This window comes from Clostridium sp. (assembly GCF_050717635.1).
Lineage (GTDB): Bacteria > Bacillota > Clostridia > Clostridiales > Clostridiaceae > Clostridium_AD.
Genome location: NZ_JBOITO010000003.1, coordinates 1 through 115343, shown reverse-complemented (window position 1 = coordinate 115343; position 115343 = coordinate 1). Strand labels below are relative to the sequence as shown.

105 protein-coding genes, 1 tRNA gene, 1 pseudogene, 1 riboswitch and 2 other annotated features (1 of these 110 running past the window's edge) are annotated in these 115343 nt (G+C 31.2%); of the genes and pseudogenes, 27 read left to right on the top strand and 80 right to left on the bottom strand.

The features are described from left to right. The 8 genes from leuB to ilvC (ACREWB_RS02060) all read right to left on the bottom strand — a co-directional run. Positions 1–23, bottom strand: partial view of a 3-isopropylmalate dehydrogenase gene (gene leuB, locus ACREWB_RS02095; RefSeq protein ID WP_431545827.1) — the start only. The gene continues 1045 nt to the left of window position 1, outside the view; 23 of the gene's 1068 nt are visible here — the first part of the coding sequence; the start codon lies at positions 21–23; its stop codon lies beyond the left edge, outside the window. Continuing rightward, entirely contained in the window at positions 17–511 is a 495-nt protein-coding gene (gene leuD / locus ACREWB_RS02090; RefSeq protein WP_431545826.1) for a 3-isopropylmalate dehydratase small subunit, read from the bottom strand. Before leuD ends, leuB begins: the two co-directional genes overlap by 7 nt. After that, positions 505–1773, bottom strand: coding sequence for a 3-isopropylmalate dehydratase large subunit (leuC, locus tag ACREWB_RS02085; RefSeq protein ID WP_431545825.1), 1269 nt, complete (start codon positions 1771–1773; stop codon positions 505–507). Before leuC ends, leuD begins: the two co-directional genes overlap by 7 nt. A 46-nt stretch (positions 1774–1819) precedes the next feature. Continuing rightward, on the bottom strand, positions 1820–3379 hold the full coding sequence (locus tag ACREWB_RS02080) for a 2-isopropylmalate synthase (RefSeq protein WP_431545824.1): 1560 nt from the start codon (positions 3377–3379) through the stop codon (positions 1820–1822). Positions 3380–3427: 48 nt separating this feature from the next. Beyond that, entirely contained in the window at positions 3428–4423 is a 996-nt protein-coding gene (ilvC, locus tag ACREWB_RS02075; protein ID WP_431545959.1) for a ketol-acid reductoisomerase, read from the bottom strand. Positions 4424–4556: 133 nt separating this feature from the next. Continuing rightward, positions 4557–4772 (bottom strand) — a binding site (T-box leader). Between the two features lie 202 nt (positions 4773–4974). Continuing rightward, positions 4975–5121, bottom strand: coding sequence for a hypothetical protein (locus tag ACREWB_RS02070; RefSeq protein WP_431545823.1), 147 nt, complete (start codon positions 5119–5121; stop codon positions 4975–4977). Positions 5122–5137: 16 nt separating this feature from the next. Then, positions 5138–6790 carry a biosynthetic-type acetolactate synthase large subunit gene (ilvB, locus tag ACREWB_RS02065; RefSeq protein WP_431545822.1) on the bottom strand — a complete coding sequence of 551 codons (1653 nt, stop codon included), beginning with the start codon at positions 6788–6790 and terminating at the stop codon, positions 5138–5140. A 31-nt stretch (positions 6791–6821) separates the two neighbouring features. After that, a complete protein-coding gene (ilvC, locus tag ACREWB_RS02060; RefSeq protein ID WP_431545821.1) occupies positions 6822–7814 on the bottom strand; it encodes a ketol-acid reductoisomerase in 993 nt (330 codons plus the stop codon). A gap of 585 nt (positions 7815–8399) precedes the next feature. Next, positions 8400–8634: a binding site (T-box leader), on the top strand. 59 nt (positions 8635–8693) lie between these two features. On the opposite strand from ilvC (ACREWB_RS02060), the gene ilvA reads away from it, so the two are divergent. Next, positions 8694–9938, top strand: a complete 1245-nt coding sequence (gene ilvA, locus ACREWB_RS02055) for a threonine ammonia-lyase (RefSeq protein ID WP_431545820.1) — start codon at positions 8694–8696, stop codon at positions 9936–9938. 36 nt (positions 9939–9974) lie between these two features. Here the strand turns inward: ilvA and ACREWB_RS02050 are convergent, their stop codons facing one another. Continuing rightward, entirely contained in the window at positions 9975–10772 is a 798-nt protein-coding gene (locus ACREWB_RS02050) for a pyruvate, water dikinase regulatory protein (protein WP_431545819.1), read from the bottom strand. Positions 10773–11048: 276 nt separating this feature from the next. Between ACREWB_RS02050 and greA the strand changes: the two genes are divergently transcribed. Beyond that, positions 11049–11513 (top strand): transcription elongation factor GreA, encoded by a 465-nt coding sequence (gene greA, locus ACREWB_RS02045; protein ID WP_431545818.1) that lies wholly within the window; start codon positions 11049–11051, stop codon positions 11511–11513. A gap of 43 nt (positions 11514–11556) precedes the next feature. Here the strand turns inward: greA and ACREWB_RS02040 are convergent, their stop codons facing one another. The 10 genes and pseudogenes from ACREWB_RS02040 to ACREWB_RS01995 all read right to left on the bottom strand — a co-directional run bounded on the left by ACREWB_RS02040 (position 11557) and on the right by ACREWB_RS01995 (position 23647). Further along, a complete protein-coding gene (locus ACREWB_RS02040) occupies positions 11557–11997 on the bottom strand; it encodes a GatB/YqeY domain-containing protein (protein WP_431545817.1) in 441 nt (146 codons plus the stop codon). A gap of 94 nt (positions 11998–12091) precedes the next feature. Next, positions 12092–13738, bottom strand: coding sequence for a GGDEF domain-containing protein (locus ACREWB_RS02035; RefSeq protein WP_431545816.1), 1647 nt, complete (start codon positions 13736–13738; stop codon positions 12092–12094). 430 nt (positions 13739–14168) lie between these two features. Then, positions 14169–16235 carry a sensor histidine kinase gene (locus tag ACREWB_RS02030; protein ID WP_431545958.1) on the bottom strand — a complete coding sequence of 689 codons (2067 nt, stop codon included), beginning with the start codon at positions 16233–16235 and terminating at the stop codon, positions 14169–14171. A 37-nt stretch (positions 16236–16272) separates the two neighbouring features. Continuing rightward, positions 16273–16959, bottom strand: a complete 687-nt coding sequence (locus ACREWB_RS02025; protein ID WP_431545815.1) for a response regulator transcription factor — start codon at positions 16957–16959, stop codon at positions 16273–16275. A gap of 56 nt (positions 16960–17015) precedes the next feature. Then, the gene (locus ACREWB_RS02020) at positions 17016–17573 is read right to left on the bottom strand and encodes a hypothetical protein (protein WP_431545814.1); all 558 of its coding nucleotides are present in this window, start codon (positions 17571–17573) and stop codon (positions 17016–17018) included. Positions 17574–17669: 96 nt separating this feature from the next. After that, positions 17670–18053: pseudogene (locus ACREWB_RS02015) on the bottom strand (chitobiase/beta-hexosaminidase C-terminal domain-containing protein); the annotation flags it as partial. Between the two features lie 211 nt (positions 18054–18264). After that, entirely contained in the window at positions 18265–20541 is a 2277-nt protein-coding gene (locus tag ACREWB_RS02010; RefSeq protein ID WP_431545813.1) for a DUF2339 domain-containing protein, read from the bottom strand. Between the two features lie 251 nt (positions 20542–20792). After that, on the bottom strand, positions 20793–21464 hold the full coding sequence (locus tag ACREWB_RS02005; RefSeq protein ID WP_431545812.1) for a flagellar brake protein: 672 nt from the start codon (positions 21462–21464) through the stop codon (positions 20793–20795). A 169-nt stretch (positions 21465–21633) separates the two neighbouring features. Beyond that, positions 21634–22176 (bottom strand): hypothetical protein, encoded by a 543-nt coding sequence (locus ACREWB_RS02000; protein WP_431545811.1) that lies wholly within the window; start codon positions 22174–22176, stop codon positions 21634–21636. Between the two features lie 178 nt (positions 22177–22354). Then, on the bottom strand, positions 22355–23647 hold the full coding sequence (locus tag ACREWB_RS01995; RefSeq protein ID WP_431545810.1) for an alpha-amylase family glycosyl hydrolase: 1293 nt from the start codon (positions 23645–23647) through the stop codon (positions 22355–22357). 235 nt (positions 23648–23882) lie between these two features. Then, a riboswitch (glycine riboswitch) is annotated at positions 23883–23994 on the top strand. A gap of 69 nt (positions 23995–24063) precedes the next feature. On the opposite strand from ACREWB_RS01995, the gene ACREWB_RS01990 reads away from it, so the two are divergent. After that, entirely contained in the window at positions 24064–24333 is a 270-nt protein-coding gene (locus ACREWB_RS01990) for an ACT domain-containing protein (protein ID WP_431545809.1), read from the top strand. A gap of 11 nt (positions 24334–24344) precedes the next feature. Beyond that, positions 24345–25700 carry a PFL family protein gene (locus ACREWB_RS01985; RefSeq protein ID WP_431545808.1) on the top strand — a complete coding sequence of 452 codons (1356 nt, stop codon included), beginning with the start codon at positions 24345–24347 and terminating at the stop codon, positions 25698–25700. A gap of 31 nt (positions 25701–25731) precedes the next feature. On the opposite strand, the gene sigG is transcribed toward ACREWB_RS01985, so the two are convergent. Then, positions 25732–26505 carry an RNA polymerase sporulation sigma factor SigG gene (gene sigG, locus ACREWB_RS01980; protein ID WP_431545807.1) on the bottom strand — a complete coding sequence of 258 codons (774 nt, stop codon included), beginning with the start codon at positions 26503–26505 and terminating at the stop codon, positions 25732–25734. A gap of 176 nt (positions 26506–26681) precedes the next feature. Continuing rightward, positions 26682–27494, bottom strand: coding sequence for a sporulation transcription factor Spo0A (spo0A, locus tag ACREWB_RS01975; RefSeq protein ID WP_431545806.1), 813 nt, complete (start codon positions 27492–27494; stop codon positions 26682–26684). A gap of 307 nt (positions 27495–27801) precedes the next feature. Here spo0A and ACREWB_RS01970 point away from each other — a divergent pair, with 307 nt between their 5' ends. After that, positions 27802–29445 (top strand): M20/M25/M40 family metallo-hydrolase, encoded by a 1644-nt coding sequence (locus ACREWB_RS01970; RefSeq protein WP_431545805.1) that lies wholly within the window; start codon positions 27802–27804, stop codon positions 29443–29445. A 94-nt stretch (positions 29446–29539) separates the two neighbouring features. On the opposite strand, the gene ACREWB_RS01965 is transcribed toward ACREWB_RS01970, so the two are convergent. Further along, complete coding sequence (locus ACREWB_RS01965; protein ID WP_431545804.1) at positions 29540–30454, bottom strand: gamma-glutamylcyclotransferase family protein; 915 nt, start codon at positions 30452–30454, stop codon at positions 29540–29542. A 176-nt stretch (positions 30455–30630) separates the two neighbouring features. Between ACREWB_RS01965 and ACREWB_RS01960 the strand changes: the two genes are divergently transcribed. Continuing rightward, positions 30631–30715: transfer RNA gene (locus tag ACREWB_RS01960), tRNA-Leu, on the top strand. An 81-nt stretch (positions 30716–30796) separates the two neighbouring features. Here the strand turns inward: ACREWB_RS01960 and ACREWB_RS01955 are convergent. The 7 genes from ACREWB_RS01955 to ACREWB_RS01925 form a co-directional block, all read right to left on the bottom strand. Beyond that, positions 30797–31972, bottom strand: a complete 1176-nt coding sequence (locus ACREWB_RS01955; protein WP_431545803.1) for a sugar ABC transporter permease — start codon at positions 31970–31972, stop codon at positions 30797–30799. Positions 31973–31983: 11 nt separating this feature from the next. Beyond that, positions 31984–33507: an ATP-binding cassette domain-containing protein gene (locus ACREWB_RS01950; protein WP_431545802.1), complete on the bottom strand. Its 1524-nt coding sequence runs from the start codon at positions 33505–33507 to the stop codon at positions 31984–31986. A 107-nt stretch (positions 33508–33614) separates the two neighbouring features. Beyond that, positions 33615–34712 (bottom strand): sugar ABC transporter substrate-binding protein, encoded by a 1098-nt coding sequence (locus ACREWB_RS01945; protein WP_431545801.1) that lies wholly within the window; start codon positions 34710–34712, stop codon positions 33615–33617. A 211-nt stretch (positions 34713–34923) separates the two neighbouring features. Next, the gene (locus tag ACREWB_RS01940) at positions 34924–35997 is read right to left on the bottom strand and encodes a sugar ABC transporter substrate-binding protein (RefSeq protein WP_431545800.1); all 1074 of its coding nucleotides are present in this window, start codon (positions 35995–35997) and stop codon (positions 34924–34926) included. Continuing rightward, complete coding sequence (locus tag ACREWB_RS01935) at positions 35990–37600, bottom strand: response regulator transcription factor (RefSeq protein WP_431545799.1); 1611 nt, start codon at positions 37598–37600, stop codon at positions 35990–35992. Before ACREWB_RS01935 ends, ACREWB_RS01940 begins: the two co-directional genes overlap by 8 nt. A gap of 15 nt (positions 37601–37615) precedes the next feature. Continuing rightward, positions 37616–39121, bottom strand: a complete 1506-nt coding sequence (locus tag ACREWB_RS01930) for a sensor histidine kinase (RefSeq protein ID WP_431545798.1) — start codon at positions 39119–39121, stop codon at positions 37616–37618. 44 nt (positions 39122–39165) lie between these two features. Continuing rightward, positions 39166–40161, bottom strand: a complete 996-nt coding sequence (locus ACREWB_RS01925) for a substrate-binding domain-containing protein (RefSeq protein WP_431545797.1) — start codon at positions 40159–40161, stop codon at positions 39166–39168. Positions 40162–40452: 291 nt separating this feature from the next. Here ACREWB_RS01925 and ACREWB_RS01920 point away from each other — a divergent pair, with 291 nt between their 5' ends. Continuing rightward, positions 40453–41886 carry an MFS transporter gene (locus ACREWB_RS01920; RefSeq protein WP_431545796.1) on the top strand — a complete coding sequence of 478 codons (1434 nt, stop codon included), beginning with the start codon at positions 40453–40455 and terminating at the stop codon, positions 41884–41886. 231 nt (positions 41887–42117) lie between these two features. Then, positions 42118–42762, top strand: coding sequence for an adenylate kinase (locus tag ACREWB_RS01915; protein WP_431545795.1), 645 nt, complete (start codon positions 42118–42120; stop codon positions 42760–42762). Positions 42763–42795: 33 nt separating this feature from the next. On the opposite strand, the gene ACREWB_RS01910 is transcribed toward ACREWB_RS01915, so the two are convergent. The 8 genes from ACREWB_RS01910 to ACREWB_RS01875 all read right to left on the bottom strand — a co-directional run bounded on the left by ACREWB_RS01910 (position 42796) and on the right by ACREWB_RS01875 (position 49613). Next, positions 42796–43803, bottom strand: a complete 1008-nt coding sequence (locus ACREWB_RS01910; RefSeq protein ID WP_431545794.1) for an AAA family ATPase — start codon at positions 43801–43803, stop codon at positions 42796–42798. After that, the gene (gene pnuC, locus ACREWB_RS01905) at positions 43800–44483 is read right to left on the bottom strand and encodes a nicotinamide riboside transporter PnuC (RefSeq protein WP_431545793.1); all 684 of its coding nucleotides are present in this window, start codon (positions 44481–44483) and stop codon (positions 43800–43802) included. Before pnuC ends, ACREWB_RS01910 begins: the two co-directional genes overlap by 4 nt. Positions 44484–44521: 38 nt before the next feature. Next, positions 44522–46012 (bottom strand): nicotinate phosphoribosyltransferase, encoded by a 1491-nt coding sequence (locus tag ACREWB_RS01900; RefSeq protein ID WP_431545792.1) that lies wholly within the window; start codon positions 46010–46012, stop codon positions 44522–44524. Between the two features lie 21 nt (positions 46013–46033). Beyond that, positions 46034–46687, bottom strand: coding sequence for a cysteine hydrolase family protein (locus ACREWB_RS01895; protein ID WP_431545791.1), 654 nt, complete (start codon positions 46685–46687; stop codon positions 46034–46036). A 28-nt stretch (positions 46688–46715) separates the two neighbouring features. Continuing rightward, complete coding sequence (locus ACREWB_RS01890; RefSeq protein ID WP_431545790.1) at positions 46716–47639, bottom strand: NUDIX hydrolase; 924 nt, start codon at positions 47637–47639, stop codon at positions 46716–46718. 161 nt (positions 47640–47800) lie between these two features. Then, on the bottom strand, positions 47801–48619 hold the full coding sequence (locus ACREWB_RS01885) for a sugar nucleotide-binding protein (RefSeq protein WP_431545789.1): 819 nt from the start codon (positions 48617–48619) through the stop codon (positions 47801–47803). 81 nt (positions 48620–48700) lie between these two features. Continuing rightward, complete coding sequence (locus tag ACREWB_RS01880) at positions 48701–49102, bottom strand: hypothetical protein (RefSeq protein WP_431545788.1); 402 nt, start codon at positions 49100–49102, stop codon at positions 48701–48703. A 133-nt stretch (positions 49103–49235) separates the two neighbouring features. Then, positions 49236–49613 (bottom strand): hypothetical protein, encoded by a 378-nt coding sequence (locus ACREWB_RS01875; protein ID WP_431545787.1) that lies wholly within the window; start codon positions 49611–49613, stop codon positions 49236–49238. Between the two features lie 364 nt (positions 49614–49977). Between ACREWB_RS01875 and ACREWB_RS01870 the strand changes: the two genes are divergently transcribed. Continuing rightward, entirely contained in the window at positions 49978–50853 is an 876-nt protein-coding gene (locus ACREWB_RS01870) for a tetratricopeptide repeat protein (RefSeq protein WP_431545786.1), read from the top strand. Between the two features lie 284 nt (positions 50854–51137). Here ACREWB_RS01870 and ACREWB_RS01865 read toward each other — a convergent pair whose 3' ends face one another. Both ACREWB_RS01865 and ACREWB_RS01860 read right to left on the bottom strand, forming a co-directional pair. Beyond that, the gene (locus ACREWB_RS01865) at positions 51138–51341 is read right to left on the bottom strand and encodes a hypothetical protein (RefSeq protein WP_431545785.1); all 204 of its coding nucleotides are present in this window, start codon (positions 51339–51341) and stop codon (positions 51138–51140) included. 161 nt (positions 51342–51502) lie between these two features. Beyond that, entirely contained in the window at positions 51503–51925 is a 423-nt protein-coding gene (locus ACREWB_RS01860) for a flavodoxin family protein (protein WP_431545784.1), read from the bottom strand. 372 nt (positions 51926–52297) lie between these two features. Between ACREWB_RS01860 and ACREWB_RS01855 the strand changes: the two genes are divergently transcribed. Next, a complete protein-coding gene (locus ACREWB_RS01855; protein ID WP_431545783.1) occupies positions 52298–52645 on the top strand; it encodes a hypothetical protein in 348 nt (115 codons plus the stop codon). Positions 52646–52715: 70 nt separating this feature from the next. Here the strand turns inward: ACREWB_RS01855 and ACREWB_RS01850 are convergent, their stop codons facing one another. The 4 genes from ACREWB_RS01850 to ACREWB_RS01835 all read right to left on the bottom strand — a co-directional run bounded on the left by ACREWB_RS01850 (position 52716) and on the right by ACREWB_RS01835 (position 58639). Beyond that, positions 52716–53273, bottom strand: a complete 558-nt coding sequence (locus ACREWB_RS01850; RefSeq protein ID WP_431545782.1) for a Uma2 family endonuclease — start codon at positions 53271–53273, stop codon at positions 52716–52718. A gap of 224 nt (positions 53274–53497) precedes the next feature. After that, the gene (locus ACREWB_RS01845) at positions 53498–54136 is read right to left on the bottom strand and encodes a hypothetical protein (RefSeq protein WP_431545781.1); all 639 of its coding nucleotides are present in this window, start codon (positions 54134–54136) and stop codon (positions 53498–53500) included. A 34-nt stretch (positions 54137–54170) separates the two neighbouring features. Further along, positions 54171–55043 (bottom strand): polyamine aminopropyltransferase, encoded by an 873-nt coding sequence (gene speE / locus ACREWB_RS01840; protein ID WP_431545780.1) that lies wholly within the window; start codon positions 55041–55043, stop codon positions 54171–54173. A 167-nt stretch (positions 55044–55210) separates the two neighbouring features. Further along, positions 55211–58639, bottom strand: coding sequence for a pyruvate carboxylase (locus ACREWB_RS01835; protein WP_431545779.1), 3429 nt, complete (start codon positions 58637–58639; stop codon positions 55211–55213). Positions 58640–58944: 305 nt separating this feature from the next. On the opposite strand from ACREWB_RS01835, the gene ACREWB_RS01830 reads away from it, so the two are divergent. The 6 genes from ACREWB_RS01830 (at position 58945) to ACREWB_RS01805 (ending at position 63098) form a co-directional block, all read left to right on the top strand. Beyond that, positions 58945–59661, top strand: a complete 717-nt coding sequence (locus ACREWB_RS01830) for an SGNH/GDSL hydrolase family protein (RefSeq protein WP_431545778.1) — start codon at positions 58945–58947, stop codon at positions 59659–59661. 106 nt (positions 59662–59767) lie between these two features. Continuing rightward, entirely contained in the window at positions 59768–60448 is a 681-nt protein-coding gene (locus ACREWB_RS01825; protein WP_431545777.1) for a hypothetical protein, read from the top strand. A gap of 120 nt (positions 60449–60568) precedes the next feature. After that, positions 60569–60901, top strand: a complete 333-nt coding sequence (locus tag ACREWB_RS01820; protein ID WP_431545776.1) for a PadR family transcriptional regulator — start codon at positions 60569–60571, stop codon at positions 60899–60901. Beyond that, positions 60894–61571: a DUF1048 domain-containing protein gene (locus ACREWB_RS01815; protein WP_431545775.1), complete on the top strand. Its 678-nt coding sequence runs from the start codon at positions 60894–60896 to the stop codon at positions 61569–61571. Before ACREWB_RS01820 ends, ACREWB_RS01815 begins: the two co-directional genes overlap by 8 nt. Positions 61572–61672: 101 nt before the next feature. Next, complete coding sequence (locus tag ACREWB_RS01810) at positions 61673–62314, top strand: hypothetical protein (protein WP_431545774.1); 642 nt, start codon at positions 61673–61675, stop codon at positions 62312–62314. Positions 62315–62357: 43 nt separating this feature from the next. Continuing rightward, complete coding sequence (locus ACREWB_RS01805) at positions 62358–63098, top strand: flavodoxin family protein (protein ID WP_431545773.1); 741 nt, start codon at positions 62358–62360, stop codon at positions 63096–63098. Here the strand turns inward: ACREWB_RS01805 and ACREWB_RS01800 are convergent. Both ACREWB_RS01800 and garR read right to left on the bottom strand, forming a co-directional pair. Then, positions 63088–64653, bottom strand: a complete 1566-nt coding sequence (locus ACREWB_RS01800) for a tetratricopeptide repeat protein (protein WP_431545772.1) — start codon at positions 64651–64653, stop codon at positions 63088–63090. The genes ACREWB_RS01805 and ACREWB_RS01800 overlap by 11 nt on opposite strands. Positions 64654–64675: 22 nt before the next feature. After that, positions 64676–65569 carry a 2-hydroxy-3-oxopropionate reductase gene (gene garR, locus ACREWB_RS01795; RefSeq protein WP_431545771.1) on the bottom strand — a complete coding sequence of 298 codons (894 nt, stop codon included), beginning with the start codon at positions 65567–65569 and terminating at the stop codon, positions 64676–64678. A gap of 155 nt (positions 65570–65724) precedes the next feature. Between garR and ACREWB_RS01790 the strand changes: the two genes are divergently transcribed. The 3 genes from ACREWB_RS01790 to ACREWB_RS01780 are packed head-to-tail and all read left to right on the top strand — an operon-like array spanning position 65725 to position 69412. After that, the gene (locus ACREWB_RS01790) at positions 65725–66330 is read left to right on the top strand and encodes a hypothetical protein (protein ID WP_431545770.1); all 606 of its coding nucleotides are present in this window, start codon (positions 65725–65727) and stop codon (positions 66328–66330) included. Positions 66331–66362: 32 nt separating this feature from the next. Then, the gene (locus tag ACREWB_RS01785) at positions 66363–67982 is read left to right on the top strand and encodes an N-acyl-D-amino-acid deacylase family protein (protein ID WP_431545769.1); all 1620 of its coding nucleotides are present in this window, start codon (positions 66363–66365) and stop codon (positions 67980–67982) included. Continuing rightward, positions 67970–69412: an NAD(P)/FAD-dependent oxidoreductase gene (locus ACREWB_RS01780; protein ID WP_431545768.1), complete on the top strand. Its 1443-nt coding sequence runs from the start codon at positions 67970–67972 to the stop codon at positions 69410–69412. Before ACREWB_RS01785 ends, ACREWB_RS01780 begins: the two co-directional genes overlap by 13 nt. A gap of 51 nt (positions 69413–69463) precedes the next feature. Here the strand turns inward: ACREWB_RS01780 and ACREWB_RS01775 are convergent, their stop codons facing one another. After that, entirely contained in the window at positions 69464–70282 is an 819-nt protein-coding gene (locus ACREWB_RS01775; protein WP_431545767.1) for an EFR1 family ferrodoxin, read from the bottom strand. Positions 70283–70459: 177 nt separating this feature from the next. On the opposite strand from ACREWB_RS01775, the gene ACREWB_RS01770 reads away from it, so the two are divergent. Beyond that, positions 70460–71713 (top strand): MFS transporter, encoded by a 1254-nt coding sequence (locus tag ACREWB_RS01770; protein ID WP_431545766.1) that lies wholly within the window; start codon positions 70460–70462, stop codon positions 71711–71713. Positions 71714–71746: 33 nt separating this feature from the next. Here the strand turns inward: ACREWB_RS01770 and ACREWB_RS01765 are convergent, their stop codons facing one another. The 12 genes from ACREWB_RS01765 to ACREWB_RS01710 form a co-directional block, all read right to left on the bottom strand. After that, positions 71747–72988: a HAMP domain-containing sensor histidine kinase gene (locus ACREWB_RS01765; RefSeq protein ID WP_431545765.1), complete on the bottom strand. Its 1242-nt coding sequence runs from the start codon at positions 72986–72988 to the stop codon at positions 71747–71749. Further along, a complete protein-coding gene (locus ACREWB_RS01760; protein WP_431545764.1) occupies positions 72985–73695 on the bottom strand; it encodes a response regulator transcription factor in 711 nt (236 codons plus the stop codon). The genes ACREWB_RS01765 and ACREWB_RS01760 overlap by 4 nt, the downstream gene beginning before the upstream one ends. 115 nt (positions 73696–73810) lie before the next feature. After that, positions 73811–76318, bottom strand: a complete 2508-nt coding sequence (locus tag ACREWB_RS01755; RefSeq protein ID WP_431545763.1) for an ABC transporter permease — start codon at positions 76316–76318, stop codon at positions 73811–73813. 14 nt (positions 76319–76332) lie between these two features. Continuing rightward, on the bottom strand, positions 76333–77019 hold the full coding sequence (locus tag ACREWB_RS01750; protein WP_431545762.1) for an ABC transporter ATP-binding protein: 687 nt from the start codon (positions 77017–77019) through the stop codon (positions 76333–76335). A 180-nt stretch (positions 77020–77199) separates the two neighbouring features. Next, entirely contained in the window at positions 77200–78558 is a 1359-nt protein-coding gene (locus tag ACREWB_RS01745) for an FAD-dependent oxidoreductase (RefSeq protein ID WP_431545761.1), read from the bottom strand. A gap of 68 nt (positions 78559–78626) precedes the next feature. Further along, the gene (locus tag ACREWB_RS01740; protein ID WP_431545760.1) at positions 78627–79802 is read right to left on the bottom strand and encodes a site-2 protease family protein; all 1176 of its coding nucleotides are present in this window, start codon (positions 79800–79802) and stop codon (positions 78627–78629) included. Between the two features lie 168 nt (positions 79803–79970). Next, positions 79971–81251, bottom strand: a complete 1281-nt coding sequence (locus tag ACREWB_RS01735) for a dicarboxylate/amino acid:cation symporter (protein ID WP_431545759.1) — start codon at positions 81249–81251, stop codon at positions 79971–79973. A 91-nt stretch (positions 81252–81342) separates the two neighbouring features. Continuing rightward, complete coding sequence (locus tag ACREWB_RS01730; RefSeq protein ID WP_431545758.1) at positions 81343–82770, bottom strand: aspartate ammonia-lyase; 1428 nt, start codon at positions 82768–82770, stop codon at positions 81343–81345. 476 nt (positions 82771–83246) lie between these two features. Then, positions 83247–83528, bottom strand: a complete 282-nt coding sequence (locus ACREWB_RS01725; RefSeq protein ID WP_431545757.1) for a YbaK/EbsC family protein — start codon at positions 83526–83528, stop codon at positions 83247–83249. Between the two features lie 247 nt (positions 83529–83775). Next, on the bottom strand, positions 83776–85305 hold the full coding sequence (locus ACREWB_RS01720; protein WP_431545756.1) for a methyl-accepting chemotaxis protein: 1530 nt from the start codon (positions 85303–85305) through the stop codon (positions 83776–83778). A gap of 107 nt (positions 85306–85412) precedes the next feature. Then, entirely contained in the window at positions 85413–86777 is a 1365-nt protein-coding gene (locus ACREWB_RS01715) for an MATE family efflux transporter (RefSeq protein ID WP_431545755.1), read from the bottom strand. Positions 86778–86877: 100 nt separating this feature from the next. Then, a complete protein-coding gene (locus tag ACREWB_RS01710; protein WP_431545754.1) occupies positions 86878–87795 on the bottom strand; it encodes a ketopantoate reductase family protein in 918 nt (305 codons plus the stop codon). Positions 87796–88145: 350 nt separating this feature from the next. Here ACREWB_RS01710 and ACREWB_RS01705 point away from each other — a divergent pair, with 350 nt between their 5' ends. From ACREWB_RS01705 to ACREWB_RS01690, 4 genes are all read left to right on the top strand, one after another. Beyond that, positions 88146–89432 (top strand): L,D-transpeptidase family protein, encoded by a 1287-nt coding sequence (locus ACREWB_RS01705; protein WP_431545753.1) that lies wholly within the window; start codon positions 88146–88148, stop codon positions 89430–89432. Between the two features lie 125 nt (positions 89433–89557). Beyond that, positions 89558–90322, top strand: a complete 765-nt coding sequence (locus tag ACREWB_RS01700; protein WP_431545752.1) for a DUF975 family protein — start codon at positions 89558–89560, stop codon at positions 90320–90322. A gap of 49 nt (positions 90323–90371) precedes the next feature. Further along, positions 90372–90902 carry a GNAT family N-acetyltransferase gene (locus ACREWB_RS01695; protein WP_431545751.1) on the top strand — a complete coding sequence of 177 codons (531 nt, stop codon included), beginning with the start codon at positions 90372–90374 and terminating at the stop codon, positions 90900–90902. Between the two features lie 92 nt (positions 90903–90994). Next, positions 90995–91852 carry a phage holin family protein gene (locus ACREWB_RS01690; protein ID WP_431545750.1) on the top strand — a complete coding sequence of 286 codons (858 nt, stop codon included), beginning with the start codon at positions 90995–90997 and terminating at the stop codon, positions 91850–91852. Between the two features lie 60 nt (positions 91853–91912). Here ACREWB_RS01690 and ACREWB_RS01685 read toward each other — a convergent pair whose 3' ends face one another. Genes ACREWB_RS01685 through ACREWB_RS01675 form a run of 3 tightly spaced genes read right to left on the bottom strand, consistent with a single transcriptional unit; the run spans position 91913 to position 93692 of the window. Next, positions 91913–92671: a YfjL-like protein gene (locus ACREWB_RS01685; protein WP_431545749.1), complete on the bottom strand. Its 759-nt coding sequence runs from the start codon at positions 92669–92671 to the stop codon at positions 91913–91915. A gap of 5 nt (positions 92672–92676) precedes the next feature. Further along, positions 92677–93210 carry a zf-HC2 domain-containing protein gene (locus ACREWB_RS01680; RefSeq protein WP_431545748.1) on the bottom strand — a complete coding sequence of 178 codons (534 nt, stop codon included), beginning with the start codon at positions 93208–93210 and terminating at the stop codon, positions 92677–92679. Beyond that, on the bottom strand, positions 93204–93692 hold the full coding sequence (locus tag ACREWB_RS01675) for an RNA polymerase sigma factor (protein ID WP_431545747.1): 489 nt from the start codon (positions 93690–93692) through the stop codon (positions 93204–93206). The genes ACREWB_RS01680 and ACREWB_RS01675 overlap by 7 nt, the downstream gene beginning before the upstream one ends. 287 nt (positions 93693–93979) lie before the next feature. On the opposite strand from ACREWB_RS01675, the gene ACREWB_RS01670 reads away from it, so the two are divergent. After that, complete coding sequence (locus ACREWB_RS01670; RefSeq protein WP_431545746.1) at positions 93980–94906, top strand: polysaccharide deacetylase family protein; 927 nt, start codon at positions 93980–93982, stop codon at positions 94904–94906. 35 nt (positions 94907–94941) lie between these two features. Here the strand turns inward: ACREWB_RS01670 and ACREWB_RS01665 are convergent, their stop codons facing one another. The 19 genes from ACREWB_RS01665 to ACREWB_RS01575 form a co-directional block, all read right to left on the bottom strand. Then, a complete protein-coding gene (locus tag ACREWB_RS01665; RefSeq protein ID WP_431545745.1) occupies positions 94942–96426 on the bottom strand; it encodes a hypothetical protein in 1485 nt (494 codons plus the stop codon). A gap of 15 nt (positions 96427–96441) precedes the next feature. Continuing rightward, positions 96442–97836 carry a HAMP domain-containing sensor histidine kinase gene (locus ACREWB_RS01660; RefSeq protein ID WP_431545744.1) on the bottom strand — a complete coding sequence of 465 codons (1395 nt, stop codon included), beginning with the start codon at positions 97834–97836 and terminating at the stop codon, positions 96442–96444. A gap of 4 nt (positions 97837–97840) precedes the next feature. Continuing rightward, complete coding sequence (locus tag ACREWB_RS01655) at positions 97841–98530, bottom strand: response regulator transcription factor (RefSeq protein WP_431545743.1); 690 nt, start codon at positions 98528–98530, stop codon at positions 97841–97843. A gap of 145 nt (positions 98531–98675) precedes the next feature. Then, positions 98676–99596, bottom strand: a complete 921-nt coding sequence (locus ACREWB_RS01650) for a DMT family transporter (protein WP_431545742.1) — start codon at positions 99594–99596, stop codon at positions 98676–98678. A 16-nt stretch (positions 99597–99612) separates the two neighbouring features. Then, on the bottom strand, positions 99613–100824 hold the full coding sequence (locus ACREWB_RS01645; RefSeq protein ID WP_431545741.1) for a cation:proton antiporter: 1212 nt from the start codon (positions 100822–100824) through the stop codon (positions 99613–99615). 199 nt (positions 100825–101023) lie between these two features. Beyond that, the gene (locus tag ACREWB_RS01640) at positions 101024–101695 is read right to left on the bottom strand and encodes a DUF421 domain-containing protein (protein ID WP_431545740.1); all 672 of its coding nucleotides are present in this window, start codon (positions 101693–101695) and stop codon (positions 101024–101026) included. A 45-nt stretch (positions 101696–101740) separates the two neighbouring features. Further along, a complete protein-coding gene (locus ACREWB_RS01635) occupies positions 101741–102121 on the bottom strand; it encodes a hypothetical protein (RefSeq protein WP_431545739.1) in 381 nt (126 codons plus the stop codon). Positions 102122–102432: 311 nt separating this feature from the next. Beyond that, positions 102433–103575, bottom strand: coding sequence for a PfkB family carbohydrate kinase (locus ACREWB_RS01630; protein ID WP_431545738.1), 1143 nt, complete (start codon positions 103573–103575; stop codon positions 102433–102435). Positions 103576–103789: 214 nt separating this feature from the next. Next, positions 103790–104161, bottom strand: coding sequence for a L,D-transpeptidase (locus ACREWB_RS21795; protein WP_503417240.1), 372 nt, complete (start codon positions 104159–104161; stop codon positions 103790–103792). 551 nt (positions 104162–104712) lie between these two features. Continuing rightward, a complete protein-coding gene (locus tag ACREWB_RS01620) occupies positions 104713–105408 on the bottom strand; it encodes a LysM peptidoglycan-binding domain-containing protein (RefSeq protein ID WP_431545736.1) in 696 nt (231 codons plus the stop codon). Positions 105409–105567: 159 nt separating this feature from the next. Next, on the bottom strand, positions 105568–107100 hold the full coding sequence (locus ACREWB_RS01615) for an MBL fold metallo-hydrolase RNA specificity domain-containing protein (RefSeq protein WP_431545735.1): 1533 nt from the start codon (positions 107098–107100) through the stop codon (positions 105568–105570). Positions 107101–107250: 150 nt separating this feature from the next. Then, positions 107251–107490 (bottom strand): hypothetical protein, encoded by a 240-nt coding sequence (locus ACREWB_RS01610; protein ID WP_431545734.1) that lies wholly within the window; start codon positions 107488–107490, stop codon positions 107251–107253. Between the two features lie 119 nt (positions 107491–107609). After that, positions 107610–107879 (bottom strand): hypothetical protein, encoded by a 270-nt coding sequence (locus ACREWB_RS01605; protein ID WP_431545733.1) that lies wholly within the window; start codon positions 107877–107879, stop codon positions 107610–107612. Between the two features lie 110 nt (positions 107880–107989). Beyond that, positions 107990–108430 carry a hypothetical protein gene (locus ACREWB_RS01600; protein ID WP_431545732.1) on the bottom strand — a complete coding sequence of 147 codons (441 nt, stop codon included), beginning with the start codon at positions 108428–108430 and terminating at the stop codon, positions 107990–107992. A 171-nt stretch (positions 108431–108601) separates the two neighbouring features. Continuing rightward, on the bottom strand, positions 108602–110308 hold the full coding sequence (locus ACREWB_RS01595; protein ID WP_431545731.1) for an ABC-ATPase domain-containing protein: 1707 nt from the start codon (positions 110306–110308) through the stop codon (positions 108602–108604). 38 nt (positions 110309–110346) lie between these two features. Continuing rightward, complete coding sequence (locus tag ACREWB_RS01590) at positions 110347–111774, bottom strand: cation:proton antiporter (protein WP_431545730.1); 1428 nt, start codon at positions 111772–111774, stop codon at positions 110347–110349. Positions 111775–111870: 96 nt separating this feature from the next. After that, entirely contained in the window at positions 111871–112041 is a 171-nt protein-coding gene (locus tag ACREWB_RS01585) for a hypothetical protein (RefSeq protein ID WP_291639918.1), read from the bottom strand. Positions 112042–112165: 124 nt separating this feature from the next. Further along, positions 112166–112390 (bottom strand): hypothetical protein, encoded by a 225-nt coding sequence (locus ACREWB_RS01580; RefSeq protein ID WP_431545729.1) that lies wholly within the window; start codon positions 112388–112390, stop codon positions 112166–112168. Between the two features lie 53 nt (positions 112391–112443). After that, complete coding sequence (locus ACREWB_RS01575) at positions 112444–112692, bottom strand: TM1266 family iron-only hydrogenase system putative regulator (RefSeq protein WP_431545728.1); 249 nt, start codon at positions 112690–112692, stop codon at positions 112444–112446. A 372-nt stretch (positions 112693–113064) separates the two neighbouring features. On the opposite strand from ACREWB_RS01575, the gene hydG reads away from it, so the two are divergent. Both hydG and ACREWB_RS01565 read left to right on the top strand, forming a co-directional pair. Continuing rightward, positions 113065–114561 (top strand): [FeFe] hydrogenase H-cluster radical SAM maturase HydG, encoded by a 1497-nt coding sequence (gene hydG, locus ACREWB_RS01570; RefSeq protein ID WP_431545727.1) that lies wholly within the window; start codon positions 113065–113067, stop codon positions 114559–114561. A 197-nt stretch (positions 114562–114758) separates the two neighbouring features. After that, on the top strand, positions 114759–114944 hold the full coding sequence (locus tag ACREWB_RS01565; protein WP_431545726.1) for a hypothetical protein: 186 nt from the start codon (positions 114759–114761) through the stop codon (positions 114942–114944). The last annotated feature ends 399 nt before the right edge of the window (positions 114945–115343 follow it).

Below are 115343 nucleotides of genomic sequence, written 5' to 3'. Positions count from 1 at the left end.
GGTAATGTAACTATCTTTAACATTCACTCGCCTCTTTTACAATATAGTTTATTAAACCTTCTGCACTTATAATTTCCATCATAAATTCGGGGAAGGGCTCAGCATTATAAGTTCTATTTTTTGTGATATTTTTTATTATTCCACTATTAAAATCCACTTGAATTTCATTTCCTTCATCTATATCTCTAGCTGCTTCTTCACTTTCCATAATAGGCAGACCTATATTTATAGCATTTCTATAAAAGATTCTCGCAAAATTTTCAGCTATTATACAAGAGATTCCAGAAGCTTTAATTGCTAGTGGGGCATGTTCTCTAGATGAACCACAACCAAAATTCTTTCCTGCTACAATAATGTCTCCACTCCGAACTTTTTTACTAAAATTTACATCTATATCTTCCATGCAATGAAGCGCTAACTCTTTCGGGTCACTGCTACTTAAGTATCTTGCTGGTATAATAACGTCTGTATCAACATTTTTCCCATATTTTATTGCATTTCCCTTTACCATTTAGCTACCTCCTCAGGAGAAGAAATTTTCCCGGTGATTGCAGAAGCCGCTGCTACTGCTGGACTAGAAAGATATACTTCACTTAAAGGATGTCCCATTCTTCCTACAAAATTTCGATTGGTAGTTGCTATCGCCCGCTCGCCCTTTGCAAGAACCCCCATATGTCCTCCAAGACAAGGGCCACAGGTTGGTGTACTTACAACGCAGCCTGCTTCAATAAATATTTCTAAAAGCCCTTCTTTCATAGCCTGTAGGTATATGTTTTGAGTTGCAGGGATAACGATAGCTCTTATTCTTTGATGAACTTTTCGTCCTTTTAATACCTTAGCTGCCATTCTTAAATCTTCTATTCTTCCATTAGTACAAGAACCAATTACTACCTGATCTATTAAAACTTCTGGAACTTCATCAATGGTTTTTGTGTTTTCTGGAAGATGTGGGAAGGCTACTGTTGGACGAATGCTACACAAATCTACTTCAATGGTTTTAATATAGTTTGCATCCTCATCCGCCTTATATATGATATACTCCCTTTTCGAGTGACTTTCTACATATTCTATTGTTTTTTCATCTACTGGGAAAATGCCATTTTTAGCACCAGCTTCTATTACCATATTGGCCATAGTAAAACGATCATCTATAGAAAGTGCGGATATTCCTTCTCCAACAAACTCCATTGAATTATAGAGAGCACCGTCTACCCCTATTTTACCTATTATGTGTAAGATAACATCTTTTCCACAAACCCAAGGTGATAACTTACCTTTTAATACAAATTTTATTGCTTCGGGAACCTTAAACCAAGCTTCTCCCGTGGCCATTCCAGCTGCCATATCTGTACTTCCAATCCCTGTAGAAAAAGCGCCGAGAGCTCCATAGGTACAAGTATGTGAATCTGCTCCTATAACTACATCTCCGCAAACAACCAATCCTTTTTCAGGAATTAGTGCATGTTCAATTCCCATTTGACCTATTTCAAAATAGTTTTCTATTTCCATTTCTCTTGCAAATTCACGAGTACACTTACACTGCTCTGCGGATTTTATATCTTTATTTGGCGTAAAGTGATCTGGTACAATGGCAATCTTTTTCTTATCAAAAACTGCCTTCACACCTATTTTTCTAAATTCATTAATAGCTACAGGAGTAGTAATATCATTTCCAAGGACCAAATCTAATTTAACTTTTATAAGTTGCCCCGGCTTTACATTCTCTAAGCCAGCATGGACAGCCAAAATTTTCTGTGTCATCGTCATACCCATTTTACAGTTCCCCTTTCTGCCATACTCTTACTTCACAACACATGATTTATTGATTTATAGCGCTATAATCATAATTTTCTAAAGCTACTTTATAATAGGATTTATTAATAGCATTAACAAAGGCTTTTGCACTTGCTTCTACAATATCTGTGCTTATTCCATTTCCTACATAAATGTTGCCATCTTTTTCAATTTTCACTATAACTTCTCCCAGGGCATCCCGTCCGCCGCCAATAGCTTTTAAATAGTAATCTATAAGAACTATATTCACTCCTATGGCTTTTTCAATTGCATTGAAGGTAGCATCTACAGGTCCATATCCGTTAGAAACTTGTTCTACTAAGTTATTTTCAAAGAAAACTTTTACTGTTGAAGTTGAAGCTATTCCATTGCCACTTACAATCCTAAAATACTCAAGTTTAAAGTATTCTGGTATTTTAACAGCTTCTTCTCTTACCATAGCTTCAATATCATTGTCAGATACTGCCTTCTTTTTATCCGCCAATTCCTTAAAACTGAGGAATGCCTCATTAATTTTTTCTGAACTTAAATTCAAATAACCTAAGTGTTTTAACCTATCTTCAAAAGCATGACGTCCAGAATGTTTTCCAAGCACAAGCAAACTTTTCTTCAGTCCTACAGATTCAGGGGTCATAATTTCATAAGTTTCCCTATTATTTAATACACCATGCTGATGAATCCCCGATTCATGAGCAAATGCATTAGCACCTACAATTGCTTTATTCGGTTGAACTTGAATACCTGTCATATGACTAACTAAGCTACTAGTACGCGTAAGTTCTTCTGAAATAACATTTGTTTCAAATTTGAAATAATCGCTGCGAGTTTTTAAAGCCATAACCAATTCTTCAAGGGATGCATTTCCCGCTCTCTCACCCAAACCATTCATTGCACACTCTATTTGCGCGGCACCATTCTCCATCGCTGCAAGCGAATTGGCCACTGCAAGTCCTAAATCATTATGACAATGTACACTTATAATTGCCTTATCTATATTAGGTACATTTTTTTTAACTCCTGCAATTAATGCCCCGTACTCTAAAGGTGTGGTATACCCTACTGTATCTGGTATATTCACTACATCTGCCCCTGCATCAATGACAGACTCTAGTATTTTATATAAGAAAGCCGTATCTGTTCTTGTTCCGTCCTCAGGTGAAAATTCAACACTAGGACATAATGACTTTGCATATCTAACCATCTCAACTGCTCTACTTAATACTTCTTCTTTAGTCATCTTTAACTTAAATTCCATATGAATATCGGAGGTAGCAAGAAAAGTATGAATTCTAGGAGTCTTAGAATATTTTATAGCCTCCCAAGCTCTATCTATGTCTTTTTTAGTAGCCCTTGCAAGGGCTGTAATTACAGGCCCCTTTATTATTTTTGCAATTGTCTTAACTCCTTCAAAGTCACCATCCGAGGCAATTGGAAATCCAGCCTCAATTACATCTACTCCAAGTTTCTGTAGTGCTCTTGCAATTTCTAATTTTTCTTCTACATTCAGGCTGACTCCCGGAGTTTGTTCTCCATCACGTAATGTAGTATCAAAGATAAATATTTTCTTTACTTCTTTTTCCCCCATATTAATCCCTCCTTGTATTACATAACATAAAATTGCTTTGGATAACTTTTATTTACTTTTGATCCAAGACATCATTTTTCTAAGCTCTTTTCCAACTACTTCAATTTTTTGTTCTGACTCCATTCTTCTTACCGCATTAAAATAAGGTTTATTTACTTGATTTTCAAGCATCCAGTTTTTAGCGAAGGTTCCATTTTGAATTTCAGTTAATACTTTTTTCATTTCTTTTTTTGTATCATCTGTAACAATTCTATCTCCAACTACATAATCACCATATTCTGCAGTATCACTGATTGAGTACCTCATATATCCAAGGCCTCCTTGATTAATAAGATCTACAATAAGTTTTAATTCATGACAACATTCAAAATAAGCTATTTCAGGCTGATATCCCGCTTCTACTAATGTGTTAAATCCTGCTTTTATTAATGCTGTTACTCCCCCACAAAGTACTGCCTGTTCTCCAAAAAGATCTGTTTCTGTTTCTTCTCTGAAAGAAGTTTCTAGAATGCCAGCCCTTCCTCCTCCTAGACCCTTTGCATATGCTAGCGCATAATCTTTAGCCACTCCTGTAAAATCTTGTTGTACAGCAATTAAACAAGGAACGCCTTTACCTTCCACAAATTGGCTTCTTACCGTATGTCCTGGTCCCTTTGGTGCTATCATAAATATATCTACATCTGCTGGTGGCTTAATTTGTCCAAAATGTATACTAAATCCATGGGCAAAAATCAGTGCCTTACCACTTGTTAGATTTGGTTCTATGCACTCCTTATAGATTTTACCTTGCTTTTCATCTGGAACAAGCATCATTATAAAATCTGATGCTTTAGCTGCATCACTAGATTCCATTACGCAAAGCCCAGCTTCCTCAGCTACACTCCATGATTTACTACCTCTGTACAAACCTACACACACATCCACACCACTAGCTTTTAAATTTAGTGCATGTGCATGACCTTGGCTACCATACCCGATAATAGCCACTTTCTTTCCAACTAATAATTCTAAATTTGCGTCTTTATCATAATACATTTTCGACATTTTAATTCCCCCATATTTTTTATTTTTTATTTTAAATAAATATAAAAGCTGCATTAACACTTCTACAGAATCTTTTATATCATCAAATAACATATTTACTTGAATTTTGAGTATAAAAAATAGACCTCCTGCCCGTTGGGGCGAAAAAGTCTATCGCGGTACCACCCATTTTTATATCTTCATTTTTTAACGATATATACTATTTATACACCGGAACAGCTTACGACATATAATGTTTTCAGCTTACAACTCAAGGGTGAGATTCAACGTCTAACATTTATGGGTTCACACCAATCCCCACTCTCTGTGAAATATTAAAGACGTTTACTAGTCCTATCATAGTTTTTAAATTATATTAAATTTGATTTTTTATTCTCTGAATATTTCATTTTGCATTTAAATAAAAGATATTACAAGTCATTTTCTATAGAATATGCAATATTTCTATTTTTGTTCATCGTTTTTTACAATATTTAATTAATTTTTATATTGTAGCCTAGTATACTTTATGAACTTTAATTTGTCAACATTTACTACTAAAATTTATTATTTTATTGAAAGTCTTCTGTACCAGGTCCTGCTCCAAAAAAATTTACACTATAATTTGAATTGTAAAATTCATATTGATTATTTGTATCTTCCCCAAAATTCTCTTCTACTTCTTCCTTATATTCCACTTTTTCATTTATATTCAACATTTTAATAGCCCCCCTTTTATTCTAAAACTAATTCTTGAATAGATTTGCCTGGCGGTACAATTGGATATACACCTTCATCTTTATCTATTACACAATCAATTAATATAGGCTTTGTTCCTGATTTTACGATTTCAAGAGCATTTTTTAATTCCTGCATAGTTGTAACCTTGTATCCTTCAATGCCATAGGCTTCTGCAAGCTTTACATAGTTTACTTCATCCCCGATATCTGTTTGTGAATATCTTGCCTTACAGAACATTTTCTGCCACTGCCTTACAAGTCCTAAGGCATGATTATTCATAATAACAGTAACTATGGGAAGCTTATACTTTGAAATTGTCTGAAGTTCATTACAACCCATTCTAAAACTACCATCTCCAGTTATTAAAAGCACCCTTTTATCCAAATTTCCCATTTGGCTTCCGATGGCGGCACCCATTCCAAATCCCATTGTTCCAAGGCCACCTGAGGTGATAAATGTCCTAGGTTTCTTAAATTTCCATTGTTGCGCAGTCCACATTTGATGTTGTCCAACGTCTGTAGTAACAATTATATCTTCCTCAAGAGCTTCATTTAAACACTTGAGTATACTTTTATGTGTAAATCCATCTGAGCTCTTAGGTGGTTTTTTCCATTTTGCAATCTCCTTATGCCAAGATTTTCTATCCTTTTGATCCATATAACAAAGTAAAGTTTCTAAAATTGTATTCACATCTCCAACTAAACATAAATCCACTACCTTGTTTTTATCTATCTCCGACTCATCAATATCAATATGAATAATCTTTGCTTTTGGAGCAAAAGCCTCTGCTTTTCCAATTACCCTATCACTAAAACGTGCACCAATTGCTATAACTAAATCACTATTTGTAACTGCTAAATTTGCTTCAAAGGACCCGTGCATCCCTACCATTCCTAACGACAATTCATGATTTCTTGGAATAGTCCCTAGGCCCATAAGTGTATTGGCAACAGGAATGTCCCCTATTTTTGCGAATTTACACAGTGACACTGAAGCATTGCCTATTTTTATTCCACCACCAGCATAAATTATTGGCCTTTTTGCATTCTCAATCATTTCAGCTACTTCCTGTATTTTTTTCATATCTACAGGCACTACTTCTTGTTTTCCATGATTCACTTCCACCTTTTCATATTCGGCAAAGCTAAGGAAAACATCTTTTGGAATATCCACAAGCACTGGTCCCGGCCTTCCACTTCTTGCTATTTTAAAAGCTTCTCTTACTGTAGTGGCTAAATTATTTTCATCTTTCACAATAAAATTGTGCTTCGTTATGGACAAAGTAATCCCCATTATATCTATTTCCTGAAAAGAATCCTTTCCAAGCAAACTCCTTGGAACTTGCCCTGTAAATACAACCATAGGAATAGAATCCATGTAAGCCGTAGCAATTCCTGTAATGGTATTGGTGGCACCCGGTCCAGAGGTTACAATACAAACTCCAACCTTACCTGTAGCTCTTGCATATCCATCTGAGGCATGAACTGCCGCCTGTTCATGAGCCGTCCTAATATGTGTGAAATAATCCATTTCATCATAAAGCGCATCATATAGTGGAATCACAGACCCACCAGGATATCCAAAAATAACATTTGCATCTTGCTCTTTTAAACACTTAAGTAAAATTTGAGCTCCACTTAGTAGCATTTTTTCACCTTCTTTTCAAAACAGATTATTTTTACTTTTTAATCCAAGACATCATGCTTCTTAACTCTTTACCTACAGCCACAAGTGGATGTTCAAGTTCTATTCTTTTTATTGCACTAAAGTTAGGTCTGTTGATTTGGTTTTCCATTAACCAATCCCTTGCAAATTCTCCATTTTGTATTTCTGTGAGTACCTTTGCCATTTCTTTTCTGGTATCCTGATTTATAATCCTTTTACCCACCATATAATCTCCATATTCAGCTGTGTCACTAACGCTGTATCTCATATTTTCAAATCCACCTTCATACAATAAATCCACAATAAGCTTTAGTTCATGAAGACACTCAAAATAAGCAATTTCCTTTTGGTAGCCTGCATTTGTAAGCGTATCGAACCCTGCTTTAATAAGTTCTGTAACTCCTCCACATAAAACTGCCTGTTCACCAAATAAATCAGTTTCAGTTTCCTCTTTGAAAGTAGTTTCAAGCACACCGGCTTTTGTAGCTCCTATTCCTTTTGCATAAGCAAGTGCAAATTCTTTTGCGCGTCCGCTGTAATCTTGGTATACCGCAATTAGTGCCGGAACACCTTTTCCTTCTTGATACACTCTTCTTACTAGGTGTCCAGGACCTTTTGGTGCTACCATAAATACATCTACATTTTCAGGAGGCGTAATCTGATTAAAGTGAATATTAAACCCATGTGCAAAGACTAGTGCATCTCCTTCTTTTAAATTTGGCGCAATGCTCTCCTTATAAATTTTACTCTGCATTTCATCAGGAGCAAGTACCATTATTACATTACTGCACTTTGTTGCGTCGCATACCTCCAAAACTTCAAGACCTGCTTCCAATGCCTTATTCCATGATTTGCTACCCTTATATAAACCAACAACAACATTTACTCCACTTTCTTTTAAATTGAGTGCATGAGCATGCCCTTGACTACCATATCCCACAACTGCAACCTTTTTACCTTTTAATAAATCTAAATCCGCATCACCATCATAATACATTTTAGCCATTTAAATTCCCCCCCTTATTTTTGGATAAATAAAAAATCTTCCATCCCTATAAACACATATCTAACTATGTTTATAGGGACGAAAGATTCGTGGTACCACCCTAATTCGTGATTTCTTATTATAAATCACCTCATTATTTTTGGTCAAAAGAATAGAAAATATCATTAAAATTAAGTTCTTTAACCATAGCCCTATATCGGAGGCAACCGTCTTCGTTTACTTAATGCCAAACTGCACATTTTGTGATTGATATTTTTTTTGCAATTTGTCATCACAATAGTTTCAAGTTCAACTCAGAAGCTCAAGAGTGATCATTACATATCCGCATCACACCAACTCTCATCAAACGTTGGTTCTCTGTAGTTTCAGCCCTAATATTTTTCTCTCCGTCATAGCTTTATTTATTCTGTTGTTTTTTAGTATATATGCAATAAAGCAATTTGTCAACACCATTATTTCTTTTTTTTAAATTTTCTGTCTTTTGCATTTTTTTAAAAACGAACTAATAAATTACAGTTTTTTTTATTTTTTCTATTGACATTACAAATAATTAATGCTAAGATTTTCATTAAAATCAAATATATTATTATTGTGAAGACGGAGATAGCTATTTTTATTACCTTCAGTTGCAGAGAGTCGATGTTTGCTGAAAGTCGATACTGGATATAGAATACAAATCACTCCCGAGCTGCTTATCTGAATAAACTAAGATAAGCCGGTGAGCCCCGATAAAAGGCTTAGGTTTGTAAGAACCGAAAAGAGAGGTATCTTTTTTTAAGATACAATAAAGGTGGTACCGCGATTTACACTCGTCCTTGAATTTATATTCAAGGACGAGTTTTTTTTTTACAAAATATAATACCAAACTGGAGGTTTAATATGTTAAACACAGCAAAAGAATCATCATTAAATCAAGAATTAGAATTTCATCTTTCAGAAATTAAAAAGGCACAGATAAATTTAGAAGGTGTATCTAAAAAAACAGCCCTCATATATAGTGATGTTTTTAGTAATGAATCTCAAAATTCTGTTTATATCAAGCCTGAAAATTTGCAAATTACGGGGGCCTTTAAAATTCGTGGAGCTTACAATAAACTTTGTACATTAACTCACTCTGAAAAAGAAAGAGGTGTAATTGCATCCTCTGCGGGTAATCACGCCCAAGGCGTTGCGTATTCAGCACAAAAACTAGGTGTTTATGCCACTATTGTAATGCCTAAAACCACACCGCTTATTAAAGTGGAAGCCACAAAAAACTATGGAGCAAATGTAATTTTATTTGGAGATTGTTATGATGAGGCTTTTACAGAAGCAAAAAGATTACAAAAGGAGAACAATTATGTTTTTATACATCCTTTTGATGATTTAGACGTAATGTATGGTCAAGGAACTATCGCTTGCGAAATTATAGAGGAAATAGACGATATAGACTGTATTCTCGTTCCTATTGGTGGCGGCGGCTTAATTGCAGGCATTGCCCTTGCAGCAAAAGCATTGAATCCTAAGATTAAAATAATAGGTGTAGAACCAGAAGGTGCAAAAGCCATGAAGGAATCTATGGACAGTAATGAAATAGTCCACCTATCAACAGTTCGCACTATAGCTGATGGTGTGGCTGTTAAAAAACCCGGAACCCTGACCTTTGAGATTATAAGAAACTATGTAGATGAGATTGTAACAGTTTCAGATTTTGATATAATGGAATCCTTTCTTCTTCTTTTAGAAAAGCACAAGCTTATTGCCGAAGCTTCAGGCGCCTTATCCTTTGCCGGGCTTAAAAAAATACAAGAAAAGGGTAAGAAGATCGCCTGTGTTTTAAGTGGTGGTAATATTGACGTTGTGACAATATCCTCCATGATAGATAGAGGACTTGTTTCAAGAGGAAGACTATTTTGCTTTAGTATAGAAATGCCAGATATTCCAGGAGAGCTTGTCAAAGTCTCAACAATCCTTGCAAACGCAAATGCCAATGTTGTAAAGCTAGATCATAATCAATTTAAAACTAACGATCGTTTTATGCAAGTGCAACTTGAAATTACTACGGAAACAAATGGTCACGATCACGTAGCTACTATTATTAATGAATTAAGCAAAGGGGGCTATAAGGTCCATAAAATATATTGATTTATAGTTAAGTAGGTGAAGACTTTACTGCTTCACCTATTGTCCTAAAGCATCCATAATAATTAAAGCAGTGTCCTCTATAGCTCTTTTGGTAATATCAATTTTCAAACACCTTGTCTTTTTCATTATTTTTTCTGCATAATCTAGTTCCTCGAGTATTCTTTCATCATTAGCATATTGAAAACTAGAAGTAAGTCCGTTGAATTTATCCATTCTGTGTTGTCTTATTTCAATAAGCACATAGGGATTTATATTAAGTCCTATAATTTTTTTGCTAGGAATATTATATAGTTCTTCTGGAACAGGCACTTCTGGCATTAGTGGTATATTTATTGCTTTTATCCCTTTATTAGCTAGATACATACATAGAGGCGTTTTTGAAGTTCTTGAAACTCCAATAAGCACTACATCTGCATGTTTTAATCCATTATAATCCCTACTATCATCATATTGTATAGCAAACTCCATAGCCTCTATTCTTTTATAATATTCCTCATCCATGTTCCAAATTGCACCAGGCATATATTCTGGCTGCTTATCTAATAACTTAGCCGCAAGTCCTATTGCTGGTCCTAAAATATTTGATACAATGATTCCTTTTTCTGCGCATCTTTGAACTAGAAACTCTTTTACATCTACCATGATTATAGTCGAAACAATCATTGCTTTAGAATTAGTATCTATTTTGCTAATTAAATCATTAACATCCTCTGCTGTTTTGATATATGGTATTTTCTTAACTACTGTATTCCCTGGAAACTGACTTGCTACTGATTTAGCTACGAGTTCTGCTGTTTCGCCAATTGAATCTGATACTGCATATATTGTTAACACTTTTTTAAATCATCTACTTTCTTTTGTATTTTATTATAAAACTATTATAACATATAAAAATTATATCAATATTTTGCCCATAAAAAACAATATAAATTCAATATGTATTATTAGTCTTATCTACAAGAATATTATAAAAGTACATAGGATATAATTGGATTTTAGATAATTACCAATATATTCGCTGAAAATATGATATAATATATCGTAATGTCCTATCTATATTTGAACATGGAAAACATATTTATACGAATAATTGTTGGGAGTGAAAAATAAATGAAAAATACAATATTAACACCTAATGGACTTAAAAAATTAGAAGATGAATTAGAACTGCTTACAGGCGAAAAAAGAAGAGAGATAACAGCTGCTATTAAAGAAGCAAAATCACATGGTGATTTAAGTGAGAACGCAGAATACGATGCGGCTAAAGATGATGAAGCAACCAATAATGATAGAGTAATTAAGATTCAAGAATTGATTCGTAACTCTACAGTAGTAGATGACTACAGTAATGATGAACATTTAGGTCTTGGCGGGCAAGCTGATATTAAATTTCTTGATACAGATGATACTGAAAAAGTACGCCTAGTATCTACCGTAGAGACTAACCCAGATTTAATGAACATAAGTATTGAATCCCCTCTCGGCATGGCAATATATGAAAAGGCTCTCGGAGAAAAGTGCACTGTTGTATCTCCACAAGGTAATTACGAAGTACTTATAGAAAAAATTTATTAGGTTCAAAAATTTAAGGATAGTGATATACATCACTATCCTTTTTTTATGCTAGTAATTGATTTACAAGAGGACTTACCTTCTTGCTCTCATACTTTCCTTTTAATTTAGGCATAGCAGCCTTCATAACTTTACCCATGTCTTTACTACCACTAAACCCATTTTGCGAAATAACTTCAAGTATAATAGCTTTAGCTTCATCATCAGTAAATTGTTTTGGCATATATACACTAAGCATTTCTATAGCAATTTCTGCTTCAGCTATACTATCTGCTTTATTAGCCTGTTTGGCATAACCAAGAGTTTCATTTAACTGTTTGATAGTTTTTTCAATAATACTTATTAACTCATCTTCAGAAAGATCTCTCTTTAAATCCATTTCCTTATTTTTAACGTCTGCCATTAAGGTTCTCATTGCAGTTAGTCTTATTTTATCTTTACTCTTCATGTATTTAATTACATCGTCTTTAAGTGTTTGCTTTAACATATGAATCACCTCCTTGCTAATTTTATCACCTTATGGAAAACATAACAAGAGTGACTTGTCTTCTTTTACCACGCAATGTGGTTATTCTTCTTTTTTAAAGTATATTTTCATTCCTTAAACAAACTTTGTTTCTACCTAGATCTTTAGCTTTATAAAGTTCCTCATCTGCAATTAAATACATTTCATTTGAACTCTTACAATGTGGACTGTAACCATAACTTCCTCCTATGCTTATAGTTACTGGATAACTCTCATTATTCCATTTATATTTAATATCGAGTTTCTCAACAGAACTTCGAAGAAGTTCTGTAAAATCAAGCACTTCCATATAATCATTATCTTCAATAAAACATACGAATTCTTCTCCACCAAATCTTCCAAGTATTCCATGTTTATTTTCAAAAACACTTTTTAAACAATCTGCAATTTTTCTCAGACAAATATCCCCTTCAAGGTGGCCATGGTAATCATTATATCTTTTAAAATAGTCAATATCTATCATTAAAAGTGCTAAATTAACAGGCCTTACTTTACACTCCTGCCAGACCTTTGAGAGATAACTCTTTACTCCTCTCCTATTTGCTATATTGGTAAGTTCATCAGAAATCACCTCAACGTTTAAATTTTTATTTGTTCTTTCCATAGAATCAAGTAGTGTGTTTTTATATCCAATATCCCTTTCTAATTGTTTATTTAATTTTGTGATTTTTTGAACTTCCTCTCCACTGAATGATTTACTAAGTTCAATTTTTATTATTTCAAGCTTATGTGTAATCACACTAGTTTCGATTTCCTGTTCCATTAAATGATACTTTTTATAAGACAAAAGTGATAACCTAAATTCCCCTTTTCTTTCATAAAAATCAGTTACAATTTTATATATCTGACTTAATTTTTTTCTTGCATTAATTTCTTCTCCATATGTAATAGCTTTATCAATATAAACTAAGAAAAGTTCTTCATTTTCATTCATTTCAAGTTCTGCAAAGCTTATAAGCACATCTATTGAAAAAAACTTATTTCCTATTTCCTCTAGTTGAGCAAAAGCATTTTTATAATACAATCTAGCCTTGTCATATTCCTTCTGAATAAAATGAATATTCCCTATTTTATTTTCAACCTCTGAAAGAGCAGTTATATCATCATATTTCAATAGAATATTATAACTTTTTTTATAACATTTAAAACTATAATCATAATTTTTTTTTATAAAATATATATCACCCATATTTGCTAATATAACTGCAGCATTACTGGCATAATTATATTTTTCACATAATTTTAATGCTTTGGCATAATAAATTAATGATTCTTCAAGACTTCCCACCTCTTTATAAACTTCACCTATATTGTTCAATATTCTACTCATTTTAAGATATTCTTCTGTGTTTTCTATGAGGTGTAATGCATTTAAGAACTTCTCAAGTGATGGTTCATACATTGCATTGTAAAAATACACAACTCCTATCAGATTCAAAGTTTCTGCTATATTTGATGGATTATCATAAATCTTAAATATCTCAATAGCATCTAAGGCATAATTAAAACAGTCATTGAGTTTTGTCATTGACCTACAGGCTAAAGCCATAACAAACAATGCATGGCCTTCCTCAAGTCTTAACTTATTTGCCTTTGCAGTATCATAAGCTTCTTTACTCATATCAAAGGCAAGACTTGGCTGATTTAAGAAAATCTTTCTCGCTTCTATAACTTTTTCCATCACTACTTCTGAAATATCCATAATAATAACCCTCTCTCTACATTAAATTATTACATGGTTTTTCACATAGATAATTTAAAAATTATTCTTATTAATTCTATATTTTGCAATATAATTTTGTTTATACATATAATTATTCTACATATTCTATATTTCCCCTTTTTATTTAAGAAGAATTTGTAAAATAAATTATTATGTATCAATTTGTATTCTAAAGATTAAAACCAACTCATATTAATTGTGCCATTAACTATGATATAATATTTTTTTTGAAACTAAATGCTTTATTTTTAAGTCTAATACACGAAAATAAATATAGGACACTTATTTATTGCTCTAAAGGAGGGCTACATGCATGAATGATGAAGATTTAGTTAAGGCTTCTCAAAAAGGTGATTTCAAAGTGAAAATAGAATAGAACCTTTCATAAATATACAAAAACGGGCAACCCTTACGGGTTGTCCGTTTTGCCACTTGCCACGTGGGTGGCACTGGCACCGGCACCGGCACCTACAGTGACCACAGCTTTAAACAAGTCTCCATCAATTTCAATACTAAGACTCCCACCTTGAAGTTCTAAGATACTTTTAGCAATTGCAAGTCCAAGACCAGAGCCTTCGGTATTTCTGGACTTGTCTCCCCTTTTAAATCTTTCAAATATCTCCTTATTATCAAAATCCATCTCATAAGCGGAGATGTTTTTCATAGTTATAATTATATTATTATTAGCCTCTATTAAATCAATATATACCCTAGTTTTAGGTAGCGAGTATTTTAATATATTATTTATGAGATTTTCAAATACTCTCCAAGTCTTTTTACCATCTAAATTTGCATAAACCTTTTCTTCAGGTATCTTCACCTTAAATATTAGTGAAGAGCTATTAATCTTCTCATGAAGCTCAGCTAGTGACTGCTGAAGTAGTGCAGTTACATCTACTTTTTCTAAATTAAGTTCTACTGCACCACTAGCCATTTTAGACGCTTCAAATAAATCATCTATAAGCATTTTAAGTCTCTGAGATTTTCTGTCTAATACCTCTATATAACCTTTTGCTTGTTCATTTGGTAAATCTTCTTTTTTTAGTAGATCAACATAATTTATAATGGAAGTAAGTGGAGTTTTTAGATCATGAGACACATTAGTTATAAGCTCAGACTTAAGTCTTTCACTTTTTATCTCATTTTCAAGAGATTTCTTAAACCCAGCCTTCATATTGTTTATGTTGTGTGCTAGTTTAAAAAGTTTACCTGCCCCTTTTTCTTTTATAGTATAATTAAGATTCCCTGAAACTATCTCTTCCGTTCCTTTTAAAATGTTTTTGAAGAATCTAATTTTATTAATGAAATAAATCATTATAAATAGTAGGTAGCAAAGGAAATACATTATTGGTACTATTATAATCATTGAGCTTATCATTAATGCGAAAACTGCAACTGGCACTGCTACCACAGCTAACAAAGTAAGTATAGTAATACCTTTTTTAGATAATTTATTAAAGATACATGTTTTTACTTGCACTTTGAACTCTTCTCTATTTTTATATAAATTATATGCCAGTATACAATTTATATAAAAGTAAAACACATAAATTGCCATAATAGTAAGGTTTACAATTTGAGCATAATTATATGGTTTATAGAAGAACATCACCTTTCTTACATAAACATTCATTATAAGTGAGTAGATTACAAATATAAAAATTCTTAAATCTAAAGGTACTTTATTGTACCATTTTGTTAATTTTTGAATAAGCTTTATTTCTTCATGCTTTTTCTTTGATATATAAACTAGAATTAAAATTCCTATAATAAACGATACAAATCCAATTATTACCTCTTTAATAATTCTTTGTCTTACAGAATTATAATAATTATAATTGGTATATATATAACTACTTTTATCTATGTCCTTTGGGATGATAAAATATGCCTCTCCACTATTACCTAGCCAATTATTTTTTATACTATACAAGGCATTATTTTTTATATATAAATCTATATCTGAAACGTTTACTAAGTTCGTATCTATGTTTTTACTACTTGTTATGTAATATTTTATTAAACTTTTCTCCTTTACAGCCGTTTTAATATCCTCATAGTCTTTAGTTTTATATACAGCTATTTCCTTTTGCATATCCTCTAGTGTTTTTGTGTTTTCCTTTTTAAATTCATCAAGCTCATTGTTTTGCGCCTCTGTTATCCTACTAACCTTACTCTTGTTACCCTCTTGATTCGCTGAAAGTATATCCCTGCTATACTTGTTTTTAATTTCATCTTGTTTATTTGTAATATTAGAATCATATTCAGCTTTAGCTGCCAATAGCTCCTCTTTTGTCACCTTTTCATCATTTGATTTTTCAAAATAATTTTTATATACCCCATTAAGTGCTTGTATATTATTAAAATATGAAACTAAATCAGTATTAAACTCTGAGCTAGTAAAATAAGGCTCTTCCCTTAGATAATTTTTATTTGTCATAACGTCAGTTAGTGCTAATTTTGAAAAGCCAAACATATATGCACATATAATAAAAGCCACAATATATGTATACTTACTTTTCGATTTTATATCCAATACCCCACACCACCTTTAAATATTTAGGTTCCTTTGGATTTATTTCTATCTTCTCTCTTATTCTCCTTATATGTACTGACACAGTATTTTCACCATTACAAAAGGATTCCCCCCAAACTTTTTCATATATCTGTTCAATTGAAAATACCCTTCCCTTGTTTTCCATTAAAAGTTCCATTATCCCATATTCAATGGCTGTAAGACTCATTTCTTTTTCATCCACTGTAACCATTTTCGAGTTTTTATTTAATATAAGCCCACGAACATTTATCTCATGCTCTTTAACTTTGTAATCCCCAAAACTTGTATATCTTCTGAGAGAAGATTTAACTCTAGCTACGAGTTCCATTGGATTAAATGGCTTTGTTATATAATCGTCAGCTCCTATATTAAGACCTAGTATTTTGTCCGTATCCTCTGATTTAGCTGAAAGCATTATTATTGGGATGTTTTGAGTCTCTCTAATTTTAAAAGTAGCCTTTATCCCATCCATTCTTGGCATCATTATATCCATTAATATAAGATGAATTTCTTCTGTTTTCAAAATATCCAAGGCTTCTATACCATCTACAGCTTGGATTACTCTTATCCCTTCGTTTTTTAGATATATTTCAATGGCTTCCCTTATCTCATATTCATCATCTACAATTAAAACATTTTGCATAGTTATGATAATCACCCCTTACCCATATTATACATGTTAATAGGGAAATCACACAATTACCCCTTTTTCATAAAGAAGGAAAATGCATCTTTATCAAAACCATTAGATCTAGTTCTAACATTTATATTCCGAATATGATAGACTTCATCATTATAATCTTTTGCTTGATTGTCACATATATAAGCGTAATCGTAGTTTCCTTCTTTTACCCATTTCATAAATACATAAGTATGAGTGGGGAATCCACTTGTTCCACCATTGTTATCTGTGGTAAAACATATATCTCCAGGCCTTAAATTTTCATAATCGCTTTGTTTTTCATAGCCCTTTTCTGTAAATATAGATAGAATTTGTTGTGTATTACTTATCTCACTAGGCACATTAAAATTATTCCGTCTTAGCACTTCAGCTATAAAATAAACACACGTATTGGCCGAACTCCCCTGATTTAAATTTATGGCTGCCCCATAAACCTCTCTACGATTTCCTTCACTTTCTAGAAAAGTATATACATTTTTAGTTGAATAGGAATTACCTATTTTTATGTTTATCTTAGTAATTATTGCTATACAGATTATAACTAGAACAAATACTTTGAACCACCCTTTATTCATTTAAAACTCCCCCTTTAGCATCACTAACTATAATTAATTATACAAGGTATATATTACAAATTAGCTATCATAATTATTACAAATTTATTAAGATTATTATAAAGGGCTATTATTGATATCTAGCATAATCTTCATTGTTGTCAATATATACAATACAGTACCTGCCCAAAACCCATCTGATCGTTTGGTCATCGTAACATCTTTCGGAGTTAACCAGTTATTAATTCCCCAATGCATGGATACACTGCTTGAATTAGCTAAAGACCCTTTGTAGTATACAGTAAAACTTGAACCTTGTACTAATTTACTGCTATCATAATCTACTGTATAAACTGGTGATGAAACTCCATTTGAGTTTATAGCTACAAACTTAAGAGTTTTACTACTCGCAATATTAATTGCTGCAGTATATTTAGTACTAGCTGCTGTTGGAGTAGTTCCATTTGTTGTGTAATAAACAGTTGCAGTTGCTGAAGGTGTTAAAGTTACACTTTAGAAGAATAAGTTCCGCCCTTTATATTTGCGGAGGCAGTAGGTGTAGTATTATTATTGTTTGTAAGTCTTAGATAATTTTTGATTGTAAATCCATATTTTTTTACGCAATACATTTTATAGTTAATAATAAACCACATCCACTTCTATTTAATATTAAAAGGAGACATTAATTTAACTTAATGTCCCCTTACCTAAATTATTTGTTTTTATACTCATTTTCTAGTTTAGAAAATGTGTAAGATATTATTAATGCAATTATCCCTACTATAAGGAATACTACTGTCTTAATTATAAAGTCAAAGGAATAGAAGTCTACAAGCATTAATTTAACACAAGTTATAAGTGATAATATTAGGCCGTATTTTCTTAGTTTAGAATTATTTAACTTAAAGCCTATGAATACACTCCCTAGTGCAACTATCATTAATGATATACTCAGCATTAATTGTTTGACTTCATACACTATATCCACTATAAGGCACAATCTAACAACTATATATGTTGATAAAAATGCATAGATTAAAGTTTTATTATGATTTAGTCTCTTAGTACCTATATAATCTTCAGTTAACAGAGATACTAAAATATAAACTGTAATTGCAATGGACAAATAAAATTCTGTTGTACCTATTAAACCAGCAAGTAGTCCAACTACTACCATAAAACACATACTCACATAATTCATGTCCTTTATAGTATCATGTCTTAATATATCCACTTTGTTTATTATAACTGTGTATATAATACATATAGTCAATGATATAAACACTATATATACTTCGATATCATAAAGTGAATCAGTGTGTGCTATCATGTTCTGAAACCACCCTACTATAGCTAACATATAAAAGTATTTAAATATTATAACTCCTAGTGTATTTTTAAATTCTTTACTACCATATAAGATTCCTGCAAATAGTACTAGATACACTACACTAATAGCTTCTTCTATAGTTATAAAGTAACCTAATATACTTATTACTATTAAGCCTATTAGTGTATATTTTAAAATTTTATTCTTTTCTTTAATAAATAACAGTAATGTACCCCCGGTTAATAACGCTAAGCATATAATATAACTGTCATATTTCTCAAAACCCATGTTTATAATTATAAATAAAGAGGCTAATACAAAACCTGTATAACCAGTCCATCTGGCTTCCTTTTTTACTGTTAATAATATTGAAAGCCCTATTACACAATATACACCTAGTGGTAAATACGGAACATATGAACTAGTGAATAATCCCAGTTCGGATAATGGATATACAACTGATGTCACTAACGGATATATTACAAAATACAGTAATAATCCTATTGAGTTCAGTAAATTATTTCCTTTCGCTGTACAAGTTATAACATATTGCACACTATACACAATAGTAGTTACTATTAAAAGAAGCACCAACACATTTTTATCAAGATTTACACCAATTATTACTGTGGAAAATAAAGCCAATATTGATGTATAGAATTCAAATGGTATGTTTATGTCCCTATTCTTAATATCTTGAAGAGGAAAATATATATTCATTACATGTATGATTGTAAGTATTACAACTAGAATATAAGATTGTTCTATTGATATTTTATCTATAGGTACTAAACATATATAGGCACCTACTAAAGTTACAATTCTAAGTAAATTGGATTCTTTTCTATAACTCAAATATATTGCTCCGCCAGTTATAATTGTTGTGATAACTAATGCAAAGATACCAGTTATATTGTCTAAAACCAAATAATTTATTATCACTGCAATATATAGTCCAGATATTCCCAGTGCCGTTATACCTTTAGAAAATTTATAGTTTTTCTTGCTAAAGTATAACTCTCCAGCTAGTAAAATTAGAATTGGCACTAAAAATAAGACTATCCCCTTCATCTCATTTGACAGGAAGTTTACATAAACATATCTACCAAATGTAGTAAGAGATATTAAAATTAAAATTATACCAACTAAATTTAATGCGCTTACCCCTAGTTTTAATCCTTTCCCTTCTGTTTTCTTATTTTTATTTTTATTTTTATTTTTATTTTTATTTTGAATTGGTTGTTCCTCATATAGAGGTATATTGCTCACAGACTTCAAATCGTTACTGGATTCTTGTGAAACTGTTTTATTTATACCTTTTTCACTGGACTTATTAGTCTTTATTTCTAAGTTAAGAAGCTTACTTTCTAAGCTGTTTACTAACTCAAATAAGTTAGATATTTCCGATGTTAATCCTAAGTCTTTAGCATCATCTATAATTGTAAGTGTACCTAATCTTTTTTTTATTATAGCAAACTCATTTCTAGCTATAGCTGGCATCACATTTTTTTTGTTATCAAATTTATCTATTAGGTGTTTATTTTCTAAGTAAACTAACTCTTTTTCTTTTCTCTCTACAGTTTCTAAGTCTAATAATATAAGACGAATTTCTTTATTTGTCTCCTCTTGTAATCTTAGATACTCATCAATACCCCTCACGTTTAATCCCCCCTAGCGAATAATTTATATATGTATTATAACATGTGTTCCAATAGGTTCTATTAGTATTGTTCCTTTTACGAGTTTCCATCAATTAAGTACACTGATGGATAGATTAATATAAAACTTACCAAAGAAAGTTTAACTAAATTATTAAAGTTTTCATAAAATAAGGAGCACACTAGTTGTGGTAGACGATGACTGAAAATAACGTCCTTCCTGAACCTAGTGTGCTCTTTATTTTTCAATATTTAAGATTTATTTTTCTTAGATTTTGCTGAAACAAAATCTAAAATCAACTGTCTATCCTGTTTTTTTATATCCTCATATTTAAAAACGACCTTATTATAATTATAATCGTCCATAGAATCTAACCGTATTTTACTACATAAAGTTATAATTTTTTCATTTCTTAGTAATAAAGTAACTAACGCAAATTTACTATCTATTTCATTTTTTGGAACAACAATATTTACGCCTCCAGCACTAATATCTATGGTATATGTTTTTTTGAAACTTTTAAAATATCTTCGTTCAACGCTACTTAAACTTTTGTAGTTAATATCCCCTTCCGGCAGTAGTGAATATTCTATATCCATAATAATAGGCAATCTTTCGAATTCTCTTCTTTGAATCCTCAATATTAGTTGAGGTAAACTAATTATTATAACTTGTCCATTAATAATCTTTTTACTACCAAGGACAACTGAACTACAACGCAACGCTTCATTTTCGTAAACTAAAATCAATTCAATTAACTGATTTTGAACTAACTCTATATATGTATTTTGCCTTATATCTATTTTAATACCCAAACAATCATTAGATACTTTTATAATTTGTCCATCAACCAACGATTTATTACTATTTATAAACTTTACTATATCGTTTTGCCTTATATTTTCTACAACAATAGTATCCATAACCCTTACCTCTTTTCTATGCACAAACAGATTACTTTTTCTGTATAATACTATTATACACATTATTTAATATAATGGTATATTTATATAAATATAAATATTATTCTTTGAATGAAAAACTACCGAAATAAGATTCATTTCCGGTAGTTCCTCTCATAGTCATTGCGAATTATTTTTTACTATTAAAAAGACTGTTAAAGAAACCTTTTTTTTGACTCTGTTCCTCTTTCAGAAAAATCTCCTTCTGTTTTTTTAAGGTGGCCGTTAGTGTCTCTACAAGTTCTATATCATGCTCTTTTATTACTTCCGGCAAAGCTAAAAAGGTTGTACTTTTCTCTTGTTCTTGTTTAAATAAAATTTGTGTATTTTCAAACAACTGATTAATGCCCTTAATTTGGCCATCTTTAGACAAAAGCTGCTCATCTTTTACATTCAACTGGGAAATTAAGTAATCAATATTTGCTTTTAACGTTTCAATCATATCGTCTTTTAATAGTTCTATTTGTACAGTAGCTGCGGTTTCTTCCTCTGCTGTATTGTTCTGGTTATATTTAAGGCTCTGTTTTATACTTTCTAGTCCATCATCATCCACGTAGGCTTTTCCATTTTTTCTAATTATCAAAGGTTTAATTTCTTCTAATTTTAGTTTTGCATAAACCGTTACTTTACTTGTATTTAATTTTTTAGCTATTTTTGTTACATCATATAACATTATTAATCACTCCCATTATTTGTAAATTAATAATACATATTCTACAATAATCTCAAAATTCCTCTTAATTAAAGTTAAATAAATTTAATTAATTTCTTTTAAAATTTAGCTTTAATTTAATAAGCACTTTAAAATTATCAATAAAAAAATCACCAGCAGTTATGCCAGTGATCTCTCCTTATAAAGTTTCAAAAATTATAGATTTATTTTGGAGTGTTAATTTACTCATTTTAATTGTAATAATTGTTCCATCCAAAAGATTTATGTATTCACCATCTACTATATTTACACTTATCTCTCCCTGTTCCTTTCCTACATTAAAAACTCCAATAAGCTTTTTATTTTCAAGTGTGTAGGAGGCCAAAATAACATCTTTATCCTTATCCACATGAATTTCATAAAAACTCTTAGACATAATTTCATTCTTCTTTAGTTCTCCTAGATTTTTTAATAAATTAATAAAATCTTCATTTATTCCATTCCAGTTTATTTTATCAGTATCAAAAAGACTTGGCGTGTTTACTTCTTGTGCTTCCTGCCCTGCATATAACAGAGTACATCCCTTTTGAAAATATGAAAAGCTCGTCCAAATTTTTAGGCATTCTTCATCAGGAATAATTCCTTTGACTCTAGGCTGATCATGATTTTCTAGAAACCTAAGCTTAACATAGTTATTTGGATACATCGCCTCTTGGAAAGCAACTTTATCTATATATTCTTTTAATGAGCTCTCTCCACTAATATATCCTAAGTATTCCACATTTACGTCATAGTCATAGCACATATCAAAAGCCTGATATATTTCACTATCAGATAAACCAACAAAACCATTTTCTCTCATAGTAAGAAGAAAGCTTGGATGAACGCTCTCTGCTAACCACAGGGTATTTTCATTGATTTTCGCTACTTCACTCCTTGCCTTTAACCAAAACTCTAAAGGCACAAGCGGTGCCACATCACATCTAAAACCGTCAACTCCAAGTGTAGACCAATATTTAAGAGTTTCAATTTGATAATCCCAAAGTTCCATATTGTTATAATCAAGATCTACTACATCAGTCCAATCTCCGACTTTGTTTCCCATTTTTCCGTCTGGCTTTTTATAAAAGAACTCCTTATGATTTTCCACTAGCCAAGAATCTGGCGATGTATGATTGTACACTACATCAATCATACATTGCATTCCCAGTGAATGTATCTTACTTACTAACCTCTTAAAGTCTTCTAAAGTGCCATACTCGGGGTTTATATTCCTATAATTTTTTATTGCATAAGGACATCCAAGTTTACCTTTTTTATTTACAAGTCCAATAGGATGAATAGGCAAAAACCATATAATATCTGTACCCAAACTCTTTATTCTTTCTAAATCCTGTTCAACATCTATAAAGGTTCCATTAATTCCATGATTTCTAACAAAAACGGAGTACATTACCTTGTTTCTTAAAGACACATCTGTATTAATAGCCATAAAACACCTCAATCTATTTATTATTTTTTTATTTACATTTACCTATTATATCATAACACTTTTTTTCATATTTTGGTAATAATACAGCTTTTTATTGTAATTATTCAATATAACTGGTAAAATAAAAATATTAATTTAAAATTAAATAGTTCGGATGATTGTAGCAGGAGAGTATAGATTATATATACACCGAAGAAGTAAAACTTTCAGGTACCGCATGGAGATGACTGTTACAGGACGAGCCCTTGGAGAGACTCTAATAGAGCACCGAAGGAGAAAGTTAGTTTTCACTAATTAAATTAGTGAAAACTAATGAAACTCTCAGGTAAAAGGACAGGGGAATAATATTGATTTCAAGGGTCGGGTATTATTCTATTCGATTTTTTTTGTGTTTAAAAATATAGGAGGCTAAAAAAATGAAGGCTATATTAACTGTAATAGGAAAAGACAAAGTAGGTATTATTGCAAATGTAAGTACACTATTATTCGAAAAAAATGCTAATATCTTGGATATTAATCAAACTATTATGGATGATTTTTTCACAATGGTAATGCTTGTAGATTTAACTGAAATTAATCTTTCTTTAAAAGAACTAAACGAAATTTTAGAGAAAACAGGTAAGACTTTAAAGGTTTCAATAAAAATGCAACACGAGAGTGTATTTAATTCAATGCATCTTGTATAAGGGGGTAAAACATGAATATTAATCAAATAATGGAAACAGTAAAAATGTTAGATGATGAGAAGTTAGATATTAGAACGATTACTATGGGAATATCACTACTTGATTGTATTGATTCCGATGGTAAAAGGGCCAGACAAAAAATCTATGATAAGATTATGAAAACCGCTGGGAATCTAGTTAAAGTAGGCGAAGATTTAGAACTAGAATACGGTGTGCCTATAATTAACAAAAGAATTGCAGTGACTCCAATTTCTTTAATTGCCGGGGCATCAAATGACGAAAACTATGTAGAATATGCCGTAATGCTAGATAAAGTCGCAAAGGAACTAGGCGTAAACTTTATTGGTGGGTTTACTGCCTTAATTCATAAAGGATATACTACTGGAGATCATAGACTAATATCCTCTATACCTGAGGCTATGAGAGTCACTGAAAGAGTATGTTCATCTGTAAATGTTGGAAATTCCAAAGTTGGAATCAATATGGATGGAGTTCGCGAAATGGGTCAAATCATTAAGGAAACTGCTAGATTAACTGCAGACAGAGACGGTCTTGGTTGCGCAAAAATTGTGGTATTTACCAATGCCGTAGAGGATAACCCATTTATGGCAGGAGCTTTCCATGGAATTGGGGAACCTGAATGCACTTTAAATGTAGGCATAAGTGGCCCAGGAACCATCAAAACAGCATTAGAAAAAGTAAAGGGTGCAGATTTTGGAGTAGTAGCTGAAGAAATAAAGAAAACAACTTTTAAGATAACAAGAATGGGTCAATTAGTTGGTATGGAAGCTGCTAAGCGTTTAAATGTACCTTTTGGCATAGTAGATTTATCTCTGGCACCAACACCCGCTATAGGGGATAGCGTTGCTAGAATCCTTGAAGAAATAGGACTTGAAGTATGTGGTACTCATGGAACAACTTGTGCATTAGCAATGTTAAATGATGCTGTTAAAAAAGGTGGTATAATGGCTTCTGGTTATGTAGGAGGATTATGTGGTGCATTTATACCCGTCAGCGAAGATGAAGGAATGATAGAAGCCGTAGAAAAAGGAGCTTTAAACATTGAGAAACTTGAGGCCATGACTTGCGTATGTTCAGTAGGCTTAGATATGATTGCTATTCCTGGTGACACACCTGCAGAAACAATTTCAGCAATTATGGCTGATGAATGTGCAATTGGCATGATAAACAATAAAACTACTGCAACTAGACTTATACCTGCACCAGGCAAAAAAGTTGGAGACACCGTTCATTTTGGAGGGTTACTTGGACATGCACCTGTTATGAAGGTAAGTACTTTCTCCAGTGTAGACTTTATTAATAGAGGTGGAAGAATTCCAGCACCTATACATAGCTTTAAAAATTAATTTAAGTCAAAAAGGGTCCCATTAAGGGACCCTATACATATTTTTTCATATGCTTTAATGCATTTTTTTCAACTCTAGATACCTGTGCTTGGGATATACCTATTTCATCCGCTACCTCCATTTGTGTTCTTCCATTAAAGAACCTTAAATTTAAGATTAACTTTTCTCTGTCGTTAAGTTTTTTCATCCCCTCTTTAATTGATATGTTTTCAAGCCAACTATCATCTAAGTTCTTAGTGTCGCTTATTTGATCCATTACGTAAATTTCATCTCCACCATCATGGTAAATAGGTTGAAATAAAGATACAGGATCTTGGATAGCCGCTAAAGCAAATACCACGTCTTCTCGAGGGATTTCTAGCTCTTTTGCTATTTGAGCTACAGTCGGCTCTTTATTGTCTTGATTTACCAATCTGTCTCTAACTTGTAATGCTTTATATGCAGTATCCCTTAATGATCTACTAACTCTTATAGAGTTATTATCTCTTAAGTATCTTCTTATTTCACCAATAATCATAGGAACTGCATATGTTGAAAACCTAAGATTTAGACTTAAATCAAAGTTGTCAATAGATTTCATGAGACCAATACAACCTACTTGAAATAAATCATCCACGTTTTCTCCTCGGTTATTAAAGCGTTTTATAACACTTAAAACCAACCTTAAATTTCCTTCAATAAATTTTTCTCTACACTCATACTCGCCATTTTGTATCCTAAATAGTAACTCTTTCTTTTCTTTTTCTTTTAATACAGGCAATTTTGAAGTATTTACTCCACATATTTCTACTTTATTGAACATCATAAGGTCATCATTCCCTTCAGAGTAATTGCATTTAAATTATGTCCTTATAATTTAGTTTTTATACTAAAGACAACCTTACAACATTATTAATATTTTAATCTTAGAATATAAAATTAAAATAATGAAGCTCTGCAAAAATGCAGAGCCTCATTATTTATTGAAACTTAAGAAGTTGACTAGCTAATTTTATTTTTTAACCTTAACTTATCGGCGACCATAGCAATAAATTCTGAATTAGTCGGCCTTCCTTTTTCATTACGAATAGTGTAACCAAAAATTTTATTAATAGTATCTATCTGTCCCCTACTCCATGCAACATCTATTGCATGTCTCATTGCCCTTTCTACCCTACTAGAAGTGGTATTAAATTGTTTACCTATTGAAGGATACAATTCTTTTGTAACAGATGATAAAAGGTTAATATCATTCACCACCATATTTATTGCTTCCCTTAAATACATATAGCCTTTTATATGAGCCGGTATTCCAATTTCATGAATAATGTTAGTTATTTGAACTATCATTTGCTCCGGCCCCTCTTTATTTGTTTCACTTTCAGCATTATTGTGATAATTAAGTATTTTTTTTACATCATCATTATATATAGTTTTATTTACCATCTGTCTAATCCTATTAACAAACACTTTCATATCAAAAGGTTTTAAAACATAATAATCTGCCCCTAGTGAGATTGCTCTTTGGCTTATTTTGTCATTACCAACTGCCGATAAAATAATTATACGAGGTGCTGGATCTAAACCCATTTTATTTAATCTATTTAAAACTTCCAAACCATCAAGTTGTGGCATAATCATATCAAGTATCACCAAATCAGGTTTTTTTTCTTGAATCAGTTTTAGTGCATCTGCTCCATCCTCTGCGATACCAACAACAACCATATCATCTTGACTTGTTATATAATCGTTAAGCATGTCACGAAATCTTTTGTTGTCATCAGCAATGATTATGTTTATTTTGGGTTGTTCCATTTTATAATCTCCTTTATATTTTGGTTTAACTCACAATATTTACTTTATTCCACAAAAGATTGATAAATCCTTTTCTTATATACAAAAATCAAAGAATACCTTTAAATAAATAATATATTAATCCATTAAATATAACAATAAACTCCTAATTATTAGAATTCATCCTTTTTAGGTTGCTATAAATACCTGGCTTACGTTATTATGTATGTAAGTAAGTATATTATTGCGTGATATACAATAATATTAATATAGTGATAATATTTTAGATATTATTCCTAATACATTTCCAAATGTCAGGAGGAATTAGATGTTAGCATCTAAAGATAAAATTAAAGATATTCTGTTTGATTTAATTTCAATACAGAGCGATACAGGCACATCGCTTGAAATAGACATAGAAAAATATATTTATGACTGGTTACAAAAATTAGACTATTTTAAGCACAATGCAAATAATTTGGGGTACTATCCCCTTGTGGATGATTCATTAAAACGTTCTGTAGTGTGGGGACTTATTAAAGGAGAAGGTAAAAAAACTGTAATTCTTCTTACTCATCATGACGCTGTAGATTCTTATGATTATCATATTCTAAAAGATTATGCCTATGATCCTGAATTACTTAAAACAATGCTTAGAAATATTAATTTAGAAAAAGAAGTTTACGATGATTTAAATAGTGGAGAATGGATTTTCGCAAGAGGTGCTGCAGATATGAAAGCAGGTATTGCAATTCAAATGTCACTTATTGAGCAGTATTCAAAACAAGAAACTCTTAATGGTAATATTTTAATCATATCGGTTCCCGATGAGGAATCCTTATCCCTTGGAATGCGCAATTGCGCAAAACTATTGGAAACTATCAAAGATATTTATGATTTAGATTATACACTTTTGATTGATTCAGAGCCTCACCAAAAATCAGAGACTAATGAAGGTTTTTTTCATACGGGATCCGTTGGAAAATTAATGCCCGTGGTGTATGTAAGGGGTAAAAAAGCGCATATTGGTGATGTTTTCAAGGGATTTAATCCAATCCCTTTATTATCTCAAATTGTAAATGTAACAGAACTTAACACGGATTTCTCAGATGTTGTAGCAGATGAAGTGTCGCCGCCACCATCCTGGGGCTTTTTTAGAGATGAAAAAAAGCGTTATGATGCATCTATACCTGAAACATGCGGTGGATATTTTAGCATATTAACACTAAAGCGAACACCGAGGGTAATATTAGACCAATTACTAGAGCTTTCTAAAGATGCTTTTGAAAGTGTCTTATGCCAAATGAATAGAAACTACAGTATTTATCTAACTAAGAAAAATGAATCTCAACAGGAACTCCCTTGGAAAACAAATGTTAAAATTTTTGCGCAAATATATAAAGAAGCTATTTCCAATTTTGGAGATGAATTTCTCGAAGACTATCGTTTAACTCTTGATAAATTAGCAATGGATATAAAAAATGATATAATTAGTCTTCCCGAAAGCAATCTGGCCATAATTGGTAAAACATTGGAATATATTGAGGATAAAACGCCAATTGTAGTAATTGCATTTTCTCCACCTTATTACCCTCATGTATCTATTGATAATTTTTCGAATTTAGATAAAAGTATAACCGATATTGACAAAGTTATAATTAGAATTGCAGATGAATTGTGTAATGAAATTTACCGTAAGAAAAACTATTTTATGGGCCTTTCTGATATGAGTTATACCTCTCTTTCCGAAAGCCAAAATATAATACCACATGTAAAATCCAATATGCCTCTTTGGGGAACTATGTACGATATCCCCTTTGAAACAATATCACTATTAAACATTCCAAGTATAAATATAGGGCCCAGCGGAAAGGATTTGCATAAATTTACAGAACGAGTTTTAGAGAATGATGTGGTAAATCAGACTCCAAAATTAATAGCAGGCGTAATAGACCATATATTTAACAGTTAAATACCTCCATTTTTTTGTTGCATAAAAGGAACTACCAAATTTAGTAGTTCCCCTCACTTACTTTCATTAAATTTTTTTCAAATATACCTAGAGGCTATTTCTTTTCCAATCCACATTCTACCAAATACTTCATTACCTCAAATTCACTCATATTAGGATATGTTTCCTTTATACCCATTCTGATTACTCTAAAATAATTATCGGAAGGGTTTTTATAAGGTCTTATATTTTTATTGGTAACTGTAACAATTTCAATACCATTGTGCTCACCTAAGGAAAGAATCTGATTATACCAGTTCTCTTCACTTCCCTCTTGGCGTGCAATATCTTCAAATTGTTCCTCAGTGATAAGGTACATTCTACCTAAAGATTTTCCCCTACTATTAATATTTAAAAATGATACTCCACCATTTCCCCATGAAGCACTTTCATTTCCATAATACATTTTATAAGGAATAGTTATAGTTCTACTATCCTTTGGAAGTAATTTATTTCTACAACCGTCATAATTCACACCATTAAATTTACAAACTCCACCTTTGATATAAGATGTCAATCTTTCGTTAAGCATGTTAGATCCATAGCTTGCATACCAAACATAATCGTTTCTTTTTACTGACGTCTTAGTCTTACTTTCATAACTAGCTTCAACTTGTTTTGAAAGATCCTTGTTATACACATAAGTATATGCTTCTTGAACATCATCATTATTATTAAGGTTAACGACGCTAATTAATTTTCTCGCAAATAAATTTCCTTTTACTTCAAGCGAATCTAGCTTGTTTAGTGTATCGTTATCGATAACATAAATTTCACCTTTAACTTTATCAATTTCGTTATGCATTATTTGTGCATTATTGCCAAAATCATATAACTGAAAACCTTCAGCTACAAAATGGCCTGCAAATTTAGCTTCTGATAAAAATTTTTCATGATCACTGTACCCTTTCATAAGAGTTCCATAAACAAAAATCTTTATTCCTTTATTACCTTCAAATTTATCTAGCATAATATTATCCCTCCATATTTTTTTTTCTAAAGTGTTAGACAAATTATATATCATCACCCAACCTTATACAATACTTTTCAAAAAAAATCTCTAATAGTTTTTTTAGAGATTTTTTACACAACATTATATAAAAGGTATATAATGTACTTAGCTGCTAAAAACGAATCACCATCTATGCAGATGTGGCGGAATTGGCAGACGCACTAGAATCAGGGTCTAGCGCTTTACGGCATGCAGGTTCGATTCCTGTCATCTGCACCAGAAAAAACACTCATTTTGTGAGTGTTTTTTTATTATATGAAATTAACAACAGTGTTGTCACTCTTTTTATGCTATCTAAAATTAGCTATTCTTATTACGGGTCTTAACATCAAAAATTACCGCAATTACTAGCACTGCACCTCTAACAATGTACTGATAAGATATGCCTGTACCCATTAGGTTCATTCCACTTATAAGAGATGACATAACTAGTGCTCCTATTATAGATCCAGTAACTTTTCCCACACCACCATCCGCTGAAACTCCTCCAACATAGGCTGCAGCTATTGCATCTAGTTCGAATAGTGTTCCTGCTGTAGTCGATGCTGACTGCAGACGTGATGCAAATAAGATTCCGCATAGACCAATTAACATACCCATAGAAGCAAATACAATATAGGTTATCTTCTTTACATTTATACCACTAAGCTTTGCTGCCTCAATATTACCACCAACTGCATATATATGTCTTCCTAATACTGTTTGTGTTGTTATATAGTGATATATAGCAACCACTGCGATAACTATAACTACAGTCCATGAAAGTCCATTATAGCCTGCAAGAATCCATGTTATATACCCAATAATTACAGAAACAAATATGAGCTGAAAAACAAATACTTTCATGGATACAACGTCAAAATTGTATTTAATCTTATTTTTTCTTGTATTAAAAATACTCCATGCATATAAAATTATTGCCAAAATTCCTATTAGTATCGTTAATAAATGAATTCCCTGAACATGAGCTATATCGGGTATAAACCCATTTCCTATAGCATTAAAGGTTTTATTAGAAATAACAATTGTACCTGAGCTCTCAGTTAATAGAAGTAGTCCTCCTCTAAAAATCAGCATGCCTGCAAGGGTTGCCACAAAAGAAGGTATCCCCATTGTAGCTACCAAAAACCCATTAAAGAGTCCGATTAATATACCCACTGCCAAAACTATAATTATAGTTACAATGAAAGGAGCATTAAACCTTGTTAGAAGAATAGCTGCGATTGCTCCCATAAAACCTGATGCAAATCCTACTGACAAATCTATATGTTTTATTACAATAATTAAGGTCATACCTACTGCTAGTACTGCGATATAACCTGTTTGATTAATAAGATTACTAATATTTCTTGATGATATAAATAAGCCATTAGTAGTAATTGTAAATATAATCATTATAACTACTAATGCAATATACATTCCATATTCACGGATATTTTGTTTTATAAGTTGCTTGCCTTCTTTGAAAAATTCCATAACTATACCCCCTAATTAGCTGCTAGCTGCATTACTTTTTCTTGTGTTGCTTCTTTCTGCGACATCTCCCCAACAATTTCCCCGTCCGACATTACATATAATCTATCACTCATTCCTAGTATCTCAGGAAGTTCGGATGAAATCATAATAATGCTCATACCTTGTTCCACAAGCTTATTCATTAAAGTATATATTTCATATTTTGCTCCTACATCAATACCTCTGGTAGGTTCATCCAAAATCAATAAATTAGGCTTAACAAATAGCCACTTCCCAAGCGAAACCTTTTGCTGATTGCCACCACTTAAATTACCAACCCTTTGTGCTATACTATAAGCTCTAATATTCAAGGATGATTTATAGTAATTTGCTTCGTTTATTTCCTCATTTTTATTTATAACTCCCTTATTATTAGAAAGTTTTTTTAAATTTGCTAAAGTTATATTTTGTCTTATTTCATCCATAAGTATTAACCCATTTCCTTTTCTGTCCTCAGTAACATAGGCAATTCCCTCTTTTATAGCTTGACTAGGATTCTTAAAATTCACTTTTTTTCCCATAACATATAAATCACCATTTATATGATAACCTCTAGAATTCCCGAATACGCTAAGAGCAAACTCAGTACGTCCTGCCCCCATGAGGCCTGCTATACCTACTATTTCCCCTTTTTTAACATTTAAGTTTACATTATGGAGAATTTGTCTCCCTACCTTAGGATCATATGCACACCACTCTACTACCTCAAGAACTTTTTCTTCTGTTTTACTTGTCACTCTCTTAGGAAAGATATCCTCTATTTCACGGCCAACCATATGTTTAATTATTGTATATTCTGTCGCCTTATCTACACTAGTATCTAGTGAACAAACACTTTTTCCATCCCGTAGTACTGTAATAGTGTCTGCTATTGTTATAACTTCTTTTAATTTATGGGAGATTAAAATGCATGTTACTCCCTGCTGCTTCAGCTCTTTTATTAAAGTCATTAAATTTTCACTATCATTTTCATTTAGCGCAGCTGTAGGTTCATCCAATATTAAAAGGCTTACAGATTTACTTAGTGCCTTAGCTATTTCTACCAACTGTTGCTTACCAACACCCAAATCTTTTACTTTAATTGATGGATTAATATCAAGCTTTACTCTCTTTAGCATATTACTTGCTTGAACAATTGTCTCATTCCAATGGATATTAATTCCTTTTTTTATTTCATGACCCAAATATATATTCTCATAAACACTCATTTCAGGAATAAGGGCGAGTTCCTGATATATTGTTGCAATTCCAACTCTTTCACTGTCACTAATACAAGAAAATTTTTGCACACTACCATTAAATATTATATCTCCACTATATTGACCATGTGGATAAAGTCCGCTTAACACCTTCATTAGGGTTGATTTCCCAGAACCATTTTCCCCAATAAGACAATGAATTTCTCCTCTTTTTACACTAAAGGTGACATTATCTAAAGCCTTAACCCCTGGAAATATTTTGGTGATATCTTTCATCTCTAATATATAATCATTCATAGCTATATTCGCTCCTCATTAAGACATTCACTAAAATCCAATTTATATAAATAAATAGTGATAGCTAACTATCACTATTTATTTACTTTACCTATAGATACTAATATTTACTTGAGATTTGTAAAATCTGTTGCTGGATAGTATCCCGAATCTACTAAAGCAGGTTTTAGATTTTTACTATCTATTACTATTACCTCAGTTTGCTTAGCTTTAACATCAACTTTACCATTATTATATGATCCTGTTGTTGCTGGAGTTTTACCAGTCAATATTTCCACAGCCATTCCTATTGAATCATTAACTAAAGTACGTACATCTTTAAATACTGTCATTGATTGTTTTCCATCAATTATATACTGTATAGATGCTTTTTCAGCATCCTGGCCAGTTATTTGGTAGCTTGTTACTTTACTGTCTGCTTTGAAAGCGTCAGCGATTGCACGAGCTGTTCCATCATTTGGAGCTAATATAAATACATCACCCTTATCTGCATCTGCAGCAGCTGTTAAATGAGATTCTGACTTATTCTTAGCTTCATTAAAGTCCCAGTTTGTAGTAACCTGTCCAATTACCTTACTCATTTCATCACGTGTAAGTGTAGCTTTGTCTTTTACTGAAATAGCTTCACTTGAATTCTTTATTACAAAGGTTCCATCAGCTATTTTTGGCTGAAGTACTTTCCATGCACCTTCAAAGAATAAGAAAGCGTTATTGTCTGAAGCAGCTCCGGCATATAAGTACAATGGGTTACCAGTTCCTGTTGCCTTATCAACTAAGTATTGGCCTTGTGCACTACCAACTGCAATACTGTCAAATGTTACATAGTAATCAACTGCGTCTGTATCTGTGATTAATCTGTCATAAGAAATTACCTTAATATCTTCTTTTTTAGCAGCTTCAATTGCTCCTGCTGCTGCTGCACCATCTTGAGGGCAAATTATAAGTACTTTTATTCCCTTAGCAATTAAAGCGTCAACATTTTCTTTTTCCTTAGCAGATGTTCCCTGACTAAAAAGTATGTCTACAGAATAATCTGTATCCTTAAGGGCTTCCTTGAATCTGGCTTCATCTTGAACCCATCTTGGTTCATCCTTTGTTGGTAATACTATACCAATATCCACCGTTGTTTTTTTGCCGCAACCTACAAATCCTAAAACTGATAAAATCATAACTCCTGCAAGTATCATTGAAATAGATTTTTTCATTTTGTCCCCTCCTTAATTTATACTAAAAGTAAACTCTTGGACACATTGTCCTTATGTAAATTATGACATAAATTTTATCACTTGTCTCTGTATACGTTTACCCTGATTGGGTAAATTTTTACTATAGTTTTAAAAAATTTTACACACTAGTAATATTTTACGATAAAAAAATACAGCTTGTATGGGTACCCAAACAAACTGTAACAATAAACTACTTTCTATAAACGTCATCCTTCAGATGAAAGCCATCTCTAATTATGGTAATATCAATATTATTTTTCTTAACGGCAATTGGCTCTAATACATAATAAGGCACCATATATTTTCCGTTATAAATAGTTTCACTAGTGTTAAGTGGCTTTCTTTCCACCAATTTTACAGCCATTTCTACTGCCTTTTCTGCTAATTTTTCTATTGGCTTATAAATCGTCATGAATTGCGTTCCCTCTACAATCCTCTGACAAGCTCCAAGATCTGCATCTTGGCCAATTACAATTACCTTATCTGTAAGCCTATGCTCCGACAATGCTTCAATAGCACCTTCCGCCAAACTGTCATTTCCGGCTATAATCGCATTTATCTTTGTATCCTTCTGCACTGCCTTATCTACCACGGTAAATGCATATTCCTTTAGCCAATTAGGTGCCCATTCTTCACCTACAATATTTATTTTACCACCTGACACATAGGGTATTAAAATTTTATCATAACCCTCTTTAATCATAGTGGTATTATTATCATTTTTTGCACCATTTATTATAAGAAGATTCCCATGTTTTATTTTTTCAAGGAGTGCACTGCCCATTAGTTCTCCTACCTTTACGTTATCAAAAGTTATATAAAGATCCACATCTGCATCTAAAACAAGCCTATCATAGGAAATAACTGGTATTCCCTGCCTTTTCGCCAAATCAACTGCATCAGCAGATTTATAATAATCATTTGGCACAATTATAAGCACGTCAATTCCCTGTTCCAAAAGATATTTAACTTGTTTTAACTGATCTTGATCGTCATTATTTGCATTTTGAACAATAATTTCTGCATCCATTTCACGCGCCTTAGCCATTAAAATATCTCTATCCTTAACCCACCTTTCTTCTTTCAAAGTTCCAAGTGAAAATCCAATCTTTATTTTTCTTTTCAAAGGGGTAACTTGCTTGTCATTATTGTTTCCTATAAGTGTAGGCCTTTTTAAATCTCTAATAACATTAAAAACCAGTACACCTAATAAAAGAGTGAGCCCAGTAATTATAGCAATTTTTAACTTATTATTTTTAATCAATATAACCACTTCCCCCATTTATAAATGTTCGATATTCTGTGGGAGTCATTCCTGTAATCTTTTTAAAAGCTTTAGAGTAATAATTAGGATCATTATAACCATTTTTTAGGCATATTTCTTTTATACTTATATTTTCATTAGCTAGCAGTTTCATAGATTTATCTATCCTAAGCTCCGTAAGATAGTCTATAAAGCTTTTTCCTATCTCATCCTTAAATACTTTACTCAAATAGTTATAGCTAAGGTTTACACTTTTTGCCACATCATTTAAAGAAATATCATGATCATAGTTCTTATTGAGATATTCTAACACCGTTGGAATAACTCCATATATATCTCCTTTTCTTTGAATTTGTATTTCTTTAGCCAGCTCAGAAAGATATACTAAAAATTGAGTTCTAAGTTCACCTTTGTTATTAATTTTTATAATTCTCAAAATTAGCACTTTTTTAAGTTCATCCAATTTTTTTGATTTATAGGGTAAATTCTTATCTATTAAAAATAACAACTCCATAAGCTTAGATTTTATTCTATCAATATCCTCTCCATAAACATTGGTTAACCAAACATATATCTCTAGGAAGGGTTCCTTAGCCTCTTTAATATTAGCAGTCAGCATACTATTTGAAAAAGCACTCTCCTTATGAAATGGATATGTATCAAAAATGTTGTCTGATAGAATAACATCTTCGTAATAGGTAACCGCCTTACTTTGAGCTTTACTGGCTGCTAGATAAGCCTCATTACAAGATTTTCCGAAACTTTCTGCTTTGTATCTTCTTCCTATGCCTATTTGATATTTCAAATCTGATAATCCTTTGATTTTTTCTATTACTCTTTTTGCAATATCTATGGACCTTTCTTTTGTTATAGCGCTTTCCTCTTCCCCATTTGTGGGAATAAATACTATTATTCTATCAGCCATAGGATTTCCTATTAGGCAGGCACATAGTGATTTTAATTTCATATTAAAAACATCATAGAAGTTTTGTTTTACAAAATCCAGCTTTAAACTATTTTCTTTCCTTTTAGAATTAAGCCCTTCTAATAAAACTGCCATGGCATAACCATATTTTAAATTCATAGAAAATATATTTTCATAAAATTCTATATCTGTAGATAGTCCAATATTAAATGATTTATTAATAATAAATTGTGCCTCTAAGGATGGAATAATACTATTCATTTTTTCCTTTAGTTCAATCTCTCTAATTAAATTTCCCCTTTTTTTGTCAATGTTAACTTTTATATTATTAAGACACTCTATTAATTTCTTTTTATTAATAGGTTTTAATAGATATTCAAAAACGCCCATATTTAGTGCCTCTTTTGCATAATCAAAGTAATCATAAGCAGTAATTATCACAAAAAAAGTATCATTATTAACTTTTTTAATCTGTCTTATTGCCTCCATGCCATCAATTCCTGGCATATGAATGTCCATAAAAACAATATCTGGTTTCAGGCTTATAGCATATTCAATAGCTTCACGTCCTGTGCTTGCCGTAGCTACAACATCAACATCTTTTACATTTTTAGAAACAATCATTTTGATTGAATCTAATACAAGATACTCATCATCAGCGATTAAAAGTTTTAACATGCCATCCACACCTTTCTAAGGAATATATACCCGCGGGATTGTTAGGGTTACTTTTGTACCATACCCAATTTTGCTCTCTATGCTTATTAATTTCTCATTATCTTCAATATTAAATAGAATTTGAAGTCTTTGTAGTACATTGTTTATACCTATACCAGTAAACTGCTTTTGTGAGGTTCCATTCTCTTGGCATGAGCCTACAATAGCATTTATACTATTTGAATCCATCCCTTTACCATTGTCTATTACCTCAATTAAAATATTATCCTCGGAAGATTTAACATTTAGGCGTATTTCACCATTTCTTTCTAAATCCTGAAGACCATGAATGTAGGCATTTTCTACAATTGGTTGTATAATTATCCTGGGTATCCTTATATCTAATGCAGCCTCATCAATATTATTATAAAAAGAAATTCTACTTCCAAAACGTATTTTAAGTACCTGCATATAGTTCTTCACATACTCTATCTCATCACGAAGTGGAACAAGATCCTCAATATTCTTTAAATTATATCTAAATAATTGTGCGATATTCTCCATAAACTCAGATGACTTGTCTGCTCCCTCTATTAACGCAAGTTGTGAGGCTGCATTTAATGTATTAAATAGAAAATGGGGGTTAATCTGAGACTGTAAAAATTTTAATTCTGCTTCCTTAAGCAGTGTTTTCATTTTTAGATTTTGATATTCCTGTTCTTTAAGCTTCTTTTCAACCTCCGCATGCTCTCTTAATTCATCAATATAATTTCTTATGCTTTTTACCATTTTTATAAATGCACTGGCAAGAATATCAGTTTCATCTCCGGTATGTGTTTGTGTTAATTCGATATCAAAATTCCCTTCTGCTATTTTTTCTGCGGAACGTGACAACTGTTCTATGGGTTTTGTCAAACTATAGGTAGAAAATACCGCAATAATGATGTTTGCAATAATGGCACCTATTATAACCAGTACATTGACATAGCTTATAAAGTTCATATTCTTATTTATTATTTCATACTTTTCTGATCCACTTTTTAATTTTATATCTAAAAGCTTGGTATTATACATCTTAATGTAACTACTAATCTCGCTCGCCCTCTGAAAATAGGTAATATACTTGCTACTTATTCTACCACGTTTTGCTTGCACTGCATTATCGCTCTCCACCATTAACTCATCCAACATATTTCCAATATCCTTAAGGAACAGATTCTCATCATCATCATCATACTCTATGGTGACAGGTATCTGCCTTCTTATAACCTTAAGCTTGTTATAATAGTTATAATAACTAAGTAAATCTTCAGAAGATGTAGTTGTCAGATATTTTTCAAGCTCAGTCATCATTAGGTCCACATCATTTTTTAACTCATTAAGATATACGTAATCAGTAATTATACTATTTGTATTTTTTAAAATCACCCTTGCATTATAATAAGAAAATATACTTGTAACCCCTAGTAAGGCTATAGTTATGAGAAAGTACACAATCAGTTTTTTTCTAATCCCAAAAAAATTAAATATATGATGTTTCATATTTTAACCACCTAATCTTAGTACTCGTCCTTAGTTTTTTCACTCTATGGTTTGGGTTTATATTGATCTAGGTTGTTCTTTGTAATTACTTCTATTTCTGTATCAATAATTGTAGAAATTGGTTTGTCTTCTTTTATATCTACCATAGCCTTAAGCCCATCATATCCCATTTTATAAGCATTACTGGCAACAGTGCCATAAATGATGCCCTTCTCTATATACCTAAGTATCCGCTCAGAGCTGCCGTACCCTACCAATATAATGTTTCCTACCTTATTTCTATCAACTATGAATTGAGCTGCTCCCATGGTATCTGCTGAACTCACTGTAAATATAGCGTTTACCTTGTCCTCAGAGTCAACTATTTTTTGAGTAATTTCCTCTGCACTTAAAACACCTATTTTAGAGCTGTAGTTTTTAATTATTTTTATATTAGGATATTCCTTTAACGTACTTATAAAACCACTCATCTTCAAATTCTGCTCTACCGAGTCCTGGTTTGTGTCCTCACTTGAGATAACAGCAATATTGGCTTTGCCGCCTGTTGCTTCTATTAACATCTTAGCTGCTTCACTCCCAATAATAAAACTATTTATACCTACAAATGTCTGTCGTTTGCTTTTACTGTCATCGTTTTCAAAAGTTATAACAGGTATCTTACTGTTATAGGCATTATCAATAGCCTTCGTAAACTCTCCCGCACTGGATACGTGGGTAATTATCCCATCAACTTTTGATAATGTTGCAATATCAATATGTTTTAACTCCTCATTAGGGTCATTAAACCGAGGTGCATAAAATTCTACTGCAACATTATTATCCTTAGCGGATTTCTGGACTCCTCTTATTACTTCAGTCCAAAATGGATCCACAGAATTTTGAGCAATAAAATAAAAATGATATTTCGGTTTAATTAGAGGTTGAATAATCTCCTCTTTACGAAGCCAGAAGAGAATTAGGCTTGTAAAAGCGATCAACACAATTAGGATGAAAACGGCATATTTATATAACAATCCAAATAATTTCTTAAATATTCTCATTCATATCTTGTCCTTCAACTAAGTATTTTCACTTTTTATAATATAAGGTTTTATTTGTATTACTAATAAATTATCTAATAATAGCTTATTTTATCTTTAGTCAAAATTATACCATTAGTTTTAATAACTGTAAAACAATATTATTAACTCTACAATATTTTTTTGCATATGAAAAGCTCAACAAACTGTTTTACTAGTATGTATAAATATGTTAATATTAGTTCATATAAATAATAAACTTTAAAAAGTAAATTCAATAAACCATATAAACGCATAATAAGGAGTGTTCTCTTGATTAAACTTAAAAACAATAACCATAGAAAAATCCCACTTTTAGATAAAATAGGCTATGGGTCGGGAAACTTCAGTACAGGTATTTCTAGTCAAGTTATAGGTACCTATTTAGTTTTCTACTGTACAGCTATTCTTAATATCCCTGGTAGCTTAGTCGGTTTAGCTCTAAGTCTAAGTATAATTTGGGATGCCATCACTGACCCTTTAATGGGGTATATTTCAGATATGACCAAATCTAAAATTTTCGGCAGACGACATCAATATTTGCTTATAGGCGGTATAGGTCTAGGAATATTCAATTATCTTTTATGGAATATAAGCTCTGGATTATCAGATTATCTAAAGTTTGCTGTTATATTCTTTTTAATTTTAATAATTAAAACTTTCAGCACAATATATGTAACTCCTTATACTGCACTTGGTGCTGAATTATCTAATGATTACAATGAACGAACTAGCATCCAAGGTTTTAAAACTATTTTCTTTCTTCTTGGGCTAGCTTTTGTATCGGTTTTTGGAATGTTTGTTTTTTTTCGTCCTACTCCACAGTTTCCTTCTGGGCAACTAAACCCTAGTTCCTATAGTTCTATGGGGATTTTTTCTTCAATCCTAATTATTATTTTCGCCTTAGTTTGTTTTTACTCTACAAAAAAATATATTCCTGTTCTAAATGAGCATGCTTATAAAGGAACAAGCGATGGAAAACTAAAAACCCTACTATCAGCCTTTAAGGAAATTCTTCTTAACAAAAGCTTTAGATATGTGGCACTTGCCTATATGTTTAATAACATAGCTTCAGCCCTAGTTGCAAATACTGGATTACATGTGTTTACCTACACATTTTCCCTAAGTAGTCAGCAGATTGCCCTAATCGTTGGAATACAGCTACTTGTTTCCATATTATCTCAACCCATATGGGCCTTAGCTGCTAAAAAATTCGATAAGAAACCTTCAATGATTTTAGGAATTATAATTTGCATTATAAGTAGTTTGCTTTTTCTTGTATTAGTGTTTATGAAGAGCCATATAATGGGTAATGCATTTTACTTCATTCCCTTTTCAATACTTGCAGGATTTGGTACAGGCGGACTATTTACTCTCCCTTTTTCAATGGTTGCAGATGTCATTGATTTAGATGAACTTAATACTGGAAAAAGAACAGAAGGGAGCTATTACGGTTGCCTTACATTGTTTTATAAACTTTCTCAATCTGTAACCCTATTACTTATAGGTTTTGTATTAGATTTAGTTAAATTCAATGCCAAGCTACCCATTCAAAATGAAAGTACTGTGGTTATTCTTGGCTTAATGCTAAGCATAGGCTCAGGCTTAAGCTTTATCGCAGCACTAGTAAGTATTTCGGGCTATACTCTTAATAGATCCACCATTGAAAATATTCAAAAGGAGATTGCTAAAAGGTCGTCAACATAAATAATTTATATGTAATTATACTAAATTCTTTTTTCATTTTTATTTGGTAATTCATTTAAGATATTGTATAATTAATGTAAAATAAGCATTTTATTTTTTGTTTTAAAAATTAAAAAGAAAGGTAGGTGAAAAACCTGCACTGTGGTCAATCATTATCATGATGCCACCATTCTATTTAACGAATAGGGTGCTAAAATTGTCTTGTTGTAATTTTAGGTAGCAGGCGTTACTTTGATAATAATTTTACTAGGAGCCCCTGGAGCTGGAAAAGGTACTCAAGCAAAGCTGATTTGTGAGAAATACAACATAACCCATCTATCAACTGGAGATATTTTCAGAATGAACATTTTAAACAAAACTCCACTTGGTATAGAAGCAAAAAAATATATAGATAGAGGTCAGTTAGTGCCTGATGAATTAACCATTCAAGTTATAAAAGATAGACTAATAAAGGATGATTGCAACGACGGCTTTCTATTAGATGGATTTCCTAGGACTGTTTTTCAAGCAGAAGAACTTGGTAAATTTCTGCAAAGTATTAATAGCAACTTAGATTTTGTACTTCTAATCGATGTTCCTAACGAATTTATAATTGAAAGAAATATAGGAAGAAGGATATGTGCTTCTTGTGGAGCAAGTTATCATATAAAGTTTAATCCACCAAAACAATTAGGTAGCTGTGACTTTTGTGGAGGTAGATTGATTCAAAGAAATGATGATAATGAAAAGACTGTTAAAGAAAGACTTATTGTTTATACTAATCAAACTCATCCTCTAATAGATTACTATAAAACAAATCTCTCTTTATCTATAGTTGATGGTAGGGATGATATACTTACAGTATCAAAAAATATTCACTCGATACTAGATAACTAGTTGGACTATTTTGATAATTACCTTGAACTTCGATTAATTGTTTAATCCAAAAAAATTATTATACTTTTCGAATTCAGCAAGAGTTTTATCAACTGCTTTTATACGCTGCTCTAAACTACCTCGGAGTATAATATACGGTATTCTACGTTCATGTAAATCCGCGATAATTTGCTTATGAAATACTTTGCGTTTCTGATCCCCACTTCTATCCCAAGTGTCATCATATGGAATATCATCATCACATAGAAAAAATATATCATAACGTTGTGCATTTTCTAGTGCAAGCTTTGTAAGGAGTTTTGGAGCTGTGCCATGATAATCAATGGCATACATATACGTAGTTATTGCGTTGGTATCTACAAAAAAATATTTATTAGCTTCTAATATAGCTTCATCTTCACGCTTCATATGACCTTTGGCAATTTCATCAAAGGATTCAAAATCAATACGTCTATCTACTTGATGTTCAGTCCAATAATCTCTTCCATATTCATTTGCATAGGTGGTTTTATACTTTTTTGCTAAGGCTTCAGTTATAGTTGACTTACCAGTTGACATAGCCCCAACAAAAACTATTTTAGTAATTAAATCACTATAAACAACATCACTTATAAATTCTCGATACTTAAATGGGTTTTCTCTTATCATTGATGCAGAAATAGGTACAATTTTACGTGCTTCATCTATTCTTCTATCTATAGAACCAAGCGCCTTGCTTACATGTTCACCATAAAACTCGCTTGAATAAAAATGAGTTACTACCCTTCCATTAAGCACACTTAAAATATATTGTTCCTGTGAAATCTCAAAGTCCCTATCACTTGAATATCCGTCTGGACCATCCCAACATTCAATAATAGTAACACTGGGATATAGTCTTTTAATCCAACTTGACCTTACACTCAAAGGTATCTTTGTTACCGGTGTGTCATAAATAAGTATAATTAGCTCGTCCATTTCTTCTAAAGCAGTATCAATCATAAACTTATGGCCGCTATGCAATGGTGCAAATTTTCCAAGTGTTAATCCGATTTTTTTCATATAGAAATCGTCTCCTCCTTTTGCATTACTCCTTTATTCCAATTATAGTAGCCATAAATTGCATTTACAAGATATGCACTCCACATTACAATCATCATAGCTCCTTCCGGACTTCCACTTATTGTTCTGAGACTCCACATAATTATAGTAAAAACATTTAAAACAATATATAGTAACCACTGCTCCTTAAATCGGTATACCATTAAGAATGTTGCTACAATGGATAGCACGTTTGTTATTGCATCAACATAAGGAGTATTTTGACCATTGACTAATGACAAAACGAAACCTAATCCAATGCTACCAAGTACACATATAGTAATTGTCAATATTTTATTGTTTTTCTGTAAACCTCGCATTTCTACAATATTTCCGCTCAAACTCTTTTTCCACATAATATATCCAATAATATTCATTGGTAGAAAAAAGAGAATATTTAATCCCACTTCACCATATAACCCATTATTATAAGCTAAATAAGCATACCCAAAAGTATTATACATCCCAAAATAATATGTCCATATATTACCCTTTGCTGCAAGAACCACACACAATACACCTGTTATAAATACAGAGAATCCAAACAAGGTATCCTTCCATACAATTGTTAATAAAATTGCAACCAGCGAAAACATTAATAACCAAATAATCTCATATAATTTCCAGTTCTTTATTTTCACATTCATACTCCTTTAATTCAAATTGGTAAATAATAATTCTATTCTTCAATGTTTTCTTCTGAATTTTTGTACCTTTGAATTAATTCCTGCTTAACAAGCCAAAGTTCCTGAGATAAATCCACATAGTATTTATGAGGATTAGAAAATCTTCTAACTTCGTCCCATATTCTATCTACTTGATTTTTACAGTTAGTTTTTATTTCTTCTATGCTTGGAGATTCATATACACATTCACCCTTAAGAAAAACTGGTACTTGGAGTTTTTCCGCATAGAAATTTTTGACTATTTTCTTCTTCCAGATAGAAACTGGATCAAAGATTGTATAAGGTACTGTTTCATTTATGCCCTCATTTGAAAGCGTAATAACATCAGCTATTGCCTTATGGGATTTCTTATCGTATAAACGCCAAGTCATCTTGTATCCTGGATTAATAATTTTCTCTTCATTTTCACTTAATTTTATTCTTGGCGAAATTTCTCCACTTTCTTCAACTGCTACTAATTTATAAACACCACCAAATACAGGTTCTGATTTAGCAGTAACCATTCTTTCACCAACGCCAAATATGTCTATTTTAGCATCTTGATTTAATAGATCCGTTATAATATATTCATCTAAGCTGTTTGAAGCTACTATCTTACAGTCTGTAAGCCCAGCGTCATCAAGCATACTTCTTACTTTTTTAGAAAGGTATGCAAGATCCCCGCTATCTAATCTAATTGCTTTTAATCGCATGCCAATGGGTTCTAGAACATTCTTAGAAACTTTAATAGCATTAGGAATACCACTTTTAATAACATTATAAGTATCAACAAGTAGTGTACATGTATCCGGGTAGGTTTTTGCATAGGTTTCAAAAGCCTTATATTCATCTCCAAATAATTGCACCCAGGAATGAGCCATTGTACCAGTTGCAGGAACTCCAAACATTGTTTCTGCCATTACAGTAGCCGTAGCAGTTACGCCCCCTATATAAGAAGCTCTTGCTCCCATTATAGCTCCGTCAGCGCCATGTGCCCTTCTTGCTCCCAGTTCCAAAACTGGTCTTCCCTTAGCAGCTCTAACAATTCTACTTGCCTTAGTAGCTATTAAACTTTGATGATTAACTGTTAATAGAAGCATTGTTTCAATAAGTTGTGCATCTATTACCTTTGATTTTACAGTTACAAGCGCCTCATTTGGAAATACTGGTGTTCCTTCAGGTATTGCATATACATCCCCAGTAAACTTAAAGGTTAAAAGGTATTGTAAAAATTCCTCTGATAATATTCCTTTGCCTCTTAAATACTCAATATCTTCCTGTGTGAATTTCAAATTTTTAATGAAATCAATAAGTTGCTCAAGTCCTGCTACTATTGAAAAACCTGCTCCATCCGGGTTCTTTCTGTAAAACATATCAAAATACACAATAGTATCTGAAAGCCCATTTACAAAATACCCATTTGACATTGTTAGTTCATAAAAATCCATTAGCATTGAAAGATTTCTTCCTTCTTTAATATTAAAGTTATTTGTTGTTTTTTTCATTTTTGTTGTTCCTCCTAATTTTTAAATTATATTATTCACTATTTCTATACCATTTGATTGCATCTCCCAAAGAGAAACAACTTTCATTAAATCCCCATCATGAGTTCCAAAATCAAAGGTTTCAACGGAATCTATAGGAATGATAATTCTTCTGACTAGGTTCCTTTGGTTGAAGTAGGTCTTTAAGGTTGTAGCAAAATGACTTACACAAATATCTACTTCACATCCCACAATAATATAGTTTTCAATCTTTTCCTCATTCTCCTCAAGCCATATTTTAAATCCTGGTGCATGAAAACCATTAGTACTATTCTTAGGTATCATTGTAGTATTAGCATGAGATGTCGCAGCCTCTCCCCTTAGTTCTTCAATAAGCTCTGACTCTATATTATCTTTCAAACAATGCTTGGCATAATTTTCAAACTCCACTGAATTTTCATCATGCCTATCTAAAAAAAATATTTTTTTATATCCATGTGTTCTTTGGTTAATAGTTAACAAATTATTTATTATTTCTACAACTCTTGGTGATGATAATATTCCTTGGTGTACAAATCCATTTACCATGTCAATTACAATTAGTGCTGTTTTTTCTTTTGGAAGGTCTGTTAAATTAACCACCTTACCCTCTATTTCATTTCGCATATCAAATATTTTATTTATCATTAAATCCATAACATAAATCCCCCTCCATCTATATTAATTATTCTTCAAAAAAATTGTGTTCCCAGCTTTCATTAAACATATAGCAAGTTGCAGGTCTTCCCGAAGTTTCTTTTTCTTTTTCTGTTTTTATTACCATTTTTTTAATCTTTCTTCTAAAATTAGCTCTTGTTAGAGGCTTTTGTAAATGTAAGATTGCTTCATATAGTTTTTGAATTTCCCTTAGGGTAAAATATTTAGGTAAAAGAGTAAATGCTATTGGTGTATATTCTATTTTATTTTTTAGTCTCTCAATAGCACAATATACCAAATCAATATGATCAAAGGCAAGTTCGTCTTTACTCCACTCTAAAAGTTCATATGAAGGTGCTTTATTTGAAATAATCCCATTTTTAACAAATCTCTCAGTTACAAGGTAGCCTATCTTAACCTCACCATCATCAGAAACCAATGTTAGATTGTAGGTATCAATTCTCTCTATTCCTGAATTAGTAGCTGAAATAAAATCTTTTCTTACAGTAAACCATTGTGCATAAGTAGCGTCATCTCCCGCTACTTCTTTAATGCTAGTTTTAGGGGCTAAGGCCAAATAAGCTATTGAAATAACCCTCATTCTTGGGTCTCTTTCTACTAAATCACCAAAGGTTTTTAACTGTTCGAAATATACATTATCAATATTTGTTTCTTCTTTTAATTCCCTGTAGCAGGCAGTGCTTAAAGCTTCATCAATATGCACAAAACCTCCTGGAATTGCATAACATCCAAGGTATGGGTGATCTCCCCTTTTTATTAAAAGCATCTTAAGTGCTTTGTCAGGATCTTTTCCCTCAACAGGTATATCGTCTACCGTAAAAAGTAACATATCCACTGTGTTAGATGGCCTGTCATAATTTCCTGGTATATAACTTTCTAAAAATTCTTTTTGGGTTAATCCATCTTTATTTTTTATATTTATATTTCTCATAATCATTTTCCTTTCTTACTTGTCTTTTATGAGTACATACTGTTGATTTCGTTTTGTACTACTTTGATACTATCATCTTAGCATCAATATGATACAAAGTTAACATATTTTTCCATATACTCTAATTTTATATTTCGCAGCATAATAAGTCATTAGTAATATTATTCAATTAAATAATTAATCACCGATTTATTTGTTAATTTTAATTGTTGAGGAAATTCATTGTTTCTCTTGGATAAGATTGCAAAGTATCCTTCTTCCTCAAAGTGTTCTTCCATACTTTCATTATTAAAACCCAAACCTATTATTAATTCTTTGTACAGCTCTTTGTGACTAATTACATCATCTGCTACCAGATGAAAGATCCCTTTTAAATAATGTTCAATTATGTAAAGTACTTTTTTTGCTATCACTACATCAGTAATAGCATTTAATTTTAATTTCGGGTAAACAATGATTTTTTCATTGTTGGCCAGTGACTTTAATAACTGTTTCATTCTAGGAGAATCCTTTCCCCAAACTTGAGGAAGTCTTAATATACAAGCATTATCATGTAATATTTCAGTAATTTTTTTCTCGCATTCTATTTTAAATTGTCCATATTCACTACAAGAACTTGGCAAATCACCTTCATAATGAGGCTTGCTTAAATCATTATCAAATACATTCGTAGTAGAGCAATAATATAATCTACCACCACTTTTTTTTAAATATTCAGTGATTTTTGTATGTAAAATCAATTGTTTATCATAATTACCTCTTAAACACGATATTATAACTTGCGGGTTTGAAGTATTCAATATACTATTTATTCTATCTGCATCTTCAATATTCAGTTTAAAACATATATTTTGATTTAATAATGAAATTGGGCTTTCAAAGTATGTTGCATAAATCTCATATTCCTTGTATTTATTTAGTTCAGTAATTATTGCCTTTCCTACAAGCCCACTTCCACCTATCACTAATACCTTGTTCATAAAAATTACACCTCCGACACTTAAAATAAAGTTCTAAATTTGTCCATTGCTTATACACCCATTATAACTGTATTATTCGCCCTATTGCATAATGAAATGCAATTGACTCTCTGGAATACCTATTGATAAGCCGTAATCTATTGCTGGTTTCCATGTGGATTTATCTTCATAATCGAAAGTAAACTTTTTGCCCCTAAATATAACAATTATTTTTCTACCTTTTAAAAAGTGCATATACCATTCATCTTTAATGCACCCTGACAATTTTTCTATTTCATCTTCTGAAACTATAACGGTATATAGATGCCATCTTTCAGATGGATTCTCATGGTCTAATATACACAACCCAATAACTTTAAGTTTGTTAAGTACCCTATTATCAAGTAAACTCTCCTCAACAATTACACCCTTAAAGTCTTTTACAATTGCCTTACTTCCTTTTATAAAATTTTTTATATTTCTATAAAGTTGATTATCTTCCATGTTTAGCTCTCCTCAATACGAATTTTTTGATTCATACGCTTTATTATACTACAAAATTTATCATTATATCATTATTTTACCTTCGCTTGTCACCATACTCATAAAAACCATTTCTAAATCTTTCAGTGGAACGTTATATTAATACATAAGCTACTACAATACTAAAGCCAATCATTATTGTTCCAATAATGCTCATATAAATAACAAATTCAAACCTTTGTTTAGTGCTATCCAGGTCATTACTGTTACGATATTGGATACTTTCACTAGAAGACGTTCTTACCTGTTGGTAAGTATTCTTTCTTTTAACCATAGTACCCATAATAAAAATTATACCTCCAGCACAAAATTCTACTAACCCAATATAAAATAATACATTTGAAAAGCTTTCAATATTTCTATAGTTGCTATTAATTAAGCATATAGCTACTACTATCGTTAAACTCACTAGCAAACCTATTCCTATTCTTTTTATATATCCATTAATTATAATGTTTTTTCTTTTCTTCATTTCGAATCCTCCTATTTATTAGTTAATTATAAAATATTACATTGACTTATCATTTATATATAAATAACTAAAAATTACTACACAATCATACTATATTTTGAAAAGTATATCAGTACTTAATTTCAACAAAAAACTATTTTCACCTTTAATATTATAAGATTTTGATAAAAAGTTCTAAGAATAGCTCATAAATCTTCTACGTCAGAATCCTTATTCTAACCTCGATTGAACGTCCAAATAAAGTTCATATATTTTATAATAATAGTGGTAATATACGATAATTTTTATGTTATAATTTCTATATAAGCAAAGTGGAATTAATATATATATATAATTCCGTTACGTTAATATAGGGGGTTTTGTAATGAAAAAATGGGGTATGCAAAAAATAGTTATCACATCAGTATTAACATTACTTGTAATTATTGGTGTAGGATTTGGGGGATACAAATATGCTAAAATCAATCAATACAATGGCTTAATTAAAGATGCAAATAGATATATGAAAAATAATGAGTATGATAAGGCTATAGATTTATACAAGCAGTCACTAAGTTATAAAAACGCTACCAACATAGAGAATAGTATTAGGCTTGCTCAAAACTTAATAGAAGAAAATAAAGTCTATAATGAAGGCATAAGATTAATGAATGATAAAAAATATCTAGAGTCAATAGACCAATTTAAAATGATTGGAAAAGATAGTAATAAGCTCTACACAGATGCTCAAAATAATATTAATGAATGCAATAAAGAATATGTGGCACTAAATATTAGTAAAGCCAATATTGCTTTAGAATCTAATAACTATGATGAAGCTAACAATTATATAACCCAGGTATTTAAAATTGATAACAATAACGAAAATGCGAAAAACCTTAAGGATACTATAGATAAGAAAATTCTAGAACAACAGAAAACCCAAAATTCTAAAGAAGAACAAGAAAAGGCGGCTCAAATGGCTAAAGAAGCTCAAGAAAAGGCAGCTAAGGCTGCTGCTGGTAATATAACGACTAAATCTGCAACGGATATAGTTAGAAAGCTTGTACTTGAAGATTCAGATTCAAAAACGTTAAGCCAATTTGATCATGAAGAAACGGTAGATGGAGTTAAATATTTTGTTATACATGTTTATGATGTAGTTGTTGATCACACCGCAACCAGGGGATGGTACTATGTGAATCAAAACAACGGAAAAGTCTTTGATGGAACTTATGGTGACCTTATACCTATGAATTAATAAATCAATCATATTATATAAAAAAAATAAATTTTCTAATTAAAAATGACCTAGCAGTATATAGTATACTCTAAGTCATTTTTTTACCATTGCGTATATCTATATAACTTATGAATGCATATTTAGAATACTCCTTTAATCCTACTTTTTTTTCAGTATCATTATGAAGTATATTTTTTTATTCATCAATGCATCTTTTGTCATATAACATGTTCCCCTTTTATTCTACACCCACATGCCACTCTCCTGTGGGTAGCACCAGAATTCCTGGTGGCACCAAATTTCTATTTAAAAAGTTTCTTTATTACATCAAAAATACTAAAACTTGTACGATTATAAACACGATTATAGGCGGATTTTTTAGGATTTGTAAACCATCCAAACCCACGTGGAGCTTTTATCCCTAGATTATGACGTATTACTCTCTTTACGCTAGTTCTACTGCTAATCATTTTCTTTAAGCTGGGTTTCCTTATTCCAAATTTCATTATGCACCTCCCAAAATCATATTTTCTCAAATATACTTTACATGATTTAACATTATTATACCATAATTTTCTTTTTACCTACATTACTAATAAAAAAGCTCTCCCTATCCTAAGATAAGAAGATAAAAGTTACTATGGAATATGTTTTTAATCTATTTCATTTATAATAAGCTCTTTACAAGATTTTCTATAATAGCATTTTCATTTTTTTTACTCTTAACAATTTCGCTAACTGATTTAAATCCCAAACGATCTTTTATATTACTACCCATAGAAGTTACAACTAAATGTACCTTGTCTAATGAAGTTGTTTTAAAAAAAGTTCTAATAGCAGGTGCTGACCTACCAGCCCACAACGGAGTAACTACAATAAATTCATCAGTATTACTTAAATCACCATTAATCTTTATATCAACGCTCTTATTTTTTGAAGAATAATATCCAGCTTTTATATATCCTAAAATACCCTTCCAATTCATATTATCTGTGATTTCTATAACCTCACAGGAAAGTTTATTTGCTATTTTTTCACCTATCCTCTTGCTATTCCCACTTCTTGTAAAATAAATAACTTTATAATTCACAATATCATCTCCCATATTTTTAAAGGTATAATAAGATTATACATATCCAAATATAGTATAATCTATATTTGCATAAAATCATATAAAAAAAAATAGTTAAGTTGCAATATAAACCAACCATGCCACTTGCCACGTGGGTGGCACCATGTATTTTTGTTGGAATTTGTTGAACAATTATTATTGTACATACCACAATACTACAAATAAAATGCTATATTTGTGATATAATAACATATATAGGAAGCGATGATTTATGATAGGAATAAATACAGATTTTAAGCAATATATATATATTATCAAGCTTTTGATGTAGCTTGGATTAAAACTGTAAACGGAATCATAATCATTAATATTGTAGCGAGAGGGGATTATATGGAATTGAATACATTAGAACGAGAGATACTAATTGACATTTATGATGCTGATAATTTGCCAGGAATGTCATTTGAAATTGAAGATTATAAATTAACAGAGGAAGACGAAATACAGAAAAAACAAGAATTTGCTTTCTATTTAGGGAGACTAAAAAAATTAGGCTATATAAAATATAAAGATGATGAAGCCTTTTCAAAAAGTGGAATTCGTAGCGCTAAATATAATAATAATGTTACTATTGTAAATGAAGATAAAATACACATAGATTCCAAAGGAATAAAATTGGTAGAGCTTTATAATTACAATACAACAGAAAACCAAAAAGAAATGTTTAGATGCAGTTAAAAGAGTTTGAATAGAATAATAGAAGGCAGCACTAATACTCACAGGTATTAGTGCTACTTTTTTATAATCATCATTCAAATATTTCTTTTATAGAAATCGAAAACTCCTTAAATATTTCTGATTTTACCACATCATCTTTAGTATATATAGTGCTTTCTCCATATGCCTTATCTTCGTACTTATATACTGTCACAGCTTTGTTTTTAGGCGATACTATCCAATATTCTGGGATTTTAAATCTTTCATATAAATTTAACTTTGTAATAGTATCATGGCTAGCATTAGAAGGGGATGTTATCTCAATAACCATAGTTGGAACACCTTCATATGTATTCTCTTTAAATTTTGATTTATCACATATGATCATAATATCTGGTTGAACAGATTTTTTATTTTTCATTTCTTCATTTTCTAATACAACATCTAATGGAGCAATCAATACTTCACATTGTGAGTCTTTAAAATACTCTGATGCATGGATATTAATTTTATTTAAAATTCGTTGGTGCTCAACACTGGGCGACGACATATAAATTATTTCTCCATTTATAAATTCAACCCGTTCTATATCTTTTGTAATCTCAAGAAAATCTTCGTATGTAGGTTTTGCATTTGATTGAGGTATCATATCTTCACAACCTTTCTCATTAATTAATCTAATTATATCACAACAATATATTCTAATATATATAATACCAATATTTTCAATATTGTATTATTTTTAGAAATCTCTGCTATTTATTCATTTAAGTTAATAGAGTTCAAAAATAGCACTAATACTCACAGGTATTAGTGCTACTTTTTAAAGGTTATTTTCGAAAGTACAGAAATTTTAATCTTGTAAAGAAATGATCACTTATTTAAAAGCCATTTCAGTACCAAAACGGACTTATCCTTTTGTTTACACGAACTAATAATACCGATCACCTTATTATTTGTATCAATTCCAAGATCCTTGAAAATTTTAATATCTTCCACATTTATGGCATAAACAGCCCTTTTGTTATCACTTCCACTAACTTCAACCTTTTCATTTTTTATAGAATCTAAATTAAGCCCTGGGGCATCATTAAGTTTTAATAATATATCCTGTTTGGCTAAATTTTCTAGTATATCTTTATCTAATAAAACAAGATCAAGTTGTCCGACAGATATCATAGCAACAAATCTCTGCATATACTCATTCGGCATTATATCTCCCTGGCCATTTGAACCGACAGATGGTGTAACATATACAATAGCCTCTTTTCTCGTTTCTCCTTCTTTTACCACAAAACTTGTAAGTTGCTTTTCTAAATCATTCTTCTTATTCTGATCTACCACAGTTCCAATCGTAGTTAAATTAAATACATAATCTACTTTTGTCATTCTACTATGTATCATAGAACCTACTATACATATAATTACTATAGCCACTATAATATGTAACTTATAATAATCCCATATATATTCAGCTTTCTTTTTGTTACTCATGCTTTTTAAATCAGTCATGATCCCTACCCCTTTAAAGCTACTTGCCTTTTTTTTATTTTAGATCACTAATGAAATTCGGAAGATCAAAACAAGATTTAGCAATTTTCTTTGTTAAATAACGAGTTTCTTGTGGCAATCTATTTACATCCATATTGATAGGGTCATAAACATCTGAAGCCATTGTAAAACTCCATAATCCTCCTGGATAAGTTGGTACAAATGCTATATATGTCCTTACAAATTTAAAGTTATTCTTCAAAATCTTTCTTGTATTCTCAATTATATTACGATGAAGCATTGGGGATTCACTTTGACATACCATTACTCCGTCAAAATTTAATGATTTCTTTACATTTTTATAAAATTCTTCACCAAACAAATCCTTAGCTGGACCCTCAGGATCCGGTGAATCAACCATAATTACATCATACTTAATATCAGTAGTCTTTACATATTCAACACCATCTCCAAATTTAAAATTGACTCTTTTATCAAATTCAGAAACTCCAGTTATTTTAGGAAGATATTTTATACATTCTTTTGTTACTACTTCGTCAAGCTCCACCATATCAATTGTCTCAAGTTCTTTATATTTTGACAATTCTCTTACCGCTCCACAGTCTCCTCCACCAATTACCAACACATTTCGTGGATTTTTATGAGTAAGTACCGGAATATGAGTAATCATTTCATTATATATAAACCCATCTGCAGAAGTCGTCTGCATTACACCATCAAGCACAAGACAAGGACCAAATGCTGCCGTATCAATCAAAGCTACTTCTTGATAAGGTGATTTTGAATATGAAAAACATTTATTGACTTTATAAGTTATTTTCAGATCTTTTTTCTCAACTTCAACTTCCTCAAACCATAGTTCATTATCTATTTCTTTAAAATACTTTGGTAATTCATTCATTTTCATAATAATTCCTCCAATATATATATAAGTGCTCTCACTTGTATAAATTATATCATACATATTTTAAAATTCAACTTGAATATGGTAGCTTATACTAAGCGCACACAAAGAGATAAAGCAATGCTCTATCTCTTTTGTACCTTCTATAAAACCTATTTTATTATATAATTCTATTTTAAATTCATTAAAAGTTCCCCAGCCTTTACCTGTTGCCCTTCTTTAACCTTAATTGACTCAACCACACCTGCTACTGAAGCACTTACACGTGTTTCCATTTTCATAGCCTCTACTGTCATTAATGGTTGATTTTCAATAACTGTATCACCTTCTTTTACAAGAATAGCTAATATAGCTCCCGGTATTGGTGCTCCAATCTCTAGTGGATTTGTTGAATCTGCCATTTCTGACGATTCAAACTCTTGCAATTTTTTACTATGTCTATCTTTTATTTTTATTTCTCTTCTATTTCCATCTACCTCAAAAGCAACGCTTTTATTACCTTCTGCATCTAATTTATCGATTTTAAGAAGCTTTATCATATAAGCTTTTCCATCAGCAACTTCTGCTTCACAAGTTTCGCCTACATTTAGACCGTGGAAATACACATCACTTCCAATTCTACTTAAATCTCCAAATTCTTTAATGTATTTAATATAGCTTTCAAATACCTCAGGATATAATGAATAGCTTAATATATCTTTTTTGTCTGGGATAATACTAAATTTCTCTATTAAGTGTTTTTCTATTTTACCAAAATCCTCGTTTGGTAGTAATTCACCAGGTCTACATGTAATTGGCGCCTCTCCCTTTAAAACTAATTTCTGTAGCTTTTCTGGGAACCCACCCATTGGCTGACCCATCATTCCTTTAAAATATGCTACAACAGAATCTGGGAAAGAAATATTAGTTGCTTTTTGGTATATATTTTCCGGTGTAAGATCATTTTGAACCATAAATATTGCAAAGTCTCCAACCATCTTAGAGGATGGTGTCACCTTAACAATGTCTCCCACCATATCATTTACAACTTTATACATTTCCTTAATTTCACTAAATTTATGTGAAAGTCCGAAACTTTCTACCTGAGGTTTCAAATTAGAGTATTGACCTCCTGGAATCTCATAACGATAAATTTCAGCAGAACCAGATTTAAGTCCCGATTCAAATTTATGGTAAACCGGCCTTACTGCATCCCAATAATCTGAAACTTTCTGAATCCCTTTGAGTTCTATACCAGTATCCCTTTCAGTATTCGTAAGTGCTGCAACAATTGAGTTTAAAGCTGGTTGACTTGTAAGTCCTGACATACTATTAAAAGCAGTATCTACAATGTCAACGCCAGCCTGAGCTGCCATAAGAACCGTGGCAACTCCATTGCCTGTAGTATCATGAGTATGAAGATGAATAGGCATTCCTACCTCTTTCTTTAGTGCATCAACTAACTTAAATGCAGCATGAGGTTTTAGTAATGCAGACATATCTTTTATTCCTAAAATATGTGCTCCTGTTTTTTCAATTTCCTTTGCTAGCTTAATATAATAATCCAAATTATATTTGTCCTTTTTATCGTTTAAGATATCTCCGGTGTAACAGATGCAAGCTTCTGCAACCTTGCCACTTTTAAGAACTTCATCTATTGAAACTTCCATCCCTTTTAGCCAATTTAGAGAATCAAAAATTCGGAAAATATCGATACCTGTATTTGCAGATTCTTTAATAAATTCACGAATTACATTATCCGGGTAATTTTTATAGCCTACTGCATTGGCGCCACGTATGAGCATCTGGAACATTACATTAGGAATTCTCTTTCTTAGTTCTATTAGCCTTTCCCATGGTGATTCATTTAAATATCGGTATGCTACATCAAAAGTAGCTCCCCCCCACATATCAAGAGAAAACAAATCCGCTCCATACATAGAAGTAGCTTTTGCTATCTTTAACATATCCTTTGTCCTCACCCTAGTTGCCATTAATGATTGATGAGCATCTCTCATTGTAGAATCCGTTAAGAGTAATTTATTTTGCTCTTTAATCCATTTTAAAAGACCCTGTGTACCTTGAATATCTAAAATCTGTTTTGTTCCACTTAATTTTTTAGGCTCTATAATATTAGGAACAAGCGGCACATCATAAAGTTTTTTAATGCCATTAGTTTCATTCACTACTTTTTCTCCAATGAATTTTAGCAATCTATTTTCTTCATCTGCCTTAGGTGCAATGGATATTAAATCAGTATTTTCCTCAATAAAATCTGTATTACATTCCCCCTTTAAAAAAGTAGGATGATTCAATACATTAATTAAAAAACCTATATTAGTCTTTACTCCTGTAATTTTAGTTTCTTCCACAGCTCTTATGGACTTCTTTATAGCATCCTTAAAGGTCCTAGACCATGAAATATTCTTTACAAGAAGACTATCATAATAGGGGCTGATTACCGCTCCTGCAAACCCATTACCACCATCTAGCCTTATTCCAAAGCCAGAACCCGTTCTATACTCTTCTATTTTCCCAGTATCTGGTGCAAAATTATTAGAAGGATCCTCTGTTGTTATACGACATTGAATAGAAAAACCTCGGACTTTAACATCTTCTTGAGAGTTAATTCCTATTTCACAAGAATTTAGTGCGTAATCTTCTGCTATAAGTATTTGACTTTGCACTATATCAATACCTGTTACCATCTCTGTAACGGTATGTTCAACTTGAATCCTAGGATTCATTTCTATAAAATAATGGTTTCCATGTATATCTACTAAAAACTCCAAGGTTCCAGCACTTATATAATTTACTGATTTAGCTATTTTTAATGCATCACTACATATTTCATTTCTTTTCTCCTCTGATATTGAGAAAGCGGGTGTATACTCTACAACCTTTTGGTGCCTTCTTTGAATAGAACAATCCCTTTCGTGCAAATGAACAATGTTGCCAAATTTATCACCAAGAACCTGTACTTCTATATGTTTAGACTTTTCAAGATATTTTTCTATAAAAAGCTTATCTATACCAAATGCTTTTTTTGCTTCACTCCTGGCACTTTTATAAGATGAAGCGAGTTCTTCTTCATTTTTTACAATTCTCATACCACGACCACCGCCACCAGCAACTGCCTTTAGCATAACGGGATAACCACATTTCCTTGCTAGTTTCGTAGCGTCCTCTATTGTTTCAATATTTTTTTCATCGCCAGGTATTGTAGGAACTCCTACCGCCTTTGCTACAATTTTAGATTTAATTTTATCCCCAAGTTTATCCATCATTTCTGCCGTTGGTCCTATAAATTCAATACCTGCTCTAGTACATTTTTTTGCAAATTCAGGGTTCTCTGATAAAAATCCATACCCAGGGTGAATGGCATCTACCCCTTTTTTAAGTGCAATACTGATTATTTCTTCAATGTTTAGATAAGCATCAACAGGACTTCTATTTTCTCCAATTAAATAAGCTTCATCTGCCTTAGTTTTAAACAGTGAATATTTGTCCTCATTAGAATAAATTGCCACCGTACGAATTCCCAGTTCATGACAGGCCCTAAAAATTCTTATGGCAATTTCGCCTCTATTCGCTACTAATACTCTTTTAAATTTTTTCACTTTAATACCCCCTGTTTTAACCTTTAACTCACTTTATTATTCATTATCATTATTTAATAGGATACAGTATATTTAGTAAGAATGCAATTTAATTTTCTCAGACCGTCATATTTTTATAAAAATAGTAAAAGATAACTTAAAGAATAATTCTTCAAACTTTAGGAGAAGATAAATAAATATTCAATACATAGTTTTAATAACTATGTATTGAATTGTTAGTATTTATATGATATATTATTAATATATATTAAATGAATTAATCTAATCAATTTATACGTTATAATTAAATTTTATGGAGGTTAATTATGGAAATAAAAGATAGTTACATTTTTGTAACCTTTGGTGATTCTATTACAAGGGGAATTATTTATGATGATATAAAATCTAAATATACACCATCTAAAGAAAACTTTACTACCATCCTTTCTGATAAAATAAAAGGGAAAGTATACAATGCCGGTAAATTTGGTAATACAATTATACGTGGTGCAAGTAAAATGTATAATGATGTTATCAAAAAATCACCTGATGTTGTTTTAATAGAATTTGGCGGTAATGACTGCGATTATAATTGGGATGATATTGCTAAAAATCCTGACATGGAATACAAACCAAATACTGATATTTCTACTTTTCGCGAAACACTGCTTTCCATGATAGACACATTAAAAACTAATCACATACTCCCTATTCTTATGACCTTACCACCACTGGATCCACTAAAATATTTTAAATGGGTTGCAAAAGAAGATGCATCTTCCGAGCAAAACATTTTACAATGGTTAGGTACAAAGGATAATATTTTTAACTGGCATAATTCATATAACAATATAATCACTGAGGTAGCTAATGCCACTAATACTGTGCTTATAGATGTGAGAACAGAGTTTTTAAAGTATAGCGATTATACTCAGTTCTTATGTAAAGATGGAATACATCCAAATGTTGGTGGTCAATCATTAATAGCAACTGTTATTTTAAAATTTATGAGTGATAACTATAATTTTTTATTACAATCGTAATTATTAAACCTTATACCCCTGTTGTTGTTAAGTTAGCACGAAATTAAACGATAATATAACAAGACAAAAAAATAATAATGACAAAGGGGGGGAAGTATTTAGATATATGAATATAATTGGAATTAATGAGACAACCACATCAAATTATGCACTTACAAATGATACAAGAAAAGTAGTTTCTAAAAATGATGAAAATAGTAATCCTTCAAAAATTAAAGAGGAATCGAAAGATTTAAAAACTGATACATTTATTAAATCTACAGAAACAGATGAAACAAATCCAACTTATAAGCCTTTAAGGAAAAAACTTTCCACAGAAGAAGTTAAAGCTTTAAAAGAAGAACAAGCAAATTTTAAAACAGATCTCATAAAAAAATTCATACGTGACACAATAAATATTCAAAATAGATTACTAGGAAAATCAATCCAAAATGAGACAGATCAAATGCCTAAAAAAACTACAGATTTACTTACTAAAATATTTGGTTCTGTTAAAAATGCATACCCACAACTGGCAACAACTCCAGAAGGTGCTGCTAAAGCAATAGAAGAAGGCGGCGCATATTCTGTAAATGCAGTGGCAGATCGTATAATGACTATGGCAAAGGCTATTGCAGGAGATGACCCCCAAAAATTACAACAAATGAGAGATGCTGTGGAAAAAGGTTTTTCAGAGGCCGGATTAGAGTTTAATAGTGCAACCAAAAGTGATTTACCACAGATTTGCAAAGACACCTACACTGAGGTAATGAAAAGATTTGATGAATTACAAAATAATAACGAGTAATAAAGTATAGCCCTTAAGATTAATAATCTTAAGGGCTATACTTTATCCAGTCCTTGACATAATAGCATACTTGCAATACAATATAGCTACTAAGATGCATTGCAAGGTAGGTGATATAAAATGGCAAATTCTTCTCAGCTATTGAAAGGAATTCTAGAAGGTTGTATTTTGAAAATAATTTTACAAAAGGAAACTTACGGATATGAATTATACAGTTCATTAAAAAACAATGGTTTTGATGATTTATCTGAAGGAACTTTATATCCACTGCTAATTAGACTAGAGAAAAATGGTTTGTTATCATCAATTAGCAGAGACTCTCCACTTGGACCAAAGCGAAAATACTATTCTCTAACTAAACTAGGGAAAGATGAATTCTCAGATTTTTGTAACTCCTGGGATAAAATTTCAAAATCAGTTAATAAGATATTGGGGGAAGAATTAAATGAATAAAACAAAATCGCTAATAAAACAATTAAATACAGCTTCTGAAAACTTATCCAAAGAAAACAAAGTTATATTTACTGACATTGTAGTCTATATAAGAATGTCTAATATAAAAATAAAAGATGCAGAAGAATTTCTTCAACAGATACTAGACAGTTTCTTAAATGCAGAAGAGCAAGGTGTAAGTATTGAAAGTGTGTTAGGCACACCTGATATTAAACATTACTGTGAAGAAATAGTAAATACTTATAAATCAAGCTATAATTATCTATCACTCTATAGTGATTATATTATGTTCGCAGGGCAGTTTATAATAATACTATCAATTATTAATTATATTATACAAAATTTAACCGTTATTATAGTATCCAGTCTTAGCAATTTTACATTTAATCTAAACTTTAATTTGGGAATGATTTTTCAGTTTTTACTTATAGGTTTGGCAATCATTTTTATTTTCTCTTACACAAAAAAAACTTGCTTTAAGCAATCTGTTAATTGCAGTAAAATAAAAGAGTTTTTTAAACTTTGGGGGAAAGCCTGTCTATGGATTAGTATACCTATTGTTTGTTACGTATTTTTAGGAGAAATATTAGTATTTAAAGTAAATATGTTTATAGTTCTTATTATTGGTCTTGTTTTATATTTTTCCGGTAAATATTTATCAGAAAAATAACTAATATATATATATATTGATAAAAATTAAAGATACAAGTTATAATACATGTATATGAAATCATAAAATTATAAAATACAAACTTAGGAGGTGATTTCTAATTGTCAGATACGTGGATGTGTGTAAGTGATATAAAAGGTGCTACAGAAGGCAAATTGTTTTTAAGCAATGGAGACATTTCTAAAGATACAAAGCAGGTTAGATTAATAAGAATGGATAGTGAAATAAGACTATTTGTAAGTTTTGAAGAAATAAATGAATTCTTTAAGCAAGTAGAAAATAGTGCTACACTTTATGGATTACATGATTGCGAAAGCTATACTAATACAATAAGGAAATTACTTCACATAAATTTAAAGGTTAGTTTAGGTTACAGTAAAGTTAATCTAGATATTTTTGACAACGATACTCTTTATAGAATTTACACAGAACTATTATTATATCTTTATAAAATTAAACCAGAGGACCTTCTTATACAATTTTCTACAACAATAAGATATCAATTAGAGTCACTTAAAATGGTTTACGAGAATAAAGATATAGTTAATTTTGATGAAGAATTCGAGCAAACAGCAATACAGTTTAAAAAGATATATGAAATTTGCGATTCAATGAAATCGGAAGTTGAATTAATTGAGATAGATTATAGGAGTAAAGTGATAAAAGAAAGAATGAAAAAAAGAAGAGAAATAAATAGATTAAATATTTTAATGTTAGATGAGATTAAAGAAATGAAAGACTAAATTACATTAGTTTTACAATGAAAATAAGGGGGATGTACTTATAATGTTAAAAGTACTGGCAATAAATTCAAGTAGTAGAAAAATGAATACTTACGGTCTAATTGTTCAGATTAGTGAAATATTAAAAAGTCACAATATTGATATAGAAATATTAAACCTCTTTGATTATGATATTAAAGCTTGCATTGGTTGTGAACATTGTTTGGTTAAAGGTGGCTGCGTTTTAGATGATCAGGTAGAAAGTATAATGGATAAAATCAGATTGTGTGATGGACTAATTTTAACTTCACCAGTTTATATGGAAAATGTATCTGGAAAACTAAAGACATTTGTTGATAGAACCTGCAGCTGGTTTCATCGTCCCCAAATTTATGGCAAACCCATTCTTGTAATATCCACAACCAAAGGCTCTGGTCTTAAATCCACTTTAAAATATTTACAGAGAGTTGTAGTTCAATGGGGTGGATTTAATGCTGGCGAAATAGGTAGAAATATTCGAACAATAAACAATAAAATCTCGCAAAGTGAATGCGAGAATTTTATTAACCATCTTAGTATGCGTAAAGAAAATTATAAGCCTTCATTAAATTCCCTTATAAATTTCCAAGTTCAGAAGGTACTCTCCTATAAACTAGTGGGCCTAGACACAGAGTATTGGAGTGAAAAAGGATGGTTTTCTGATTCATATTATTTTAAATGCAGAATAAATATCTTTAACAGACTAATATCCACAAGCTTTGGTAAATTTTTAAATAAAATGGTAAATAAAAAACTTACCCCGTAATTAAAGTTTTTAGCGTTTTACACTCTTCAAAACTCTGATCTAATTCTAGTGATTTTTCTGCAAACTCTAGTGCTGTTTCAATTTTGCTTAAATTGTAAAAACAAACTGCAATTCTATAATAAATTTCAGCACTAGCACCATATAATTCAAGTGAATATTCAAAAAATCTTAAGGCGTCATTATCATAACCAATATAAGTAAACAATAAGCCTATATAGTATGCTAAATCCCCCTCTTCACCTATAGGAAAATAATGTTCCCAAACTTTGTTCATTACTATAACCAGTTCCTCTATTGGAAAATCTTCTTCAGTATCCATTCTTTCAGTCAATATATTATATACTTCTTGGAAGGTTCTTGCATCCCAAACAGTAAAGCGAAGAAAGGTTAGGATTTGTTTTGTTTCTAAAGATTCGCTTAGAGGCACAACTGCTTTTTTCAAAATATAAAAATCATCTGGTCCTATACTTTCAATAATTTCCTTATAAGCCATTGTGGTTTCTACAAAATCATGAGAACTATTGCTAAGTAAAAATAGTGACATGTTTATATTTTCATGATCATAGATGCTATGCAAGGCTTTTCCGCCAATATTTTTAAAATATTGTTCTAATGAATGAAAGTTAACTGTCATAGAAATGCAGCCGTGTTTTGATAAAAACGGATGAGAATTCTTGTGCATTTCTTTTTCATTTTTATAACCTTTATCCGCGGATATTAAAATTATATCATCATTAAAGGATTTTTTTAACCTAGATATAGCTCGTAATGCCATTATAGGTACAGAAAAACTTGTGTCTTCCAAATGATTTTTGTAATATAAAAGTACATTATTAAAATCATCGTCTTCATAATAATTATTACCCACAATTTTATTGTCTGTATAATAATAATCCAAACCGGCCAGTATAGATTTATCCGTAGGGTTAGGCTTTACCTCTGGTGATGTTATTGTAATCAGACCCTCATAGATTTCCCCCTTGTTCACATAAAAGGTATCTTGTGGAAGGCTGTCAAATGTATAATTAGCAATTAAAATCAATGGATTTTTAAGATTTCCACTAGATAAAACTTCCCCACTGTGTCTTAACTTAAGCTGATCATCTTTTGATATATCAAAGGTTGCGCAGTCTAGCACTCCACAATCAAAATAAGGCTTTAAAAAGCTATGATTCATCCAATATTCAATATTCTTTTCCGAAAAATCAGTTACTACATATTTAAATTTCAGTCCCTTAAGGGACGAATTCTCTATTAGTTGTAAAAATCTTTTAAGAAAGGTATAGGTAAATCGACCTACTCCTGAAGCAAGCTCCATTATGTATATAGTAGAGTTTTTTTCTATATCCGTCCTTGTAACATAGTCCCTACAGTACCCAAATATAGTTTTAGCATACAAATTTGCAATATAAGGATTGGTAGTTATATACTGTGGTACAATACCCTTAGTCCAAGCCTCTGGGCCTTGATTTGCAAAGAAATCTTTCTGTAGACCCCATAACATAGACTCTGATAATTGGCTTTCAGCTTCAAGTATAACTGCAGTTTTTGACAATTTAATTCCCCCTAGCTTTGTCTTACTTTCCCATCTTTATATTTGAAAGCTTCTCATAAAATTTCACAATGGAACTGTGGTCATCTAATTCAAGTCCATCGACTCTTAAAGATTGCATAATCTCCATTACATCTGTAGTCAGTGGCAATATTGAACCTACCTCATGTCCTGATTCTATAGCATTTTTAAGATCTTTTATATGTAAATTCACTTTAAACCCAGGATTAAAATCACGATTTATCATCTTTGGAAATTTATTATCTAAAACACTACTACCTGCACTTCCACCTCTTATTGCCTTATAAACCTTTTCAGGATCAACTCCAGCCTTAGCTGCATAAACAAGTGCTTCAGACACGGCTGCTATATTTATTGCAACAATCATATTGTTTGCAAGCTTTGTAATTTGTCCTGCTCCATTTTCACCTACAAGCGTAACAGATGACCCCATGGCACTAAATATATCTATACATTCATTGAAATCTTCCTGTTTGCCACCTACCATAATTGCTAATGTGCCTTTAATTGCACCTGTATCTCCCCCACTAACCGGAGCATCTAACATGCGAATTTTCTTTTCTAAAAGCTTGCCTGCAATTTTTTTAGTAACCTTAGGCGAAATAGAACTCATGTCTATTACAATTGTTCCTTGTCTAGCTCCTTCAATTACACCATTTTTTTCTAAAATCACTTCGTAAACCTGAGGCGAATCAGGAACCATTGTTATAATAACATTAGTTTTTTCTGCAACTTCCCTTGGAGAAAATGCTTGCACTGCCCCTTCCTTTACTAGCTCTTTTAAGTTATTATTTTCGTTGTGATTATATACAACTAGTTCATAACCTGCTTTCATAAGGTTTCTTATCATGGGTGTACCCATAATCCCAATTCCTATAAATCCAATTTTCTGCTTCATAATTAACTCCTTTTCACCTTTAATATTTTTAAATTAATTTAATTATATCATGCATTGCCTTATATGAAAAACGTATAAACTTTTTGTTAAATATTCGAATAGTTCATTAATATACTGTATAATTGAATAAAGACACAATGGTAGGAGGATTTTGTATGGCAAAGAAAATTTCTATTATCATTTTTATATTTTTATTATTTACTAGCACAAATTCTTTTGCAGGTGATACTCCTGAGTCAATTATGTCTGGTAAACAAAAGGCACTTTTTATAGGTAAAATAATTGCTATTAGTGATGACACATATAGTATAACCACCTCTACTATTATGATGGGAAATATTCAGCAATCAGAAATCCAGATCAAAAAGTTCGATAAATATTATGGAACCGGTGATATACCTAAAGTAGGTGATTTTATTGTAGCAGTTTTGTTAGATGATAATAATATTGATAACACATGGGTATTTAAAACCACATCTGAGGACTATAAGACCTTAAAACTTGTTAGTGAACCATATGGAATGGTAGTTCGCTATGAAGAATACATAAATGAAGGAAAATACATTGAAGCACAAAAAACAATAGATAAAAATAAAAAAGCATCTATTGTTCCTGCCGATAGCAGTTTAGAAACAAAGGATATAACACGAAGTAATAAAGTTAAGTCCTATCTACCGCAAAGTCGTTTTGTATTAATTTTACTTGTTACTGGGATAATAGCTTTTTTTATAGTTGCATTTAAGAAGCGACACAATAGATAAAATAAAATTTAACCTAAGGGAAGTGTATTAAAATGTTAGATATTCTAATAAAAAACGGATTCATTGTAGACGGCACAGGCAATTCATCTTATCACGGTGATTTAGGCATAAGAGATGGAAAGATAGTTGAAATCGAAAGTAATATAAATGAAGAAGCTTTAGATGTTATTGATGCAAGCGGGTTAATAGTTTCTCCAGGGTTCATTGATGTGCACAGCCATAATGATTTAGTACCTTTTATGGAAGAGAACATTCAAAATTTAAAACTTTTGCAAGGGGTAACAACAGAGCTTGTAGGACAATGCGGTTTAGGAGTTGTTCCTTGTATTGAAGATGAAAATAACCTATGGAAAAACTATATAAGAGGAGTCGTTGGAGATCCAGGATTCAAATGGAATTTTTCTAATATGTATGACTATATTAATGAAATATCTAAAAAAGGACTAAAAAATAATTACACAGCTCTAATTTCACATGGAGCAATTAGGACAAGTGTTATGGGCTTTAATAGTAGAATACCAACTAAAGAGGAAATTAATGCCATGTGTGAAATTGCAGAAAGTGCTATGCAAGCCGGTGCTTTTGGCATGTCTATTGGCCTTCAATACTTGCCTGCCATTTTCAGTACAAAAGACGAATTAATAGATATATGTAGTGTAATAGCAAAATATGATGGAATTGTTATGGTCCATCTTAGAAACCATGACGACACTATAACAAATGCACTAGAGGAAATGATTTACATTGCAGAAAAGTCTAAGGTACGTCTTCACATATCCCACATGAGGTCTTATAATTCAAAAGATTTGGGATGCGACGCGCAAACGCTTATAAGGTACATAGAAAACGCAGTAGCTAAAGGAATAAAAATAACCTTTGATGAGCATTTATATTTGTCAGGAAGCACTCTTATGACTCAACTTTTACCACCTTGGGTTACTGCTGGCGGTGGCTTAGAAATGGTTGAAAGACTTCAAAATAGTCAAATGGTTGTAAATCTTAAAGAAGAGCTTAAAAGTCATAAAACTCACTATGCGGGATGGGACAATTACAGCTTAATTACTGGCTGGGATGGAATACTTATAACATCAGTAAAAGAAAAGATAGATTTAAAATATGTTGGAAAGACTGTAGGTGCCATTGCTAAAGAATTAGGCATTGAGGCAGTTGATTTTGCATTACAGCTTCTTATATCAGAAAAGTTTGGAGTAGGAGTAGTAACACTAGATGTATTTTCAGAAGAGGATACCATTAAGTTAATAAATCATCCACTGCAAATGGTAGGCTCAGATAGCATACCAGCTGGAAATCCACATCCAAGGCTTTATGGCAACTTTCCTCTTTTTATAGGTAAATTTGTTAGAGATAAAAAGGCTCTCACTCTTGAGAAGGCTATATATAAGATAACATATTTACCTTCAAAAACTTTAGGCCTTAAAGATATAGGCGAAATAGCTATAGGAAAAACTGCGGATATAGTTTTATTTGATTTAAAGCAGATTAAAGGTTTTGAAGATTACTTTAATCCAACTAAAGCTCCTGTAGGAGTTAAATACGTAGTACTAAATGGTAAGGTTGCAGTAGGAGATGGCATTGTTTTTAATAATAGTTATGGAAAAGTTATAAGGAGTGGACTAACATGTATGATGTAATTATTATAGGTGCAGGAGTAATAGGTGCCTCTATAGCAAGAGAACTTTCGAGATATAATTTAAAAGTAGCACTTTTAGAAAAAGAAGATGATGTAACTACTGGCGCGTCAAAAGCCAACAGTGGCATAGTTCATGGAGGATATGCCGCTAAATACGGTACACTTAAAGGGCAATTATGTGCAAAAGGAAACAAAATGTATCAAAAGCTTGAAGGAGAACTAAATTTTGGATATAGAAAAACAGGAGCTTTGGTCATCGGATTTAATGAGGAAGATGAAAAGAGAATTACTACACTATATGAAAATGGTTTAAAAATCGGATGTAATGATTTAGAAATCATTAGAGGAGACAATATACTTCAAATAGAGCCCTACTTAAATAGCGCAGTAACTGTAGCACTTTACGCTAAAAATGTTGGAGTTACCTCACCTTATGAGCTAACCATCGCATTGACAGAAAATGCTATCACAAATGGTGTAGAACTTAAGCTTTCAAGTGAAGTTATATCTATAGAAAAACTAAAAGAGAAATTTATTGTACATACTAATGAGGAACAAATTGAAGCTAGATACATAGTAAACTCTGCTGGTCTTTACAGTGATACCATAGCTTCTATGGTAGGAATTAATGATTTTAAAATAATACCCAAAAGAGGTCAATATATTCTACTTGGAAAAGATCAATCGCACTTTGTGAATAGCGTTATTTTTCAAGTTCCCACAGATGTTGGGAAAGGAATATTAGTGACTACAACCTATCATGGAAACTTCATGATAGGACCTAATGCGGAAGAAGTCAGTGATAGAGATGATCTATCAACTACAGCTGAAACTCTAAGATATGTCATAGAAACAGCTAGAAAATCAATACCAGATTTCAATATAAAAAAATCATTAACTACTTTTTCAGGTATAAGAGCTACAACTAAAAAAGGTGATTTTATCATTGAGGAGAGTATAGTTGAAAAGTTTATAAATGTTGCTGGTATAGATTCCCCAGGACTTACATCCTCTCCCGCAATCGCTGAAATGGTTGTTTCTATACTTAAAACTTCAGGGTTAAATCTTGTGGACAAGAACAATTTCACTCCTTATAGAAAAGGCATAATAATTAAGAAAGACATTGATTTTCGTGGAAAAATTGATGATAGTGATCCAACCAAAAATATAATATGCCGATGTGAGCAGGTAACTGAGTCAGAAATCGTAGATGCCATTCATAGAAATATACCAATCTCCTCTACAGACGCTATTAAAAGACGTACAAGAGCAGGAATGGGTCCTTGTCAAGGAAGCTTTTGCAGTTCCAGGGTTAAGTCAATAATTGCAAGAGAACTTAATATTAATGAAGATAAAGTTACAGTTAGAGGGAACAATAATTCCAAATCACCTGTTAGAGCAGAAATAGGTTTGATTAGAAAATTCAAATAGCATAAAACAAACTGAAGGGTGATTATCATCTTTCAGTTTGTTTTATGCTATTCATATAAATAACTCCGGCTCTCTTCTAAAGACAAACTGATCTTCTAATTCATGTTTATGTCTTAAATACTCTGCATCATCATAATACTTTGCATTAGTTGGACAATTTTTAATACAAGCCCCACATTTAATGCAGATTCCATTTAATTTAGATACATCATCAAAATCAATGGACCCCATAGGACAAATACTTACGCATAGTTTACAATCATTACAATTGCTATTTGTTTTCGGGATAACCTTTCTGATATCAACAGTTATCCCCTCTTTAGACACAGGCCTATAATATTTTCTATAAGGCTTATTTCCCTTTATAATTACAGCTTGGGTTTTATCTTGAGTTTTAATTTTTTTATATATTTGATTTGCAAAGTCACATGCAATGTCCATATCTTTTTCATCAGGCCTGTTTTTAGCAAGCGTTTTAGAAAATGAATGTTCTCCTATAAATGCGCCACCAGCAATAACTTTAAACCCATTTAGTTCAAGTATATCTTTAAGTTCTATTAGTGCATCATCATAATTTCTGTTACCATAAACAACTACAGGAATTGCAAGTGCAGCATTACCTACTATAGAATTTAAATACTTTAATAATACGTTAGGCACTCTTCCTGCATAAACTGGAACTCCAATAATAACAACATCTTCTTCTGTAAAGCACACTGGCTTTTCCCTGATTTCTGGCATTGTAAAATCAATTTCATTTATAGCTATATCCATATAAGTATTCTCTGAAATTTTCCTTGCTATACCAGATACGACTTTTCTAGTTGTACTAGTAGCGCTAAAATACATCTTATTAACTTTCTTATTCATATAAATCTCCCCCGTATTTTACCTTACCATAAGTGCCACCCACGTGGCAAGTGGCAAGTGGCAAGTTTCTTTTCCACCTAATAAATAATTTTATAGTTGCAATAGAAACTATAAAGCCTTATTATTAAAATTGATAAGTATTTTACAAATGATGCATTATATTAGGGGATGATAGAATTGAATATAAAGGCTTCTACCAAGAGATTTATTAACATAAACTTTCATGCTCTTACACATAAGAATTATAGATATTTTTGGTTTGGACAGTGTATTTCCTTAGTAGGGACTTGGACACAAAATATAGGGCAGTCTTGGCTTGTGCTTTCCTTAACAGGGTCTCCATTTTTACTTGGGCTTGTTGGAACCATGCAGTTTTTACCCGTAACCTTTTTTTCATTATTTGCTGGGGTACTAACAGATAAGTTTCCAAAGAAAAAAATACTGATATTCACTCAGACAGTAGCCATGCTACTAGCTTTTACATTGTCGGCATTAGTATTCACAAATACATTGAAGTACGAATACATAATAATTTTAGCTTTATGTCTTGGTTTTTGCAATACTTTAGATATGCCAACTAGGCAAGCTTTTAATATGGAGATAGTCGGAAAAGAAGATTTGATGAATGCCATCGCTTTAAATTCTGCCACTTTTAATTTAGCAAGAATTATTGGACCTGCTATCGGGGCTATGCTTATGGGGTACCTTGGAGCAGGTTGGTGTTTTTTATTAAATGGTTTTAGCTTTATGGCAGTAATCTATGGACTTGTACATATTGAAGCAGTTACTTATGTTAGAATGAAAACCTCTGAAAAAGGCATAATAAAGGAAATAGTGGATGGCCTTAAGTATATAAAAGACAAACCTATTTTACTCGAAACCTTAATATTAGTTAGTATTATGGGAGTATTTGTTTTTAACTATGCTGTTTTAATCCCTGTATTCACTAAAAATGTACTCCATATGGGTGCAAAAACTTATGGTGTTTTGTTATCTGCACTTGGAGCAGGTTCCCTTGTTGGTGCACTTCTCGTAACCTTTAAAAGTAAAGGTACACCCCAAAAGACTCTTATGATAGGTGGCTCTATTGGCATTGGAATAATGCTTATTTTTACAGGCCTTAGTAACGTATTTTACTTAACTGCACTAAGTTTAGCTATAACTGGAATGTTAAATCTGTTTTTTTCTACAACCGCTAATTCCACGTTACAACTAAATTCTGAAGATGAATACAGAGGCCGTGTAATGAGTGTATATTCGCTTGTGTTTGCTGGATTCACTCCAATAGGAAGCCTATTCTCAGGCTTTATAGCAGAGAAATATGGAGCTAGATTTTGTTTTATATTATCTGGTATTTGTACAGTTGTATTAATATTGTTACTTATAATATGGGTTAAATATAGAAAAAAGGCAAAATCTACTTTAAATTAGATTTTGCCTTTTTTGTTCCACCAATATATGTAATTAGAATTTTAAAAGTGTAATAGTAAATTTAGTTCCTATTCCCATCACGCTTCGAACTTCAATCATTCCATTATGAGCTTCAACAATTGATTTTGAAAGAGCTAGCCCTATTCCAATGGATTCACTTTTCCTTACGGTTTTAGCTTTATAAAAACGCTTAAATATATTAGGCAAATCCGCCTCCATTATGCCTTCTCCTGTATCTTCTATTATAATTCTTGTATACAATGCATTTTCCATTAGTTCTAGTCTTATAGTTCCATCTTGTGGCGTATGTTCAATAGCATTCTTTATAATATTAATGATTGCCTCCTCAAGCCACAACCTATCGTGTTTAAAAACTATCTCGTAACTCTCACTAAAAATAACATTAACCTTTGCCTCAAAGGCCTTGCACTCCAGTGAATCTATTGCATCTTGCACCGTTTCATTTAAGCTTTGCGCATCTTTCACAATTTCTATGGCCTTGGCGTCCAATTTAGCAAGCTTGAGTATATTTTTTATGAGCCAGTTCATCTTCTCTAATTGATTTTGATTATTTAGTAAAAAATCCAACCTTTGATTTTCAGGCAACTGCTTTGTAACCATAATATCGTTATATAAAATCACAGAGGAAAGTGGAGTTTTTAGCTGATGGGAAATATCTGATAATAAATCCACTAAAAACTGTTTTTCTCTCCTAAGATCACTTAAATTACTCCTTATGATTCCTCTCATTGAATTAAAAGAAATCGCCAGCTTTGAAAAATCCCCTTCTTTATTTTCATTTATTTCTATGTCATAATCACCCTCAACTACCTTTTTAGCAGCATATGTTAATTTTCTTATCCGCTTATAGAAATAACTATATTGAAAATAGTTAAGTGTAAATAATATTGCGGTCATAATAATAAAAACAAATATAATTACGTAGTTATTTTTTATAATAGTTGGGCCAACATATGGGAAAAGCGAATCTTCTAAATCCTGTGTTAACCCATATTGTTTTAGAAATTCACTTCCACTTGAAGCCTCTTCCACAGAAATTTCCTTAGTAATAAGAGGTATGATTTTCTCCTCCATTTCAGGATTTTCTAAAACTACCCTCTTAGCAATTGCTCCTAAGCTTTTTATATAATCAGCTTTTAAGTTATCATGATTCACTTTTAAAGCTAAAGATGTAATTATTAAAAATAAAGCCATTAAAATCAAAAGAACAGCTGTACTTATTTTAAGTTCTGAATTAATAAAATATCTCTTCATATTATTGTATCCTTATTCCACTTATACCCCAGTCCTCGTTTGTTAACTATATACCCAGGTTCTCTTGGATTGTCTTCTATTTTATCCCTTATTCTCTTAATATAAACAGATAGCGTGTTTTCATCAAAAAAAGGGTCTTCCCCTTCTAATAATTCACCTAATATCTCCTCCCTCTTCATTAAAACATTAGGTTTATTCATGAATATTAGTAAAAGTTTGTATTCTTGCGCTGTAAGATTTATAATCTCACCATTTTTCCTTACTGATCCTTTTACATTATCAACAATTATATTTCCACTTTTCAATATATTTTCTACTAATATATTTTGAGAGTTTATTATATTTTTAGAACTTCTTCTAATTAGCGCATTTATCCTTGATAAAAGTTCTCTTACGCGAAAAGGCTTTGTTATATAATCATCTCCACCTATTTCAAGACCTTGAACTATATTAACCTCTTCATCACAGGCTGTTAGAAATATTATTGGCACATCACTAATACCCCTTATGTACTTACATAATTCATATCCATTTCCATCTGGCAAGTTAACATCTAATAAAACTAAATCAAACCCTTCTAAAAGGAATAGTTTTTTTCCGCCTTCTACCGATCCAGCTCTAGATACCTCGTAGCCACCATCTTTAAGCGAAAATTCTATTCCAATGGCCAATGATTCATCATCTTCAACTAATAATAATCTATTCATACTTTTTTCACCTCATTTTAAATATTGTAAACAATTAACACCTTAATAATACCTCAATTATGGGTTAAATTAAAGCAAACTTATAGATAAAAACTGGAAAAGAGAAGATTATTAATTAATAATCTTCTCTAACTGCTTCAATTAGGTTTTCTTTCTTAATTCTTGAAAGAGGTGATAACACTGACAAATACCCTATTATAATAGCTGCAGTTACTGCCGTAGCTATTGCATTCCAAGGCAGATTCCATCGAAATTCTCTGACATCCCCCATGGATTTAAACAATAGATAGGATATCCCACAGCCTATTATTGAACCATATATGGCACCAACTATGCCATAAAGAAGTCCTTCTAGCACAATCATTTTCTTTAAGCCCTTTTGAGTTAGCCCTATGGATTTTAATGTAGCAAACTCCCTTTTTCTAAGGATAATATTTGTTGTTAAGGTATTTACAATATTAACACTACCTATTAAGGAAACTACCAATACAAATCCATACAATAATATTTTTATCATTAATAATATGGATTTCGTTTTTCTATTACTATCAATATTATTTATTACCATTAAAGAGGCGTTTGATTTTATGATATTTTCTATTCCTATTTTCCCTATATCTTCATTGTTTATGTCCTTAAGAATTATGTTTAAGTTTACAGGTTTAATCTCCTTCACACCTATTAATTTCTTTCCCATCTCCTCACTTGTAATAATATTCAAGTTATTATTTACTTGCATATTGTTAAAAGGAGAAGTTTCAAGAATTGCCATAACAACAACCTTTTGAACATTACCATTACTAAATTCTGTTTTTACTTTATTAGGTTCACGCCATTCACCCGTAAATTGTAAATCTATTTCATCCCCTACTTTTATATCTGCTAGTGGTCCAAAATAATCCTTTTGTGTGTTTTTATTGCGTAATCTATATTTCTTATACAATATCACTCCATTTCCGCTGTTTAACTTTTCTATATCAATATTTCCTGACTCTAAATACTTTTTAGAAACTTCTAAAGAATCCTTATCATAAATTATAATACAACTTTTCATAAGGGTTTTTTTAACTCCAGCTAAAGTCGTTTTTTTGTATATATCGCCTATATTTTGTATTTCTTTAATTTCGCTATTACTATTAATTTCCATATTGAAAATGTATGGATCATATACTTTATATACCTTATCAACTGATTTAAGTTCTCTAACTTCATCTTCAATTTGCTTGTCTATAGTTATGTTTTTTGTAGTACCCCCGTTACTTTTTACAACCGAAAAGTGAATATCTTTTGATTCATTAAGATCCGAGGATATATTTAGTGTCATATCCATAAAGGATTTAAATGTGACAAATAACACCACACTTATTACTATTGAAAAAACAGTTATTCTATATCTTTTTCTATTTCTTTTTATGTTTTTAGCCGCCATTGCTCCTTCAAACCCAAATATTCTTTGAATAACTACATTTTTTCTTCTCTTTATTTTCTCCTTTGTTATTGATGTTCTACCGCTTATAGCATTTAGTGGTGAAATTCTACCTGCAAAGTATGCTGGCACTAGTGCTGATAGATATATTGATGCAAGGCCTACTGCTGCGCTTATTAATAAAATCATAGGTGATACTGAAATTTTTATAGGCATAACTGAATCTACACCAATTAATTTAAACGCAATACTTATCCCACCGATAGCTATAATTCCACATATGAGCCCTAGTGGAATAGCTATTATTGATAGTATTGTTGCCTCTCTTAGGACAATTTTTCTAATTTGCCTTGGAGTAGTTCCCACTGCTCTTAAAAGCCCAAACTGTTTAATTCGCTCTACAACACTTATTTGAAATGAGTTGTATATTACAGCTATTGTGGCTATTAAAACTATTCCAATTATTATTGCAAGAGCTATATATAAGCCGCCAAGTCCTGAACCTGATTCCCCCGCTCCCTGCATTTGTATCAAGTAGCTGTTTTCCCTAATGGATTCTTGCTCCCCTAGCTGTCTTAATTCTCGCAAGGCATTTTTTAAGTTTGTCTTTGAGCTTACTTCTACGAGTAATGATGCATTTTCTTTGCGAATATTATTATTTTTAGATAAAATTAGTCCGTTACCATTTAACTGATTTTGTATATTATCCTCGAGTATTCCAACAAGAGTATATTCACTATCTATAACTTTAATTTTGTCTCCTACTTTAACGTCTTTATCTATATATGATAATACCCACTTTTCCATTGCCACTTCATTTTCTTTATCTGGTAGTCTCCCTTGCTTTGCGTTATAAGGAAAAAGTTCTAAGCCCTTATCTGTTGCTGTTATTATGTTAACTACTAATTTATCGCTTATCTTTATTTCCTCGCTTTGATTAAAAAACCCACTTCTAGAAACTTTAGGATTATTAACTATCTTTGAAACCAACTTATCATCCGCTTTTAGAAATGCTAAATGAAATGATCCTCCGCTATTTTTAGCATCTTGTATCTGAGCTTCCTGCATTCCATTAAAAAACAACCCTATTGTCGATATAAGAGCAACGGATAACATTATTCCTATGATTGTAAGTATTGTTCTTTTCTTGTTTTTCTTTAAATATATCCCTGTTAGCTTTTTATAACTTGTAATCATCCTTTATCCTCCTCCTAGCTTACTTTCAAACACTTATCAGCAATTATTTCGCCATCTTCAATGGTTACAATTCTATCTGCCATAGCTGCTATATTAACATCATGGGTGATAAGTATTAATGTTTGATTATATTTTTTAGCCGTAAACTTCAATAATTCTATAACATCTTTTGAACTTTTACTGTCAAGATTCCCTGTGGGCTCATCTGCAAGTATTATTGATGGCTTATTGAATACTGCTCTACCAATTGACACCCTTTGCTGTTGGCCTCCTGAAAGTTCAGAAGGGAGATGATTTCTTCTCTCGCTTAATCCAAGTACTTTTATAAGTTCTTCTAAATATATTTTATCCACCTTATCATTATCAAGTAGTGCTGGAAGAGCTATATTCTCTTCCACATCTAATATAGGTAATAGATTATAAAACTGAAATACAAAACCTATCTTTCTTCTTCTAAATACTGCAAGTTTTTCTTCCTTGTAGTCGTAAATGCTTTCGCCATCAATGATTACATTGCCATCTGTTGGTCTATCTAGACCACCTAACAAATGAAGAAGTGTACTTTTTCCAGAACCCGATGCTCCTACAATTGCTACAAATTCACCCTTATCTACTGAAAAATTAATATTTTTAAGTGCCTCTACCTTATTTTCACCTTTTCCATAAGTTTTAGTTAAATTTTCAACCTTTAAAACTTCCATTTATATCTCCCCTTTTCTTGTTTTCTCATCACTATAAACATATTATACTGCATGCTTCCTTCACACTCCATATCACGACGCTTACAAATAAGAAAGGTTATCTTACAGTTTTGTAAGATAACCTTTTTAAGAAAAGAAAAAAATTACACCTATTGACAATATTTTAGCTTGATCTTTAATCTATATAAATTTTTCATTAAATATATTAGTTAAATTTAAACCTTCTACCTTTTGCTTAATTTTATCTATATCCAAAATATAAAGTCCTATTTCCTGCATTCTCTTAAAGTACTCTGCTCCCGAAAAAGTATATCTATTTATCCTTCCTTCTTTAGTTTTTATCTTTTCGTTTGCATAGGCTATTATATCTCCAACAGCTAGTGCTCTCGGTAATATCAAAAGAGGCAATTCCAGATAGTTTCTTACCGCATTTTGGCCAGCTAAAGCTCCTGTTATCATCGCTTCAGTGTGTCCTATAAATAAACCAGCCTTCTCACCTGCGCAGAACAGATTATCAACACCTAAAACCTTCATATCGTCTGTCCTTGGCGCTATAGATACATATCTTATGGAGTTTCCCACTCCCCCTGAATATGGATCTATATATCTTGCATTTTCAAGTCCTTTTATTTTTCTTAATTTTTCTAATGGATAATAAGGAGTCATAAGTTTTACATCCCCTGTATCTATTAGAATTATATTTTCAGCAAACTCTTTTAGTGCATATTGCTGACATACCTTTAGTTTAAGTTTGTCTAAATTTACATCCTCCTTTGGAACTTGTATAACCACCACACCTACTTCATCTAGTGTCTTTACAATGTCTATTGATAAAGAACCCTTAGCTAGTTTACAAGAGCCACTGAAAGCACCATATCCTCCATCTTCTCTTTCCCCTTTTAAATCCTCAATGCCTGCTTTACTACTTATACTTACTCTTCCACCAAAAGTTGGACATCTCAAAACACACATTACACATCCGTTGCCATATTTAGTACAGTTATTCATAGGCCCTGTTGAACCTGTAGTTTCTATAAATACATCTGCTTCCACATACTTCTTATCGGATAAATATATTCCTTTTATTTTGTTGTCTTCTATTTTAATATCAACTACTCTTGCTATCATATTTACTTCTATGTCCATATCTTTTAAATATTTTACCACTGCTGGTTCAATCTTGTTTGTATCGCAAAGCCAAGCATTTTTATGACCTGGAAAATCTATGTTTTTATGCTTACTATTTTGATCAGTCAAATTTATTAATTCTCCTGTGCCTAGTGCTATCATTTCTTCTGCTGCAGCATATCTTCCATTGTTTCTCATTATACCACCTACATTACCAAGCCCTAAAAGCATATCTGTTCTTTCATATAACGCTACCTCTGCCCCAGCTTTTTTTGCTGTGATTGCAGCGCTGCAACCCGCCCATCCACCACCAATTACTATAACTTTCAAAATATTTGCCTCCCTTACAATACATCTATAGGTTTTGCTTCCTTTAAATTCTATTGCAATAGCTGTGTTTTTATTACTCATATCTAATTTTGAACTCTAACCAATAAAAAGCATTTCATTAAATTTCACTTTAATGAAATGCTAAGTTATTATACCTCTGACAGTGCTTTCTTAATCCACTCTGTAAGCATAAGTTCCATATCAGCCTCACCCTTTGAAGGACATTTCTTAGCTAACTTTTTAGCCTCTTCATAATATTTTAAAGCCTTTTCATTGTCATCATTATAAAACCCTTCATAAGCCATGAGAAGTCTTTTCTTACCAAGCATAAATTTTGCTAATTTTATATATTTTTTAAGATTCTTATCATATAAATCATCTATAAAATCCCTATCACACCTTCCAACAAGTTCAATAAACATTCGCTCACAATTAATTTCTCTTTTAAATAGTTGAGCCAATTTATCAATATGAGGGATAAAAGAATCAATACTTTGCTTTGCACTGTCAAAATCCATATTATCCAAATGATAAGTATACTCCATCAATCTAACCGCAGTATTTAATGGGTTACAAAGATCTGAACCCACACTGAGTTTGAACATTTCAAGGGGCATATCCTTAATTCTCATACCTTGAGCTTGAAGTCCATAAACCTTAAGCTGAACATAAAATCCATTTCTAGCTTCCTCATCTTTAATTATTGATAGTACATTATATGCATCATTAGGAACTCCATCTATTTTAAATGGAATTCCATTTGTAAGTGCTGCCATTATACCACCTGCAGAAGTTAATACTAGTATAGCATCTAGTGGAAATGCCACTGCTTGTACAAAAACTACAACTAATATGCTTGCTATAGATACTATTAAATTCATTATAACTCCGCCAAAATTATATATAACAAAGGGGTACTTGCCATCCTTCAAAACTGGAGGCATCATAAGACACTGCCCCGCTGTACCTGGTATGTTAAATTTTTTACTTTTTAGCTTTCCATCTTCCTTTATCAAAGTAAAAGAACCAATTCTAAAAGATACAAAAGAATATCCTGTCATAAGTCCGAAAATAAGGTGACCTGCTTCATGTATAATTATGTGTATTAAGTATCCTATAATGAATATAACGATTAACCCATAGACTTTAAGTAACTCCATAAATATATTATTACTCTTAACATGCTCACTCATAAAATTCTCAAAATAAGTAATTGAACCACAACCTATGGCCGCACCAAATGCTGCGCCAATAACAAGAAACATCATTATAGATGATATGTTACTTTTTTCTTTACGTTTTATAGTTTTTTCTTTTTTAATCATTATAACCCTCCCGTGATTTCATTACACTAATTCTATCACATTAGCTTTGCTAATATAGGCGAATGCTGTCATACTTTCACAACTTTTTTATTCTTACACCTTTCTATTTTATTCATTAAAAAAATCCTGCTAACTATAAAAGTTAGCAGGATTTTTATTCTCATAAGTTTATGCACTCTTAGTTAACTCTCTTTTTTCATCATTGAACACATCAACATCTAATTCCCCTTCTTGCTTAGCTATAATAACAGTACAAATAGCATCTCCAGTAATGTTTACAACTGTTCTGCCCATATCTACAATTCTATCTACACCCATTATCAGACCAATTCCTTCTAAGGGAAGACCTACAGACACAAACACCATAGATAGCATTATTATAGAAGCACCAGGTACTCCTGCTGTGCCAATAGATGCAATGGTTGATGTTAAAACCACTGTTAACATCATACTTATAGTTACCGGAATACCATATGCTTGAGCTACAAAAAACGTAGCTACACCCTGCATAATTGCAGTACCATTCATATTAACTGTTGCACCTAGTGGAATTGTAAAAGCAGCAATTCCCTTTGAAACTCCTAATCTTTTTTCGCATATATCTAAATTTACTGGTACTGTTGCATTACTACTAGCCGTTGAAAACCCAACCGACATAACTGGGAAAAACTTCTTATAGAATGTCTTTATAGATAATCCAGTAAGACCTTTTAAAAGACCGGCATATCCTATTATTGAAATAAGTAATAGACCTAAATATATGGTGAGAATATATTTCATTAATGGAATCATAGCTGAATATCCTACAGTAGCAAAAGTTTTAGCTATAAGGCCAAACACACCTATAGGTGCAAATTTCATAACTATTTCTACTAACTTCATAATTAAATCATTTAAGCTTTCAAGAAAAGTAATTAATATCTTACTTTTTTCTCCTAACAAGGATAATCCTACACCGCTCAATACAGCAAATACAATGATTTGGAGCATATTCCCTTCAGCCATAGCTAAAATCGGATTTTTCGGTACCATTTCAAATAACGTTTGTACCAATGGTGTTTTGGTAGCAATTGTAGTTTCTATTGCTTTTGCCGTTGTTAAATCTAGTCCTGCTCCTGGCTTTATAAGATAACCTAAGCATAGTGCAATAGCAATAGATACTGCTGTAGTAGTTAAATAAAACGCTACAGTCTTACCACCTACCCTACCAAGTTTCTTTATATCTCCCATACTTGCCGTACCATTTACTAAGGAAATAAATACTAGGGGAACTACAAGCATCATTATTCCTCTTAAAAAGAGTTGTCCTACTAATTCAAATACACCATTTATTAAAATCGTATCTTTAATAACTCCACTTGGAAATTGAAAAACAATAATTCCAGTAATTGCTCCGAGTACTAGAGCAACAAGTATCTTTGTAGTTAAACTTAACTTTTTCATATGCATACATACTCCTCCTTTGTATAGTTTAATAGCTGGTTATGGAATACCACAACCAGCTATTAAAATTTTTTATATATTGAATTAATAGTATACTCTATATAGCCATTAAATGCTTAGCTGCTATTCCTGGTTCAGTCATTGCTACTGTATCTAGTATTTCGTTAAGTTGCGATTTCGTTAATATGCTCTCTTTAAGGACAAGTTCAATTACAGATTCGCCTGTTGCAATGGCTTTATCTGCAATTCTAGCAGCTGCCTTATATCCTACATGTGGCACTATTGCTGTAATTATACCTACACTATTATCTACTAAAAGCTTACATCTTTCTCTATTAGCAGTAATACCTTCAATACAATTTTCTCTAAGAGTATTAACTCCATTAGCTAATGTTTCTATAGATTCATACAATTTATAGAATATAACTGGTTCAAAAGCATTGAGTTCTAATTGTCCAGCTTCTGCTGCCATAGTTATAGTCATATCATTTCCTATAATATTGAAAGATACTTGACTCATAACTTCTGGAATTACAGGATTTATCTTTCCTGGCATTATGGATGATCCATTTTGTTTTGATGGAAGATTTATTTCTCCAAAACCCGTTCTAGGACCTGAAGACATTAATCTTAAGTCATTTGATATTTTAGAAAGACTTACTGCGCAAACTTTAAGAGCTGAGGAAACGTCTACAAAAACATCTATATTTTGTGTTCCATCTACTAAATCTTCTGCTTGATGTAAATCTAGATTAACAACTTTATTGATCGCTGGTACAATTTTTTCAAAATACTCTATATCTACATTTATTCCTGTTCCTATGGCAGAAGCGCCCATATTTACAATCTTTAGACCTTCGCTAGCTTTTTCTAGTCTAGCAATGTTTCTTTTTATTACTGAACTATATGCATGGAATTCTTGTCCTAATCTAATAGGTACAGCATCTTGCATTTGAGTTCTTCCCATTTTAATAACATCATCAAATTCTTTTGACTTTTCTATAAGAGCATCATCTAGTTTTCTTAACTCATCTAAGGTTCTTGGAATAAGTTTTAGAGCTGCCATCTTTCCTGCTGTTGGAAATACATCATTTGTAGATTGTCCCATATTTACATCATCATTGGGATGAACTTTATCATAAACACCTAATTTACCGCCCAATATTTCATTTGCTCTATTAGCAATTACTTCATTTGCATTCATATTTCCCGATGTACCTGCTCCACCTTGGATGGAATCAATTATAAATTCATCATGTAGTTTACCAGATATAATTTCATCACATGCTTGAATTATGGCATCTCTAACCTTTTTGCTCATAAGTCCCGCTTCATTATTAGCTACAGCTGTTGCTTTTTTTACCTCGGCAAGGCTAATTATTAATTCTTTGTGCATCTTTTTACCTGTAATATTAAAGTTTTCTGCTGCTCTTAATGATTGAACTCCATAATATGCTTTTATAGGTACATTTTTAGAACCACAAGAATCACTTTCCACCCTAAAGTTTTGCAATATTTTATTCATAACAATTCCTCCTCATTTACTATATTATACTAATAGTACCACTTATAAATAGTTTGTCAAATTTATATCAATATTTCAAAGTATAATAAACAGGGTGCAAAATATATTCCAAGTTTAATTCTCCTTGTATGTTTGGCTATATACCGTACTTTAAATGGTTAAATAAAGCAAAATAAATTTCAATTCATCTATGGCATATTTAGAATAAACAATCTAAATGAATATTCTCAATATTTTGAATATTGCAAGTTTACCGTTAAATTAAGTTGTATGTTTCATCTAAATAATTACTATATATAAAAGAATAAGTGCTAGAGAGCTACTAACCTATGACTATAGGTTAGCTCTTTAGCACTGATGCTTATTGTTATTTAAATACATAAGTCACAACAATGAATGAATTAACGTGTTAATAACTCACTTTGTAACTGTTTACACTTTAATTTTTACAATTCTTTTTTAAAATTATAAAAGTCTTATATTATGGTAAATCCCAGCGTTTCCTCCGGTGTTAACATCTTTGCTTTAAACCCAAATTCATCCTTGAATTTTTTATTATCTGTTTTTGCATCACCTGCCGTAACTATTAGCATAGCACCCGCTCCATCTTTAAAACAAATAGTTTTAGCAATTCTTGCTTCCTCAATGCCTAAGGTTTCTGCTGCAAGTTGAACTGTAGCGCTAGAGGATCCAAACTCTAAAATGTCTTTATCCTTGCCCCATTTTTTAAAATACTCTTGCACTTTATCTATAGCCATAATTTATCATCCTTTCTTTATTTAGACTTATTTAATATTAACGATTCTTTATATCCATTCTATACACAACGATTTTCCCTTACGATATGAATTATATCTTGCTTTCATCCTATATGATAACATATATTTTAAATATTAAACAATATAACAAATTTTATAACATTTAGAGACAATAAAATGGGAGTAATCGCCAAATATAATAGGCAGTCAAAGTGATGTATCACTCTGACTGCCTATGTTGATTTCATTAGATAAATCTGTCTATTAGAAATCCATATTGAATAATGCCTTTTGTTTTAAGTCTAGGAAATGTTAGGTACTTCCAGAAGCTATCTGTCATTTCCGCTTTAATAAGGGGAGTTACAAAACACTCTCTCCTTTTCTCAAGTACATCCTTATCTTCAGCACTAAATCCACACAGATTGAATCCAATATCACTTACACTTGATGAAATATAAATTGTTCCGAATTCATCAGTTATAGAAACTGAATCACAACCTAATTTATTTTTAAGAGTATCCAAATCACTTTGCTTAAGATCACTGTCAATATCAATTTTTTGAAGGTGTCTACCAATTTCTAATAAGGATTCTACATTTATAGTTCTTTCTGATATTTTTTCTTGAAGAAACGAACTTTCTGCAAATGCTTCATTAGCTAATGTATCCATGCCTATAAGTGAACTTGTCATCTCATGTGAAGATGCACTTATTTCCTCACTAACAGCAGACGTTTTTTCTGTAATAGCTGCAAGTTGTTCTATATATCCCTTTATTTGTTGGTTATTTTCGCATAAAATTTCATTTGTTTTCTTTACTTCTTTAAACTCTTTTGAAACAGTGTCAATAATATCATAAATTGCAGACAATGCTGAAATAGTATTTTTGGTAATGTTAGCCCCTATTTCGGTTTTTATTTGCACTTCATTCATCATTTTTCGTGATAATGTTATATCATCTTGAATACCCTTTGTTACCTTAATGATATTAGATCCAGCATCTTTTGCTTGGCCAGCAAGTTTTTTCACCTCATCCGCAACTACCGCAAACCCTCTACCACTTTCTCCTGCCCTAGCTGCTTCTATAGCGGCATTAAGTGCAAGTAAATTAGTTTGATCAGCAATTTCTAAAATCGAATCAACTATGTTATTTATTCCAGAAGATTTCTTTTCTAATCCATCAGAAATTTCTACAACATTGTCTACTGATGTTTTAATCTCAAACATTTGATTATTCATTGATTTAGATGCCTCATTACAATTTTCAACTTGCACATTAGCGTTTTGACTAACCTTAAAAGCATTATCAACTTTATCACTTTGAATATTCACATAAGAGGCTATTTTTTCAAGCAAATTAGATATTTCTATTACTTTACCTTGTTGCTCCCCCATGTCATCAGCTACATCACTTATTGCTTGTGTTATTTCTCCAGAGGCTTCCTTAAGTTCGGACGATATTGTAACTAGCCTTTTCATTACTTTAATACCTTGGCAAGAAGATACTAATAATGCTCTGTTTAGATTAGCCATAAATTCGACTAAATTTTTCACTATAGAAGGTGTTTTTTCTGTAAGTATCAACGAATCATTTTTTGCTGCTTTTACTAAATCTATTTCTGTCTTTGTGTCATTTTGCTTTGAACTCGAATAAATAAGAAAATTAACTATGATCCCTATAAATAAGAACAAACTTGCTAGTAGTGTATTTAGAAAAAACATACTAATTGTCTCAAATACAATTATACAGTTTAAAATGATTGTTGTTTTTTTGGCCATGTTAAACACTCCTTCGATTCTATAATAGAATTTTAGTGATAACTATTATAATTCGATATAAATAGTAATTTTCCTTCAAAATATTTTGTTTATTTAAAATATTTTTTTTATTTTAGACTTCGGCCTATTGACTCTTTTGATAATTTATTAAATCTGTATTTAAAGAGGATAAACATAAGGAGTGCATCTACTCCCCATTGTAGCGCTGTAATCCACCATACCGCTGTAACTGGATATTTTAAAACATTTATAAAATAATATGTTAATGGCAACCTTATAGCCCAACTTGTAAAACAAGAAATAAAAAACGGACTTTTAACGTCTCCTACACCTTTTAATGCACCTGCAAAGACTAGTGAAATAGCTATAAACGGTTGCTCTAATGCTCCTATAGCAAGACATCTTCCAGCTAAATAGGCAACTTTCTTTTCATTCTCGTTTATAAAAAATTTTACCAGAATATTTGACATGAATAAGAATATTATTGCAAATATGCTCATCATAAATACAGCATATAAAGCACATTTATATGTAGCTTTTTTTGCCTTCTTATAATCTTTTTTCCCTGTATTAAGTCCTACTATAGCAATTACCGCTAACCCAAATCCAATACCTGGCATAACTGAAATCCCTTCTACCATATTAGCTATTTCATCAGCTGCAAAGGAAATACTGCCTGATTTAATTATAATAGCAACACATATAAGTTTGCTAATACTGAAAGTTGCCTCTTCTAATGAACACGGAATAGCTAACGACAATATTCTTTTGATATCTTTAGGCGAAATTCTAAAGATAAAAAAGGATTTAACTTTAATTTTAGACTTTGAAATAACATAATAAAATGAAAATATAAAACCACACGAATATGCAATAGTAGAAGCTATAGCAGCACCTTCTATACCCCTTGCCTTAAACATGATTCCAAAAATTAATAAATAATTCAAAGCTATTTTAAAAGAAATTACAATTAATGAACATATGAATGGTATAAAAGTATTTCCGTATCCTATTAAAATAGAATTTAAAAGTCTCATATTCATACAAAAGTATATAGCTATAGAATTTATTTTTATAAATGAGTATCCCATTTCTAAAACACTATTCCTTGCTCCAAGTACATAAAGAAACTGTTTTCCAAAGGTAAAGATTAATATGGTAATGATCAAACATATGAAAGCACCTAAAATAAACCCTATGGTAGCGAACTTCTCAGCATTTTTAAACTGCTTTGCACCTACTAATCTAGAAACCAGTGAAACTATACTTATGCAAACTCCACCCGAAATAAATATTCCAATAAAGGAATTTGTTAAATTGTTACTTAATCCAACAGCACTTACTGCTATATTTCCACCATATCTCCCAATCATCATTAAATCGAAAATAGACATTAATGTATATATTGTTATCTCCGCAACTACCGGTAGCGAAGTATTAAGGACTTCATTGGTTATTTCTCTATTCACCATACATAATATACCTCACAAAAATCAATTACTATTATTAAGTATATTAGTTGAATGTATTTTAATGAACAACATACTAAGATAAAAAATGCTATTTCTTATCTTAGTACTTATCTTCTATAAATTTAATTTTATCATATAGCATTCTATTTACAGGTGTAGACATACCATATTTATCACCTAATCTCAGTACCTCACCAGCAAATAACTCCACCTCACTATAGCGTTTTGCTTCCATATCCTGGCGCATTGACGGTTTTCCCTTTGGGTTCAATGTTCCTAATATCTTAAGCCAATAATTTAAATCTGATACCGTTAAGTTAATACCTGCCTTTTTGGACAGTGCTATAACCTCTCTCATAGCTGAAATTGTTGTGTTTCTTGCTTCTCCTTCCCTTTGAATTTCACCATAATCACTTTCATATACCGCAACTGTTTGATTTACGCCAACATTTAGCATAAACTTGCCCCATTGTCTCTTGTACATGTCCATATCCACCTCATATGGAACTTCCATTTTTTCAAAGAATTCAGAAACTCTCTTTACCTTTTGTGATACAATGCCTGGTTCTCCTTCTCCAAAGCAGAGCATCCCCATATTATGATATGTTAATTCATTTCCTTCTTTAACTGCATCCATGCCTTGTGCAACACAATATAAGATTTTATCCATCCCATAAGTTTCACCAATAATAGCCTCACTTGTAATTCCATTTAATGCAGACAAAATAATAGTGTGTTCTCCTACTTGATTTTTAACAGCTTGTATAGCATTTGTGAGACCGCTGTATTTAACTGTAAAAATAATCAAATCTGCTGGTTCGCATATTTCCTCAGGGGTAATAAACTTGAACACACAAAGTTCGCCATTACAATATACATTGTTTTTTTCATATTGTTCTATTCTATCCTCACTAGCAATGATTCGCAAATTTCCACTTGTCATTCTCTTGGATAAATGATTTCCAAATAATATTCCTAGCGCCCCGAGTCCTATAATTGATACTGTTTTAATTTCCATACTTGCTCTCACTCCTGTTATCTGAATTATTACTTCGGTATATTGTTTTTATTATAAACTATAAGTATAATCTTTGCCTACCAAAGTTTGTAATAATATTACTAATAATTGTTTTAAATACGAAAGTTAGCACATAAAATGAAATATGAACACTTGCTTAAACGTATGCATATACTGAAATGTAGTCACAAAAATAGCACGCACTAATTTTATTAAGGGGGAGCATTACGAATAGCGAACTAGAAAATCCAATAATAAGGTTATTAAAAAAACATAACAAAATTGTTATAGGTATTATAATTTCTCTTTGGACTTTACTTGCTATATATCTTGGGATGGCAATATTTTTTATGAATCATTTTTATTTTGGTTCTTCAATAAATTGTATTAGCGTTTCAGGTGAAAATGTGGAGGTAGCAAATGAAAAGTTGGCATCACAGCTTCATACTTATGCTTTAAATCTAATAGAACGAGGAGGTAAAAAAGAACAAATTAGAGGGGATGAAGTCGGGTTAAGTTATAATTCTGATGGACAATTTAATAATTTTAAAAATAAACAGAATCCTTATAAATGGGTTTTAGCAGTTTTTAATAGAGAAGATTCTCAAATGACAGAAGGCGTTAAATATGATAAATTACTATTAAAAAAACGATTGGACACGCTTTCTTGTTTTGATAGCAGCAACATAGTTGAACCTAAAAATGCTAGCTTTAAGTATACTGATAAAGGCTATGAAATTGTAGCTGAAGTAGATGGAACTAAGGTAAGTAGTGATATTTTATATGATTCCGTGACTGCTGCAATCCTTAAAGAAGAAACTACAATAGATTTGGAGTCAATTAATTGCTATGTTAAGCCGACATTTACTTCAAATTCACAGAAAACTATTGATGCATTAAACATACTTAACAAATATGTTTTTTCAAAAATCACCTATACTTTTGGGGAGCATAAAGAGATTTTAGATGGTTCTACAATAAATAAGTGGCTTACGGTTGATGAGAATCTTAAAGTCACATTTAATGAGGACGAAGTCAAGAACTACGTAGATGTACTTTCTAAAAATCATAATACCATTGGCGATATGAGAAATTTTACTACATCACAAGGAAAGACAAAAAATGTTGGCGGTGGTGATTATGGCTGGTCCATTAATAAAGTTAATGAAACGTCGGCTTTAATTACTGCACTAAAAGAAGGAAAAACTATAAAAAAAGACCCAGAATACATTCAAACTGCCGTATCTCATGGCAACAATGATATTGGGAATACCTACGTAGAAATAGATCTTACAAACCAGCATTTATGGTTTTATAAAAATGGTTCTCTAATATCACAAGGAGATATTGTTACAGGAAATGTAAGCTCTAATCATAAAACACCATCAGGTATTTATAAATTAAAATACAAACAAAAGGATGCCGTCCTAAGGGGTGCTGATTATGCTGCTCCTGTTACCTTTTGGATGCCCTTTAACGGAGGTATAGGAATTCATGACGCAAACTGGAGAAGTTCCTTTGGAGGAAAGATATATAAAACATCCGGTTCACATGGTTGTATAAATTCACCACACTATTTAGCAAAAGCAATCTTTGATAATATTGAGCCAGGTACTCCTATTGTTTGTTACAATTAAAAATGAGACGACATACAGTCGCCTCATTTTTCTTAACATATTATTGTTACTTTTTATTGTTACTTTAATAAAGATGAGTTATTATAATAGATATATATCGAATAAATTATATTGGGGGATAAAAAATGTGGACTCGTGAACTCTTAAAAAATAGAGCAAAGGCAGTTTTAAAAGTTTCTTATTGGAATGCATTTGTAGTTAGTTTGGTTTTAGCAATTATTGGTGGCAGAGATAATAGTTCTATTGACATAAACAACTTTAATTGGAGTTTTGGAGATAAAACACCAATCAGTGGATTCAATCTTTTCGGTAAAAATATTATTAGTATATTTCCGTTTTTACTTTTAATTACTTTCATAACTATAATTATAATATTTGTATTTGCACTTGCATTTCGTATACTATTAGGATATCCACTTGAAGTAGGGGGAAGACGTTACTTTGTTCAATCAGCACAAAACAATACAAATCTTAATTATTTAGGATTTGGTTTCGGCTTTGGTAGTTATTTTAATATCATAAAAACCATGCTTTGGAGAACTATTGTAACCTTTCTTGGCTTCTTATTATTTATCATACCAGGAATTGTAAAAACATATGCTTACCGAATGGTACCATATATATTATCAGACAACCCAAACATTGATTATAAACGTGCACTAGAATTAAGTGATAAAATGACCGACGGTGAAAAACTAGATATGTTCATATTAGATCTTTCATTTATCGGATGGTATATATTAGGTACATTACTATTTTTAGTAGGAGTACTATTTGTTATGCCTTATGAGAACGCTACAAAAGCAGAGTTGTATTTAGAATTACGCCAAAATGCACTGATTCAAAATCTTTGCAGTTATGATGAGCTGCAAATAAAGCAAACTTTTTAGTTCTTTATAGATAAAATGTTATAATTTTTTTTTAAAAGGGAGTATTAAAATGGAGATTACAAAAATAAACGAGTATGATATTGATGTTAAATCAGAAAAAAAAATACTAAATTTATTGCAAGAGTGTTTTCCAGACAGTTATACAAGTGATAGAATATACTATAAACAAATACCTCATTTTAGGTATTTAGCATTTGACAAAGATATTTTAATTGGACATGTGGGATTAGATTATAGGGTAATGAATTTAAATGGCGTAGCTATAAGAGTTTTAGGGATTGTAGATATTTGTATAAAAGAAGAATATAGAGGTAATGGTCTAGCTGCTAAATTACTGCAAACAATTGAAGGTTTCTCAGCAGCTCATAGTTTGGATTTTTTATTGTTATTTACTGATATTGAGCCATTTTATTTGAAAAATGATTTCATATCAGTAAATAACACATGTAAGTGGACTAAAATAGACGAACATAAAACATTAGGTATTGGAGAAGAAATAATTAAAGAATTAATGATAAAACAAACTGGAAACAAAGTTTGGAAAAATGGGTACTTAGACATGTTAGGTTATATGTATTAAATTAGCAGCGTTTCTCTTAATATTGCATATACTACATTGAATAAATATTTTTTTATTCAATGTTATGCCTATGTAGTAATGGAGATGAAAAAATGGATAAGAGCGACATTCTGAAAGGAATATATGGATTATTTGGGATATTAGGAGTCTTTCTTCAAGTGTTCACAGGTATGCAAAGTTCATATATTATTCTTTTAATGCTTATTAGCTTAGATACTTTTACAGGAATATCAGCGGCTTTAAGATATAAAAGGTTTTCTAGTACTGGTCTCCGGAAATTCATTAGAAAAGTTATAACCTATACTCTTTCTATGATTACAGTTAGACTGTTAGAGATTGTTTTAAATCCAATAATAATCACAACCATGTTATCCAAAATTATTATCGCATTTCTAGCAATAACAGAGAGCTTAAGTATTTTAGAGAATCTAACCTTGTTAGGTGTTCCGTTGCCTCCTAATATTTTGTTTTTATTAATTAAGCGCCTAAAAGTGCCAATATTAGATACTATGTTAGATAATTCAAATAGCAAAAATCGAGATTTTTATGATATGGATTATATTTTAAATAGTCAAATTGATAATATAAGTGATAAATATATAAAAAGCTTCTTAGAAATTAGATATGATGCATTCAAATCTCTTATTAATCAAATCAAGCTTATAAAAGAAACAAATAAGAATTCAGATATATTACTCTATACAGTAATATCTTATGTAGAGTTAGCCTTTAACAGGTCGAATAAAGAATATGCTAAAAAAAACATTCCAATTAATTATATTGAAATATTTTTAAAAAACAATAAATCCACCACATTTGATTTATTAAAGAAATTAAAAATAACTTGCTGTTGCTCTGAGAAAACTATAAAAGAAAAAAAGACTAAGTTAGTAGATGATATTATAGTAATAATGTATCAATCAATATTTGAAGCACGTAAAAATATATAATGAAAAAACCTAAATTTTCGATAAATTTAGGTTTTTTTATTCAATTATATTTAGCCTTACCTAATGAACTAAAACACTCAATTCACCTCCCGATCGATTGGTTTTAGCCTTTTCAAGTAGCGCTGTAAGATTGCTACTTTCAATGTCATCTAGAGTAACTCCACTTATATATACATATTTAGTTGAACTATTTTGAACCCACAAGCTATAACTTCTAAAATTACAATTATTCTTTACAAATGCCTTGTGGGCATCAGTTAAGATTTTCGCCATGGCTTCCATTGAATTTTCTTTTGAATCAAGTCGAATTGAAACATTAGAAGTTAGAAATAAATCTTTTTCAAATTTCATATCAAGCGTTAAAGGAAGCATTGATTCTTCTCCCTTATCTGACTTACTATCCATGATGGTAGTGTTTTTTTCATATCTAAGATCTTTCGAAATGATATTTTTTGCAATAGCTGAATATTCATCTTCTATCCTTTGTCTTGTATTAAATAGACCTAGTACTCTGCTTTCATAATCATCGTAATGAACCTTACCGTTTTTATAATAGACCCCAAATTTAGTATCAATACTGGTTTTTGATTTAGCAATCCCAATATATGATGTACTCTTAAATTCATAATATGCATCTTCTATTTCAAGATCCATTGAGGGATAGTTTTTATCTGCATATTGCTTAATAGCCTTATTTGCCATCGCTTTTGTAATTGGATTACCAACAGTAGCATTAGTAATGAGAAGTATAAAGCCAATTAGTGTTAAAGCTATTATTCCCGAAATTATTTTAAAGGTTAACCCCTTTTTACTTTTCATTATATTCACCTTTCCTTCTTAAATGTAATTTTTAAAAGCATTGCAATGAGAACCCCAAGTAGGACTAAAAACGTATATATAATACCATAATACACTCCACTATAGAGAAAAATCCATTCAAACCCATTTGCCACTATTTCACTTATAGCTGTCCATAAATAAGACGTTATGAAAATTACAATGGGAGTCAAATACCATTTACGTTTAAGTACCACCACGGAAACACCGCCTACTATAGGCATTATCATAAAATTATAAAACATGCCCATAGAATTTGAGAGTGCCACCCCAAGAATCCCACCTGCCATAAGAATAATGATTTGTGTTATAAAAATACTACGTTTCATAGCAAAAATTATCTTTTTATCTTTAATTGAAGATTGTTGTACATCTATGGTGTCAAAAGTTTCAAATTCAGATTTACAGCTGGCGCAAGCTTTAATATGATTGTTGACTATTGTAGTGCTGTCATCACTTGCAACGCCATCTTTTACAAGCGGTATTAAATCCAGTATTACATTGCAAGATATATTCAACATAGTCCCTCCTTTTTCAAGTTAGATTTAATATATTTTTTTGTGCGAAAATCAATAACCCTTGCTGAGCTTTCTGACATATTAACCTCTTTGGCAATTTCACCATAGCTATAGCCTTCTACTCGCATATTTACTATCTTTTGAGTACGCTCATCTTTTGAAAGTAATAGAGTCTTGATTCTTTTTACGATTTCTTTTGTAATCAGTCTTTCTGCTATACTATCTGATACATATATTTCTAAAAGATCATTATATTCAACTGTATGTTTTTCTTTCCTAATGCTTTGAAGCCATAAATTTCTAGCTATAGAAAACAACCATGTCTTCACTGAAGATTGTCCCCTGAAATTTGCAATAGCTGATATTGAATTCACAAAAGTCTCTGATAATAAATCTTCTGAAAGATTAGGATTATGAGTAAGCGAAAGTAGATACACGTAAACATCTTGCTTATAAGTTATATAAAAATTCTCTATTTGCTTCACTAAAATCCCACTTTCATATATTAGTCACATTTTTTATTAAAACGTTACATTTATTCTAAAAAAACCTTATAATTATTTACCCCAGTATTTTAAAAAATTTGTTTTATAATTGTAACAACTTTGTAATCTATAACATGTGTATAAGTAGTAATATAAAGGTATAGATATAACATCATTCTACAAGGGAGTTGATAATTTTACAAATATGGACAAGTCTTATAGTCGCGTTATTATAATAACTATTGTTAGTTGTTATTTACAAATAAAATGTTAAGGGAGCAGTTATTATGAATAAAAACAAAAGAATTAATAAGAAAACTACAAAAGTAAAATTATTATTTATCTGCATTTTTTTAATATTAATAGTTACTATCACAATTAGTAAAAACTTTCCTAAAGAAGATGTTAAAGCAGAACCTGTAAGTATAGCAGTTACTACTAAGATTAAAGGTACATTAAATAAAAATAATAAAACCAATAATGACTGGGTAAAAGTTAACGCCGCACTTGAAGAAGCGAAAAAAAGAACCTATGATGCTGAAAAAATAAGTTCCATAGCAGCTTATAAAGGAAAAAATTCTGGCAAGAAAATAGCCTTTCTCACTTTTGATGATGGTCCATCTACTACAGTGACTCCCATAATACTAGATACTTTAAAAAAGTATAACGTTAAAGCAACATTTTTTTTACTTGGAGAATATGTAGATAAGAATGAAAAGAGCAAAAATCTAGTAAAACGAGAATTTAATGAAGGACATGCAATAGGTAATCATACTTATTCTCATAATAGAGGTAATATGTTATACCCTAACAATAAAGTTAATGTATCTACTTTCATGGATGATGTAAATAAAAACGATAAAGCATTAAAAAATGTTCTAGGTAATAATTTCAATACAAGGCTTTTGAGACTACCGGGGGGATACATGTCAAGAACATATTATAAAGATCCAAATTTACCAGAGCTTAATGCTGGACTTTCAAAAGAAAATATGATTAGTATAGATTGGAATGTTGAACTTGGAGACGCCGTAGGTAGGAGGAATAAAAGTTCAAAAGAGTTATTATCAACATTAAAGAAACAAGTTGGGACAACCCCAAAAGTAATTATACTGATGCATGACACCTACGGTAAAATTCAAACTGTTGATGCGTTACCTCAAATTATAGAATATTTAATAGATGAGGGATATGAATTTGGAATAATAAAATAAAGTACTAAATTTATATGTGCAAGCTGCATATAAATTTAGTACTTATTTATTTTTGTTTGCCAATCATCCACATAATTACCGGTAGCCCAATGTGACATTACTGGTACTTCTCCTGCTTTAAGGTCCAAAGTTAACAATTTTTCATTAAGATTATTTCCTTCTATAGTAAAAACCATTAATTTTGTAGCAGTTAGAACAACAACAAAATCTCTATTAGGCGAAGAATAAGCATCCACTGCACTAGGCACCTTAGTTTTTATGGCGTTAAAAGAAGGAAATAAATCATCATATGTAGTTAAAGATTTAGGTGTAGCATAAGAAACATCAAAATCTACAAGTGAATGTTTACTACTTATTTTGGCTTCCATTCTTCCTCTTAGTATCCAACGTCCACTTCTTCTTATTACACCCCAATTGGCATCCACATTTTTCAAGTTTTTTTCTTGAAAGTTTTTAGGTATATCTAAAATTGCACCTGGCAAAGTGGACTTTTCTATTTCCCTTCCTAGTATACTTGTAAGTTTTATGGATTCTCCCATTAGATTATCTATTGGAAATATTTTAAGCTGATTATTAGAGTAATCTTTTCCTAAATTATTGTTATTTACCTCTTGTATATTTTCTGTAGAAACATAATTACTGCCTAAAAATTTAATAATAATATTGTCTTCTGTTTTGCAGTACCTTATTTGCTTTGAATATATATTTATCGGTTTAGTTGGATCAATTGAATTAATAGGATAAGACCAAATTACATCCTTGGCATCTCCATTTTCTATTTTCCTAGTTGTCCCTACTTTCCAAAATCCATCTTGCCTTGGAAGTAGCAAATCTTTAGTTTCAGCAATCGGAAGAATTTTATCATTTACTGAACTAATCCATAGGGTTTTATATAAATATTTGCTCCCTCCAGTTTCTACTTTAGGATTTTTATACCTTAGTCCAAGTAATAGTCCTGACTTAGATCTAATTTCCTTTTCTGCCTTGCTTATTAAAATTTTCGTATTATCTTCATTATCTTTATTATGAGTAAGATTTGAACTATCATCTTTATCTTTATGAAAATATAGCAAAATGCCCTCATATTTCTTTATCAAAGTTTCGTCATTAAGCTTTATGTACTCATCATAAAAAATATCATCAGAATTAATGGTAACAATTTGAACATTAGTATTTTGTATCCCTAATGATTTAGCACTTATTTTTATAACATTCCAAAAGTAACTACTAGTGTCAACAGATTTTACTTTATATTTAGATTCCTTAGAGGTATCACCATTAAAATTAACTGTAGTTCCACTAAAATAAGCAACCTGTCCAATTAATTGTTTTGCCTTTTTCTCATCTATTGTAGCACCATCAATAGAAACATATTTTTCTACTATCCAGCTTCCTTCTAGCGGAGATACAGTAATTTTTTTTTGTAATACTTGAGTGTTTAAAGTTAATCCTACATATTGACTCCACATAAAAATTATAATAGAGAATAGAATAAAAAATAAACATAATATTTTTTTCATTTAGAGTCACCTCTTTTATACATCTAGCGTTAATGGTAATAATATTCTAACCTCTGTACCCGTGCCGTATTCACTTAAAATCTCAAGTTTACCATAATGCATTTCTACAATTTCTTTACAGAGCGAGAGCCCTATCCCATTTTGTGACATGCTTGATCTGCCTTTAAAAAATTTTTCTGTTACTTTGGGCAAATCCTCTGTTGGAATCCCTACTCCATTATCCTTTATACTAATGCAAATATTATCACTGGAAGTAAACACTTCTAATGTTACATTACCTCCTGCTTTTGTAAAATTGAAAGCATTATCTATAATGTTAATAATTACTTGATTCACCCTTTTTTCATCTACATAAACTAATGGTAAATTTTCTTGTGTTTTGCAAGTAAACACAATACTTCTACGCATGGACTTTGGCATAAATTGTTTTTCTATGTAAGCTATAACACTTTGAATATTTACATATTCTTTTATCAGTGGTGCTTTTCCAGATATAAATTTAGAAAAATCTAGCAACTCTTCCACCATTTCCGTGAGTTTATCACTTTCTTTTTCTATGATATTAAGTCCATCTAAAATTTCTCCTTTATCTTCTAACGTTCCGGAACTAATCGTTGCCGCCCACCCTTTGATGGATGTAAGCGGAGTTCTAAGTTCATGGGAAACAGAAGTAATAAACTCATTTTTTAATTTTTGATTTTTTTGAATTTCTTCTGCCATAAAATTAAATGTATCTGACAGTTCTCCAATTTCATCATTTCTTCTTTTTTCCAGTCTTTCAGTGAAGTTTCCAGACGCAAATTTCTTAGCTAGATTTTTCACTTCATCTAAAGGACCTACAATAGAATTAGAAATAAATATGCTGGAACCACCAAAAATCACAATAACCAGTGCTCCAACCCCTAAAAAAAGAAATATTATTTTATGAATCAGTGCATCTACCTCAGATAAGGGCGTAACGAAACGTAAAACACCCTCTATTTTATTATAGGATTTTAAAGGGTAAGAAACATACATGAAATTTTCTTTTGTAGACTTATCTTTCTTAATAAAAGTTCCAAGTTCACCTTTTAATGCTTTTTTAACATCATCGTCTTTAATGGGCTTATAATCAAAATCACCAATGGAATCCATTAGCATCATTCCTGAGTCATCAATAATTTGGACCTCAGCGGAGGTATTTTTCCAAAAAATATCAGCGTTATTCTCCACATTTTCCTTTAAACTAGATGAAGAAAAATTATTATTATAAAAATCAACTGAGCCCTTAATTTGTTTTGAAAGCAGTGACTCCATATTTTTGTAGTAATATTTACCTACCGAAACAGTAAGAACAACTTCTAAGGTGATTACAGTAAAAACAATCACTAATAGATAACTCCAAATAAGTCTAGCTTTTATTCCTCTCAAAATATCACCTCTTTTTCCATCTATATCCAAAACCCCATACTGTTTCTATATATTCAGGTTTAGAAGGAGTAGTTTCAATTTTCTCTCTAAGACGTCGTATATTAACATCTACAACTTTAGAGTCCCCAAGGTAATCATAGTTCCATACTGTGTTTAATAGATTATCTCTACTAAACGCTTTTTCTTCATTTTCCATAAAGGTCTTTAAAAGCAAGTATTCTTTAGGAGTTAAATCTAGAAGTTGACGGTTTTTATATACCTTCATTGAATCAGTATCTATGATAAAGCACCCTGAAATTAATTGTTTAGGAATTTTATCTTCACTATTATTCATTCGTCTAAGTAGGGCATTTGCTCTTGCAATAAGTTCTAGTGGATTAAATGGTTTTACCATATAATCATCAGCACCATACTCAAGGCCCATGATTTTATCCATATCTTGTCCTCTAGCAGTAAGCATGATAATACCTAAATTCGGAAAATCATTTCTTAGAAGTTCACAGGTTTTAAATCCATCCATACCAGGAAGAGTTATATCCAAAATTATTAAATCAGGCTTCTCTGCAATTACTTTTTCTAAACCTTCTTCTCCAGTTGCAGCTTCAAACACTAAAAAATCACTTCTTTGAAAGTTAATTTTTATAAAGCCTCTAATTGATTCCTCATCTTCTATAAGTAGCACTTTTTTTTTCATAACTTCACCTCTTACATAGAATGCAATAATCTTATATTTCAAGCTTTCTATATTATTAATTATGATTATAACATAATTGAGCTATGAAATATTGAAAGCAGTAATATTGTAATAGTTTTGTAATTTATTAAAACAAATAAAAATATCAATTACTAATTTTATTTTCTGTGTTAATAACTATTATCCCAGCTATAACCAAAATAACTGCCATAATAACTTTAAATCCAATGACCCGTTCCCCAAGGAACATATAGGATAAAAAAACGCCAAACAGCGGTATAGAGAATTTATATATAGTTACCCTTCCTACTCCATTATATTTTAGTAAAACTGTCCATATAGAAAAAGCTGCAGCAGATATAAATCCTAAATATAAAAGAAGTACTGCTCCTTTAGGACTAAAATCAAGTCCCCTTGCGCCTCCCAGAAATCCTGTGGATATTAATAATATAGACCCAATAAATAGCTGATACCCTGTAATCACAAAGATTGGTATGTCCACTGCAATCTTTTTGGTGTATATACCAGCTAAGGCTCCTACCAAACTAGAAATTATTACAAATCCATCTCCAGTAAATGAAAATCCACCTTGAATTCCCCCACCATTTATATTTACAATAGCTACACCTATAAATCCAAGTACAACTCCAACTATTCTTCTAAAACTAAGCTTATCCTCTTCATAAAAAAAATGGGCTGCTATAACACTAAAAAATGTACTTGTAGACGCTAGTATAGCCCCTTTTGTACCACTAGTATTTGAAAGACCTATGTAAAAGAATATATACTGAAGTGAAGTTTGTAAAAGTCCTAAAAGGACTATTTTGGATATGTCTTTCTTTCTTACCTTTAAAGACCTTGCTGTTAAAATACAAAATATAAATATCATAATGGAAGACACTAAAAATCTAGCGCCTGCAAAAAGTATAACCTTATAGGTATCGCTTCCACTTATTAAAAACAGCTTATAACCTGTCTTTACTGAAGGAAATGCACTTCCCCATAAAAAGCAACTTATAAGTGCTAGAATCATAACCATATATGACTTACTAAATATTTTAGTCATACCGCTCTTTTCCCCCTTATAATTCTATTTCAAGTGGATTCCTAGTTTTAAAGTCAGTGTCCCCTTTATAAACAAGTTTTAAGAGCATAGGTGTTAAAAGGGTCGTTATTATGACCACAATAACAACTGGAACAAAAAGCACTTTGCCCATAAGACCTGCTTCAGCGCCTTTGCCCGCTAATATAAGAGCTACTTCCCCCCTTGAAATCATTCCAACTCCAATTTTCAAAGAATCCATATTTGTAAAACCAGTAAGTTTCGCCCCTAGTCCACACCCAATAATCTTAGATAAAATTGCTACTATTAGCAAAAGAACAGTAAAAATTAGAACATCTTTTGAAATAGCAGTAATATGTGTTTTTATACCTATACTAGCAAAAAATATAGGTGATAGAAGCATATAGGATAGTACTTCAAACTTACCTAATATGTAATCTGATTGCCCCACATTTGAAATGATAATACCCGCCAAATAAGCTCCTGTTATATCTGTTATACCAAAGAATCTTTCTGATACAAATGATAGCAACAAGCAAAAAACCAGTCCGTATATGGGTACTCTTCTCTTTTGTATATATCTATTGCTCAACTTTTTAAATACAAAATTAAACACAACCCCTGCAATAATTGCAAATACAAAGAACAACATAATTCTAAATAGTATACCTAATATACCTACAGATGAATCCCCAAAACCTAAAACAATTGTAAAAATAATTATACCAATAATATCATCAATAACAGCAGCACCTAAAATTGCTGTACCAGTTTGCGTTCTCAGTCTCCCCATTTCTCTTAAAGTCTCAACTGTAATACTTACTGATGTTGCTGTAAGAATAACGCCAATGAAAATATTCTTCAATAATTGAATTTCAGTCATAGAACTTAATGGCGTATCTGAGAAAGCAATAGCCACAAGAAAACCACCAACCAAAGGTAGTAAAATGCCCAAAAATGCAATGACGAGAGATGCTTTTCCGCATTTTTTCATTTCATTTATGTCTGTTTCAAGACCTGCAATAAACATCAGGCCTATCACACCAAGCTCGGCCATTTTATCAATAAACGCTGTTTCATGAACGATATTTAAAATTGTAGGTCCTAGTATAATGCCTGCAATTAAAGCCCCAACAACCTGTGGCATCTGAATCTTTTTAGTCAAAAGACCTAATACTTTTGTACTCATTAAAATAATAGCCAAATCCAATAAAAAATTAATATCTAACAATTATGTCCCCTTCTTCCGTTATTAATGATGACTCTATTACTATTGTAAATAAATACTGCCATTAAGCTAACATCGGCATATTTCAAATAATTCACACTTTGTTAATATTAGCCTTATTATTCGATTTTGTCAATTGAAATACCCATCTGAGTTCAGATGGGTATTTTATAGTTTTTTATAGTTCTTTAATGTAAACCAATTATTTTTTTAAAACATTAAGTTTCCAATTTGTATCAAGTTCTGCAATGCCCACATCACTCTTATAGTCTGATACCCCCTGCTTATCTAGCTCTTGTAAGAGCCACTCTTTAGTTTTTTGTATATGCTTAAGATTACTATATAAAATATTCCCATCCATTATTAGTGGTATAGTAATTCCTTGTGTGTATTTTTCGATATTTATATCCTTAAGTGTAACAGGTTTGTTTTCAGCTTTAGGAAAAACTGAAATATTCCCCTGAGGTTCCATTATAACTGTATCTAAATCAGATATTTTATCGTATCCCTGCTGTCTTAGTAATCCTTCCAATTGATTTAAACTTAGCCCTAAATTACTCAATGCAATCATATCAAGTTTCTCCTTATTAATAATAACAGTTGGAGTATGTTCTAAGATAGGTGTAAGTTTATTTTTAAGTGCCAATCGTGAACTTATAAACATTAAGCCTACTATTAATCCAGCACCATAAACTGACTTAACCGTAACCTTGTCTACAAGTGGTTCAGCAGCCACGTTTGCTAGTATCATTAGGCCTGCTAACTCGTAGGCTGTCATTTGTGCCATAGCTTTTTTAGTTAAAGCCCTAGTACAAAGATACGTAAAATAAAAAACTATAATAACTCTTATACTAAAAGCTAGAAAATCATTCATACTTTTCCTCCAAAAAATTTATACTTAATCTAAATATGTGATAACTCAAGGCCCAGAAAACGCCTTCATAACAAAGTCAATGGAAGATTTCAGTCCTCCAATATATTCAAGCGCTGCATTTTGTTCATGTACTATTGAAATATCTAGCTGTCCTATTGCAAACTCAAAAGTCGTTAAAATATCTGTTGCATTATTTGTTTGAATTAATATCCTATTTTTATTATAAATTCTTTTTAAATCCTCCATTGATTTTCCAGCCTGTTTCCAATCTTTTATTTCTACACTTTTTTCGATTTGATTTAGTACTATGTTAAATTCATTTTTAGGCAAAAAGGCATTAAACATAATCCACATGAAAGCAAAAGATATTACCCATGTTATTGCAATGGCAAGTCTCATATCATTTTTATTTTTTATAATAGCCACCTCCATCTAATCATTTTTATTATCTACATAAAGTATGATAATTACACTAGTAAAAAATAAATTAACTAGATCTTTACAACGAAAAAACTACCGAAATATATTTGAATATATTTCGATAGTTCTCTTCACTGGTTTTCTAATAAGAGGAAAAAGAGTTTATTCACTTTAATTTAGCGGCACATTTCGGGCAAATATTCCATTCAGGATCTACTGCACATCCACAAGAACCACAATTTTCTTTGAGCTTATACCCACAGAAAGGGCAAACCATAACAAGTACAATCCCTATGATTTTTTATAGTTAGATTTTATTATATATTATCATTACTCCAATTATTTAAGAATTTTTTCAAATCATCAAAGCTTGGACTTTTCGCATTCCTAACATAATATCCTGATGTTGCAACACCTAAAATCAAGGATTGTTCTGGACTTAGCTTAAGAATTTGCCCTAAGCAAAAACCTGCATTGAAATTGTCCCCAGCTCCTGTTGTTAGTATTGGATTCGCTGTATAAGGTCCATCAACATGATAATAGTTATCTCCAACTACTGCCGTTGCTTCTATTGTTGGATGTATAACAAGACAATGTATATTCAATTCTTTTGATATTTGCTCTGTTAATTCTTTTAATTTAACCTTATCATCATTATCAGACTTATATCCTTCTAGTCCTAAAACCTCAGCTATTTCAACAGCTTCTTTAAAATTAAGTCCAAGTATTACATTGAAATATATATTGAATTTTTGTATAAGCTGCAGTGCTTCAATAATATCTTCATTAGTTCTTTTCTCAGGATCCGCCAAATCAAAAAACATGAACCTTTTTCCTTTACTATTATCAATGTTGGGGAGAACTTCTTTTATTATGCCCCTCCATATACTACTCATATGCGGAAGCATAGTCCAGTTCTCAAGTCCAAAAAGGCTTGAATCATTTATAAGTTCTGTAAGCTTAGGTATGCCAATGATTTTTTTTATGTTTTCCCAGTTTACATCATTAAGGGAGTCAAGTTTACCAATCATTAATTTTCCATCATCAAATTCTAAAGCATCAGTAGTACCTGGATTGGCTATAGAATATACCGCACCTTTTTCTTGCATATGTTGAAATACATTATCTACTTGAGGATACCCAAGGGCTCCAATATAAGTTAGTCCCAGTCCAGAGGTTAATAATGCATTACTTAATATCGGGCCATTACCACCAAGTTTTTCCTGAAGTACTACCATTTCAAAATTAGTACTAAGTCCAGCGGCTTTTACTATCCTGTCTCCAAATTCTTTAATCGTTTTCATCCTATCAAACTCAGTTGCACTTTTTCTTTTTGCTACTACATGAACAATTTTATCAACAAAACCATCTAAGCCAATTAAAACTTTTTCATTATTAGGCTTCTTATTTTCTAAATCAATCAATAATTCATTAATTTTATTTTTAAATGTCATTATCATAAATGCCCCTCCCACTATATGTTATTTATCCTTTAATAATACAATATTAAACAGAACTTGTCCACTTTATTGCTATTTTTGTAATTTAGAAAAAAGACTTCACATTTAGTGCATTAAGAAGGAAGATAAGACTTCTTGTAATTGCAAGAAGTCTTATCCTGTATTAATAATACAGGATATTGAAGCAGAGGATATTTTTTTTGAAAGAAAATTACTAGAATATCTCAACTACAGTACCTACACTCACATAATTAAAAAGGTCCTCTACATCACTAGCATACATCCTCACACAGCCGTTTGATGCTGCTGTACCTATAGAAGCTGGGTTATTTGTACCGTGTATCCCGTAATGGGGTTTGGACAAACCCATCCATCTCGACCCAAAAGGCCCCCCGGGATCAACCTGTTTGTTTACCACTGTAAAAGTTCCCATAGGCGTAGGGGTTGTAGGTTTACCTACAGCAACGGGATATGCCTTGAAAAACCTTTTGTTTTGATATAGGGTAAGGTTTTTCGTTATAGTATTTATAGCAATGCTAAAAATAATTGGAGCATCAGGAACACATATAACTAGACCTTGATACAAATTTTCAGGAACTACAGTAGGATTTGCTTTTAATAAGCTCTGAAGAGATATATTAAATGACTTTGCAATTGAGCTAAAAGTTTCTCCTTTGCGAATAACATAGGAGTTAGACATTGGGCATACTGTTTGCTGCGATTTTTCCTGTGATATACAGATAACCTGCCCTATCCTTAAATTTTCAGGTACAATGCCTGGATTTACGAGTAAAATCGCTTCTATTGTAGTATTAAATCTATTGGCAACTCCAGCTAATGTATCTCCTTGTTTTATTTCGTAGGGAGAAGTCCCGATAGGACATATAGGAGCCTGTATTTGAGTTAATGGCAGCTGTTGTGGTATACAAACTACCTGCCCTATTCTTAAACTTTCGATGTTAATACCAGGGTTTAATGAAACAATAGCAGCGACTGTTGTATTAAATTTGCTTGCAATTTTATACAACGTATCACCACTTTGGACTACATAAGGTGATGCACTGGTAGGACATTGACGACTTGAATCTTCAAAATTAATAAAACTCACCTCGAAATTAAAGTATTAAATACAACCCATCACAGTATTTTTACAGTTGTAACTACAGGTGTAAGGTTAAAAAGTTCACTTATATCCTTGTTGGACAATACTATGCTACGCCCTTCTGAAACGTTTTTAATAAACTGTGGATTATTTGTACCTTGTATACCTAAACCGGGTTCAGAAAGTCCAATCCATCTTGCACCTCGTTCTACCCCAGGATCTACCTGCTTATTTACTACTTTGAAAGTACCTCTGGGAATTGGAGTTGTAGGATTTTCAAGCCCGATTATGTATATTTTGAACACATTACCGTTTCGATATACTACAAGCCTCCTTTTATCTACGTCAATTTCAATATTAACAAGAAGTGGTGCAACAGGTATACATAATACCTGATCTTCATACAAATCATCAGGGTCAATTCCATAGTTCGAGTATAGCAACTGCTGAGCTGTAATATTAAAGCCGTTAGCAATTGAATAGAGGGTATCTCCATCTACCACAACATAGTAATTAGTTGTGGGACAAGAAGGATACATTTGAAGCATTAAAGGAATACATATTAGTTGCCCTATCAGCAACGCATTTGAGTCTATACCAGGATTAAACTTCAGTATATCTTGTACAGTAGTATTGTAGAAGAATGCTATATTTCCCAAAGTATCCTTCTCTCTAACTATATAAGGTACTGATCCAGCGGGGCACTGGTTATTAGGATTTCGATAAGTCATAGTTATCACTCCCAAAAAAGAATATATTCCTATAATATTCTATGCCCATTAAACATGTTACAAGATTTGTATGCACTATTTTGTTTAAGATATTAATTTTATATTTGAAATAAAAATAAACAACCCCTTAATGAGGTTGTTTTTTTTTATTTAAACAATTTATTTAGATTCCTTTTCATCGTAGATAAAATCTTTTATAGTATCAAGCAATTTTTCCTTATCTAACCTTTCAATATTGTTTATTGCCTTAATGTGTTTTATCAATTTGTTCTTTATATTTTCGTCATTTTTATCAGTTTTTTCGTTAATATAAAATTCCTCACCATTTTCAACAATTCTAGAACTATAGCCATTAGAATCCAATAATTCTTGAAAACTCTCCTGTGCTTCTTTATCTCCATGAACTAGAAGAATTTCCTTTGGTTTTTCCATAAAGCTTTCTATCCAATTGAATAACCCCTTTCTATCAGCGTGTCCTGACAGTCCCTCTAGGTTATAAATATGAGCTTTAATAGCAATGGGTTCTCCAAATATTTTAACTGTTTTTGCACCATCTCGTATATATCGCCCCAAGGTTCCTTCTGCTTGATATCCTACAAAAACAATGGATGATTCTGGTCTCCACAAATTGTGCTTAAGATGATGCTTTATTCTACCTGCATCACACATACCACTTGCAGAAATAATTATTGCATTGCTCTCAATTTTATTTAATTCCATTGAATCATTTGAGGAAACTGAAAAACTCAAGCCTTCAAATCTAAATGGATAATCCCCCCTCATTACAAATTCTTTAGCCTCTTTATCATAATTCTCATTATGGCTTTCAAATATCTTTGTTGCCTCTATAGCTAGTGGACTATCTATATAAACTTTAATATCCTTCAAATCTTCATTTTCTACATATTTATTTAATTCGTATAAGATTTCCTGAGTCCTCCCAACTGCAAATGAAGGTATAATAACATTCCCCCCTCTTGCAAAGGTTTCCTTAATTATTTTTAACAACTCCTTCAAATTTTCGCGAATCTCAGGATGAACTCTATTACCGTAAGTAGTCTCTATTATGAGGTAATCTGTATAATTAATAATGGTTGGATCTTTTATAATTGCCTTATTAATATTGCCCAAATCACCACTGTACACAAGTTTTACTTCTTCTTGATTTTCTTCGGACATATATAATTCAATAATAGCAGACCCCAAAAGATGCCCCGCATCTCTAAATCTTATTTTTAACCCATCAAAAACCTCTATCATCTCATCATAGGGGAATGCTCTAAAAAGATCAAGGGATCGTTCAGCCCATTTAACTGTATATAATGGTTCCAAACTTTTTAATCCCTGACGTTTTCTTTTTCTGTTTTTCCACTCAACCTCAGATTCATGAATGTGTCCACTGTCAGGAAGCATAATACTGCATAAATCCATCGTTGCTTCGGTGGATAAAACCTCTCCCTTAAACCCCATTTTGTAGAGTAGTGGTATTCTTCCACTATGATCTATATGGGCATGTGATAAAAGAACATAATCTATATCTTTAGGATTAAAATCAAATTCCTCATTTCCAAATTCCTTTTCACCTTTTCCCTGATATAAGCCACAATCAAGCAAAACAGTCTTTCCGTTTATGTGTAAAATGTGACATGAACCTGTAACAGTTTTTGCTGCTCCATAGAATTGAATTTTCATAATAATCCCCCTCTTCATCATGCGAATAGATAATATACTAAATTTCGCCTAAAGCTTTCAAAATATTCAGATATTTCTTTCTATTATAACAGAAATATGATAATAAACATATATTGATTATTAGACTATCTATCCTTTATTTGCGGTTTTTTATATAAGGGTCATTCCATCTCTATAAAGCTGTACTACATCAGTATGCGTAGCTCTCATTTTAAGTATATATTCCTGTGACTTAATAGGGTTATTTTTAAGGATATTAATTGATTCTAAAAGAAAATCCGTACCTTCTTTAAGTTTAGAAACCATTGTGGTTATGATGTCATCTGGTGCTACTTCAAAAGTTTCCATAGAGAGTAAGGTTGATTTAGTATATTTTATAATCTTATCCATTGCAATAGAAAAAGAATAAATATCTGTCCTATCAAAAGGAGTAGTAAAAGCTTCTATGGTTATAAATAATATTTATATATAAATTAAAAAATCCTCTCGTAACTAAGAGGATTTGTTCGCTATATATTATTTATTAAATTCGCATACATATAAATCAACCCAATTAATATAAATATTACTGGAATAGCTAATACAGTAGCAAGTTTACTTACATCTTTTTTAATTGCAAAATATATTGTTGGAACAGCAATTGTAATCCATATAAGAATATCAATCAGATCATCAATAGTCTTAAACGCATTTATATTTACTTTGAATTCTAAATAAATAAGAATTCCTAGTGCAATATACATTAGCTTAAAGTATCTATCCTCTTTAGTATGACTCACTAAAACACATCCTCCTAAAACCAAGAAAAATGCTAATATAACTAGAGCGGCTTGAATCCCAGTACTAATATTAGTTCCCCCTCCCACATTAGTTCACTTAATTTGTTTTATCAATATTCCATTTGTCTTTCTTTAATAACACTAGATTTTAAATCTTCTAAAATCTTTTCGAATTTACTTGGTTCGATATTATATATGATACACATGCCATCAAAGTATAAGGAGTATGAAAAAGAATCTGGATTGGCATTAAATATAAATTTAAAATTAAATTCCGGTGCTTTTAAACTGGATAATTTAACGCCTTTCGAAATATCAAATACGATATCTATATAAACACCTGGACAACCACCTTGAATTTGAAATTTAAGTCCATCCGAATTAAAAACGCAGTTAAATATCTCAATATTAAAACTAAAATATGGATTTTTACTTGGATCATTACCCCTATCCTGTCTAATAAATATTCGTCCTTTTTCCCATAATATCTGTTTATTTAAAACTTTGAATTCATGTAATGTCATTTTTCTTTCAATACAGTTTGATACCATATTATATTCCACCTCGCATAAATCTATTTGTATAATATGTATATTTCTACAAATATAAAGAAATCCCTCTCTAAAATACCACACACCTTTCTTTTTTTTTATTTAGCCATGACTAAGCTAACTCTTATTTTACGAAAAAAAGAAAGAGCTATTTGCCCTTCCTAGCACGTTCTATAATAATATCTTTAGGTTTCTGTACCTATTATATGCTGCCATTATTTCTTGTTTCCTAGGTAGTGCTAAACTCCCGCTTCCACCTTTTACTCGTTCCATAGATATAAGCCCATTTTTCTCAATTTCACAAATTATATCATCCACCATGTTTTCAAAGTTTAAACCCCTATTCATGATACTCGCTTCCGCCCATTTCATAATAGAACCTATGGCATTTATTTGCTCAGTATCAACTATTTGTTCCACAGCCCTAAGGTTTATATCCTCTCTATTTATGCTAAGTGTATCGTGTCCTATTGCTTTGATTTTAACGCCTTTTTCTCCTGACTTAATAGTTCCAGCTTTAACTACTCTATTAAATGAAATATCTATTTTTAAATTTCTATCATTAATTCTTTTTATAATATGACCATGACTTAACTTTTTAGCCTTTATTGTCACATCCACAGCTTCATAATTATCCATTTGTATTACAGAATCTGCTATATCAAAAAAGTCTCCTGAACTTCCTACTACTATTATTGTTGAAATACCCTTTTGCTTATACAATGGTCTAACTATTTCAATAAACGGTGTAATTGGTTCCTTTTCCGTAGAAACTAATTTTTGCATTGTGTCATCTCTCATCATAAAATTAGTTGCCGAAGTATCTTCATCTATTAAAAACACCTTAACGCCACTTTCTATTCCCTCTATAATATTTGCTGCTTGTGATGTACTACCACTGGCATTCTCTGTATAGAATCCTACAGTGTCACCACCACTGGGTAAGTTATTTATAAATAGTGATATATCCGTTTTAGTTACGCACCTACTGTCCTCTGCCCTTACCTTTAAAGCTGATCCATCTGTTATAACAAATTCTCTACCATCACCTTCAATATGATTATAAACTCCAAGCTCTAAAGCTTTCAGAAGTGTAGATTTACCATGGAACCCTCCACCTACTATAAGAGTTATACCCGTTGATATACCCATTCCGCAAATTGTTCCATGAGTCTTTGTATTAAATTCTACTTCTAATTCCTTTGGTGAAACAAATACTTTACCACCTTTTAATGCCTTTGTAGATATACCACTTTCTCTGGGTAACATGGCTCCATTAGCTACAAATGCTATAAGTCCTCTATTCTTAAGCTCAGTTCTTATATATTCTTGATCTTCAAATAGTCTTACTCTGTTTAATAACTTTTCACAATTAATATTTATATATATTAGTGTATTCTCTACAATGTTTGGTATAACATTAAATAGAATTTTCTCCAGTTCTCTAGACAGAACACTTCTTCCTCTTGCAGGAAACCCAACATAAAATCTTGCCTCTATTTTATCCTCATCTATAATTATTGAAGTTCTATTTAAAATTTCCTGTGGGCATCTACTTATGGCAATGAGTCCACTTTTCCCAGATCCAAAAACTTTTGTGCTACACCTATTTATATTAGAATAAAACTCTCTTGTTAAGTAATCAGCTACTGCAATATTTTTATTTTTAGTATCAAAAAGTTCTTTTGGGAATTTAGAAATAGCTTGATTCACTATTACTCTAATTCTTGATGGTGATGCAAAGGGATCACCTTGAACATGATCTATGCTAAGTATATAATTTCCAAAATCATATTCCCCTGCTAAATCCTTATAAAGCCTATAACTTTTTCCATCAATTCTATCTAATTCTTTTTTTAATACATCTAAATTTTTCAACTGTTCATCCCCTAATATTGTGTATAATGTTTCTACAATTATCCATTTAATATTATCAGTGTTTCTTCTATACTAGAAGTTAACCCTGCTATTATTAGCCTATCTCCCTTTAATATTTCTGTATCTCCATCAGGAAGAAATTCAACTCCACCCCTAATTATTTCAAATATTCTAAAATCAGAAGGAAATCTTAATTCCTTTAAAGTTTTATTATAAATTGCAGGATTTAAAGGTATAATCTCCATAATAGATATTTTATTCTCTATATTATCCTCTATTTTATCTATATCCTCATATCTAAATATTTTGTCAAAACAAATAGGGAATAATATACATGATATTAAAACAATCAATACAAATGCTGAATAGTTTGAGGGCTTCATTATTCCTAGATTAAAGGCCATTTGTGCACCAACTATTAATACGCTTAGCTGTGATGATAGTATAACTCCACCAGCGATAGCTTTGTTATATCCAAACATAAAAGTCATAAATAGACTTGGTATTAATTTAACAATAAAAATCACAAATAAAAATACTGGAATATACAAAAGTGATTTAGGCTCTTCAAAAACACTTGAAAGATCCATGTTAACTCCAACCATTATAAAAAATATTGGAATTAGAAATCCATAACCTATGATATCTAGTTCATATTTTAATTCTTCCTTTTCTTTATCTAATATGAATGTAAAGATAATTCCTGCTAAAAATGAACCTAACACTACCTCTGTATCAATTTTTTGTGAAATTGTAACAAGTACTAACATTAATGCAAACGCTGCGCGAACACCAATATGTAATCTGCTAAAAGCACTTGCTGATAAATCTAATATATGTGAAAATCGTTTTATGATTTTATAAATTAAAAGAGATGCCAAAAATAAAATAAGAAATAAGAAACTTTTATAACTTAATCCATTAATCATAGTTGACGAAATTATACTTAAGGAAATTAGACATATAAATTCACTCAGTAATGCAAATATGAGTATGGTTTGGCCATAATTCGAGTTTAAAATCCCCCTTTCTTTTAGAAATGGTACAAGAAGCCCTGGTGCTGATGCTGTAAGTAAAATAGTTATAAAAGGTACATTTTTAATAATACCAAATTTATGCATAAGAGATGAAGCTATATATGACACTAAAAGTGAAATAACAAACATGAAAGTACACATTATAATTCTGCGAATAACTTTTTTCTTTTCAGATTTTACATTTATTTTATCAAAATCTAACTCTAAACCACTTAAAAACATCAAATATGCAAGTCCAAGATGAGATATGAAACTTATCCAAATATCATCGTGTACTATGTTTAAAAAACTTTTTCCAATTATGATTCCAACCAAAATTTCTCCTACAACAAAAGGAATCTTGAACCTTTTGATAGAATTAATAATTAGTGGTGTAATAAATGCAAAAATAGAAATGATTAATAGTGAATCATAATTTATATTCTCCATGTTATAAACCTCCTACGATAAAAGTTAAACGGCCTTATCCCAATAGAACAAAGGGTTTCAGCCGTTTAAGTCAATTTCACTATAATTCAAAATTAATTACTGTCCCCTATTGTTTTTGCCAACTAAACCTCCACCATTGCCTGATGATGAGCTCTGTGTTCCATATGTTGCTGCTCTCTTTGAATTTTTTTGAGAAGAAGATTTTGCATTTCTTTCTTCAATTATTTTTTTCATTTTTTCCATACTTTTGTTTATATCATTTTTCATATTTTTACCTTCTTTATTATTGATTTTTTATATTTCTTAAAACTCCTACATTCTAGATTAATATAGACAATGAATATTTGCAAGGTATATTTTTATTTTACTAATCTATTATACCCCAGAAACATTACTTTGAGTGGAAATTATTAATTATATTAGCTTTACTTTTTATGATACAATAAACGTTGCAAGGAATTATATTTCCTGACAACAAAGGAATGGCCTCTGGTCTAACCTTAGGCATAGGTAATACTTTAGGCTCTCTTGGGGTTGCTATTATTGGTCTAATCGCACAGTTTTCCACTCCAGTTTTAGCATTATATGTTACCACTGTAGCTCTGATTTTCAGCATTCCTTTTATATATAAGCTGAAAACCAATATATAAATAAAGATGAGTTTACTCATTAAATTTCTATTTTAGCTATAGAAGTTTTAACAGATACATTATTAATATTCCCAAGTTTTCCAGTCAAACTATTTATTTCATCAAGGCTACCAATTACAGTAATAGAAATCACAGTAATTCCCTCTTGAAATGGAACTCCCATTCTGCCTCTTATCATTCCCTTAAACTCAGAAACCACCATATTAAAATTTTGTTGGCAATCTTCTGGGTTTTCAAGTATTGCACTAATTACGGCAATTTTTTTCATACACACCCTCCCTAAATTTAAAAAACTTTCTTTGATTAAAAGAAAGTTTTTGCGTTTTTATATAAAATGTTATAAGGTTTCCTTATTTATAAATATTTTATCAATCCCTAGATATTATGTCAATACATTTGATATTTCACTTGTAAATATTCAGCACATTTGATACAATTTAATTGTTAAAAAAATATTTTGTTGGATTTTTTGAGAGTATTCTTAAATTATCTAAAACTCATAATTAAAAACCTTACATTGTAGAGCAATCTTATATGATAGGAATTTGTGCAAATCGTCCGTAGAACTTTTTTTTGTTTTACAAACACAAATCCTTCTTATTTATAAGAAGGAATTTTTTATTTTTAGGGGGAATTTATAATGAATATTAATGAAAAGACTTGGGTAGAAAATGTAGTTAAACAAAATGAAATCGATGATTACTTAATCGACGGTAAAGATTTTATTGATGAAGAGGAAATTGAGAAAAAACTAAAGGTAAATATCGATTATTCGAAAGATGATATTAGAAGAATCATAAATAAATCTTTAAATATTGAAAGATTGAGTTTTGATGAAACTGCAGCACTTTTGAATGTAACAGATGATTCTATTTTAGAAGAAATGTATTTAGCTGCTGCAGAAGTAAAAAGAAGAGTTTACGATAATAGAATTGTCTTCTTCGCTCCTCTTTATTGTGGAAATTTATGTGTAAACAACTGTGAATATTGTGGTTTTCGCACAGATAACAACGAAGAAGTCAGAAAAATTTTAACCATGGATGAAGTTAGAAAAGAAGCTGAGGCAGTAATTGATAAGGGCCACAAAAGAATGATTGTAGTATATGGCGAACACCCTAAAACTGATGCAAACTACATTGCAGAAACTATTAAAGAAATCTACAAAGTAGAAAAGAAATCTAAAAGTGGGAAAACAAATAGAATAAGAAGAATAAATATTAATGCTGCTCCTATGTGCATAAATGATTTAAAAAAGCTTCATGAAGTTGGTATAGGAACTTATCAAGTATTTCAAGAAACTTATCATAAAATGTCGTATAGTGAAGTTCATAAAAGTGGTCCTAAATCAAATTATAGATGGAGACTTTATGCACTTCATAGAGCAATGGATGCTGGAATTGATGATATTGCAATAGGTGCATTATTTGGTATTTATGATTGGAAATTTGAAGTTATGGGTCTTTTATATCATACTGCAGATTTAGAAAAAAGATTTGGAATCGGCCCACATACTATATCTTTCCCACGAATGACACCGGCAGCTGGATCAGATCTTAGCAGAAATTCAAAATATGCAGTAAATGATAAAGATTTCAAAAAGCTTGTAGCTGTTTTAAGACTTTCTGTACCTTACACTGGTTTAATAATTACTGCTAGAGAAGATGCTGAAATTAAAAAAGAAGTAATACAAATAGGTTGTACCCAAACAGATGCTTCAACAAAAATTGGAATTGGTGAATATAGTGCAGATACTAAAGAAGAATTGGAAAGAAAACAACAATTTACAATAGGAGATCCTAGAAACCTTGATGATGTTATTCGAGAATTAGCTGAGTTGGGTATAATTAGTTCATTCTGCACATCTGGATATAGATGTGGTAGAACTGGCGAAAAGATAATGACACTTCTTAAAAAAACTGACGAAGGCAAGTTTTGCAAACTAAACGCTGTTCTTACTTTTAAAGAGTATTTGGATGATTATGCAAGTGAAGAAACTAAAATAATAGGTGAAAAACTTATATTAAAAGAATTGGAAGAAATAAGTACTATGGACTTTTACAAAAAACATAATTTAACTAAAATAATGGCAGATTACTACGAAAGAATTACAAAAGGTGAAAGGGATTTATTTATATAAAGAATATTTCAAACTTATTTTATAGAAATTAAGGAGAATATATATGATTAATAATTATAAAAATCTCACTGATGAAATTCATATAAAATTCAATGTAAAGCGGTAAAGTATAATAATGCAATTATTTTAAGGTATTAACTGTAACTGGTGGGGATCTTAAACTAGGTATTTTAGCTTGGGTTATTGGCGGTATTATTATGATTTCTTGTGCCTATACTTTTGCTGTAATTGCAACTAAATACGGATGTACCCGTGGTATTTATTCACTAGCAGCAAGAGGTTTTGGACCAAATCCAAAAATATTTAAACAAATAGATAGTGAAACTAATATGCCAACCAATTCATCTATACTAGGACTACTTCTTTGTGGTATATGGTTATGATACTTCTATGGTGCTAACTTAAACCCATTGTTTGGATTCTTTTGTTTTGATTCCTCAGAGTTACCTATTGTTACTATTTATGCATTATATATTCCTATTTTTATTATGATAATGAAAAAAGAAAAGAATTTTAGCATATTTAAAAGATTCATGATGCCTACTATTTCATTAGTAGGATGCGTATTCATGATAACTGCTGCTTGTTTTTCTTACTGAGGTTGTGCAATAATTCATATATTTTACAATTATACCCAAGTGCCAGGCACCTTACATAATCGAGTAGGAGGCTAATCATTATTTGATTAGCCGACCTCTCACACCACCATGCATACCGTTCGGTACACGGCGGTTCCATAAGAACTAACAAGTTCTAAGATAATATTTCGTTATACTGATTAG

Bases quoted from the DNA above. Each gene is read 5' to 3' on its own strand.
- leuD (WP_431545826.1), bottom strand. From the start codon at position 511: ATGGTAAAGGGAAATGCAATAAAATATGGGAAAAATGTTGATACAGAC.
- leuC (WP_431545825.1), bottom strand. From the start codon at position 1,773: ATGGGTATGACGATGACACAGAAAATTTTGGCTGTCCATGCTGGCTTA.
- ACREWB_RS02080 (WP_431545824.1), bottom strand. From the start codon at position 3,379: ATGGGGGAAAAAGAAGTAAAGAAAATATTTATCTTTGATACTACATTA.
- ilvC (WP_431545959.1), bottom strand. From the start codon at position 4,423: ATGTCGAAAATGTATTATGATAAAGACGCAAATTTAGAATTATTAGTT.
- ACREWB_RS02070 (WP_431545823.1), bottom strand. From the start codon at position 5,121: ATGTTGAATATAAATGAAAAAGTGGAATATAAGGAAGAAGTAGAAGAG.
- ilvB (WP_431545822.1), bottom strand. From the start codon at position 6,790: ATGCTACTAAGTGGAGCTCAAATTTTACTTAAGTGTTTAAAAGAGCAA.
- ilvC (WP_431545821.1), bottom strand. From the start codon at position 7,814: ATGGCTAAAATGTATTATGATGGTGATGCGGATTTAGATTTATTAAAA.
- ilvA (WP_431545820.1), top strand. From the start codon at position 8,694: ATGTTAAACACAGCAAAAGAATCATCATTAAATCAAGAATTAGAATTT.
- greA (WP_431545818.1), top strand. From the start codon at position 11,049: ATGAAAAATACAATATTAACACCTAATGGACTTAAAAAATTAGAAGAT.
- ACREWB_RS02040 (WP_431545817.1), bottom strand. From the start codon at position 11,997: ATGTTAAAGCAAACACTTAAAGACGATGTAATTAAATACATGAAGAGT.
- ACREWB_RS02035 (WP_431545816.1), bottom strand. From the start codon at position 13,738: ATGGATATTTCAGAAGTAGTGATGGAAAAAGTTATAGAAGCGAGAAAG.
- ACREWB_RS02030 (WP_431545958.1), bottom strand. From the start codon at position 16,235: ATGTTTGGCTTTTCAAAATTAGCACTAACTGACGTTATGACAAATAAA.
- ACREWB_RS02025 (WP_431545815.1), bottom strand. From the start codon at position 16,959: ATGCAAAATGTTTTAATTGTAGATGATGAATATGAGATAAGGGAAGCC.
- ACREWB_RS02020 (WP_431545814.1), bottom strand. From the start codon at position 17,573: ATGAATAAAGGGTGGTTCAAAGTATTTGTTCTAGTTATAATCTGTATA.
- ACREWB_RS02005 (WP_431545812.1), bottom strand. From the start codon at position 21,464: ATGGATACTATTGTTGTAGAAAATATAAGGCAAAACGATATAGTAAAG.
- ACREWB_RS02000 (WP_431545811.1), bottom strand. From the start codon at position 22,176: ATGTTATATGATGTAACAAAAATAGCTAAAAAATTAAATACAAGTAAA.
- ACREWB_RS01995 (WP_431545810.1), bottom strand. From the start codon at position 23,647: ATGGCTATTAATACAGATGTGTCTTTAAGAAACAAGGTAATGTACTCC.
- ACREWB_RS01990 (WP_431545809.1), top strand. From the start codon at position 24,064: ATGAAGGCTATATTAACTGTAATAGGAAAAGACAAAGTAGGTATTATT.
- ACREWB_RS01985 (WP_431545808.1), top strand. From the start codon at position 24,345: ATGAATATTAATCAAATAATGGAAACAGTAAAAATGTTAGATGATGAG.
- sigG (WP_431545807.1), bottom strand. From the start codon at position 26,505: ATGATGTTCAATAAAGTAGAAATATGTGGAGTAAATACTTCAAAATTG.
- spo0A (WP_431545806.1), bottom strand. From the start codon at position 27,494: ATGGAACAACCCAAAATAAACATAATCATTGCTGATGACAACAAAAGA.
- ACREWB_RS01970 (WP_431545805.1), top strand. From the start codon at position 27,802: ATGTTAGCATCTAAAGATAAAATTAAAGATATTCTGTTTGATTTAATT.
- ACREWB_RS01965 (WP_431545804.1), bottom strand. From the start codon at position 30,454: ATGCTAGATAAATTTGAAGGTAATAAAGGAATAAAGATTTTTGTTTAT.
- ACREWB_RS01955 (WP_431545803.1), bottom strand. From the start codon at position 31,972: ATGGAATTTTTCAAAGAAGGCAAGCAACTTATAAAACAAAATATCCGT.
- ACREWB_RS01950 (WP_431545802.1), bottom strand. From the start codon at position 33,507: ATGAATGATTATATATTAGAGATGAAAGATATCACCAAAATATTTCCA.
- ACREWB_RS01945 (WP_431545801.1), bottom strand. From the start codon at position 34,712: ATGAAAAAATCTATTTCAATGATACTTGCAGGAGTTATGATTTTATCA.
- ACREWB_RS01935 (WP_431545799.1), bottom strand. From the start codon at position 37,600: ATGTTAAAACTTTTAATCGCTGATGATGAGTATCTTGTATTAGATTCA.
- ACREWB_RS01930 (WP_431545798.1), bottom strand. From the start codon at position 39,121: ATGAAACATCATATATTTAATTTTTTTGGGATTAGAAAAAAACTGATT.
- ACREWB_RS01925 (WP_431545797.1), bottom strand. From the start codon at position 40,161: ATGAGAATATTTAAGAAATTATTTGGATTGTTATATAAATATGCCGTT.
- ACREWB_RS01910 (WP_431545794.1), bottom strand. From the start codon at position 43,803: ATGAAAAAAATCGGATTAACACTTGGAAAATTTGCACCATTGCATAGC.
- ACREWB_RS01900 (WP_431545792.1), bottom strand. From the start codon at position 46,012: ATGAAAAAAACAACAAATAACTTTAATATTAAAGAAGGAAGAAATCTT.
- ACREWB_RS01895 (WP_431545791.1), bottom strand. From the start codon at position 46,687: ATGGATTTAATGATAAATAAAATATTTGATATGCGAAATGAAATAGAG.
- ACREWB_RS01890 (WP_431545790.1), bottom strand. From the start codon at position 47,639: ATGAGAAATATAAATATAAAAAATAAAGATGGATTAACCCAAAAAGAA.
- ACREWB_RS01885 (WP_431545789.1), bottom strand. From the start codon at position 48,619: ATGAACAAGGTATTAGTGATAGGTGGAAGTGGGCTTGTAGGAAAGGCA.
- ACREWB_RS01880 (WP_431545788.1), bottom strand. From the start codon at position 49,102: ATGGAAGATAATCAACTTTATAGAAATATAAAAAATTTTATAAAAGGA.
- ACREWB_RS01875 (WP_431545787.1), bottom strand. From the start codon at position 49,613: ATGAAGAAAAGAAAAAACATTATAATTAATGGATATATAAAAAGAATA.
- ACREWB_RS01870 (WP_431545786.1), top strand. From the start codon at position 49,978: ATGAAAAAATGGGGTATGCAAAAAATAGTTATCACATCAGTATTAACA.
- ACREWB_RS01865 (WP_431545785.1), bottom strand. From the start codon at position 51,341: ATGAAATTTGGAATAAGGAAACCCAGCTTAAAGAAAATGATTAGCAGT.
- ACREWB_RS01855 (WP_431545783.1), top strand. From the start codon at position 52,298: ATGGAATTGAATACATTAGAACGAGAGATACTAATTGACATTTATGAT.
- ACREWB_RS01850 (WP_431545782.1), bottom strand. From the start codon at position 53,273: ATGATACCTCAATCAAATGCAAAACCTACATACGAAGATTTTCTTGAG.
- ACREWB_RS01845 (WP_431545781.1), bottom strand. From the start codon at position 54,136: ATGACTGATTTAAAAAGCATGAGTAACAAAAAGAAAGCTGAATATATA.
- speE (WP_431545780.1), bottom strand. From the start codon at position 55,043: ATGAAAATGAATGAATTACCAAAGTATTTTAAAGAAATAGATAATGAA.
- ACREWB_RS01830 (WP_431545778.1), top strand. From the start codon at position 58,945: ATGGAAATAAAAGATAGTTACATTTTTGTAACCTTTGGTGATTCTATT.
- ACREWB_RS01825 (WP_431545777.1), top strand. From the start codon at position 59,768: ATGAATATAATTGGAATTAATGAGACAACCACATCAAATTATGCACTT.
- ACREWB_RS01820 (WP_431545776.1), top strand. From the start codon at position 60,569: ATGGCAAATTCTTCTCAGCTATTGAAAGGAATTCTAGAAGGTTGTATT.
- ACREWB_RS01815 (WP_431545775.1), top strand. From the start codon at position 60,894: ATGAATAAAACAAAATCGCTAATAAAACAATTAAATACAGCTTCTGAA.
- ACREWB_RS01805 (WP_431545773.1), top strand. From the start codon at position 62,358: ATGTTAAAAGTACTGGCAATAAATTCAAGTAGTAGAAAAATGAATACT.
- garR (WP_431545771.1), bottom strand. From the start codon at position 65,569: ATGAAGCAGAAAATTGGATTTATAGGAATTGGGATTATGGGTACACCC.
- ACREWB_RS01790 (WP_431545770.1), top strand. From the start codon at position 65,725: ATGGCAAAGAAAATTTCTATTATCATTTTTATATTTTTATTATTTACT.
- ACREWB_RS01785 (WP_431545769.1), top strand. From the start codon at position 66,363: ATGTTAGATATTCTAATAAAAAACGGATTCATTGTAGACGGCACAGGC.
- ACREWB_RS01780 (WP_431545768.1), top strand. From the start codon at position 67,970: ATGTATGATGTAATTATTATAGGTGCAGGAGTAATAGGTGCCTCTATA.
- ACREWB_RS01775 (WP_431545767.1), bottom strand. From the start codon at position 70,282: ATGAATAAGAAAGTTAATAAGATGTATTTTAGCGCTACTAGTACAACT.
- ACREWB_RS01765 (WP_431545765.1), bottom strand. From the start codon at position 72,988: ATGAAGAGATATTTTATTAATTCAGAACTTAAAATAAGTACAGCTGTT.
- ACREWB_RS01760 (WP_431545764.1), bottom strand. From the start codon at position 73,695: ATGAATAGATTATTATTAGTTGAAGATGATGAATCATTGGCCATTGGA.
- ACREWB_RS01755 (WP_431545763.1), bottom strand. From the start codon at position 76,318: ATGATTACAAGTTATAAAAAGCTAACAGGGATATATTTAAAGAAAAAC.
- ACREWB_RS01750 (WP_431545762.1), bottom strand. From the start codon at position 77,019: ATGGAAGTTTTAAAGGTTGAAAATTTAACTAAAACTTATGGAAAAGGT.
- ACREWB_RS01745 (WP_431545761.1), bottom strand. From the start codon at position 78,558: ATGAGTAATAAAAACACAGCTATTGCAATAGAATTTAAAGGAAGCAAA.
- ACREWB_RS01740 (WP_431545760.1), bottom strand. From the start codon at position 79,802: ATGATTAAAAAAGAAAAAACTATAAAACGTAAAGAAAAAAGTAACATA.
- ACREWB_RS01735 (WP_431545759.1), bottom strand. From the start codon at position 81,251: ATGCATATGAAAAAGTTAAGTTTAACTACAAAGATACTTGTTGCTCTA.
- ACREWB_RS01730 (WP_431545758.1), bottom strand. From the start codon at position 82,770: ATGAATAAAATATTGCAAAACTTTAGGGTGGAAAGTGATTCTTGTGGT.
- ACREWB_RS01725 (WP_431545757.1), bottom strand. From the start codon at position 83,528: ATGGCTATAGATAAAGTGCAAGAGTATTTTAAAAAATGGGGCAAGGAT.
- ACREWB_RS01720 (WP_431545756.1), bottom strand. From the start codon at position 85,305: ATGGCCAAAAAAACAACAATCATTTTAAACTGTATAATTGTATTTGAG.
- ACREWB_RS01715 (WP_431545755.1), bottom strand. From the start codon at position 86,777: ATGGTGAATAGAGAAATAACCAATGAAGTCCTTAATACTTCGCTACCG.
- ACREWB_RS01710 (WP_431545754.1), bottom strand. From the start codon at position 87,795: ATGGAAATTAAAACAGTATCAATTATAGGACTCGGGGCGCTAGGAATA.
- ACREWB_RS01705 (WP_431545753.1), top strand. From the start codon at position 88,146: ATGAATCATTTTTATTTTGGTTCTTCAATAAATTGTATTAGCGTTTCA.
- ACREWB_RS01700 (WP_431545752.1), top strand. From the start codon at position 89,558: ATGTGGACTCGTGAACTCTTAAAAAATAGAGCAAAGGCAGTTTTAAAA.
- ACREWB_RS01695 (WP_431545751.1), top strand. From the start codon at position 90,372: ATGGAGATTACAAAAATAAACGAGTATGATATTGATGTTAAATCAGAA.
- ACREWB_RS01690 (WP_431545750.1), top strand. From the start codon at position 90,995: ATGGATAAGAGCGACATTCTGAAAGGAATATATGGATTATTTGGGATA.
- ACREWB_RS01685 (WP_431545749.1), bottom strand. From the start codon at position 92,671: ATGAAAAGTAAAAAGGGGTTAACCTTTAAAATAATTTCGGGAATAATA.
- ACREWB_RS01680 (WP_431545748.1), bottom strand. From the start codon at position 93,210: ATGTTGAATATATCTTGCAATGTAATACTGGATTTAATACCGCTTGTA.
- ACREWB_RS01670 (WP_431545746.1), top strand. From the start codon at position 93,980: ATGAATAAAAACAAAAGAATTAATAAGAAAACTACAAAAGTAAAATTA.
- ACREWB_RS01665 (WP_431545745.1), bottom strand. From the start codon at position 96,426: ATGAAAAAAATATTATGTTTATTTTTTATTCTATTCTCTATTATAATT.
- ACREWB_RS01655 (WP_431545743.1), bottom strand. From the start codon at position 98,530: ATGAAAAAAAAAGTGCTACTTATAGAAGATGAGGAATCAATTAGAGGC.
- ACREWB_RS01650 (WP_431545742.1), bottom strand. From the start codon at position 99,596: ATGACTAAAATATTTAGTAAGTCATATATGGTTATGATTCTAGCACTT.
- ACREWB_RS01640 (WP_431545740.1), bottom strand. From the start codon at position 101,695: ATGAATGATTTTCTAGCTTTTAGTATAAGAGTTATTATAGTTTTTTAT.
- ACREWB_RS01630 (WP_431545738.1), bottom strand. From the start codon at position 103,575: ATGATAATGACATTTAAAAATAAAATTAATGAATTATTGATTGATTTA.
- ACREWB_RS01620 (WP_431545736.1), bottom strand. From the start codon at position 105,408: ATGACTTATCGAAATCCTAATAACCAGTGCCCCGCTGGATCAGTACCT.
- ACREWB_RS01615 (WP_431545735.1), bottom strand. From the start codon at position 107,100: ATGAAAATTCAATTCTATGGAGCAGCAAAAACTGTTACAGGTTCATGT.
- ACREWB_RS01610 (WP_431545734.1), bottom strand. From the start codon at position 107,490: ATGGATAAGATTATAAAATATACTAAATCAACCTTACTCTCTATGGAA.
- ACREWB_RS01600 (WP_431545732.1), bottom strand. From the start codon at position 108,430: ATGGTATCAAACTGTATTGAAAGAAAAATGACATTACATGAATTCAAA.
- ACREWB_RS01590 (WP_431545730.1), bottom strand. From the start codon at position 111,774: ATGGAGAATATAAATTATGATTCACTATTAATCATTTCTATTTTTGCA.
- ACREWB_RS01585 (WP_291639918.1), bottom strand. From the start codon at position 112,041: ATGAAAAATGATATAAACAAAAGTATGGAAAAAATGAAAAAAATAATT.
- ACREWB_RS01580 (WP_431545729.1), bottom strand. From the start codon at position 112,390: ATGCTGAAAATCAGAGCTACAGTGGTAACATATAATGCTAAAACTGGA.
- ACREWB_RS01575 (WP_431545728.1), bottom strand. From the start codon at position 112,692: ATGAAAAAAATTGCCGTAATTAGTGCAATACTTGAAAACCCAGAAGAT.
- hydG (WP_431545727.1), top strand. From the start codon at position 113,065: ATGAATATTAATGAAAAGACTTGGGTAGAAAATGTAGTTAAACAAAAT.
- ACREWB_RS01565 (WP_431545726.1), top strand. From the start codon at position 114,759: ATGATTTCTTGTGCCTATACTTTTGCTGTAATTGCAACTAAATACGGA.